The organism is Enterovibrio gelatinilyticus, from assembly GCF_028683095.1.
GTDB lineage: Bacteria > Pseudomonadota > Gammaproteobacteria > Enterobacterales > Vibrionaceae > Enterovibrio > Enterovibrio gelatinilyticus.
Genome location: NZ_JAJUBC010000010.1, coordinates 57,672 through 171,545 on the forward strand (window position 1 = coordinate 57,672; position 113,874 = coordinate 171,545).

The following is a 113,874-nucleotide window of genomic DNA, read 5'->3' on the forward strand; positions in this document are numbered from 1 at the left end:
TAAAAACTCGCTATCAGTGATGGCAGGGTGGTGAAAATAGAAAACGAAAAAGGCTCCTTGGGAGCCTTTTTTATGTGTATGTACTCAACGAGCTGGGGGCACTTAGTAGTAAGAGTGCTCGCCGGCAGCGTGCTCAGTCACATCACGTACTGCGGTTAATTCGCCGCTGAATTCTTCAAGTAGCTGCTTTTCGATACCGTCTTTCAATGTCACGTCGACCATCGAACAACCGTTACAGCCACCACCAAACTGGATAACAGCTGCGCCGTCTTCAGTGATTTCAATTAGGTTGATGTGACCACCGTGACCTGCAAGCTGAGGGTTCACTTGAGTTTGGATAACGTATTCAACACGCTCTAACAGCGTGGCATCATCCGACACTTTACGCATTTTCGCATTCGGCGCTTTCAGAGTCAGTTGAGACCCCATTTTGTCAGTGACAAAGTCAATTTCCGCATCATCAAGGAACGGCAGACTCAATTCATCAACGTAGGCCAAAAAGCCATTGAATTCGTACTTAGTGTCCGACGCTTCAATGGCATCTTGAGGGCAGTAAGACACGCCACACTCAGCGCTTTGCGTGCCTGGGTTAACCACGAATACGCGGATGTTGGTGCCTTCTGGTTGCTGCTCCAGCAGCTTAACGAAATGGCTTTGTGCACTTTCTGAAATAATAATGTGTGACACGGCTTCTTACCTGACTATTCCGATATGTTAATGACAGTTTACTCTGGTTTTTCTTTACTATCACCCCCAAAGCAGTGAGGTTACTTTTTTGTCACTTTGGCGGTGTTCGACAAAGGCAATAGACATCAATCTGAGTGACGCCCTGTTTACGCAATAACCGACAAAGTTCATTAATGGTTGCGCCTGTGGTGACCACATCATCAACCAATGCAACGTGCTTCGGCAGTGTTCCTTTGCTTGTAAATGCCCCGCGAAGGTTAGATAAGCGAGATTGTCGGCTTAATCCTTGCTGTTGGCGAGTCGCGCGGTGGCGTTTTAGGATGTCGGGCGCACATTGGGCTTCTAAAGGCTTGGCTAATGCCTTTGCCAGTAGAGTACTGTGATTAAAACCTCGCATGACTCTCCGTCGCCAATGCATAGGAACAGGCAATAAAATCGGTGCTGGGTCGTCGATTTCCTCAGCCAGCAATTTCCCGAGCGCGGGCGCGAGCCAATAATGGCCTTGGTATTTGAAGCGGTGAAGCAGCTTGTCATACGGAAATGTGTAGCCACCGACACAAATGAGCCTATCCCAAGCGGGTGGCGAGTTCAGGCAGCGACCGCAACTGTCGGTAACATAGGGCGTCGGCAAGCCACAATGCAAGCAGCGCGGGATGCGAGGAAACGTCTCATGACATGTTTCGCACCATGGATAATGTCGATGCACCAGCGTGTGATGACAAAGCTGACAGCGAAGCGGCAGGGCGCGTAAGATAGAGCGAAACATCATAGCTTGATGGCTCGAAACGAATCGAATTTAGGCAGTGTAAATGACGACATCTCTTTACTGGCATACGGAAGGCCAGGGTTCCGATCTGATTCTCATTCACGGTTGGGGCATGAACAGTGCAGTATGGCAAAACATTCTCCCCGCTCTCACTCCTCACTATCGCGTGCATTGTGTCGATCTGCCCGGCTATGGCTTCAGCCAACCGACAGATGCGTTTTCTTTGCAAGAGATGGCACATTGCTTGCTTGATAATTCTCCACAGGAATCGATCTGGGCAGGATGGTCCTTGGGCGGCATGGTTGCGACGCAAGCGGCGCTGATTGCCCCTGAGAGAGTGAAAGGCTTAGTGACTATTGCCAGTTCACCTCGATTTTCTGCAGAACATGGATGGCGAGGGATTAAACCCGAGGTATTGCAGGCGTTTACGAAACAATTGGCGGGCGATTTTAAAACAACCGTTGAGCGATTTATGGCGCTACAGGCAATGGGCAGTCCAACGGCGCGACAAGATATCAAGTGGTTGAAGCAATCGGTGTTGTCACACCCTGCGCCGCAACCTGAAGCTCTAGAGGCTGGGCTAGGTATTCTTGCTGAGGCTGATTTGAGACCGCAATTGCATGATATTTCAATGCCTTGGTTGAGAATGTATGGTCGGCTAGATGGCCTTGTGCCCGTGAAAGTGGCGCAAGAGCTCGATGTACTGGCACCGCAGTCGCAACGGCAAATTTTTGCCAATGCATCGCATGCACCGTTTATCTCTGATCCTGCCCATTTTACGCAGGCGCTGTTGGCGTTTTGCGGACAATGTTTGCCGTCCAGTCAGAAAAAAGTGACGAAATAAAGTGAAATGCGGCTAAATTTTACACGTTAGTTGCCGATACTTTATACGTGTTACTTGATATGGCATCAGGAGAGACCATAATGAATATAGGTAACGTTGGGCAATCTCAGTACGTTTACGCTAAGCCTTCGCCTGTAAATGCAGAAGCAAAGGCGAATCAGGCGCAAACGTCAGAGGGAGCAAATCAGTCTTATGCGCAAGTCGCTAAAGGTGTAACGGACGCTAAGACTGTCAACCAAGCAACGGCAACCGAAGGCAAAGTACCCGCTTCATCTGACGTTGAAGCATTCACTTACGGGGCATTGGGTATGGACCACCCTGACGAAGTGAAAACCAATGATGATGGGGCTTATACCGCCGGACAAGTTTTATCTGCCATCGGTACGATAGGTGGGATATTAGCTATCTTGGTATAGTTTCGCTGTAGAGATACAGTTTGCGCATGTCGCGGGGTTGCCCGCGGTTTGCCATAAGGCGACGGCCTTCGGTTGATGTTGGGAGACAACATTGGCATGAACATTTCGCCCGCAAACGTCAGCATACCCGCTGTCGCACCGTCAGTGAATCCGCCAACGGAGCAAGTTGCGCGGGACAATCGCGTGCGCGAAAAAATTGTCCCTCCGCGCCAACCCACCGCTAACGCCGAAGAGCGTCCGGTTAGCCAAGAAGAGAAGCAGCTTCGCAAGCCATCATGGGATCCGTCTGAGCATCCTACTTACACTGATCTCACGCAACAATCTCGCCAATTCGATGGCGCACAGTTTGCGGCGCATGAAACCCTAAGCCAGCTTTCGTCAATGCTATCAAGCGGCAGTTATGTTCCCGCTGGTGAAAATGGCTATGCCATGAAACTCAAATTGCCGAAAGAAGTGCTGGATAAGATTGATCAGTTGAAAGATTCCCAGCGGACAGGGGCGGTGGTCGCGATGCGCTATCAACAATCGTCAGCGGCAAACCTTCCTTCGGAAGTGTTGATCGTGATTTAGCGAACACTCGCCTGAGCGACCACTGCGATGCTTCGCATCGTACACACGGTAAATGAATATAAAAAAACAGCGCCGAGAGGCGCTGTTGTGGTTTTTAGCAAAAGGTTTGTCGTCGGCTTACTTGCGCTTTGCCTTCGCAAATGCATCTGCGAACGCACCACCAAAGGCTGGTGAGTTACCGCTTTGTTGTTGATGACTTGATGCGCCGCGATGAGGTTGATTACGCGTTTGAGGTTGGGCTGAACGTGAATCACGGTTTGCATTGCCACGACTTGCAGGTTTGTTGTCCGCCCCCGGCTCATCGTTTAGACGCATCGACAAGGCAATTCGTTTACGCGCAAGATCCACTTCCATCACCTTCACTTTCACCACATCGCCGGCTTTAACCACTTCACGTGGGTCAGAGATGAATTTGTCTGACAGTGCCGAGATATGCACTAAGCCGTCTTGGTGAACGCCGATATCCACGAACGCGCCAAATGCTGTCACGTTAGTGATGGAGCCTTCTAGCACCATGCCGGGGATCAGATCTTTCACTTCGTTTACGCCTTCCGCGAACGTGGCGGTTTTAAACTCAGGTCGTGGGTCACGTCCTGGCTTTGCTAACTCAGACAGAATGTCTGTGACCGTTGGAATACCAAAAGTACTGTCTGCGTAATCTGACGCTTTCAAGCTGCGCAGAAAGTCATGGTTACCGATCATGGCATCCACCGCTTTACCTGTGTTGTCGGCAATGCGTTTCACCACAGGGTAGGCTTCAGGGTGAACCGAAGAACCATCCAATGGATTCTTGCCATGCATCACACGCAAAAAGCCTGCACACTGCTCGTAGGCCTTCGGGCCTAGGCGCGGTACTTTCAGTAAGGTTTTACGATCGCCAAAGCGGCCGTTCTCATCACGAAACGCCACGATATTCGCCGCCATGGTGGTAGAAAGGCCTGCCACACGGGTTAGCAGTGCGGCAGAGGCACTATTCACATCCACACCCACGGCGTTCACACAGTCTTCTACTACCGCATCCAAGCGTTTTGCCAATTGGCTCTGGCTCACATCGTGTTGGTATTGGCCCACACCGATAGATTTCGGGTCAATTTTTACCAGCTCAGCCAATGGGTCTTGCAAGCGACGCGCAATGGAAACGGCGCCGCGCAGCGAGACATCAAGTCCTGGGAATTCGGCAGCGGCAAGTTCTGACGCTGAATAGACCGATGCGCCTGCTTCACTCACCATCACGGTTTGAATTTTCTGGCCTGCGTCTTTGAGCATGCCAGCCACAAACGCATCGGTTTCACGTGATGCTGTGCCGTTACCTATCGCAATCAAATCCACGTTGTGCTTTTTCACTAACGCCATGACCACGCGCGACGATTCGGCAATCTTGTTGTGCGGCGCGGTTGGGTAAATGGTGGCGGTATCGAGCAGCTTACCTGTACTGTCCACGACAGCGACTTTACACCCTGTACGCAAGCCTGGATCGATACCCAAGGTGCTGCGAGGGCCAGCGGGTGCAGCCATCAGGAGATCTTTCAGGTTATCGGCAAACACTTTAATGGCATCGTTTTCTGCCATTTCACGCAAGTTGCCCATCAACTCAGTCTCCATGTGCATCAAAATTTTGATGCGCCATGCAAAGCTCACCACCTGCTTGCGCCAACGATCGGCAGCAGCGGTGCCGAGTGTCACGCCAAAGTGATCGCAGATGATGTTTTCGCAATACGATCCCGTGGATTTTTCATCCTGACCGGGATCGGCATTGAGAGAAAGTTGAAGGATGCCTTCGTTGCGACCACGGAACATGGCCAATGCTCGGTGAGACGGCACTTTCGTGAGACGTTCGTCATGCGCAAAGTAATCTTTAAATTTCGCGCCTTCGTTTTCCTTGCCAGCAATCACACGCGCTTGAAGCTCGGCTTGTTGGTTTAAGTGACGACGAATTTTATCAAGCAGGGCTGCGTCTTCGGCAAATTGCTCCATTAAGATGGCACGTGCGCCATCAAGTACGGCTTTGGTGTCAGCAAAGCCCTTGTCGGCATCAATGTAGCTAGCGGCTTCGGCGTCTGGATCGGTATCTGGGTGCTGCCATAGGGTTTGCGCCAACGGCTCAATGCCCGCTTCAATGGCAATTTGCCCTTTGGTGCGACGCTTTTGTTTGTACGGAAGGTACAAATCTTCAAGGCGGTTTTTTGTGTCAGCGCTCAGGATATCTTTTTTCAGCGCGTCGCTGAGTTTGCCTTGTTCATCAATCGATTTGAGGATGACGTGGCGACGGTCTTCTAGTTCGCGTAAATAGCCAAGGCGAGATTCCAGATTACGCAATTGGGTGTCATCAAGGCCGTTAGTGACTTCTTTACGGTAACGGGCAATAAATGGGACGGTATTGCCATCATCGAGCAGGGTAACAGCAGCAATCACTTGCGCGTCACGGACATTTAGCTCACTGGCAATTTGTTGATAAATTGACGAGGTCATGGTGTTCCTTTGAGAGTCACCGCCGCAACGGCAGTATTAAAGTTCGTCTTGTTGATAGCGGATGGCATTAACATACCAGAGCTTAACGCCTTCAGGAGTTGGCACTGAGGCTTCGTCATCGACTTCTTTTTTTATCAATGCACGTGCCATGGGGCTATCAATGGAGATGTAGTCTTTTCGGCCATAGATTTCATCGGGGCCGACAATGCGGAAGGTGAGGGTGTCGCCGTTCTCGTTTTCAATATCGACCCATGCACCGAAGAACACCTTCCCGTCTTGTTGTGGGTTATAATCGATGACGCGCAATATTTCTAAGCGCTTGCGCAGGTACCGAACGCGACGATCGATTTCACGCAGTATCCGTTTGTTATACGTGTAATCCGCATTTTCTGAGCGATCGCCGAGGCTGGCCGCCCACGATACGATTTTGGTGATTTCTGGGCGTCGTTCTTTCCATAAGAAATCGAGCTCTTGTTTGAGCTTTTTGTAGCCTTCTCGGGTGACTAAATCGGTTTTTTTCATTGCTATGTCCGAGTATGTCGTTCGTTTTCGAGAAGAGTTATAACCGCTTTGGCGTCATGATTAAAGCCAACAAGCCCTGCAACGTTAAGCTATCCCGCGAAATGGTGGTCGGTGAGCAAGCTGGGACGGTTACAACTGGTAACAGTTTTTCTCCCCGAAGGGCTTCGCCTTGATGTTTCATAAACAGGTCAGACGATACAATCAAGTTCGTAAACACCTTCAAGAATAGAAAGAAAGGTAGGTCATGCAAGATAATCATAAAATCCTAGTGGTAGATGACGATATGCGTTTGCGCTCTTTGCTTGAGCGTTATTTGTCAGAGCAAGGTTTTCAGGTTCGTAGCGTGGCGAATGCCGAGCAGATGGACCGCTTACTTTCTCGAGAGAATTTCCACCTGATGGTGTTGGATTTGATGTTGCCGGGTGAAGATGGGTTATCCATTTGCCGCCGCCTTCGTCAGGCGAACAACACATTACCGATCCTGATGCTGACTGCAAAAGGTGATGAGATTGACCGCATTGTGGGACTGGAAGTGGGCGCGGATGATTATCTGCCAAAACCATTCAACCCGCGTGAATTGCTTGCTCGTATTCGTGCCGTATTGCGTCGTCAAGTCGTTGAAGCACCGGGCGCACCGTCTAGTGAAGAAAAAGTGGTTCAGTTTGGTCAGTTCCGTTTGAACCTCGGCACGCGTGAAATGTTCCGCAATGATCAGCCATTGACGCTCACCTCGGGTGAATTCGCCGTGCTAAAAGCACTGGTGACTAACGCGCGTGAACCAATGTCTCGCGATAAGCTGATGAACATGGCTCGTGGTCGTGAGTATTCCGCGATGGAACGCTCGATTGACGTGCAAATTTCACGACTTCGCCGCATGGTGGAAGAAGACCCAAGCAAGCCGCGCTACATTCAGACAGTTTGGGGCTTGGGCTACGTGTTCGTTCCGGACGGAGAAGCGTAAATAATGCGCTTTTCTCCACGTAGTAACTTTGCTCGTACACTCGTGGTAATGGCTGGCCTTCTTATCGCCAGCCAGATCTTCTCTTATCTCACTATCCTCAATTACGCCCTTCTGCCCAGCATTAAGCAGTTCAACAAAATCCTCGCCCATGAAATTCAGGTGATGCTGAATGAGGACATGACGCTGTCAGATGGCAAGGTTTATCACCTCGATGAAAATCTGCGCCGTCAATTGCTGGAAAAATTGGGTGTCACCATGCATGACGAAACTGAACTCGTCATGATGGAAGAGTTTGAGAATGCGGCGGCGATTGATTACCTCAGTACGGATATGTCGGAAAAGCTGAGTGCGCCGACGGAAGCGCGGATAAGCTTAGAGTCGAAGAACTATGTGCTTTGGCTAGATAGCACCGCGTTCCCTGGCTATATCATGCGTATTCCGCTTTCAGAGCTGCATCAAGATGATTTCCAACCCTTGTTCTTCTATTCCATGTTTATCGCCTTGTTGGTGATTGGTGGCGGTTGGGTGTTTATCAAGGTGCAAAACCGTCCGCTGGCTGCGTTGGAAAAAGCAGCTTTGGAAGTGGGGAACGGAAAGTTTCCGCCACCTTTGCCTGAGCGAGGCGCGTCAGATATTCGAGCAGTGACGAAATCGTTCAATCAGATGAGCGAAGGTATTCGTAAGCTGGAAGAAGACCGTGCCCTGCTAATGGCAGGCGTGAGTCATGATTTACGCACACCATTAACACGTATTCGCTTGGCGACAGAAATGATGTCTCCGGCGGACGAATATCTTGCCGACAGCATGATCAAAGACACGGAAGAGTGTAACGAGATCATCAACCAATTTATGGACTATCTGCGTTCAGTGCAGCTGCAAGATATGACCCCGATTGATTTGAACGCCTTGGTTGATGATGTCTCCGTGGCGGATGGTGCAACGGGTCATGATCTTGAAATGAGCAAAGGCGAGCTGGTGGGTAAGCTTGAAGCGAACGAAGTGGCTATTCGCCGCGCGGTGACCAACTTGGTGGTTAATGCCGTGCGCTATGGCGGAGGCTGGGTTCGCATTGCGACAGGCAGTAGTGCTGATCGTCGTCATCAATGGATCACCGTGGAAGACAATGGTCCGGGTATTGAACCTGATCAGGTGGAGATTGTGCTGCAGCCTTTCACTCGCGGTGATACAGCGCGTGGCAGTGAAGGTACTGGGCTTGGATTAGCAATCGTGAAACGCATTGTGGAGCAACACAATGGCACGTTGAAACTGATGCAGCGTTCGCAAGGCGGATTGCGTGCTCAGATTGTTTTGCCAGTCGCCAAAAATAAAGGTTCGCGCACGACAACGCGTTAATTTATAAATATATTTTCAATAATATCAAAACGCAGGGCGGTCACCGCTCTGCGTTTTTTTGTGGATATATTCCTGTTCCTATAGCAAATTTTTTGCATTTTTATCGTCTCATTTGTGAGTCATCTGCTACAACTGTAATAGAGTGCCAATACAGCAGGAAGAAAAATGCACATTGTCATCGACCCGCAGGATCCATCACCGAAGTTCCGTCAATTGATGACGCAGATTCAGCGTCAAATTGTGGCGGGGACCTTAAAGCCGGGGCAAAAACTGACGTCTGTCAGGAAGTTAGCTGCAGAGCTAAATATCAACCCAATGACCATTTCTCGTTGTTATCAGAACATGGAAGAGCTTGGCTGGCTTGAGCGTAAGCGCGGCGTGGGTATGTTGGTGGCGCGTGATGGACTGAATGCGCGTATGGAAGACCGATTTGGCTTTATTGAACCATCACTGAAAAATCTGATCGTCGATGCTCGCGAAGTTGGGTATAGCAAATCAGAAGTGATGGCGCTGGTGATGCAGTACTGGGAAGATGAGTGACCTGCTTTAGAGTAAGCTATGCGAGCGCTGATGGGGCTTCATCAACTCTCGCTGTCAGTTTGCCTGTGCCGTTTAGGCGTTGCTGTATTTGTCTTTGTTACCTAACCAACGCGTAATGATGGCTTTGGCGTTGTCAGGATAATTCTGGTGTAGATACAACGACAGTTTCTGCACTTCAGGGATCAGTTTCTGGTCGCGAACCAAATCCGCAATTTTAAACTCTGCTAAGCCTGTTTGCTTGGTGCCTAGAAGCTCTCCGGGGCCACGAATTTCCAAATCTCGTTGTGCGATGACAAATCCATCACTGCTCTCTCGTAATACGCCCAACCGTTTGGTCGCTGTTTTGGACAGGGGGGCGTGATAGAGCAATACACAATGACTCGCTACCGTGCCTCGTCCTACTCGTCCACGTAACTGGTGCAATTGCGCCAGCCCCAAACGTTCTGGGTTTTCGATAATCATCAAGCTGGCGTTCGGCACATCTACACCCACTTCAATCACGGTGGTGGCAACAAGCAGGTGAAGCTCGCCATCTTTAAAGGCCTTCATCACGGCTTGCTTTTCTGCCGCTTTCATTCGGCCATGTACCAATCCGATATTGAGATCGGGCAGGGCGCGAGATAAATCATCTGCTGTGTCGGCGGCGGCTTGCGCTTCCAACACTTCAGATTCATCAATCAAGGTACAGACCCAATAGGCCTGACGGCCTTCTTCTATACATGCAGCATGTACACGATTGACGATATCAATGCGTCGTGTATCGGGTACCGCAACGGTTTGAATGGGGGTTCGCCCTGGTGGCAGTTCATCGATAATGGAAGTGTCTAAATCTGCGTAGGCTGTCATGGCGAGTGTGCGTGGAATAGGCGTCGCCGTCATGATCAGTTGATGCGGGTGAATACCTTGTTTCATGCCCTTTTCACGCAGCTCGAGTCGCTGATGAACCCCAAAGCGGTGTTGTTCGTCGATGATAACCAACGCCAGTTGAGCGAACTCAACATGCTTTTGGAACAGTGCGTGTGTGCCGACTACCATCTTTGCTTCGCCGCTGGCAATCTTAGCGAGCTCCGCTTCTTTGGCTTTTCCAGTTAGCTTTCCGGCTAACCAGCCGACGGAAATCCCCAAGGGCTCAAGCCAGTTGGCAAAGTTAATGGCGTGCTGTTCAGCCAAAAGCTCAGTCGGCGCCATGAGCGCCACTTGGTAGCCTTGTTCTATAGCTTGCAGTGCCGCTAGTGCGGCAACCAAGGTTTTGCCGGACCCCACGTCGCCTTGCACTAAACGCATCATTGGCTTGGTCAGTCCCATATCACGTTCGATATCGGCGACAACACGAGACTGCGCACCTGTCGGAGAAAACGGTAACGACGCTAACAGTTTGGCGGCTAAATCCACCGACGGTGGCAGTGAAAACGTGGGGTCTTGTTGCAGCTTGCTGCGTACCGCCAGCATCGACAAATTCTGCGCCAATAACTCTTCGATGATCAGCCGCTTCTGTGCAGGGTGTTCGCCGTTTTCCAGCGCATCGACAGAAATGTCGGGGGTGGGGCGATGCAGGGTGAACAGTGCATCTTTCAGCGTGATTTGTCGGTCGTATAGCCCCTCAGGCAATAACTCTTGTACGGCGGCACCTTCGAGTAAGGCGAGTGCTTGATCGGTGAGGTTTCGCAGCGTTAACTGGCGAAGGCCTTCTGTGGTTGGGTACACAGGGGTTAGGGTTTCTTCTAGAGAAAGCTCTGTGGGTTCAGAAAATACCTTGTAGTCGGGATGAATAATCTCGAGCCCGCCCTGTCCGCGTTTGATCTCGCCATAGGCTTTGACGCGCTTGCCGGACTCCAAGCTGTTTTTCATTGCCGCGTTGAAGTTGAAGAAGCGCAAGGTGAGGGAGCCGTTACCGTCGGTGATTTTGACCGTCAACATGCGTCGGCGACCAAACGAGATATTGCTGTTCACTACCTCGCCTTCTACCGTGGCATGTTGCCCTGGCATTAGGCTCATAATAGGCCAGACACGAGTACGGTCTTCATAGCGATAAGGGAGATGAAACAGCAGATCCTGAACGGTAAACAAGCCGATTTTCTCGAGCTTTTCCGCCATTTTTCCACCCACACCAGTCAGCGCGGTGACGGGAACTGCATCTAACATTGAAGCGCGCATGGCGGTTTCATCTCTCCTGAATCGTGATTGTCACCCATCCATCTTGTCTAGCTTACCTAGGCGACATAGATGAGGTTCGTTGAGTTGGCTTTATTTGGCGGCCTGCATTTGTGCCCACCACGCGGTATCTGCCACTATCTGACCTTGGTCATCTAGCGCAGGATACGGCAGACCTTTGCGTTTGGCGACTCTTGCCAGTACGGGATGCCCGCGTTCGAAGATAATGCGGTCAACTTCGTCTTGCGGGATCAAGGTATGCGTACGCTGGTACATGCCTGCATTCTGCCGCTGACGCTGTGCTTCATACAAAATTAAGGCGCTGGCGACCGAGACATTGAGAGACTGTACCATACCAATCATGGGAATGATGATGTCTTGATCCGCCAATTCAAGGGCTTGCTGGCTGATCCCCGTTTTTTCCTGACCCATAACAATCGCGGTGGGTTTGGTGTAATCAATCTCACGAAAATCGACAGCAGTGTCAGACAGGTTGGTGACTAAGATCTGCATGCCTTTGGCTTTCATTGTCGCAAAAGCTTCAGGCGTGGTGTCATGTGTGACCACATCAACCCAGTTACGCGCACCCGCTGAAGTGCCGCCCAATGTGCGCATTTTACTGTTCTTTGGCCAAACGGCATGAACTTGATGAACGCCTACCGCATCGGCGGTGCGGATAATTGCTGAAATATTATTGGGTTTGTGGACTTCTTCCATACAGACCGTTAAATCGGGCTGTCGGGTAGCCAGCACGTCATGGATACGTGCAAAACGTTCTGGAGTCATTTTGTTCTCATCTATAAAAACGCCCGCGAATGGCGGGCGTTGTTGTTTGTTGCCTGAACATTGCTTGAACGGGCCTGCGCCACGCTGAGTACTAAATCAGTTCTTCTGACGGCTGACTTTGACCACGTTAGGCATGACACGTAAACGGCGCATGATATTGGCCAGATGCACACGGTTCTTGGTCGTGAGCTTCACGTAAATCGTATATAAACGGCCGTCACGCTCTTCCGTAGACAGTCCCTGAATGTTTGAACCTGTCGCGGCAATGGCGTTGGTCAAATCAGCAAGTGCACCTTGGTGGTTGTGCATATCAATACGCAAACCGGTCACGAAATCTTGGTCAATGTCTCCACCCCATTCGACAGACATGTATTTGTCTGGCTCTTGGCTATAACCGCGGATATTGGCACATTCTTCACGGTGGATAACCAACCCTTTACCCGGGCTGACGTGACCCACAATGTGGTCACCAGGGATTGGGCGACAGCAGTTCGCATAGGTAAGAAGAATGCCTTCTGCCCCGCGAATTGGCAGGCAACCGCCTTGTTCTTCTAAGCTGTCAGCATCACCCAGAAGGCGTTTGGCTATCACCACGCTCATCAACTCACCAGACCCGATATCGGCCAGCAAATCGTCTACGGTCTCGAGCTTAAGGTCGAGCAAGACTTTGTTGATGTTCTCTGGTTCCATGTCCTGAAGGTTAAAGTCTCCAAGGGCATGGTTGAGCAAGCGACGACCAAGGATCAAGGATTCTTCACGGCGCTTGGTTTTGAGCACTTGACGAATCTTGGTGCGGGCGCGAGAGGTCACGACATAGTTGAGCCATGCCGCATTCGGACGTGCGCCCGGCGCTGTGATGATCTCAATGGTTTGACCGTTCTTCAGTGGTTGACTCAGCGGGTAGGAGTTGCGATTTACGCGTGCACCCACACAGGAGTTACCGACATCCGTATGCACGCCATAGGCGAAGTCGACTGCCGTTGCACCAACAGGCAGTTCGACAATACGGCCTTTTGGCGTAAACACGAACAACTCATCAGGGAACAAGTCAGATTTCACGCTTTCGATAAATTCGAACGAGCTGCCTGCGCTTTGCTGAAGTTCAAGCAGGCTTTGCATCCAACGTTGGGCGCGAACTTGAGCGGTGGTTTCACCTTGAACGCGATCAGCACCGTCTTTGTAAGCCCAGTGTGCGGCAACACCTTTGTCTGCCATCTGATCCATGTCTTCAGTACGAATCTGCACTTCAATCGGCACGCCGTGTGGACCAATCATTGACGTATGCAAAGACTGATAGCCGTTTGCTTTTGGTACGGCAATGTAATCTTTCATGCGGCCCGGGCGAGGCTTATACAAATTGTGCATTTGGCCCAGCACGCGATAACAAGTATCTAGGTCGTCAACAATCACACGAAACGCGTATAAATCCATGATGGTGTGGAAGCGCTGCTCTTTGTTCTTCATCTTGTTGTAGATGGAGTACAAGTTCTTCTCGCGTCCTAACACTTTTGCATTCATGCCAGCATCGCTAAGGCGGCCTTCAATCTCTGCATGGATTTTCTGGATCATCTCTTTGCGGTTACCGCGCGCTTGAATAACCACTTCCTTCAACACGCGATAGCGGTTGGGGTATAGCGCTTCAAAGCCAAGCTCTTCCAGTTCCACTTTGATGTTGTGGATACCGAGGCGGTGGGCAAGTGGTGAGAATATTTCGAGGGTTTCGCGGGCTATGCGGCGACGTTTATCGGGGCGAAGTGCACCGAGTGTACGCATGTTGTGAGTGCGGTCGGCCAGTTTGATCAGAATAACGCGAATATCATGGGCCATTGCCATGATCATTTTGCGGAAGTTTTCCGCCTGCGCTTCTTTGCGGTCACGAAACTTCAGTTTGTCGAGTTTCGACACGCCATCAACCAAGTCGGCGACGGTATCACCAAATCGTTGCTGCAAGTCTTCCTTGGTTACGTCAGTGTCTTCGATCACGTCATGCAGCAAGGCTGCCATTAAGGTTTCGTGGTCGAGACGCATTTCCGCAAGGATACGAGCAACGGCTATTGGGTGAATAATGTAAGGTTCACCGCTGGAGCGGCTTTGCCCTTCGTGGGCATCACGCGCCACCAAATACGCTTGCCGGAGTGCCTCTAAGTGCGGCTCCGGCAAGTATTGTGCGGCGACTTCTTTCAGGCTATCGAAGAGATACAATCTGCCTGTTTCCCTGAAGTTAGATTAGCGGAGTGAGCCTGTGATGGTGCTTACAGCAGCCATTTCAGCCGCTTCTTGCTCTTGCTGCTCTTGGCGTTCACGAGTGTCTAGCACTTCTTTCGTGATCAGACCTTCTTCGATTTCACGAAGAGCGATAACGGTGTACTTATCGTTCTCTTCTTGAACCAGTGCATCTTTACCACCAGTTTGCATTTGGCGTGCGCGACGAGCTGCTACCAATACTAGATCGAAACGGTTGCCAATTTTTTCAACAGCGTCTTGAACGGTTACGCGTGCCATGAAGAACTCCAGTAAGTAATAAAATCAAAATGACCGAAAATTATACAAAAGCGTTGACTATTGTGCCAGCAATCTGTCGAGCATGTCGTGATATTTGCTGGCTTGCTTGTCTTGCTTCATGCGCTCGGCACGTAGAATGGCTTTAAGATCCATCAAAGCTAGGTCAAAATCGTCGTTCACTATAACGTAATCGTACTCGCTAAAGTGGGAGATTTCGGAACAGGCTTCTTCCATGCGCTTCGCGATGACCTCATCAGAATCCTGACCACGGGCATTCAAACGGCGTTCTAACTCTTCACGACTTGGTGGAAGAATAAAAATGCTTTGTGCCAACGGCATTTTTTCACGAATTTGCTGAGCACCTTGCCAGTCAATATCAAGAAAAATGTCGATGCCTTTTGCCAGCATTTCTTCGATCCAAATACGTGACGTACCGTAATAGTTACCGAATACTTCCGCATGTTCCAAAAACGCGTCTTGTTCGATCAGTGCTTTGAATTCGTCAACCGGCACGAAATGATAGTGAACACCGTCTTCTTCACCCGGACGAGTTGCTCGGGTGGTGTGAGAAACGGACACTTTTATGTCGTAACGAGGGTTGTCTTTCAACAGCGCCGAAATCAGGCTTGATTTTCCGGCACCACTTGGCGCTGAAACAATGTAAAGCGTACCTTGGCTCATGGTTTTGATCACTGTGAGGTTAAAGGGCGCGCAGAGTACCACGAACGCTCGATAAAAAAAATCCAGCGTTGGTGTTGTTTACTCTCTGCGATGGCCTTTGTCGCTATTTATAATAAGAGTAACACGCAAAAACACGTCTAGCGTAATTTAGGTGTATTACCCCATGCTCCCAACGACCGATACACTGCGATCATCGGGGATTTCATTGAATGACAACACGTACAACCCACGTGCGCAAACGCGTGCGTATCGAGCGAGTAATGGGCGCAGTTGTGGCATGACTAACAAGATAGGTGGATGTCCGTTGATCCGCATCGAATCTAGCACTTCTGGCAAGGTACGTTGCAGTTTATCAATCAATGTGGGTTCTAGGGCGAAGCCATCAAGTTGTACATGACCACTGGTTTGCGCCTGACTGAGTGCGCCCATCAGCATTTGTTCCAAATCGCCTGATAAGGTAACGGCAGCCACTTCGTGTGCCGTGCCCACTAATCCGCTGAGAATATTGCGGCGCAAGGCACAGCGAATATCGGCGGAAAGCAAAATTGGGTCTTTCGACAATTCAGAGGATTCGATCAGTGAGTTGGCGATCGTGACGATGTCATTCAGTGACACACCATCAACGGCTAATTGGCGAAACACACGCAATAATTGTTGCGGGGAGAGTTTTTGGCGCAAGTCATCAGCAAGGCGAGTGTTGAGTTGAGACAGGCGACTCATCACGCTCTCTACTTCGTCTGGGCCTAAAACATCTTCCACGTATTCATTGAACACTTTACTGATGTGCGTCGAAATGATGGTCGCGTGGTCAACCACGGTATAACCAAGGTTCACGGCTTTATCTTTATTGGCCGGTTTAATCCATACCGCTTCCATGTTGTAAGCGGGGTCACGAGTCAGAATGCCGTCGACATCCCCAAACACTTGCCCTGGATTAATGGCGAGCAAATGGTCCATTTCCAAATCAACTTTGATCACGTTGGCGTCACGCACCGCAATTTGATATTCGCTTGGCTCAAGACCCAAATCATCTCTGACATGGATTTGCGGGATCACAAACCCGCGCTTTTCAGACAGTGTTTTACGGATACCAGCAAGGCGGTTTAGCACTTCTGCGCCTTGGCGACGGTCGATAAGGCTAACCAGTCGGTAGCCCACCATCAGGCTCATCGCATGAACACGTGGAATGTCAGTGGCGTTGATTTCAAGGTTTTCTTGCAGGGCAGGGCTGCTGTCTACCAGCGCTTCTGCACGGGCGAGGTCTTCGGCAATCTGCGGGCTTTCCGCAGGAGATTGCATTCTCCAGCCCACAAACGCTAGCACAGCGGCAAAGCTTAAGAAGGCAAGATGTGGCATGCCGGGGATGAGACCCAGAACCAGCATCAAACCTGCTACCACAAAGATGACCACTGGCGAGGCCAGCATTTGGCGTGATATCTGGCCAGACAGATCGGAAGCATCGCTAACGCGGGTTACGATGATGGCAGCTGCTGTTGCGAGCAGCAATGACGGGATCTGGGCAACCAGACCATCACCAATGGTGAGCAATGCATAGGTCTTGAATGCTTCAGAGAAATCGAGGCCATTCGAGAACACGCCAATGGCGATACCACCAATGATGTTGATAAACAGAATCAACATACCGGCAATGGCGTCACCACGAACGAATTTTGACGCACCGTCCATCGAACCATAGAAATCGGCTTCAGTGGCGATAGTTTCACGGCGCGTTTTAGCTTCAAGGTGGTCGATAATGCCAGCGTTGAGGTCGGCATCGATAGCCATCTGCTTGCCTGGCATCGCATCCAAGGTAAAGCGGGCGCTTACCTCGGAAATACGTTCACCACCTTTGGTGACCACGACAAAGTTGATGATCATCAGAATGACAAACACCACCATACCGACCACATAGTTACCGCCGATAACAACGTCACCAAAGGCTTGGATAACCTTACCTGCGGCGTCGCCACCTTCGTGACCATGCAGCAAAACCACACGGGTAGAAGCAACGTTCAGTGCCAGTCGTAGCAAGGTCGCCACCAACAAGATCGTCGGGAATACCGAGAAATCGAGCGGCTTTTTGCTGTAGACCGCCACCAACATCACCATCAATGCCAGCACGATGTTGAAGGTAAACAGGATATCCAGCACAAACGGAGGGATCGGGAGCATGACCATTGCGAGAATGGTCATTAGCAGCAGGGGTACGCCCAGCTTTCCTTTCGCCAATAGTTGGCTGATGGTGGCAATTTTCGTTTTCATGATCACGGCTTATCGACGTAGTTCTTCAGGGACAACGACCGTTGGCAGAGCAGGCTGACTGGTTTGTCGACCTTGCTTATATTGATCCAACTGGAAGATGTAATTCAGTACATGGGCAACGGCGACATACAGTTGCGCCGGTACTTCTTGCCACTCGTTCGTGGAGTAGTACACCGCACGAGCAAGAGGGGGAACCTCTATCACTGGCAGTTCGTGTTGCTTAGCGATTTGACGAATCTGTAGCGCGGCTTCGTCTACGCCTTTGGCGACAACAAACGGGGCTTTGGCTTTTGATAAGTCATACTTTAACGCCACCGCATAATGCGTCGGGTTAGTAATAATGACGTCCGCTGTCGGCACGGTATTGGTCAAGGCACGTTGCGACATCTGGCGCTGCAGTTGACGAATCTTGGCCTTAATTTCTGGTCGACCTTCACTGTTTTTATGTTCTTCTTTTGTCTCTTGTTTGGTCATTTTGAGTTTGCGAATGTAATCCCAAGAGGAGTACGGCAACTCAAGAACAGCAATCAAGAGCAACGCAAGGCCATAAACAAACAACCCTGTCCAAAGTAGGTCAAGAAACGCAGGAATTGCGGCGCTGAGCGAAGTGCGTTGCAGCGCGATAATGTCCGTTAAATAGTGGTTGAGCAGGGCATAGAGTGCCCAGCTGATTAGCGCCACTTTCAGAATGCTTTTAATCAGTTCTACCAAGGAGTTTGCTGAGAAAATGCGCTTAACTCCCGCGATTGGGTCTAACTTTGACATTTTCGGCATGGCCGCTTTCGATGAGACGTTCCATCCTCCGCGCAAAAGGTTTGCGCCGACCGTGACCATTAAAATCAGGGCAAACATGGGCGCGATGGCCCACGTCGCGGCGAGCGCACTTTGCCATAAGTACTCTGTCATTTTTGCGGTCGAAAATACCGACTCTTTATCCAGTGCCAACGTCATTTGAGAAACGGTCACGATCATGTCATACATGGCGGAAGAGAAAGCATTCAACAGTAGTGCCGACGCGATGGTCATGAGCGCAGTGACCAGTTCCTTGGAGCGGGGTAAGTTTCCTTCCTCACGTGCTTTTCGGATTTTCTGTTCACTGGGTCGTTCTGTTTTGTCCTGTGAACTGCTGCTGTCGCTCATGGTTAGCCCTCCAGCCTTGTCATTAGCGTCAGGATTTCACCGCATAAACGGGCGAAGTTATCCGGAATGCCTGACAAGGTCAGGAACAAGCACATCAGGCCCAAAAGCATGGTCATCGGGAAACCCAATGCAAACACGTTGAGTTGAGGGGCGGCGCGGTTCATCACACCGAACGCAATGTTCACCAATAGCATTGCCACCACAGCAGGCAGTGACAATAGCAACGCAGCGCCAATCATCCAGTTGAACTGGGTGATCACTGTGTCCAATACATGTTGGCTTGGGAAGTCGCCTACCTGCCAGGTATTGAAACTCTGTACGACGATCTCGAGTGCAACAAGGTGCCCGTTAAGTGCCAGAAACAGCAACACAGCGTAAAGCTGATAGTACTTACCAATAGCTGCAATACTGACGCCGTTGATGGGGTCGTTCATCATTGCCATCCCCAGACCCATTTGTGTCGACAGGATTTGGCCTAAGGTCATAAATATCGAGAACAGCAATTCAATCAACAGGGCTAAGATGCCGCCGATCAGTATTTCTCTGCCAGCAATCAGTATTGCGTCGAGAGAAAGGGGATCGACTTCAGGCATAGGTGGCATCAGGGGAGCGGCAATGATGCAAATCATCATGGTCAAGCCAACGCGCACTTGCGCAGGCATGTTAGCGCCACCAAAGATAGGCACTAGCATCATGAAGGATCCAATGCGAATAAACGGCCACCAAATCTGGCCAAACCACGCCGTGACCTGAGCGGCAGTTAGCTCGAACATTGGCTATCCAATCAGGTGGGGAATGTCTTGGAACAGCCGCGCAAAAAGGTCGCCCATTTTACGCATCATCCAAGGGCCCGCAAAACCTAGCATGGCAAGAGTGACCAAAAGGCGAGGTAAGAAGCTAAGGGTTTGTTCGTTGATTTGTGTCGCGGCCTGAAAAATACTCACGACCAAGCCGACCAATAGACCCGGCAACACCAGCACACACACCATGCTGACAATCAGCAGTAAGGCATCGCCAAAAAAAGCGGCAATGAACTCTGTTCCCATCATCAGCCAAAACTCGCTGTTAGGGTGCCAACCAGCATGGTCCAGCCATCAACCATCACGAATACCATCAGCTTGAACGGCAGAGAGATGATCAGTGGAGACAGCATCATCATACCCATCGCCATCAAGACGCTGGAAACAACGATATCGATGATCAGAAAGGGCACAAACAGCATAAAACCAATCTGGAAAGCAGTTTTTAGCTCACTGAGCACAAACGCCGGCATCAACAGCAACAGCTCTATATCCTCATCAGGGTTATAGGCTGGCTCATTGGCAATGCGTAAAATTTGGTCGAGATCAGCTTCCCGTGTTTGTTGCAGCATGAAGGTTTTTAGTGGCACTTCCGCAATCGACAGCGCTTGTTGAAGCGTGACCTCACCGCTTTGATACGGCTGAACGGCGTTTTCATGAATGTCATTGATGACGGGGCGCATGATAAACAGCGTCAATGTCAGCGCGATACCAACCAGTACACGGTTGGGAGGACTTTGTTGCAAGCCAATCGCTTGGCGCAAAATGCCCAACACGATGATGATACGGGTGAAACTGGTTACCATCAAAAGCATGGCTGGCAAGAAGCTCAACATGGTCATCAGCAGGAAAATCTGCATCTTGACGCTGTATTCTTCCGTGCCATCTGGCCCAGTTATGCTGAGCACAGACAAATCCTGCCCGAAAACGGGCAGGCTGCAAAGGAAGAGCAATAGTGCCAGCAGAGGCTTGTGTCGCATTAGCCTGCGAGCCCCTTGAGCATGTCTTTTTCATCAACAACATTCACAAGGCGCAGGCCGTATTTGTTGTTAACAATAACGACTTCTGCATGGCCAAGTAGCGTGCCATTAACACGCACATCCATTGGTTCACCACTGAGCTTATCTAGCTCAATCACAGAACCGATGGAGATATTCATGAGATCGCCAACCATGAGCTCAGTGCTCGCTACTTCCAATGTCAGGTTGACAGGAATGTTGCGGATGAAGCCCATGTCGTTGCTGCTGCTTGCCACTGTCGGCAGAGTGTCAGCACCAAGTCCGCCCAGATCTAAGTCATTAAGATCGAGCGTTAAATCAGAATTTAAGTCAGTCATGATGCTCTATTACTGTTCGATGATATTTTGAATTTGCAGCACCAAGGTTGCGTTGTTTTCTGCAACCTTCGCGGTAAATAATGGGGTTTGCCCTGCACGAACCACCACTTCACTTGGCAACTCTACCGGTATCACGTCACCGACTTTTAGCGCCATGATGTCGCCAAGCGGTAATTGACGCTCGCAAAGCGTACTGTGAAGACGAATAGGCGCTTTTTTCAGCGTGGCATTGACGATACGTTGTAGCTCAGGGTCCGTAGCAACATCTTCACTTTTCGCTTGTTGGTCACGAAGAAAATCCAAGCCATTGGATGGAAGACTGATATCTACCCAACCTTTATGACCACCAACATTCATTGAAAAACGACACACCTGATAAAGCTGACCGGCTTGCGCTGATGAACTCAGTTGTAAGCTATTACGCGACTGCAATTGGCACTGCCATTGCGTCACTGTCTGCCAAGCGATGGAGTACTGATGCAGAATTTGGCTGAAGAAACGTTCTACCAAGCGAAGCTCAGTGTCACTGATTTCAGTTCGGCCTTTTGACAGCCCTTTGCCGCCAAAAAACAAATCAACCAAAAAGAACTGTAAGTCCCGTTCGATAGCCAATGTACCGCCTATGTTGTGCGGTGAAACATTAAACTCACGGTAAAGCGACTGCTTGCTCAGCGGTTGCAAATATTCCTGCAGTTTTATGGCTTCTTGTTGCAAAAATTGAAACTCCACAGGGCAACGCAGCGTGTGTTGAAACATCTGCTTTGCCAGTCGTTCAAATTGTTTGCACACATTGTCAATGATTGCCTGCACGGCCCCGACGCGATGTTCAGGGCTGGCTAGATCATAGGCCCTGACTTCGCCAAGTTCAGGTTCAGCGATGATTTTACTTCTCTTAGTCATAACCATTGGCAATAGATAAACCGCATTACGAACATCGTATTCGGTAAAAAACGTAGAGGCCGGATAGCACCGACAGTCTTTCGTAAAAGTGTGTTTTTTGTCATTGCGTCGATTATTCAATCACATAGAGCGAGAGCAATTAGTGGGGTTTTGCGACAGTAGTAAATCATATTAGACAAAAAGTGTCGGGAGACTACGGATTGAGCAGGGTTTTGTCAATCACAAGCAATTGACTATTTATTTGGCGATCTTTCATTTCATGATCCTAGTGCCATTACCAATTTCTATTAGAGGGAAAAACTCTCAATTTGTACTTGGGTGGATATAATTATCCCCCTTCCAGGCATGTCCAGATAAATGTGCGGTTTGGTGTTATTTTTTCAGAATGTGCGGATTAATTATCTGGATATTGTTAATTTTGACGTTTAAATGGCTGGTGTATTATTTTTGCGTGTCAGTAATCAAAAAATTGACAGTTGACTTGACGTCGAGATTGTTTTCTTATTCGCGCCTGAGGGTGTGGATGGAATTGTAGACACGCAGTTTTAAGACCCAAACAGGCCACTTTCTCGCCAAAAGAGCGAGTTATGCGCAGTGACATGTCTGCTGAATACAGCCCCATTTTTCCGGCTTTCAGTGTCGATGCTTGGTCTCGTTTGGTGGATGAGCATGAAACAATTACTCGCCTAGTTTGGTTCGCGTTTTGCTGGAGATCGAAGTACCTCATGAGGCGCTTACTTACTTTATTAATTTTGTTCACACCGGTTGCCTTTTCCGCGGAACGTATTTGGCTGTCTGACTTAGACGGTAGCCGTTGGCACTTTGATGGTAATGAGAGTCGTTGTGAACTTACGCACCAGATTAATGGTTTTGGTTCTGTTCAAATCATTGCTTCGCCAGATGAAGCCATTAGCGTGCACGTACAACCAAAGTCTGGCAGCCAGATTGAGAAGTTGGTGTCGGTCGAATCGATCCCACCACCTTGGCATGTCGATGTATTGAGTACATTTGAATACACCGGCGAAGTGGATGTGCGGCTTGATGGTGGTGTGACACTAAAAAAAGCGCAGTCGCTTTATGACACACTTGCTGGTGGTGATTGGCTTTGGATTAGTGTTAAAGGCCAGCAAAACCAAATTCACAGCCTTCAAGTACCGAATGTGCATTTTCCTAGTGCATCTGAAAAATTCAATGCGTGCCGCGCGAACATGCTGCCAATCAGCTACGCCTCGGCGCGTAATACCACGATTCACTTTGAGCGTGACGAATACCAAATCGGACTCGACGAAATGGAAGACTTGTCGTTGATTGCCGAACTGCTTGCCAATGACAAAGCGATAACCCGGGTGTTGGTTGATGGCTATGCCAACGATGCAAAAGGCAGCGTGGCGAACCTGCGACTTGCTCAAGCTCGCGCAGAAGAAGTCGGTTCCGTTTTAGCGGAAGCGGGTGTGCCTTTGGCAAAAATGGAATTTCGCTGGCACGGTGATAGATACCTTGTTGCCGACGATACAGAAAAAAATAAACAGAATAAAAATCGGTACGTTTCTGTACGTTTAATTAAGAAGGCCGTGTCGGGTAAATCATGAAACAAAAATGGCAAATACTGATGCTTCAGTGCCGACATGTTCAGCACTCTCCGCGTTTGGCGACGCAACATGTGGACTACGAATTGACTCAGACGCAGAGCTGGGATGAATTCGCCGCCACACTGCAGTCAGCCAAATGGGATATGGTGCTGATCCCAAGCCAATATGCGCAGGGTGTTGATGCTGCTGAGTTGCTTGGGCATCGTGTACTTAAGCAATTTGGTGGGCCAGTTGTTGTGGTTGCTATGGCCGATCAGGCCAGCTCAGTGTCTCGTGCCATGCAACACGGCGCGGTCGATTACTTGCTGGCTCCGTTCGAATCTTTCCACCTGTCGCAGCTAGTGAATCGATTGAAAACCATCGGACACGGCAATAGCGATGTGGTGACCGAATCTGCACACAACCGCCAATTGTTTCAAATGGCTCAACGCGTGGCACAAACAGATGCCTCTGTGTTGATCAACGGTGAAAGTGGCACGGGTAAAGAAGTGCTCGCGCGATTTATTCACAATGCCTCACCACGAGCCAATGGCCCTTTTGTTGCGATTAACTGTGCAGCACTACCAGAGAGCATGATTGAGTCCATATTATTCGGTCACGCCAAAGGCGCATTTACGGGCGCGATACAGTCTCATCCCGGTAAATTGGAAGTCGCGAACCAAGGCTCTTTGCTGCTTGATGAAATCGGTGAGCTGCCTTTGGCAATGCAAACGAAATTGCTGCGTGTCTTGCAAGAGCGAGAAGTTGAGCGTTTAGGCTGCAATAAGAAGATCAAACTCGATATCCGCGTGTTGGCTGCAACCAATTTGGATCTGGAAGTGGCAGTGGCAGAAGGGCGCTTTCGGTCAGATTTGTACTACCGACTGAACGTATTCCCGCTGCAATGTGCGCCGCTGAGAGAGCGCAAGCAGGATATCTTGCCGTTAGCGAGCAACATGATTAAGCGTTATGTGCCGGATTATCACGAGTCTATTGGCTTTTCGAGTGACGCCAAGCAGTTGCTGGAAACCTACCCATGGCCGGGCAATGTTCGTGAACTGGAGAACGTGATTCAGCGTGCGATGGTGCTTAGCCGTGGCTGCGTGATCCGTGCAGAAGACTTGATGCTGCCAGGGGCATTCGCCATGTCTGATCTGCCTGAACTGGACGCAGTGGTTGTAGATACCCCTGCGCCGATAGAGCCTAATCGCCAGCGTATGACGAACGACAAACCCAGTTTGAGAAAAAGCCGAAAACTGGCGGAGTTCGATACCATTATCGACACGCTACGTCGGTTCGATGGGCATCGCAGTAAATCGGCAGAAGAGCTCGGTGTGAGCACACGAGCGCTTCGCTACAAAATTCAAACCATGCGTGAAAACGGGTGGGACATTGAACAAATCTTAGCTCATGGCCCGAACGATTTGGCTGAGCCTTCATTCCACTATTAGGGTCAACAGACCCTAGACAGTACCAACCCTCGTAGAGAATGCTGAAATGCAAAATGACCTAATGGGCTTAGACAGTGTTCTGAGCCAAATCAGTGATGTTCGCCAAAGCGTGACGGACATGAACGCGATTTCAATTGCACCAAATCCACTGAGCAATGGTGCTGTGGGCCAAGTTTCTTTCACCGATATTATCTCTAACGCGATTCGCAATGTAGACAGTCAAGGTCAGGAAGCATCGCAAAAAATGACCGCTGTCGACACCGGTCAAAGCGATGATTTGGTCGGCGCGATGATTGCCAGTCAGAAAGCGAGCCTATCGTTTACCGCCATGGTACAGGTGAGAAATAGCGTCATGATGGCGTACGACGACGTCATGAAAATGCCGGTTTAATGGGTGGGATCGGTGACCAATTTTTTGAAAAACAAAATGACCCTGCTTAACGGCACAGTCACGCCTCAGCGTGTGCTCGGTGGTACACGTTTTGTTGCTTTGCTGAGTATTATTGCTGTCGCGGTTGCCGTGGCAGTGGTGCTTGGTTTGTGGCAAGGCGGAGAATATCGTCCACTGTATGGCGAGCAAGAACAATACGATCGCAATCAGGTGATTGCCGCACTTGAACAGAACCGTTTTGATTACTATGTCGAGCCGCAAAAAGGCAACATCATGGTAGAGCGTGCCCAGATCGCGAAGGCGCGTATTGCCATGGCGGCGGCAGGTATCGAAGCGGCAAAACCGACAGGGCTCGAAATCCTGACGCAAGACTCTGCGCTCGGCACCAGCCAGTTTGTGGAAAATGCCCGTTACCGTCATGGTCTTGAAGGTGAACTTGCTCGTTCAATCATGACGCTTGAAGGCATCAGCAATGCACGTGTGCATTTGGCGATTCCTAAGCAAACCCTCTTTGTTGGACGTAACAAAGATCTGCCTTCCGCATCGGTCGTGGTGGTGTTGATGCCGGGACGTGAGCTTCATGGTGACAACATTTCAGCCATCGTGAATTTGGTTGCGGGCAGCGTGTCGGACTTGCAAGCCGAACGCGTTAACGTGATTGACCAACACGGCAACCTGTTGTCGAACCAAATTGGTAACGGCGCTGGCCTCAGCAGCCAAGGTAATAGCCAACACCTGAGCTATATCCAAAAGCTAGAAGGTGAGTACGTTGAGAGTGCAGCGAAAATGCTGCGTCCAATGGTTGGCCTCAATAACTTCCAAGTGGAAGTGGCTGCCAATGTGAATTTCGACCGTATTGAGTCCACCGAAGAAACCTACGCACCGCAAGGCACAGTGAGAAACGAATACAACTCGTTTGATAGCGACAGCCAGAAAGACGCCGCAGGTGTACCGGGCGCACTCAGTAACCGTCCACCGGAAGAAGATGGCGAAGCCGAAGATAACCTCGTGAAAAACCGTGGTGAGTCATCGACGGACTACGCCATTGACCGCACGTTAAAGCACATCAAATACCAGCAAGGCACCATCGAGCGCGTTAGTGTTTCTGTGTTGCTTAATGGCGAACCGGATCGTTTTACCGCTGCGCAGCAAGACAATATTCGCGTGATGCTATCGGATGCGTTGGGATTAGATGAAGCGCGAGGCGACAAACTGAGTTTGTTCGTCCACCCGTTTAATACCGAAGCCCCAACCTTACTGACCTCGACACCGGAATGGTGGATGGAAAGCATCTGGCTGGACTACTTGCGCTATATCCTTTCCGCGATTGTTGCCTTGGTGATATTGCTGGTGATCATTCGCCCGGCTATCCGTGCGCTGTCGGGAACTCCTTCACGAAAAGAGCAGCGTAACCTTAACGTTGACGCCAATAACGACGTGCAAGGATTACCGCCAACCGCGACTGCGCTAGAGCGTACAAACACAGCGGCGCCAGCATTGGCGGCAGAAAATGAAGGGGTTGTTGAGGTGATCACGCCCGCAGCAGCCGTGAAAGAATTGCCAGACTTACCGACGCCGGAAACGGGGTTAGAAGTCCAATCATCATATTTGCAAATGCTCTCTGAGCGCGAGCCTGAGCGCGTCGCTCATGTTGTAAAACAGTGGATCACACCGAAAAATGCAGACAGTTGAACTTAACGCCGGCATAGAGCATGCCGCTATCCTATTGCTCAGTATGGGAGAAGAAGCTGCCGCGAACGTGTTGAAACAACTCGATCGTGAACAGGTTCGTCAACTGACCATGGCAATGGCCAGTTTGCCTGCGCTGAAAAACGACGAAGTGTCACAGGTGTATGGCCGTTTCTTTAACGACTTTAAATCTGAATCCGGCATTTCAGGCGCATCTCGCGCCTACTTAGAACGCACGCTGAACAAAGCACTGGGGCGTTCATTGTCCCAACCGCTGTTGAACTCGATTTATGGCGACACGCTCAAGCAGAACTTGCAGTCTTTGCAGTGGTTAGAGCCTGCAAAAATCGCGGAATTGATCAGTAGCGAGCACCCGCAGATGCAAGCCGTGTTCTTGGCCTACCTTGACCCAGAGATTGCGTCAGAAGTCTTGATGCGTTTGCCAGAAGACAGCATGGACGATCTGTTGTACCGCGTAGCCAACCTAAGCGAAATCCATCCAAGTATGATGGAAGAAGTGCAGGTGCTGATTAATCGCTTCCTCGATCAGCCGACGCACCAAAACAGCACGCCAATCGACGGTACCGATCAAGCCACGGCGATCATCAACCGTCTGCAGCCTGCGCAAAGCATGAAAGTGCTGAAAGGATTGAAAGAGCACGACCCTGAGTTGGTTGAGCGCCTTGAAAGCAAGATGTACAACTTCAGTATTCTTGAGCAGCAAAGCGAAGAGACGCTGGAGCGACTCATTCAAGACATTGACCAAGACACCTTGGCTATCGCACTTAAAGGTGCAAGCCCAGAGCTGATGGACAAAGTTTTTGCCACCATGCCAAAACGTGCTGCGCAATACTTGCGTGAAGCGATTGAAGGAAAAGGCCGCGTGCGTATCAGTGCGGTGGAAGAAGCCAGAAAAGAAATGGTTGCCTTACTTCGCCAGCTCAGTGAGTCCGGTGACGTTGAGTTGCAACTTTTCAGTGAGCCAGTAATGGAATAACCATGAAAAAAAATAGCCCACTGATCCTGCACCCACAACTGGGTCAATTTCGAAACTATCACTTTCCGCCTTTAATGGGGTCAGATGATGACATGTTCGCCGAAGAAGGCACAAGTTATCAGGATGACTACCAAAATGGTTTTGACGATGGTCAGCAAAAAGGCCATGAGCAAGGCTATCAGGAAGGTTTGTCGCAAGGCATCGAAGCGGGTACGCAGCAAGGTCTACTCGAAGGTAGACAGCAAGGCGTCCAGCAAGGTGTTGAACAAGTGCGCGGGCACATGAGTGGCTCTGTTGCAGCGGTAGACCAACTGACCAAGCAGATTGAAACCCTTTTTCATCAGCATGTTCGCGACCAAAGCGAAATGATCTGCGATTTGGTGCAGAAGGTGGCTCGTCAGGTGATTCGTGCCGAGCTAACTCTTCAGCCAGGTCAAATGTTGCGACTGATTGAAGAGACCTTGGCACAAATCCCAGAGCAGAAAAGTCAGATCACCGTGTTCTTGAACCCGAGTGATTGCCAGCGTTTGATTGAGCTAATGCCAGATGCAGTGTCTGGTTGGGAGTTACGACAAGACGAGTCACTGGCAACCGGCAGTTGCCGCGTGATCAGTGAAGATGCAGAAGCCATCGCCGACACCGAAGAGCGATTGGATGCCTGCATGGATGCGGTGCGTGAGAGCTTGATGGCCGATGCGTGATTTTGCTTCTGAACTCACGGCGCGTTTAACCACTGCCAGCCAACACATTCCAGACATTCCGGTGGCGCGCAGCTATGGGCGCTTAGTCAGAATGGCTGGCCTTACTATGGAAGCGGTAGGGTGTCGTTTGTGTACCGGTCAGCGTTGTTTGGTGGAAACCGATCACGGTGATTTGGTGGAAGCGGAAGTCGTCGGGTTCGATCGCCACGCCACCGTGTTAATGCCCATTCGGCACACCACGGGGTTGCGCCCGGGAAGCCGTGTGTTGCCATTGCACGGTGACAGCAAAATTCAAGTTGGCCCAAATATGTTGGGGCGTGTTCTCAATGGGTTGGGCGAACCGCTAGACAGCTTAGGACCGCTTTATTGCGAGCAGCGCGTTCCTTTGCAAGGGGAGAGCATCAACCCGCTCAAACGCCAGCCTATTTCTGAGCAGCTCGATGTGGGCGTTCGCGCCATCAATAGCATGCTCTGCGTGGGTAAAGGTCAGCGGTTAGGCTTGTTTGCAGGTTCAGGCGTCGGCAAGAGTGTGTTGCTGGGTATGATGACCCGCAACACCACCGCACAAATTACGGTTGTCGGTTTGATTGGTGAGCGTGGCCGAGAGGTGCGTGAATTTATCGAGCATTCGTTGGGCGAAGAAGGCATGCGCAATGCCGTGGTGATTGCCTCGCCAGCGGATGATTCACCGCTGATGCGACTTCGCGCTTCTGTTCTTTGCCATCGCATCGCTGAATACTTTCGCGATCAGGGTAAAGATGTCCTATTGCTGATGGACTCGCTGACGCGATACGCACAAGCCCAGCGTGAAATCGCGTTGGCTGTCGGCGAACCGCCAGCCACCAAAGGCTATCCGCCTTCAGTCTTTAGTCTGTTGCCTCAGCTTGTCGAGCGAGCCGGTAATGGCGCGAAAGACAGTGGCTCTATCACCGCGTTTTATACGGTTTTATCCGAAGGTGACGATCAGCAAGACCCTATCGCCGATGCAGCGCGTGCGATTTTGGATGGTCACATTGTTTTGAATCGTGAATTGGCAGAGCAGGGACACTATCCCGCTATCGACATTGAACAGTCGATCAGCCGAGCCATGCCGCAAATTGTGTCGCCCGATCATCTCAGACGCGCACAAAGGGTGAAGCAACTGTACGCCCGATACCGTCAGGTTCAGGAGCTCATTTCACTTGGGGGTTATCAGCCGGGGTCGGATCGCACGCTCGATTTGGCGGTACAGGCATATCCTTCTATTTGTCAGTTTCTTCAGCAGACCATGAGCGAGAAAGTCACCCTCAATGACAGCCTTGGACAAATCATGCAATTACCGGGTGTAGAGTAATTATGCGACGTATTGCTGCCGTCTCAGGCTATCGCGATCAGCAACAAAAGCGATTGGACGATTTGAAAGCCCAAGCGGGAAATGCCACTCGTACTCACTTGGCGCATCAAGAACGTTTCGAACTGCTAGAAGGGTTGAAGACCCAATATGGGTTTTCAACGGGCAATCAGGTGTCGGCCATTTTAATGAAAGGCACGGTGCGTTTTCGCGGACAGCTAGAAAGTTTGAGCGTGATGCAAAAGCAAGAGATGGCGCTATCTGAAATCGAGCTTCGCAGCGTCAATGAGCGCGTGGTCTCTCAGCATCGACAAGTAAAGATGTGCGAGAAAGTGATTGAAAAGCGTCTTACCGCCATCAATCAAAAGAAAGCCAAAAGCGAGCAGAAGATGATGGATGAGCTGGCCATGCAGGCGAGTTTTCGTCGTCGTTTGTGTCGCTAACGGTTGCTAACTGGATATCAGAGAGCGGATAAGTCCACTCTCTAAGGCGTGATCTGATTTCAAAAGCGAGTGCGGTTGAAAATTAGAGATTGGGCGCGTAGCTAAATGCGTTTTCAGGTTTTAGCAGTTTGTCAAAAATCTGCTTTTGTTGAGCCAGTAAACGACCATTGGCGTTGTTCTGCTCTTGGCAGCGTTTTGCCAGATCGTAAATGCTCTGCCAGTGAGTCAAACCTTGTCGACCATAGGCTTCAGGCAATGCTGCCAATACCTTCCTCATTCCCGCGTCATCGGCGGATACACCCAGCAATTCAAGACACTTCACTCTGCGCTGTGCGCGTGAATTTAGCGAATCCATCAAGGGCTGAACGCGGGCATTAATGGTATTGAGTGACTGACTTTCTCGACGGTTCAAGAAGGTATGTTGCTGCGACAGCAGAGATTCAAGATCTGCATATTGCGCAGCGTCGTTTGCCAGATCAGACAATAGGTTTTTCACAAGGGTAGTGCGATCGGTCATGATTTACGTCGAGCCTGAGAATGTGGTTGATGAAGCTTTGTCGCCATGGCGACACGACGTGATTGCGTTATTTATTGCGCGTTACCTGTCGTGTTACTTAGATGGCGAGTAATACTCAACGATGCTGTCGGCTAGGTTGTCTAGGTTCACGTCGAGGTTGCCGCTTTTCAGCATGGCTTTCATTGCTGCCACTTTATCCATATCAACGTCAGAAGATTGTTTCATCGATTCTTTCGCTGCGTTCAAGGTGCGCATATCCGCGCTTAGCTCAACATTCGAAGGCTGTTTGGCTGGCGTTTTTTCTGCGCCAACGGTATTTGTTTCACGCACATAGCTTGTGGACTGTGTGAATCCAATGTTTCCGATCATCGCCCAATACCCAAATAATCTGTGTTCTGATAATAACAAGACGACCACATTTGTTGAGAACTTAAGTCAAAAAATGAAAAATTGTGGTCGCGGCAGATCAAAACGTGGTGGAGACGGTACCGGGCGCAGAAACCGTAGCCTGAATCTCTTTCTCTGAGGTGATGTTTTTCACCCGAATGGTGTCGCCCTCACTGCCACTTTCCAAAGCAATGCCCTTCATTCGGGCGAGCATATTATCGCGTCGTGCTTCAATAATCACCACATCATCGCGCTTCACCCACTCAGGCATTTCCACCAAGCGGGGAGTGAGCACACGCCCTGCAGACACGTTTCTGCTCACCACCTTGCCAATAAGTTTTTTCTTTTCAGTGAAGTAACTGTATCGAACGTAGGCGATGTTGACGGCTTTTGAGCTTAAATCGCCCCCTTGAATACTTTGTCCACGTTTTAGCGGTTTTTTCGCCACCACCATATCAACCGTCACAGCCGATTGGGCTTTGACACGCGTTTTCCAATAACGGGGCTGTTCGCAGATGAGTGTGAGTGTCATGCGCCCCACTGGCCTGCTTGGGTCGCTCAGTTCCATTTTCACAGGGGTGTCGCACACACCAGGGATCTTAAATTCATCCACCGTGACATCAACGGAATGACTGTTTATCGAGCGTGCAAACGCGTTGACTGACCGCTCAATGTAAGCGACCACCTCCTCGCGACTTAGCATTGATGCGTTGGCCTGTGCCACGGGCGCTGCTAACAACACACCAAGGAGTGCCCAACTGCACAGAAAATGCAGGAGGAAGCGTTGCTTCCGCTTAGGGGCGGGCTCCTGTGCGATCTGTTCGTAACTCATTGAAAAATTAGCCTCAAATTGTTTGGCACGATAAATGCTTAATGGCAGAGAATTTATATTGTGTGACGGACAACATGGCCATCGATTTTGAACAAGCGTTAGGGGTTCACCCGAGTGCTTTAGCGTTTAGAACTGAACGCGCAAAGGTCATCGCCGGCAACTTAGCGAATGCCGATACCCCTCACTTCAAAGCGCGTGATATTAGCTTTGAAAATGCGATGGATAGCGTGGCGAGTCAAGCGCGAGCGAAGCACATGCAACGTCGCAGCATATCGCAACACCACGAGATGCTTTATCGCAACCCGATGCAGCCCTCGCAAGATGGTAACACGGTGGAACTGGGTATCGAACAAGCGAAGTTTGCTGAAAATGCCATGGCATTTGAGACCAGCATGACGTTTTTAAACATGAAGTTTAGCGGATTACGATCTGCGATTAAGGGGCAGTAATAAAGCATGTCTTTTTCAAGCATTTATGAAATCGCAGGCTCTGCGATGACCGCTCAAACCGTACGCCTTAACGCGGTGGCGAGTAATCTCGCGAATGCGGATGTGGTGTCAGGCTCTGAGCAAAATGGTTACCGTGCAAAACGTCCGGTTTTCGAAACCGTGATGATCGAATCAGACAGCGGCACACAAGGCGCGATGGTACGAATCAAAGACGTCGAAGAGAGCACTGAACCTTTGCAACGTCGCTATGAGCCGAATCACCCGCAGGCAAATCAAGAAGGGTATGTGTTCTTTTCACAAGTGAACCCGATTGAAGAAATGGCCGACATGATGTCTGCATCACGCAATTTTGAAACCAACGTCGATGTGATGACGCGTGCACGAAGCATGCAGCAAAGCATTCTGCGCCTTGGACAGACGAGCTAGGAGCCGGAATGAGCTTAGCACAAGTAAGATCGGAAGCGATGTACAACGCTCCGGGCGTAGCAAGTGAAGCGCAAGTGGGTGCCAATGGCGTTAACCCAACGGGTAACGACTTCCTCACCATGATGGTGGCACAGATCCAAAACCAGAACCCATTGAACCCGACAGACGGCACGGAATACCTGACCCAGTTGGGCATGATGTCAGCGGTTGAAAGTTTGGAAGGCGTGAAAGCTGGTTTAGGCAACTTGAACATCGGTATGACCAACGTTGAGATGCTTCAAGCCACCAACCTTGTTGGCAAGAAAGTGCTGATGGACGTGAACAACGGCCTTGAGCTGAAAGAGAACCAAGTGGTTGAAGGCCGCGTGCAGTTCGATGAAGCCGTAGACAGCGCAAAAGTGGTGATCTACGACGACAAAGGCAAAGTTGTTGACGAAATTAAACTGGGCGCACAGCCAGCCGGTCTTGCTGAGTTCGAGATTTCAGCGGAAGAGCTTGGCGCAGGCGAGTTTCATTTTGAAGTTGTGAGCGAGACCGGCGATGACGCGGGCACACACAGCGTGATGATTGCGGCGGAAGTCGAATCAGTGAATATCCCTTCTGGTGGCGGCGCGATCATGCTGAGCCTGAAAGGCATTGGAAAAATGTCGATGTACGACATGCGTGAAATTACGGCCTAACGGTTGAATAAAGGATCTTAAATAAATGTCTATCAATATCGGATTAAGTGGCCTTCGCGCAACTTCAGACCAAATCAATGCCATCAGCCACAACATTTCCAACGTTGGCACCATTGGCTACAAAGCATCACGTACCGAGTTTCAAGATGTTTACGCACCGCAGTTTGGTGGCGGCGAAATGGGTGGTGTCGAAACCAGCGCCATTCGTCAAAGCTTTACCAGCGGCGCAACAACAGCAACAGGCCGCAACAGTGACCTTGCGATTAACGGTGAAGGCTTCTTCATGGTTCAGAACAATGGTCAGCAAATGTATTCGCGTAACGGCGTATTCAACTTGGATGCCGATGGCTACCTAGTCACGTCGGATGGCTACCGTTTGCAAGGTTTCGGCGTATCGCAAACAGGCGATATCCAAAACGGTTCATTGACCGATCTGCAAATCTCAACCGCAGACATGGCAGCAAAAGTGACGTCAAAAGTGTCACTGGGCGTGAACTTGGATGCGGGCGCAACCGTGGTTGATACAACGGCGACGCCGTTCGACAAAGATGACCCATCATCGTTTACTTTCAGCGCGACCACCACCGTATTCGATTCACTGGGCGGCGAGCACGAAGTAACCCAATACTACGTGAAAACCGACGACAACAAATGGACCACGCATTACTTGGTGGATGGCGATGCCGCGCCTACCGAGAGCGCTAACTTAGAGTTTGACGCCAATGGTGAGCTAACCAAACCAACCGAGCCAGTGTCGTTGACGTTTACACCAAGCAACGGCTCAGCAGAAATGACGCTGAAAATGGACGTGGCTGATTTCACCCAATTTGGTAGTGAGTTCTCTATCAACGAGAACAAACAAGATGGTTATGCACCCGGCAAGCTAGCGGGTTGGTACTTCGACCAAGACGGTTCGGTATTCGCGCGTTACTCAAACGGTAAAACACAGGTTCAAGGCCAATTGGTGCTGGCACGCTTTGCTAACCAAGAAGGTCTGCAGCAAGCAGGCGGTACACGTTGGACGGAGAGTTTCTCTTCCGGCTCTGCGTTGTATGGGCAGCCTGGTACGGGTCAATTTGGTGCGCTGCGTACGGGTATGTACGAAGGCTCTAACGTGGATCTAACGGGCGAAATGGTGTCTTTGATGTCTGCGCAAAGTAACTATCAAGCTAACGCCAAAACCATTCAGGCTAACCAAGAAATGGTTCAGATCCTGTTCCAGAACCTGTAACGGGCTAAACCATGGATAAGATGCTTTTTACCGCGGTATCGGGTGCGACACGCGTGATGATGTCGCAACAGGTACACGCCAATAACCTTGCCAACGTGAGCACGGACGGCTTCCGCACGGATATCGAACAGGCGCAGAGCGTTGAGGTGACTGGTCAGGGTTATCAGACTCGCACCTTGGTTGCCGCACGCGATGGCGGCACTGACTTCTCGGTTGGTGCGCTAAAGCACACCGATAACCCGTTGGATGTTGCGATTCGTGGCGACGGCTTCTTTGCCGTTCAAGCGGGCGAAGACGATGAAGCCTACACCCGTGCTGGCTCGTTTCACCTGAATGAGAACGGTGAGTTGCTGCTGGGTGATCGCCCCGTGATTGGCGACGGTGGTCAGATCGTGATTCCTGAGCATGAAAAACTGACTATCGGCTCTGACGGTACCATTTCCGTGGTCACTGCAGGTGCTACTGCAGTGCAGGAAATCGGTCGCCTCAAGCTCATCAAGCCGGATCACGCGCAGCTACGCAAGTCCGATGATGGCCTTTTCCGTATGCGAGGCGGAGAGCCTGCAGCCATGGATGAAACTGTCACCGTGGCGTCAGGTTATGTAGAAAGCAGCAACGTTAACGCCATTGATGCCTTGGTCAACAATATCGCGTTGTCCCGAAATTTTGAGTTCCAGGTCAAGATGATGAAAGCCGCTGAGGATCTTGCCTCTACCGGTAATCGCGTTGTCCGTGGTAACTGATCCTCGTAAGAAGAGAGATTCACTTTATGCACGCAGCACTGTGGGTAAGCAAAACGGGTCTTGCCGCGCAAGACACCCAAATGCAGGTTATTTCGAACAACCTAGCGAACGTTAACACGGTTGGCTTTAAGCAAGATCGTGTGGTGTTTGAAGACTTGTTCTACCAAACCCAAAAGCAACCAGGTTCGTTGACGGACCAACAAAACGAAGCGCCGGGCGGCCTTCAGCTAGGTAATGGTGTTCGCACCGTGGGTACGCAAAAGCTGATGCGCAGCGGTTCGTACCAAAACACCCAGCAAGCGACTGACATGGCGATCATGGGCGGCGGTTTTTTCCAAATCGAAATGCCAGATGGCACCACTGCGTTTACGCGTAACGGTCAATTCCACCGTAACAGCGAAGGCATGATGGTCACCGCCGCGGGCTTACCTTTGATGCCCAACGTGGAAATTCCAGAGAACGCGCTGAACTTTTCCGTGGGTAAAGACGGCATTGTGAACGTGACCATTCCCGGTGACGCTGAGCCACAAGAGCTGGGTCAATTGACGCTAGCAAACTTTACCAACCCAGCGGGTTTGGAAGGTTTGGGCGGCAACTTGTTCCGTGAAACGGGTGCGTCAGGTGCACCGATTGAAGGTGTGCCGGGTGAAGACGGTTTGGGCTACCTCAGCCAGTTCAGCCTTGAAGGTTCAAACGTGAGTGTCGTGGAAGAAATGGTCAATATGATCACCACGCAACGTGCTTACGAAATGAATGCCAAAGTGGTTTCAAGCGCCGATCAAATGCTGAAATTTGTCAGCCAATCAATGTAATCAATAAGGGTCGGTAGGTGAATAAATCGTCCGTGAGCCTGTCTCATCAAGGTCATTATCAACGTCACTATCAACATAGTAAGATCGTGAACGTGTTTCGACTGTTTGCTGCACTTCTTTGTGCAGTATTGGTCGGGTGTGCGCCTGTTTCCTCGGTGGTTGACCGTCAACCGGAAGAGATTGTTCCGCCAATGGAAATGCCGGAATACATTGCCGACCCAGATGGCGGCCTGTTCAGCGCCAATTATGCGATGGCGCTGTTTCAAGATCGCCGTGCGTTTCGTGTGGGTGACATTCTGACCATCACGCTTGATGAACAAACCCGCTCGAGCAAAAAAGCGGGCACCAGTTTTGATAAGAGCAGTGATGTGTCGATTGGCGTTCCCACCTTGTTTGGTAAGACATACCCGAAGGGCCAAGTGGGCATGAACGGTGAGCGTGATTTTGATGGCGCGTCATCCAGTTCACAGCAAAACTCCCTGTCGGGCAGCATTACCGTGATGGTTAACGACGTGATGCCTAATGGTGTGCTGCGTATTCGCGGTGAAAAATGGCTGCGCCTGAATCAGGGGGATGAATATATTCGTCTGTCTGGCCTTATCCGTGTGGATGACATTGATGGAAACAACCAAGTTTCTTCTCAGCGTTTAGGCGATGCTCGTATTACATACTCTGGCCGTGGTGCGTTGGCTGACGCCAATGAAGCGGGTTGGCTCACGCGATTCTTCAACAGTTCATGGTTCCCAATTTAATGACTCCCAATCTAAAGACTCTTGGAGTACGACACGCGTTTGTGCGTCTGATGCATGTCAATGCGGCTGTCTTTTTCACACTGCTGACGGCAACGCTGTCTACCGCCATGCTGTCTACCGACGCCATGGCGCGTCCGTTGTTGAGTATTGCCGATATCAAAGGTATTCGTGAAAACCAGCTGGTGGGCTATGGCCTAGTCGTGGGTTTAAGCGGCACGGGTGATAAAAGCCAAACCAAATTTACCCAGCAGTCGGTGAAGAACATGTTGAGTCAGTTTGGTGTTCAGCTGCCTGCAGGCGCGGATCCGAAACTGAAAAACGTCGCGGCGGTTGCCGTCAGTGCAACCTTGCCATCGCTTGGGGGCAAAGGGCAGGTCATGGATGTGACCGTCGCCTCGATTGGTGACGCAAAAAGCCTGCGCGGCGGTACCTTGCTGCTGACCCCACTGAAAGGGGCCGATGGTCAAATCTATGCCATGGCGCAGGGCAACCTTGTGGTTGGCGGCGTGAAAGCCGAAGGTAATAGCGGTTCAGGCATTACCATCAACATTCCTACCGCAGGTTTGATCCCTAACGGTGCGATCATCGAGCGAGAAGTGCACTCCACGTTTGCGACCGAACAAGACATCGTCCTGAACCTGAAAAAGCCGAATTTCAATACCGCCCGTAACATTGAAAAAGCCATCAACAATGTCTTTGGCCCTGAAGTGGCGTTGGCTGAAAGCCATGCGCGTATTCGTGTGCGAGCGCCGCAAGATGGCAGCCAGCGCGTCACGTTTCTCGCCATGCTGGAAGAGCTCGACATCGAAGAAAACAATCGCCGCGACCGCATCGTCTTCAATGCGCGTACTGGCACGATTGTGGTGGGCAAAGACGTTCACATTCACTCTGCCGCTGTCAGCCACGGCAACTTGACCGTTAGCGTGATGGAAAACTTCAACGTGAGCCAGCCGAATGCGTTTGGCAGAGGCGACACCATGGTGACGCCTGAAACGCAGGTCTCGGTGGACGAAGAAAAAGGCAAAGTCTTCATTTGGCCTGAAAGTAAACAAGGCGCGTCACTGCACACCTTGGTCGATGCAGTTAACAGCCTTGGCGCATCGCCAAGTGATTTGATGGCCATTCTGATCGCGCTGGACGAAGCGGGTGCATTGGACGGCGAGTTGGTGATTTTGTAATGAAGATTCAAGAGCAAGATACGCAGCGTTTATATAACGACACGCATGAGCTGCAGAACATCAAAGGCAACCCAGACAAAGACGCCGCCTTGAAAATGGCGTCGGGCGAGTTCGAATCGCTGTTTTTGCAGACCGTGTTAAAGCACATGCGTCAGGCATCGGATGCGCTGCAAGACGAAGAAGATGGCTTTCTCAATAGTCGTCAGCAAAAGTTCTACCGCGAAATGTTTGATGGTCAGTTAGCCGTTGAAATGGGCCAACAGCAGAGCCTTGGCATTGCCGACATGTTGGTGCGTCAGTTAGGGCAAAAAAATGAATTTAAGCCCGAAGCAGAAATGGTCGCTATGAATAACCATAGCACGAGAGAAAACCAGAACGCGTTTACGATCGACCCCATTGACGCGGCCTTATCGTCTTGTCCAACAGCGGCAAATAGCCGACCACATTGGATGACGGGAACGGCACCATTGTCGCAACATATGCAATTTAGCCGCGCAGCCACAACGGACACGTTGTCGCTTCAAGGTGCTGAATTGTCAGCTGAAAAAGATGACCTATGAGCTTATTTAATATTGGATTATCGGGACTGAATGCGGCCAACGCTGGCCTGTCCGTGACCGGTCACAACATTACCAATGCCATGACGCCAGGATACAGCCGTCAGCGCGTGGGCTTCGGCGCACAAATCAATGGCAACGGCATGGGTGGTGGCGTCATGGTGTCAGACGTCGAGCGAATGTCTGATACCTACCTGCATCTTCAAATTCACACCCAACGCAGTGGGTTTGGTTATAAGCAGGTCTCGACACAATATCTAAGCCAAACCGAAGGGTTGCTGAACAGCGACAATACCAGCATTAACATTGGCCTAGACCGCTTTTACGCCGCGCTGAGTGAAGCCTCTGCGCAGCCGCAAGACATTGCTTATCGTCAGACTATCGTGAGTCAAAACGAAGCCATGGTTGATCGCTTTAACAACCTCAGCAGCCAGCTGGAAAACCAGAAAAATCAGGTTGATGGTCAGTTAAATGCGGGCGCTAAAACCGCCAACACCTTGATGGCAAGCCTAGCGAGCCTTAACAAGAGCCTGCGTGAAGCGGGCGGCTCAGACGCAGAACGTTCATCCCTACTGGATGCGCGTGACAAAGCGCTGACTGAGCTGTCCTCCATGATGGACATCAGCACAACCTACAACACCGATGGCACTGTCGCGGTCTCTTTGGGCCAAGGTCAGCCATTGGTGAGCGGCACGACTGCCAGCAAGCTCACCACAAACCAAGATGGCGAATTATTGCTAGAGCGTGGCGATAGCAAGTTTGCCTTGAACCACAATGTGGGCGGCACTATCGGTGGTTTGGTGAATTACCGCGATGAGCACTTGAGCGATCTCGAGCATGAGCTCGACGTGATGGCATACAGCTTTGCGACGCAATTCAACGCGCAACACACCCAAGGTGTGGATCTGAATGGCAACCCAGGTAAACCTGTGTTTGGCGGTGTTGATCAAATTGAAGGCGCAGCCAAAAACCTTACCTTGCTGGTAACAGACCCGAAAGAGCTGGCATTTGCGGGTAACGGTACCGTTGATGAGCCGGGTAATAGTGACAACTTACAAGCGCTAATCGGCCTGAAAAATGCCGAAATCAACATTGATAAAACCACGCTATCAGCCGCCGATGCTGAGAAGTATGGCAACGCCATCGACAGTATCAACGGCAAATCACTCTACACCGCATATACCGGTTTGAGTGGCGATTGGGCGATTAAAACGTCGCAGTCGAAAACCGACATGACATCAGCAGAAAGTCAGTTGAAGCATGCAGAGAACGCTCGCGAAAGCATCAGTGGTGTGAACCTTGATGAAGAAGCGGTGAGTTTGATGCAGTTTACCCAAATGTATCAAGCCAACTCCAAGGTGATCTCCACAGCGCAGCAGCTGTTGGACATTACCATGAGCATGTTTAACTGATCGGCGAGGATTCAAAATGCGTTTAAGCTCATCTCAACTTAACGACATGATGTTCACCAGCATCCAGAACTCAACCTCTGGCGTGAACACGGCCCTAGCGCAAATGGGCACCCAGAAAAAGATGCTGGCAGCCTCGGACGATCCCCTCGGTGCAGTGCAAGTGATGATGCTCAACCGAGAGCAATCCAACATCTCGCAATTTCAGAAAAACATCACCAATCTAGAAAAGCAGCTGGGATTGACCGAATCGCACATTGATGCGTCGCACAATGCCATGTTACGTGTTGAAGAGTTGGTGACCAGCGTCCTGAATGCCAGCAACAGCGAAATGGGTGGTCGAGAAGCCATTGCCAGTGAGCTTGAAGGCCTGCTCGATCAGCTGGTGGGTGAAGCTAACAGCAAAAACCCGAACGGCGATTATATTTTTTCTGGCACCAAAACCGACAGTGAAGCGGTGGCGCGTGACCCTGAAACCGGCAAATTCGTGTTTCAAGGTAACGATGAACAGCGCATGGTCTCGGTCGCGGAGTCGATCAATGTGCCGGCTAACCAGACCGCCAGTGACCTGTTTTTCAACGGCGCATCAGACGGTAGCGACATCTTCAATACTTTGGATTCATTAGTGAAAGACCTGCGCGACCCGGGTGTGACGGGCAGTGCACTGACCAGCTCAGTCACCAATGCGCAATCAAACGTCACGGGCGTGATGGACGGCATGGGTCAAGTCTTGACCGAAGTGGGTGGACAACGCGCTTCGTTAGATCGTATCTCAGGGTCGCATGAAGACAATGCATTGATGAATGATAATCTGATTGGCGAAGTCGAAGATCTCGATTACAGTGAGGCGATTTTGCGTCTCAACACGCACATGGCCGCGCTACAAGCGACCCAAATGTCGTACACCAAGATCCAAAACCTGTCTTTGTTTAAAATGATGTAAAGGGCTAATGGCCCTTTATTGACCATAACGCTGTTAAACAAACGCCAAAATACATCCCATTAAGAGTGCACTGTGGTTAGTCATATTAATACCAGTCAGCCTCAGGTCACCTCGACCTCTGGCTCATCGTTAGACCGCGTTTCCTCGCAGCCGATAGGTGGCGTTCAGCGCGTCGAACCGAAACGCGAGCGCGATCAGCAGGCAGAAGAGCGCCAACAGCCTTTTGGTAAAGGCAACCGACGTGGGCAACTGGCTGAAACCAGTGCACGCCACCAACAAGTCGCGCATGCCGAAAGTGCTGCACAGGCGTTGAAAGAAGCCGTCAACATGCTGGAGCAACTGCGCCAGCTTGGCCGTAGAACCTTGCAAGCACGTGAAGGCGAGAAGCAGCAGCTTCAGCAATCGCTTGGCCACATGAAAAACCGTCTCGCCAAACTGAGTAAAGAAGCCCAGTACGATGGCGAACCACTGCTGTTTCACGATCTCTCTCCGCGTTTACGCGGTGACAGCCAGCAAACGGGTTTCACCGTCAAAGGCTTACGCCTGAACGGCTGGCGAAACCAAGACGAAGTGTTACGTTTTCAGTTTGATAGCGGGCAACCAAGCTCGGTGCGTGCGCGTGTGAGCTGGGAAGATGCCCCGCGTGATGTGGCAGAAAGCTTGAACAAAGCGCTGGCATCGCGAGACATTCAAGTGGGATTAGACAAATACGGCGAGCTGTCGTTTAGCGTTGATAAAAGCCGTTGGTCTGAAGTGAAAGGCGGTATTTGGGTTTCTGGCAGTGGGCAGATTCTACCTGCAGGTAACCCGATAAAAGCCAAAGTGGAAACCACGGACAAAGCCAGCCCAGATATAGAAGCGCTGGATTTCAATAAACCAGAGTCGGTGCGTAAAGCGTTGGGGGACATTGAGCGCGTACTGCAAAGCGTACGTCATTCCTTGCAAGCGCTAGACGACAAGCAAAAACAACTCGACGCGGATTTGGCGCAAACGGCGTTTACCAAGCCAGTGACTTCCACCATGGTGACAGACAGCGGCGCACTCAGTGCCACTTGGTTCAACCTGCCAGAAGGCATCACCTTGCAACTGGTCAGCAATGCGGTGCCGACACTGCTGGCACAAGCCAATGCAACGCGCCACAACGTGGTTGCTTTGCTCGAATAAGCGCTTAGATACGCCAGTTAAACAAGAAAGAGGCGGGGAACCCCACCTCTTTTTTTGTGCCTAAAGCATACGCTAGGTGCCAAGATTAATTCTGTTTTTAACCGCGTGTTACCCCTCTTGAACCCGCCTCACGCTTTTCTGCGATTTTTTTCGTTTTTGCGTTTAAGTCTCTGCCGCGAATGGTCGTCTTTATCAGATGTAACCAAATTGAACTGGGTCAGATGGCCATTACGCCGCGCTGAAACCCTATGTATCGCGAAAGAGGAATACACTCATGTCAATGTCCATCAATACTAACTTTGCGTCAATGAACGCACAGCGTAACCTGACTTCTACTCAAGGTTCACTAAACACGTCACTACAACGTCTGTCTACTGGCCTACGCATCAACAGCGCAAAAGACGACGCTGCAGGTCTACAAATCGCTAACCGCATGACTTCTCAGACTAACGGTCTGAAAGTGGCACAACGCAACGCGAACGATGGCATCTCTATGTCACAAACTGCGGAAGGCGCACTACAAGAATTCACCAACATCCTACAGCGTCAACGTGACCTGTCTGTACAGGCGAAGAACGGCACTAACTCTGATTCTGACCGTGCAGCACTGAACAAAGAATTCACCGCGCTAACGAAAGAACTGGACCGTATCGTAGAAACCACCACGTACGGTAAAGGCGAGAAGTTGTTTGAAAAACTAGGTGCGGGTGTTGATTTCCAAGTGGGTGCTGACGTTAAAGCTTCTGATGCAACCTCTAAAATGTCAAAAGCGGATGCAGAAATGCTAGCGAATGATGTACTGGCAGGTTTAGGTCTGGATACTGCGGCAAAAACGAAGAACGTGGAAGATCTAGAAACAGCATTGGGTGGCTTGACTGCTAGTGATCTAAGTGCAGGCGCTGAAATTACCCTAGCATCGGTTGGTGCTGCAAATGGTAGTGATGCCTCAGATTCTTTAGCTGCTGCTCAAGCGAAAATTGATGAGCTGGGTCTTGGTAGTTATGTGAAACTTGAGGCTGCAACCACAACTACTGATGGTACTAAGGTAAAAGCAACTGTAACCGCAGACGCAAAAGCGACCATGGAAAAAATGGAAGCGGCGGCAACAGCAGTGAAGGGCTTTGTTGATACAGCCAATGGTGGCTTGGATGCAACGAAGTTTACTGATGATAACAATAACAACATGAAGGCAGTTGCAGATGCTGCAATTGCTGCTGGTATTGACTCTTCTGCTCTGAATGATGCAAACGTGATCAGCGTGACGCTAGACAGCTCAGCACTTGATACCTCTAAGCTGGCTGCTGGCCTGACTGACGCAGCATCTGCGGGTGAAGCAATGAACAACATCGATGCGATGATCGATGCAGTTGGCGCAGTACGTGCTGACCTGGGTGCAACTCAAAACCGCTTCCAATCTACCATCAACAACCTTGGCAACATTGCAGAGAACATGTCTGTGGCTAAAGGCCGCATCATGGATGCAGACATCGCGGCAGAATCTGCCAACATGACTAAGCAAAACACCATGATGCAAGCAGGCATCACTGTGCTTTCTCAAGCGAACCAAATGCCAAGCATGGTTTCTCAGCTACTTCGTTAATCGGCTCGCTATTTCTAATAGCGTATTTCGATTTTCTATTCCGAGCGGAAGTGTCACTTCCGCTCGTTCTATATCTGACCCTCTAGAAAATCACTCAACCCTAAATAAATCGCTGTATTTACATGAATATAAAGCAAAAAATATAATGGTATGTTTTTTGCTTTATATGCCATGAAGCCACAGGGGCACCATGGGTGCTAGCTGCAACGTGCAGGCTGGCTCGGCCACGACAGGAGACGCCGTATGTTTATGACAGGTATTGGTTCGGGCATTGATTTTAACTCAATGATCGAAGTGATTGTTGCCGCCGAGCGCGCACCGAAAGACAACCAACTCAACCGTCAAGAAGGCATGAATACTGCCGAAATGGACGCGTTGAAAGAAATTCAAAACACCATCAACAGCTTCCGCGACACGGTGGAAGATTTGAATTCGGCCTCTGAGCTAGAAAAACTCAAAGCGGAACTTAGTAACAGCGATGTGCTGGGCATAGCCGTTGGTGCTGGTGCGGTGGCGGGTGAGTATAACTTTGAAGTGACTCAACTGGCGCAATCCCAGCGCGATCAGCTTATTTCGCTGGGCAAAGACAGCTACCTAAAGAGCGGTAAAGTCGGCTTTACCGCCAACGGTAAAACCGTTGAGGTGGATATCGCGGCGCTGGCTACCAAGCTCGAAGGAGAGCAGGTCACCAAGAAAGCGGAGCATGAAACCCGCACATTGGAAAACATTGCTAAAGAATTTGATATTGAGATGGATGAGGCGGGGGCTTGGAAAGCGGAAGCCAAGGCTATCTTGACTGACTCGAAGCACGAGAATTTCGATCAAAAGCGCCTTGATACTTACGATGAAGGCCAGAAAAGCTACGCCGACAAAATCACCCGTCTGAACACAGAAGGGGTGACGCTGGAAGAAGTGCAGGTGGCGATCAACAGCGACTCGAACAATGACGGCGTGAAAGCGACACTGGTACGCAGTGGCGACAATATCAGCTTGGTACTCAATGCCAGCGAAACCGGTGCGACGAATGGCTTTACCGTGACGCCAAACGATCCAACAACCAATCCGTTGGTCGTGACTGGCACTATGGTCGAAGGCCATAAAAACCTGCAAGCCGGGCAAGACGCCAAAGTCATGTTCGGCACCATGGAGCTGACCTCTAGCTCCAACAAAATGGAAAACGTGATTGATGGCATCACTCTGACGCTAAAAGAGCCAGGCAAGGTGAACGTCAATATTGAGCGCGACGAATCCGGTGTGAAAGACACGGTGAAAAAATTCGTCGACAGCTACAACAAAGTCATGGAAACCGTGAACACCTACACCAAATCGAGCGAAGACGGCGCTGCTGCGCTGTCGGGCGATGCGGGTGTGCGTTCGATGGTGTCGCGCCTGCGTGAGGTTATTTCGGCGGAGTACAGTTCGTCTACCTTAGAGACCTTGTCACAGCTGGGTATCACTACCTCGGTGAGCGGCACGCTGGAAATCGACCAGACCAAGATGGACAAGGCGCTCGAAGATAACTTCGATGAAATCGCCAACCTGTTCATGGGCGATCCGCTCGACGAAACTCAGCCTGGTGTTATGACCAAGATGCTGACGGTGCTTGACGATTACCACAAAAACGGCGGCTTGTTTGATATCCGTCAGGATCGTTTAGAGCAAGACAATAAGCGTTTGGGCGAAGAGCGCGAAACGCTAGATATCCGCATGGAAGCCAAAACCATTTCCCTGCGTGATTACTACGCCAAGATGGATAGTCAAATCGCCCAGATGAACCAAACCCAAAACATGCTGATCAGCATGTTGATGTAATTCAGGTCACACCATGATTATTGATGAAGGCTTAGGTGCCTACCAACATTCGAAAAACCACGCGCAAGCGGCATCGGCTAGCCCGCATCGTCTGATCCAGATGTTGCTTGAAGGCTTGCTGGAAAACTTGGGCCGCGCACGCGGCTTCATGGAGCGCGGCCAGATTGCCGACAAGGGTATGACCATTTCAAAGTGCCTCGACATTTTGAACGGCCTAAGTTCGGTGCTGGACGAGGAAAAAGGCGGAGACGTAACCCAAGAGTTGTACCGCTTGTATGACTATTGTGGTCGTCGCTTGTTTGAAGCCAACCTGCGCAATGAAGTGGCAGGCATTGATGAAGTTGTCAGCCTTGTTACCCAAATCCTTGAGGGCTGGGTGGTACTGAAACCTGAAAAGGTTGAGGTTGCACGGTGATCCGATCGTCCCGAGTGATGCCTGCTGCGGGTAGCAATACCGCGCAACAACTTCGCCGCCTTTACGTCGACTTTGAGCAAGCGCTTGATGCCGGAGATTGGGCGGCGCTTGGCGATCTGGATACCAAGCTTCAGCGTGCGTTGCCTAAGTTACAAAAACAACTACTCGGCGCTGAAGCGAAAGCGGAATTGGCGAAGCTCAATACGCTTTACAGCAAGATGATCACTGAGGGGCAAGGGGAAAAAGCCCGTATTCGGCTTCAACTGTCACAACAAGAAGCCACCAAACAGGGTGTGATGGCTTACCTTGGGCACCATGAGTAATTAGATCCATGCAGATTTCACTTTCTGCCCCAAAAGGGCCTTCTGCAGCGGTCGCTGCAGGCACGACGATCAGTGCGAATAATTCCTCGACATCGCCTCACTCTGGCGTTGAATCGTCTCAGCCCTCGTTTACTGAACAGGCAAATGCTGCTTCAAATAACGATGTCTCGCATCAAGGTGCCAGCCAAAAGCCAAACGCGAATCACGCGGTGGAAAACGGTGAGAGCACAGAACAGTCTCAAGAGACGCAAGCAGCCAAAGATGAATTAACTGATGCGCTTGAAGTCGCCTTTCCGCAACTCTCGTCTGAGGTGCATGAGCAAATAAGCCAGTGGATGTTGTCGCTGCAACAAGGCGACATGTCTCCGGCAGATTTGATGGCGAAACTGCAACAGCAGTTAACAGCATCAGGCGTGGTGTTGCCAGCCCCTTTGATGAGCGCCCTTGAAGGGGTATTCAATCAAGTGGCACGCGGCGAACTTTCGTTGTCTCAGTTGGCCGATGCGTTGCCATTGGTGAGTCGAACCCTGCGCCAAACCACGTTGGATGGGTTTGCGAAACAGTTTTTGGAACAGGCTGCGAGTCAAGGTTCAACCCAAAGCAGCTCTTCAACCCAAAGCACCCATGTGAATGCGAATGCGTTAAACGGGCTGCAGGGGGCTAATGCTCAACATGATGCGCCAGCACTGCACGTTGATGTGAAGCCCGAGTTTACGCTTCGCCAAGCCGCGTCTATGCCTGAGTTCATGCTGTCTATTAACGATGTCGCGCCAGAGCGCATGTTGATGTCTGGGCTGCAATCGCTTCAAGCTAACGTTCGCGCACCCGCACAAAACCTTGTTGCAACCAGTTCAACGACTGCACCGACAGCGCAGCAACTGAGTGCCTCGGTGGATATTACACAGCCCGAGTGGGGACGCGAATTAGTGGATCAACTGCGCGCTCGTCTTCGCTTTAACAGCCAAGACAATGTTCAGCTTGCCCACGTGCGCCTTGACCCACCAGAGCTAGGCAAACTGGATATCACCCTGCGAATGGAAGGTGACAAGCTGAGTGTGCACATTGCGGCTGCCCATCCTCAGTTACGCGAGGCGCTTTCTGCGCATGCGGATCGCCTGCGTTTTGATATTGAGCAAAGCCAACTTCAGCTGGCGGATGTGTCTGTATCTAGCGGTTTGCAACAAGACCAAGGGCAATCTCAGTCCGAACAAGGTGATAACCGGACGGTGATGAGCAATCACATCGGTGAATCGTCCTTGTCCCTTTCTTCTGACCGTGGCGGTTTAAGCCGTTATGAGTCTGTGGTTTAACCCAATTTAGAGCATGTCATGACAAATGTAGCGACGGAAGAACAACCAAAAAAGAAGACGTTTCTCATTCTAGCGATAGTGAGTGTGGTGTTGCTGGCGCTTGCCGCTGGCGGTTGGTTCTTCTATTCACAGAAAAATAGCAACTTCGTGGAAGTCAGTGCAGACAGCGACATTGCGCCGATGGCCATGGTGAAAAAGCCGCAATTTATCTCAATGCCACGTTTTGTGGTGAGCGTGGAAGGGGAGAGTCGCCTGCATTACTTGATGCTCGAACTGTCATTGATGACTTACGACCCCGAGCAGCAAGCGGCAATGACAGAGATGATGCCAGTGCTGCGCAATGCGGTAGTGAAATTACTCAACGGAAAGACCTTCGACAACCTTTCTGTATCTGGCAGCTTGCCAGTGTTGGAAGACGAGCTACGTGATGTTCTTCAGGCTCAAATGAATGATATGACCGGCTCTAAAGGGCTTGAGCGTGTGTTGATCACCAAGCTGGTTGTGCAGTGAAAAGGAGCAGGGGCTGATGATAGCGTCGGCAGCGGTGACAGGCTTAGAAGCCTATCAGCAGCACAATCAGGTGAGCAATAAAGCGAGAGAGCAACGTTTGTTGACTCAGCTTGCTGGCGTGGTGAAACGGGTGGTCAGCCATCTGTCGATACAGGCCAACACCGTGATGAGCACTGAGGATATGGAGCAAATTGGTCTGATGGCCTTGCTCGACACTGTCCGCCGCTACCCGGATGAAGACGAAACAGCACTGAGAAAACTTGCGTCTTCTCGGGTTAGAGGCGCGATCCTCGACGAGCTGCGTCGGTTGGACTGGCGCCCTCGTCAGTTGCGTCAAAAAACCCATCAACTGCGTGACCATGAAAAGGCAGTGGCGAAAGCGTTAGGCCGAGTACCAACGGAATTAGAACTGGCACGAGCTGTGGGTGTGTCGGTCAGCGAGGTGCGTCAATTGAAGTTGGCGCACGAAGCGGAAAGTCCACAAAGTTTTGAGTCCATGCAGGAAGACAATGCTGCGTTTCCGGATCTCGCGGTGTATTGCGAAAAGGTCGAGAAGGAAAAGATGCGTCAGTCTTTGAAGGCGGCACTTGCAACATTGACCCAGCGTGAACAAATCGTCATGAGCTTTTATTTTGAGCACGAGATGAGCCTGAAAGAGATCGCCTTAGTGTTCGATCTCACTGAAGCCCGAATCAGCCAAATACAAAAAAAAGCACTTACTACCCTTCAACAGAAATTAGCTGACTGGACGTTGGCATAGCGGAGTCGTTCTTATATGCAGGTAATACTGGGATTTATCGTTGTTTTTGCCAGTGTTCTCGGTGGCTATGTCATGGCGACCGGCAAGGTCATGGCGCTATGGCAGCCACCCGAATTTGTGATTATTCTCGGCGCCGCTGTGGGAGCCATGGTGATTGCAAACCCTTCTTCGGTACTTAAAAACATACTCACCCGCTTGAAAATGACGCTGGGTAAAGGCTATGGCGATGATTACTTTAAGTCCGTCTTGCAATTGATGTATGAGCTGCTCGAAATTGTGCGTAAAGACGGCTTGAAAAAGCTTGATGACCACATCGAAAATCCAGAAAGAAGTGAGATATTTGCCCGCTACCCTCAGATTGCAAACTCTTCAGTGATGCTGCCTTTTATCACCGATAACTTGCGCATGATTGCTATGGGTAAGATGAGCCACTACGACCTAGAGGCGGCCTTTGAGCTGGAGCTAGAGGCGCTGGAAAGCGACTTGATGCGTCCATCGAAAGCGGTGGCTAAAACCGGTGAAGCAATGCCGGGTTTTGGTATCGTTGCGGCGGTACTGGGTATTGTTGTGACCATGCAGAACATTGGCGGTTCGCTGACGCTAATTGGTGTCAAAGTGGCAGCGGCACTGGTGGGTACTTTCTTCGGTGTTCTTATGGCTTACGGGGTATTTGACCCATTAGCGTCGAGCATCGCCAGCATGGTGAAAAAAGAGATGATGGCACTGCGCATGATCTCGACCATTCTTGTGGCACAAGCGCAAGGCAAGCCAACCATTTTGGCCTTGGATGCAGGCCGTCGTCTGCTGTATAGCGAGTACAAGCCTACGTTTTCAGAGATGGAAGAGTGGATGGTGCGAGACTAAGCCATGGCGGATGATAAGAAAAACATCATCATTATTAAGAAACGTCGCCGTGGCGATCACGACGAACACCATGGTGGTGCGTGGAAGGTGGCGTTTGCTGACTTTGCTATCGCCATGATGGCCTTTTTTATGGTGCTTTGGATCATGGAAATCGCCTCAGAAGATGAGCGCGAAGAGATCCAGTACATGCTTCAACAAAGCAGCATGTTCGACAGCATGGATAACCTATTCGACATCCGAAACAGCCCGTTCCCGATTGATTTTGACGGACAAGCGTCGCCGTTTGAAAACCCGATTAACTCTACGCTGACCGGTTCAAATCAGCTTGGCACCTCGTTACATGAAGAAGTGCCTCAAGGGGAGCGCGGCAATAATGCAGGCCGAGGCGACAAGCTGCTTTCCATGATGGAAGGTAAGTACCTTGATACCGCCCAATTGACCGCCATGGCGATTGCTTTAGAAGAGATTGCGGAATCTCTCGGCGCCATGGAAAACATTCATATGGAAATCGTGCCGCAAGGGCTACGCATTCGCATTCAAGACAGCACAAACAAACTGATGTTTGACCGAGGAAGCGTGGTTATGACGCCGTTCTTCGAAGATGTGTTGTATGCGTTGGCCCCTGTGCTTGGGCGTGTTCAAAACCGACTAATTGTCAGCGGTCATACCGACTCCACGCGTTACATCGCAGAAGGTTACTCCAACTGGGAGTTGTCTGGCGATCGCGCATTAAAAGCTCGCCAAGTACTGGTGGCGTCGGGTTTGCCTGAAAGCCATGTTCTTCAAGTGCTGGCGATGGCAGATCGGATGTTGATAGACACAGCTGACCCCAAAAGTGGCAAAAACCGCCGTATCGAGTTTTTGATTTTAACCAAAGAAGCAGATAACCAACTGATTCGTTTGTTTGGCTCCGACCCTCGAGCGCTTGAAACACCGATTAACGATGGCGATGCCGTTAAACAAGCCAAACAATTTGCGCGGGAGAATCAACCCGTTTCCCGTTTAGAAGCGATGACGCAGTAACCGTGACGCCCCTGTAGCCGCGATGACACAGTGACAATGAATAAGTAGCGATGAATAAAATAACCGTAACACCTCAATTTTATAAAGAGTTTGCTTGCACCGGTTCAGCGTGTGAAGACCATTGTTGCCATAGCTGGAACGTGAATATCGACAAAAGCACGTACCAGTTTATGACGCGAAAAAGCGCCTTTAAAGCTAAAGCTGCCGAGGTGATTGAACGTACTCGCGGACAAGCGGCATATGCCAAAATTAAGCTAAACCAGCAAGGTAACTGCCCGTTTCGTATGGAAAGCGGTTTGTGTGAAGTGCATGCCGAACATGGACACACGCGACTGTCGAACACCTGTAAGACCTACCCGCGTCTTGTAAAAGTGCGTGGCAATCAGGTGCAGCACAGTTTGACGCTGTCTTGCCCTGAGGCCGTGCGTAAAGCGTTGCTGAACCCTGACGCCATGTCGTTTGATTCCAAGGTGACTCAAGAGGTGGCATTCAAACCAGCCCCTTACCAACGCCCTGCTCATCACGACGCAGTGCGTGAGTTGTTTGTTCTGTTGCTGTCTGAACAAAGCATGCCACTAGAGCAGCGTTTGTTTACCTTTGGCTTTGCCATCAAGCACCTTTCTCAAGTGCCAGCCGAAGAGCAGACTGACGCGTTCGATCTGGTGATTGCACAGATCCAAGATGGCAGCATTGCGGAGTTTTATGAGGGAATGCCTGCCGTGACGCAACTGCATGCGTCTTACCTGTTAAAAGGCTACAACGCGCTATTTGCACTGAATATTCTTGATAAGAAACCGCTTGTACTCGAGCGTTTAGAAAAGCTGCATGAACGCATGAAAAGTGCGCTTATCGAGGCGGGGGATGACGTTGCCCAGCAGCAAACCGTTCTGGAAGGCGGCTTTGCTGGCAACTACCCACGTTACATGGATGAACGTGCCCATGTTTGGGTGAATTATTTCATTTACCAAATGTATGAATTGGATTTCCCTGCGGACAACATGTACGAGCAATTTAGCCAAATCATCGTGGATTTTTTCTACTTGCGCGGTGCTCTATGCCTATTGGCTGCAGACGCAGCGCTGTCGGACGATGATTTTGTGTTGGTGGTACAAAGCTATCATCGCGCACGTAGTCATGGCGGTAAATTCCCCAAGGTGCTTGAAAACATGAAGGGAAGATTTGATGTTGATTCCGCGATGCTGCCGCTGCTGCTATTGAAAGTGAGTTAGCGCTGGTTTCTTGGACAGTTGTTTGTATAATCCCGCGATTCTGATGAATTGTTGCGTATAAATGCGACTCAGTTCATGTTTTTTATCTGTTGAAGACTTAATTGACGCCAAGATGCCTGCTGACTAAAAATCTGGCTATCTTGCGTTGTAACGAGACACATTCTGTCTTGTGTCTGGGTCTCGGAAAGTGAGTAGTAAAATGTCAATTTCGACCTTAAAAATTGCTGTAGACGATGGCTCTACCAATGTGAAAGTGAGCTGGATTGCGGACAATCAGCTTAAGACGGTAATCTCTCCGAACTCGTTCCGTAAGGATTGGAAGAGTGCTGCTCTGTTGAGAGATAAGAAGGTCTTCAACTACGAGATCGGTACCACCAAGTACACCTATGATGCGACCTCAGATAAAGCGCTGGAAACCACGCACGTTGATTACCAGTATGGCGACCTGAACCTGCTAGCGGTTCATCACGCATTGATGCAAACCGGCATTGAGCCACAGCCTGTGAAGCTTGTAGTTACGCTGCCGATCACTGAGTTCTATAACTCAGAAGACTGCCAACGCAATGAACACAAAATCGAGAAAAAGCGTAACAACTTGATGCGCAGCATTCGCCTAAACAAAGGCGAGCTATTCGACATCGTTGATGTTGAAGTGATGCCTGAAAGCTTGCCAGCGGTGATGTCGACGCTGATGAATTCAGACTGTAATGAATTCACTCGCTCATTGGTCGTGGACTGCGGTGGTACAACGCTAGACATGGGTATTATCGTTGGTGAGTTTGACGATGTGTCTGCGGTTTACGGTAACAACGAAATCGGCGTTTCCATGGTGACAGATGCTGCGCGTAAAGCGTTGGCAGCGGCAGACAGCGATTCAAGCTACTTGGTGTCTAATGAATTGATTAAACGTCGTCACGACTTGTCGTTCGTGAAAGATGTGGTCAACGATGAAAGCCAAATCGAAAAAATCATCAACAAGATCAACACGAAAATTGAAGAGCTTGGTGCGTCAGTGGCGTACGAAGCGAAGAAATTCTCGAAAAACCCAAACCGTGTCTACTTGGTGGGTGGCGGTGCTGCGCTGATTTATCCTGCAATCGCAAAAGCGTATGAAACCTTGGGCGACCGCGTTGTGTTGATTCACGACTCACAATCTGCGCTGGCGCGTGAGCTTTGCATGTACCACTCGGACATGGGCGATGCGGTAGACGTTGCACCAGAGGCACTTGTAGGAGTGGGTGATGAGTAACCAGCATAAGCGGGTTAACTTTTCCATTTACCTCGACCCTGTTAATTCTAACTCTGACCGCTATGCGGTTGGGGTGATGCGTGACTGGGTAAAAGAACGCAAGTTGCTGGTAGCTGACCCCTCTGCGGGTGTTGAGCTTCACCATCGCTTGCACATGCACAAAGATATTTATCTGGCGGGTGTTTTCCTTTACTTGCTCAGCCCTAAGCTGTGTGAGTTCTTGGCCTCTTCGTTGGCGGAAGATACTGTCAATGTGGATATGTTGAAGCATCAGCTACGTCTGTGTGGTTACAACATTGATGCGGCTCCAGCGAGTACAGGGATTGAACCTGACATGCTGCACGCGTTGAAAGACGCGGTGGATACTACGCCAGTGTTGAATATGCTTGGTGATATCACTGACCAGCTTCAGCAAATCATGAGTTCGGAGCGTCAGCGTGAATCAGACGATACTTCGATGTCTCAGTTACCCGAGTTGGACAACACGTTAGCGTGTATCCAAGAGGCGATGAATGGTTTACAGCCTGTCACTGCCAATATGGAAAGCCTGATTGGTTCGGTTGAATCGCTCAAGCAAGAGTTGGCGGCAGAGATGCGTCAACTTAACTTGAAGCGCGAAATCGCGGAGCTGAAAACCCTGTTGACGATGCAAAACTCGATGATTCGAAACTTGTCGTCTGGCAACGTGGTTACGAAGGTGTCAGAGGAAGAAGAGTTGGAGCCAGCAGGCCAAGTGCTGAGCCAGAAGATGGCATCAGTACAGAAGCTGAAATCAAAAGGTTTGTTCTAAAAAAACACCCAGTCATGACTGGGTGTTTTTTTATCTAAATTGCGTTGGCATTATTCGATATTCTGAATTTGCTCGCGCATTTGTTCGATAAGTACTTTCAACTCAACGCCTGATGCGGTGGTTTCAGTGCTGATAGATTTTGACGCCAGTGTGTTCGACTCGCGGTTAAATTCTTGCATCATGAAATCCAAACGTCGGCCACATGCGCCGCCTTTTTTCAGGATTTTATTGGCTTCTGATACATGAGAATCTAGGCGATCAAGCTCTTCAGCAACGTCAGACTTTTGTGCCAGCAGAATGATTTCTTGCTCAACGCGGTTCGCATCTAGCTCAATCTTGGCTTCTTCTAGTTTGGTGATAAGACGTTCACGCTGCCAATTTAGAATTTCAGGCATCTTAGCGCGTACTTTCACGACTTCTGCTGCAATTCCATCAAGGCGCTGCTCGATCAGTGCTTTCATGTTTGCGCCTTCGCTTGCACGTGCGGCAATGAAATCATCGACAGCTTCATCAAAGCCGCTCATGAGGGCTTTATTGATCACGTCCATATCTTGTTCTGGTGTTTCCATCACGCCCGGCCATTGCAGGACTTGGAAAGGACCGATATTGCCTTCACCTGAAGTCTCTTTGACCCACTTGGCGGCGTGAATAACCTGTTTTGCCAACTCTTCGTTGATTTTCAACTCTGTGTTTGCAGAAGCATTGGCTTCAAAGCGCAGGTTACATTCGACTTTGCCGCGAGCAAGGCGCTGGCGGAAACGTTCACGAATGATTGGTTCAAGGCCACGGAACTGCTCTGGCATGCGGATGTAAGTTTCTAGGTAACGTTGGTTTACCGAACGGATTTCCCAAACGGCTGTGCCCCATGTGCCTTTTACTTCGCGGCGGGCGTAGGCAGTCATACTGTGGATCATTGATATTCACTCATTTATCGATGTTGCTCTGATTATACGCAGTTGTTCGCCTTCTTGTTAGTCTGTTCTTATTAACCATGAGAGCAGATGTTGAAGAAAAAAGCGCCGGAGCTAGGTTTGTGTTAGCGCGGCCTAGGTGAAGTCGCTATAATCGCTGGTTAACGAAATTCAGTCGCGCTTACACAACGACTGTACAGCTATAGCACAACTAAAGGTGGAACAATATGCGTCCTAGCGGAAGAGAAGTTGGTCAAATTCGTCCAGTTACCATGACACGTCATTTTACCGCACATGCGGAAGGCTCTGTTCTGGTGGAGTTTGGCGACACGAAAGTTATCTGTACCGCGACCGTTGAAGAAGGCGTGCCACGTTTTCTTAAAGGGAAGGGCCAAGGTTGGATCACTGCTGAATACGGCATGTTGCCACGTGCGACCCACACTCGTAACCGTCGTGAAGCGGCGAACGGTAAGCAAGGCGGTCGCACCATGGAAATCCAGCGTCTGATCGCACGTAGCCTTCGCGCTGCAGTGAACCTTGATCAATTGGGTGATTTCACAATTACCGTTGACTGTGACGTTATTCAAGCTGATGGCGGCACGCGTACTGCGTCTATTTCAGGTGCAAGCGTGGCAATGGCCGATGCACTGAATAAGCTGGTTGCTGAAGGAAAACTGAAAGCGAACCCAATGAAAGGTCACGTTGCTGCTGTGTCTGTCGGTATCTTTGAAGGCACGCCAATTTGCGACCTTGAGTATGTTGAAGATTCTGCCGCTGAAACTGACATGAACGTGGTGATGCTGGAAGATGGCCGCATGATTGAAGTGCAGGGCACCGCAGAAGGCGAACCGTTCACGGCGGAAGAATTGAATGCCATGCTGGCTCTGGCCAATAAGGGCATTGAAGACATCATCGTGATTCAGAAAGCATCGTTAATTGATTGATGAAAGAGCGGCTTCTATTGGAGCCGCTTTTTTTTAACCAAAATACACAAGTAACGGCCAGAAAGCCGAAGAGTGAGTCAGGAGAGAAAATGAAAGCCTATCAGCGTCAGTTCATCGAGTTTGCATTGGAAAAACAAGTTTTGAAATTCGGTGAGTTCACCCTGAAGTCAGGTCGTAAGAGCCCATACTTCTTTAATGCAGGTCTATTTAACACGGGTCGTGATTTGGCGCGTCTTGGTCGTTTCTATGCAGAAGCGCTAGTGGACGCGAACATTGATTATGATTTGTTGTTTGGCCCTGCGTACAAAGGTATTCCTATCGCAACCACCACGGCGGTTGCTTTGGCTGAACACCACGATATTGACACGCCATATTGCTTTAACCGTAAAGAAGCGAAAACCCATGGCGAAGGTGGCAACCTTGTCGGTAGCGTGCTTGAAGGCCGCGTGATGCTTGTTGATGATGTGATCACTGCGGGTACTGCCATTCGTGAATCGATGGAAATCATTCAAGCGAACGGCGCTGATTTGGCGGGTGTATTGGTCGCTATTGACCGTCAAGAGCGCGGTAAAGGTGAGTTGTCGGCCATTCAAGAAGTTGAACGCGACTTTGGTTGTAAAGTGGTGTCTATTGTTAGCTTGGGCGACTTGGTGACTTACCTTGAAGAGCAAGGTGGTAACCCTGAACATCTTGATGCGGTAAAAGCTTACCGCGCTGAATACGGTATCTGACTTTCCTGTGCCACAGAAACGCAAAAGGCTGCATGATGCAGCCTTTTTTAATGCTTTTCGCGACTCAATTAGTCCAGTTGTGCGCTCAATAGCAGCCAGTACTGATCAAAGTCAGCCGTTGGCGGGTATTTGAAGCTCGAACGAACAAAGCGGTTTAAGCTACCTTCTACTTGCCCTAGTAACTGCGCAGCAAGAATAGATTCTTCAACCGGAAAGCCTTTACCTTCACGAAGGCGACGCTCACGAAGTATTTGTCGTAGCTGACTTTCTATTTTTTCAAACAACTGATTAATGCGACCTTGCAGGCGGTCTTGTTCGAACATGAGCGCATGGCCTGTCATGATTCGGGTTAAACCTGGGTTGCGTTCACCAAACACTAAGAGAAGCTGCAACGTCAGACGAAGACGCGTCAGGGTGTCTTTTTCTTCGCTTTGAATTCGGTTGATACGGGTGAACAGTGATTCTTCAATGAATTCAATCAACCCCTCAAACATGCGCGCTTTACTCGGAAAGTGGCGATATAGCGCGGCTTCCGATACACCAACCTGAGCCGCAAGTTTGGCGGTTGTAATCCGTTGACTGCCCTGATTAGACTCCAGCATGTGAGCGAGAGCCTGAAGAATTTCTTCGCGGCGGTTTTGCTTTTTTTGGACAGCCATGAATAGATGTTTCCTTTGTTGTTATCGGGGTCTCGGACCCAAAATCTCGGCTGAAGGGTCTCTATTTTAGCGGTGCGCCATCTGTATTAAAAGGATAATGCACCTTTGGGATTGTCGACGCACATAAGAATGTTAGAAAGCGTGAATAAGACGTTAAAAACGCCGCAGATTGGCGGCGTATCTATGTATTACACACTGAAATTGCTGCTATTTTGTACCAGAGTGTCCAAAACCACCGGCACCACGCTCTGTGGCATCAAAATCTTCAACAATATTGAACTCTGCTTGAACAACAGGGACAAATACCAGTTGCGCAATACGTTCGCCCGGCTCGATAGTGAATGTGGTGTTGCCACGGTTCCAGCAAGAAACCATCAACTGACCTTGATAATCTGAGTCGATAAGGCCCACCAAGTTGCCTAGCACGATGCCGTGTTTATGCCCTAAACCCGAACGCGGCAAAATAGTCGCAGCCAGTGACGGATCGGCGATATGAATCGCGAGGCCCGTTGGCAGTAGTTCGGTTTGCCCCGGCTCCAGTGTTACTGGTGCGTCCAGAATTGCGCGTAAGTCCAACCCTGCAGAACCTTCAGTGGCGTAAGCGGGAAGCGGGAATTCATTGCCGACGCGTGGGTCGAGAATTTTCAGGTCAATTTTTTTCATTTTGTTTTCCAATGATTGTTTTCCACTGAATTTATTTGCTGGCATTAAATAGGGTAGTAATTTCGCTAACCAATTGGTTGCCAATGTCAGTCTTGCTGGCAAGCGGTAACGGTTTATCACCGTTTGGCCAATAAAGGTGCAAGGCATTTTGATCGCTGTTAAAGCCTTGGCCTTCGCGAGACACATCGTTGGCGCAAATGAGATCAAGATTCTTCTTGGCTAATTTACCGCGAGCATATTGTTCCACATCTTGGGTTTCAGCCGCAAAGCCCACGGTGAAAGGGCGTTGTTGAGTCATGGCTGCAACAGCGGCAACAATGTCAGGGTTTTTCACCAACGCGATGCTCATTTCATCATGACCATCTGTTTTCTTCATTTTCTGCTCAGCGACATGAGCAGGTCTGAAATCCGCCACGGCGGCACAGGCAATGAATATTTGATGTGACCCCGCATGTTGTTGAACAGCGTCGTACATATCTTCTGCACTTTGCACATCGACACGTGAGACGTTAGCAGGCGTTGGCAAGTTCACTGGACCGCTCACGAGTGTCACCGTTGCCCCGCGCTTCGCCGCCGCTTGTGCAATGGCGTATCCCATTTTGCCGGAGCTGTGATTGCTTAGGTAACGGACAGGGTCAATGGCTTCGCGTGTTGGTCCTGCAGTAATCAAAAAAGACGTACCCGTCAGATCGCCCTCAGAGAAATGGTCTTCTACCAATGCCACCAATTGAAGTGGCTCTAGCATTCTGCCTGGGCCAACATCGCCACACGCTTGCTCACCACTCGCAGGCCCCCAGATTGGATAGTCCCGGCGTTTAAGCGTCGCGAGGTTTTCTTGGGTCGCGACAGCGCGATACATCTGCTGATTCATCGCGGGTGCAATCGCAACGGGGGCATCGGTTGCAAGGCAAAGTGTGGTGAGTAAGTCGTTCCCCATGCCAGCAGTGACGCGAGCGATTAAATCTGCTGTTGCTGGTGCCAGAACCACTAAGTCTGCCCACTTGGCAATTTCGATGTGTCCCATCGATGCTTCTGCGGCTGGGTCGAGCAAACTATCAGCCACAGGGTGACCGGACACGGCTTGCATGGTGAGAGGGGTGATGAATTCTTTTGCTGCGTGCGTCATGACAACACGGACATCTGCACCACGTTCAATGAGGCGGCGAGTAAGATCTGCACATTTATACGCGGCAATACCACCGCCTATGCCTAACACGATGCGTTTTCCTGTTAGGGATTGGGTAATTTTCTGAACCATAACCAAGTAAGCCTACGAAGTAATTAAGAGAAAGATAACATAAAAGACCGCCTAATCACGTGTTGTACTCAGAGGATTGTGAAAGCAGAGGTACCACAAATTGAAATGTAATAAAGAAGCTACTCATAAAATGTCTTACACGCATTAATCGCACGCTGATAAGCGATGGGTTGCTTAAAAGTACGTCAGGGATGAGGCTGCCTTTTTAATTGTGAGGCTTGGTCATGTCATTGAAGGATTTGCCGCAAGATTGCCGTCCGAGAGAAAAATTATTGGCCAAAGGGCCTGAGTCATTAACGAACGCGGAATTGTTGGCCATTTTTCTTCGTACTGGCGTATCAGGCATGAATGCGATTGAACTGGCAGGTTATCTGCTGGAGGATTTTGGCTCTTTGCGGAAGCTAATGCAGTCAGACTTAGCGCAATTTAGCCAAAGAAAAGGGTTGGGATCGGCAAAATATGCACAAATGCAGGCGGTTTTGGAGCTGAGTAAGCGACATTTTAAAGAAATTATGTCTTATGAAGATGCGCTAACGAGCCCCTCTCATACGGCGAGATATCTCTCTGCACAATTGCGTGACAGACCCCGAGAAGCCTTTCTGGTCCTGTATTTAGATAACCAAAATCGACCTATTTCAGATGAGATTCTTTTCGAAGGAACCATCAATGCAGCAGGGGTCTATCCACGAGAAGTTGTGCGTCGTGCGCTGGAAGTGCATGCAAATGCGGTGATTTTGGCTCATAATCACCCATCTGGTATTGCCGAACCAAGTCCTGCCGACCGTCATATAACATCACGCATTGCGGATGCTTTGTCGTTAGTGGATATCAGGCTGCTCGATCACATGGTGATAGGCGATGGAGAAGTTGTCTCCTTTGCTGAACGCGGCTGGATATAAGCTTTTCAGGTAAAAGCTGCTAAAAAACGATCAAATAAATGACAAAAGGATCTGCTCGGGACTTGAGCAATGCAAATACAGTTAGTATAATGCGCCACCTTTGATAGCCTTGACCTAGAGCCTGACCTTGTTTGCAGGACTGGTGGACAAGGTTGATATCGAGCTGAAACGATTTGGAGAGACATTCATGTCACGAGTATGCCAAGTAACTGGCAAGCGTCCTGTAACGGGTAACAACCGTTCGCACGCACGTAACGCCACCAAGCGTCGTTTTCTGCCGAACCTGCAAACTCATCGTTTCTGGGTAGAAAGCGAAAACCGCTTCGTTAAACTGCGTCTTACCCCTAAAGGTATGCGCATCATCGACAAGAAAGGCATTGATGCTGTTCTTACAGACATCCGCGCCCGTGGTGAGAACGTTTAAGAGGATTTAAAGAATGGCTAAAGGCATTCGTGAGAAGATCCGTCTAGTATCATCTGCTGGTACAGGCCACTTCTACACTACTGATAAAAACAAACGTAACATGCCGGGCAAATTTGAGATCAAGAAATTTGATCCAGTTGTTCGTCAACACGTTATGTACAAAGAAGCTAAAATCAAGTAATTGGTTTTTTGCTTTGCTAAAAAAAACTCAGCTTAGGCTGGGTTTTTTTATACCTGTAATTTGAGACATTCATCTGCAGGTTGCTTGGGCATATCACTGTAAATCAGTCACTTCCACATATACACTTTAGTCATGTCCAATCGCTGTGAGCGCACTATGGCAAAACCATCCCGTCGTACTTTTAACAATTTCCTGATCATCGGCATTCTTTTCTTTTTTATGATGATGCATTTGCCCGATTATATTCGCACTAAACTGGCGGAAGGTGAGCAAAGTCAGCATGTTGAACAGGTACTGCCCGAAGGTGTGATTGCTTTAATGCCGGATGATGTGTCGGTACTTTCTCTTAAGTTCCCAACGTTTACGCTAACTAACGGCACACCTTGGCAAACAGATAAGCGATTGGATGTTTCAGCTACCGAATTGGCCAATCGCTGGTTAAATCTATCCGGTACAGAAATCGATACCGAAACCTACAACAAGCTTAAGCCGAGTTTGCGCTCTCTTGCCACGCTAGTGGTCGACCGTGATCAGCACATGGAGCCTTTGCGCTTAACCTATTACCAACTTCCTCAATTTTGGCTCATCCAAAATTGGGAAAACCGTTGGCTTGCGGTGTCGGTTGATCAACACTACCTGTTCCCATTCGACAGCCAGAATCAATAACATGCCAGAATTACCGGAAGTTGAAGTCAGCCGCATGGGGATAAGGCCGCATGCGGAAGGCCAAACGGTCACCAAAATTGAAGTGCGACAACCTAAGCTGCGGTGGTTAGTGCCAGAAGAGTTACATGACATGGAAGGTCAGGTAATTCGTAGCGTTTCGCGTCGCGCTAAGTACCTGATTTTGGAAACGGACGTGGGCTACGCACTGGTGCATTTGGGCATGTCAGGCAGCTTACGGGTTATCCCTGAAGGCGTACCGCCGGCAAAGCATGATCATGTCGATTTGCACTTAAGCTCGGGTGAGATGATCCGCTACAACGATCCGCGTCGTTTTGGTGCTTGGCTCTGGCAACCGAATGATGGCTCAGACCACCCTGTATTGGGGAAATTAGGACCTGAGCCTCTAACCGATGATTTCACGGGTGAGTACCTGTTTGAGCGAAGCCGAAACAAGCGCACGCCTATCAAGCAATTCATTATGGATAATGCGGTGGTGGTGGGTGTGGGTAACATTTACGCCAATGAATCACTGTTTATGTCTCGCATTCACCCACAACGCCAAGCCGGTCAGCTAAACCAAGAAGAAGCGAGTCGCTTTGTGGCGGACATTAAGTTGGTGCTAGCGACGGCGATTGAGCAAGGCGGCACAACGCTAAAAGATTTTAAGCAGGCAGATGGTAAGCCGGGGTATTTTGCACAAGAACTTCAAGTGTATGGCAACCAAGGAAAGCCTTGCCCAGTGTGTGGTACTGAACTTGAAAGCGTGAAGCTTGGACAGAGAAACACGGTGTTTTGCCCCGACTGTCAGGTTTAATCAGACAACGCCGAGAAAGCGCATCAAAAAGCCCGCTGCGATAGCGGGTTTTTTTGTGTTTGTTAGCGTTAGCTTATTCCGGCTTTTTGAGCACCGTTTGCATCGCTTTCAGTACCGATGGGTGCACAAAGCCACTGGTGTCTCCACCGTGTAGGGCGACTTCTTTAACCAATGTTGAAGAGATAAATGAATTTTCTTCAGAGGGCGTCAGAAAAACGCTTTCTAGCTCAGGCATCAAACGGCGATTCATGTTGGCGAGCTGGAATTCGTATTCAAAATCCGACACGGCACGTAGACCACGAACCAAAATATTGGCCTGATACTGTTTGGCGAAATCGACCAGTAAGCCAGAAAACCCCACTACCGTGACGTTATCGAGGTGTTTTGTCACTTCTTTGGCAAAGGCGACACGTGCTTCAAGCTCAAACAAGGGTTTTTTGCTTGGGCTTGCTGCAATTCCCACGATGACTTCATCAAACATGGACGCGGCACGGCTAACGATTTCGGTGTGACCGTTGGTGATTGGATCAAAGGTGCCTGGGTATATAACCCGAGTCAGGGATTTCTTGCTCACAGATTTTTCCTGCCATCTTTTATACTGGCGACATGCTACCAAAATATCATGTGTTTTTGGTGAACATAATACGCAAGCGCATCGAAAATAATGTTCTGCCCTCTAGCCTACTACCTCGCTATGGCTTAATCAGTACTATTCGGTATGATCGGTATTAAGAACCGTAAACTAGGGCACAAAATGAAAAAAATCCTTGTCATTCGCAACGATAAAATCGGTGACTTCATGTTGGCGTGGCCTGCTTTTGCCATGTTGAAGCAATCGCAGCCAGATGCTGAAATCACTGCACTGGTACCGTCATACACCAAAGCGCTTGCGGAGTTGTGCCCATCAATTGATAAGGTTTTGGTAGATTGTGGGAAAGGGTCGGACACATTGAGTAAGAAAGCGCTGATGACCGAGATTAAAGCGCAACAGTTTGATGCCTCAATCTGTTTATTTTCAGATAGCTACAATGCGGGTTTGGTTTGGAAAGCGGGCATTCCGTTTCGTTTAGCGCCGGCAACGAAAATTTCTCAGCTCCTTTATAATCACCGCATTAAGCAACGCCGATCCAAATCGGCAAAACCTGAGTATGAATACAACCTCGATTTGGTGCGTGCTTTCTTGGCGAAACAAGGCATCAAGGCGGTTGAACCCGTTGCGCCTTATTTAGCGTTTGGCGCTGATACGCTTCAAGCTCAGCGCCAAAAGCTGACGACCTTGCTCTCGCTAGAATCAGATAAACCTTGGCTATTTGTTCATGCTGGCAGTGGTGGTTCGGCGAATAACTTATCGCTTGAGCAGTACGCGGCGCTGGTATCAGGTATCGTTCAACAGGTTGCTATGGATGTAGTGTTAACAGCAGGGCCGGGTGAAGAAGAAAAAGCGGCAGAGCTGAAAGCGTTGTTGGCACAAGGTGATGTGAAGTCGGTAATTTACGATAAGAATGATGGTTTACAAGATTTTACGTGTTCAATTGCCTGCGCAAGTGCCTTCATCGCGGGCTCAACCGGGCCGTTGCATATAGCGGCAACGGTGGATGTGCCGACGATTGGCTTTTTCCCTGCTAAACGCAGCGCAACGCCATTGAGATGGCAACCTATCAACAGTAACGGCCGCCACCTTGCCTTTGCCCCGCCTGCAGACAAAAACAAAGACGTGGCGGCAGACATGTCGAAAATCGACGTTGATAGCATCCTGCCTGACGCCTTAGCCTTTCTGCAGCGCGTGCTCTAAGTTTACTGTGCGCGGCTGTCGTTTTCTCTGATCCAAAGGTCGGCGTATTTCACGAACGTTGAGTGCGCCGAGAGCACGGCAATCAAGAAGCCTTGTTTACCATCGAGAAATCCACGCTTTAATAGATACATCTTCAAAAAGCAGCCAATCGCGTGAGTGACACCTTGCCCGATGCTGCTTTTCTTCCCTCGCGCCTGACGACCATCTGCCCATGATTTTGCATAGAATGCGGATTTCACAAGGTACTGGTGCAGGTCGCGGTATGAGTAGTGCAGCATGTCGCCGCTCAAGGTTTGTTTCTGACTGCCTTCTGGCTCAATGATTTTTTCGTGAACCAAGGCATCGTTGTAGCCGGTGAACTCGCGAGGGTATAAGCGAACGATTTTATCGTACCAGCCAGAGTGCTTAAGAAAGCGGCCAAATACCCATGTGGTGCGACGGAGCACGAACAGGGTTCTCTCAGGCGGATTTTCTAATACTGTCAGAATGCTGTTTTTCAACGCATCAGTAATGACTTCATCCGCATCAATCGCAAGCACCCAATCTTTGGTTGCATGGCTTTGCGCCAATTGTTTTTGTTTACCAAAGCCCGGCCATTCGGCATTCACAAAGACTTTCGCGCCTGCTTGCTCAGCGATGGCGACGGTATTGTCTGTGCTGCCAGAATCCACCACGATGATTTCATCGACCCAATCTAAGGATGCCAAACACTCTGGCAGGATCTGTTCTTCATTTTTGGTGATGATGATTGCGCTGATTGAGGCGCGTGTTTGATTCTGGCTCATGAGCCGATTTCCTCTTTTTGGATGACTTCATCAAAACGCGAGATCACCTCATCAATGGTTATTCTTTGCATAGCGGTATCGTCTTTCACGCGTGTTCGCCAAGACACTTCATTCGCTGATTTGCCTGTTTCGGCTTCAATCGCCTCTGCATATACGCTCACGACATAGTGTCGCCAGTTGTAAGGCCCTGTTCGTGCGGGATTGTGGTGCGCGTATAAACCAATAACGGGTGTATCCACGGCATTGGCAAGGTGCGCTGGGCCGCTATCAGGTGCCAAGACTAAATCGGCTTCCTGCTCAAGTGCGAGCAATTGTAGAAGCGTTGTTTTACCAATTAGGTTTTTTACAGGACGGGAGAGTTGGCTCTCGATAGCTTGACCGAGCTCAATCTCAATCTTGCCAGGGCCACCCGCTAAGATTACATCGAACCCTTCGTCGAGTGCATGCTCAATCACGCCCGCGTAACCTTCTGCGGTCCAGTTTTTAAAGGCTTTGCTCGCAGCGGGTGCAACCACCAAGGTCGGCTTCGTGGATAACTGATCTTTTGCCCAGACGACGTCTTTTTCGGATAGCGGCAATGCCCATGTTGGCGTTTGAGGCTTCAAGCCTAGTGCTTCAGTGAAGGCCATGAAACCGTCTAGCACATGCGGTGATGCTGGCGATGGCACTTTTACATTGGTAAACCACTGCTGCAAATCACTGGCTCGGGTCTTATCAAACCCCAGCGTGTACTTAGCCTTGATCCCGATAGACAACATGCTCGCTCTGATCGCGCTTTGCATATGAAGCAGCGCATCGAAGCGTTGGCCTTTCAGTGCTTTCCATACCGCTTGCATCCCTTTAAAGCCTTGCTTCTTATCAAAAGCAATCACGGTGACATCGGGTAACAACGGTGTAAGAAGGGCGGCTTCGGCTTTCCCTGCTATCCATGTCAGTTGTGTTTCTGGCCATTGCTGGCGAATGGCTTGAACGGCAGCGATGGCATTGCAAACATCGCCAATCGCTGAAAGGCGCAAAATGCAGAGAGACTGTGGTGGGGCAGAAAATAAGGCCATGAGAATGCTTATAGGGTTTTGATGGTTGAAATTATGCAGTTGCCGATCAGCAATGTAAAATGCAACTGCATCGTATCTGTCAGTAATGCTTGAGATACTGAGAAGATAAGACATATTTGAAGGAGCTTGCGTGGATCAGTTAGTCGACAACAACACCCGTATTTGGTTTGACGCGTCATTGTTACGTGAAGATCCTGCGCAATGTTTTGATGTTGAATTCTGGCAGCAGAAAGAGGCAATCATCGGCTCTGCAACGGGGCGTGGCACGACGTGGTTTGTGCAAACTGAGGTGTTGCCTGCTGCGCTTCGTCACTATCGCCGCGGTGGTTTGTTCGGGAAATTGGTTCGTGACAGTTATGCGTTCACGGGGTGGGGAAACACTCGCTCGGCACAAGAGTTTCAGTTACTCACCTATCTGCGTGAAAATGGCATATCAGTACCGCGCCCTATCGCAGCGCGTGCGATTCGAGATGGGCTGACCTACCAAGCGGATTTGCTGGTGGAAAAAATCGATGATGCCAAAGATCTGGTCGATATCTTGATGGAAGCCCCGCTCGACGCTTCCCATTACCTCCGGATTGGCGTCATGGTGAGAAAGCTTCATGATGCTGGGGTGTGTCACACTGATCTCAATATCCACAATATTTTGCTCGATGCCACAGGCACGTGCTGGTTAATTGATTTTGATAAATGTGGGAAAAAGGGGGGGGATAGCTGGAAAGCATCTAATCTCAGCCGCTTGCTTCGCTCATTTCGAAAAGAGCTGAACAAGCGACACATCCAGTGGCAGGAATCAGATTGGGATGCTTTGTTGCTGGGTTATCAAGAGCAAGCAGTTAGATAATCTGGGATCTGCAAATTATTAGTTATTGCTTCTCGGCATCAATCCACGGTGCTATCGCTTCAAGTGTTTTAGCGACCGCGCCACGGTTTCTCTCCACCACATTCAGCGCGGTTTCTCCTGCTTGTTGGCATTTCTCTGGGTTGTTCATGAAACCCAATAGCGCATTGGCAATGTCTGAGGGTGCTTCTTGCACCTCACAAGCGCCGGCTTCAATCAACTGATCGCCAATGACCTGAAAATTAAAGTAGCTTGGGCCTGTGATTTGAGGCTTCCCAAGGGAAGCGGGCTCCAGCAAGTTGTGCCCACCGAGCTTATCACCCATCAAACTTCCCGCCATAAATGTCACGGTCGATGTGGCAAGCAAGGTCATCATCTCTCCCATGGTGTCGCCTAAATACACCTGCGTATTGTCATCAATAGGTTGTGACTGACTACGACGTGACAGTGAAAATCCTTTTTGTTCAGCCAGTGCAGCAACGTCGCCGAAGCGTTCAGGGTGGCGTGGCACCAGCACCATCAACGCATCAGGCTGTTCGGCCAATAGCGCTTGATGAGCTTCAAGCAGAATCTCATCTTCGCCGGGGTGAGTACTGGCAGCCACCCACACTGGTCGTTGTTTGATTTCTTGCTTCAGCGCAACGACGGCCTCGCTCGTGTTATCAAATTCAGGTAAATCAAATTTCACAGAGCCTGATACGGAAACGCGCTTTGAATTGACGCCAAGTTGAACGAAACGATCTGCATCGTCTTGGAACTGGCAAAGAATGTGGTCAATATTTTTTGAAAGCAGATTGAACATCGGTTGCACGCGCTGATACCCGCGCATCGACTTTTCCGAAAGGCGAGCATTCATCACGATGATCGGAATTCCGGCTTTTTTTACCGACGTTAACGTATTCGGCCAAAGCTCGGTTTCCATGATCAACATGGTTTGAGGTTTTACGCGCTTTAAAAAGCCATTCACGGCGAAGGAAAAGTCGATCGGCATGTATCTGTGTTCCACGCCATCGCCAAGCTTGCTTGCAATCGCAGCACCTGTTGTCGTGGTGGTGGTGACGAGTATCGAAGCGTCTGGATATGTCTTGCGAAGCGCCAGAATAATCGGTTTTGCGGCAATCACTTCACCGACGGAAACAGCATGAATCCAAATTGGACGTTGGCCTACAAGTGCTGGCGTTTTTCCAAAATGCTCAACCCAGCGCTTACCAACACGAGGTTTCCCATCTTTGGCGCGATAGAGACCCAGAAGAAGAAAAGGGGCAGCGATGAAAAGTAAAAGGGTATAAAGAAGGCGCACACGAAAACCTTGTTTGGAAAACCTGAGGCTAGTTTACAACAAAGGGCTCGAAATCGAGCCCTTTAGCGGAACAATAGCCTATTTCGATAGCCCTTCATCTATCAAGTATTGCTCCACTTGCCCGACGTAGTCGACTTTATACGAGTATTTGTCACTGTCATGCGCGGCAACAAGGTTAACGAGAAGAAAGAAGCCAGCCAAAGCGATGAGGCCTTTATTGAAACGAGTGGGCATTGAGATTCGCCATGTTTCTGCTGACACCATGATGGGGATGAGAGCCAGTGGGAATGTAAGGATCAGATGCCAATATGAAAAGGTAATGGGGGATAGCATGGCGTTGATGATGATGGCCAATACCGTCGCGCCTGCAAACAAGAGCAGCCAATGTGTGTCATCTGCAATCGGCTTGTCGCGTTTAATTATGGGCTTGATGCTCTTCCATGCACGCCAGTTTACTTTTGCGGAGATCACCACGGTTGTCGCGCCTACCACATAAAGTAGTGCCTGCCAGCAATACTGAATAGTCATCTGTAGCCAACTGATGGTGGTGATCCAGTCAAAACTGACATCCGTGATCAGCCGATTTGAAAACATCGTAGAGCCGTAGCGAACCCAATAGAACACTGCTTTAATTACTGGGTAAACATGAACCGCACCATAGCCGATGTAACGATCACTTTCTCGACTGATACTCTCGTTAACCATGTATTCCTGAAAATAGGGAATAAGGGATGCGAGAACAACCATGCCACCAATCATGACACCCGCCCAATTAGGATGTGCCATTTTACGGTAAAGAAGATAGCAAGAGATGACAGCCAATACTGGCCAAGAGTAATGGAACTGCATCGCGCCGCCAATTGCCAATACATGGAGAAAGCTAAACGCGAAGGAAGATTGCTCTCGAAGTTTAAATGCTGACCAAAAATGCAATGCCGTAAAAAAACACAAATAGGCAGGGTTGTAGAGCAAGCTGTCGTACAAAAGCCATGGGTTCAACCAATAGGCGACCATGAATAGAAAGCGGACCGGTTGGCTGAAGACAGATTTCACTACGGCATCAAGCAAAAAGAATGAGATGACTCGTAGCACGATAATGGTGAGCATCGGTGCCCAAGGGTTATCCCATAACAAGAGTGGAGCCCCGACAATCCAAGCGGATAACGATCCAGGTACATTGCCCACAGCACTAGCAGCGTTGCCAAATGCCAGCCAGACATTTTGATAAGCGCCTAGGTAGCCCTTATAGAGCATTTGGGTTTGGTCGCCAGTAAGGATTTGATTACTCGCGTACAATATGGCGAGCATTAAGCCTAAGTAGAATCCAGCACGTTGAAGTGAGGGCGCAAAGCGAGTGAAAAAGTCAGGTGTCATGAAGTATCCGTGCAACCTAGTTTGTTGAGGAGTCTGTTTCTCTATATGTCCAAAATCGGTGAATAACGTAAGTCACCAGGGGGATCATAAACACAACCAGCAAGACGCGTAGATAGCTGTTGGTATCATTGAACAGTTCACTGATCAGTTGTGAGATCACTAACGCAGAGAATTGAACTGCAAAGAAGCGTATTGCATTTTTACGTGACAATGATTGTTTAAACACAAACAGTGATTGTACGAAATACGAAAAACCAAATGCGACAAGGAATCCAAAGAGATTTGCGGTTAGTACATTAGCGGCAAAAAAATGTAGCAACCAGAAGGCAATAGCGACATGTATCAGTGTCGCTATTCCACCGGTTAAGCCGAAACGTATAATCCGGTATTGAAAAAGCTTTTTCGCGATTGGGTGCACTATCGACGGTCACTCTCGGGTGTTTTTGAATCACTATCGAGGATATATACAGGTCTTCGTTTGGATTCCATGTACAGTCGTCCGATGTACTCCCCCATGACGCCCAGTCCAATTAACTGTATGCCACCAAAGAAAAGAACAATAGTAAGTAGCGATGCATAACCCGGGATATCGACACCAAAAACTAAGGTTTTTATGATGATAGATGCACCCAGTATAAATGCGATAGCCGAGAATATAACACCAAGGTAGAGCCAAACACGTAAGGGCGCAGTACTAAAACTGGTTATCCCTTCCAAGGCAAAATTCCACAGTCGCCAACCGTTAAAACTGCTTTCTCCGGCTGCGCGAGGTTGACGTGCATACTCAACCACTGAGGTTTTGAAGCCTACCCAAGAAAAGATCCCTTTCATGAATCGCTGGTTTTCTGGTAACAGTTGAATAGCCTGAACGACCCGACGGGTGATGAGCCTAAAGTCTCCTACATTGTCAGGAATTTCGACGTCAGCAATGCTGTTGTGAAATTTGTAGAATAAATTGGCGGTGATTTTTTTTGCCAGTGTATCGCTGCTTCTGTCGATGCGCTTGGCGACAACAACGTCATAGCCTTTTTGCCACTCTCTAATAAAGTCATGGATGAGCTCAGGCGGGTCTTGCATGTCGGCATCAATAGGGATGATGACGTCACCTTCGGCATGTTCAAGGCCTGCGGTCAGTGCCGCTTCCTTGCCAAAGTTACGTGAAAGGTTAAGCACGCGAATGTGCTTATCTTTTTCAGCCAGAGCATAGAGCACGGTGAGTGTGTCGTCTCGACTTCCATCGTTAACAAATAACAGCTCGTAGCTGAAATTTGTTTCTCCTAATATCTCCGTGATTTTATCTGTGAAGGTGTGGATAACCTCCTGCTCGTTAAAGCAGGGGCATACGATGGAAATAACTGGCTTGGTCATTGAATTCCTCATCCATGTGTCAGTGAACCCATCCGTTAATGCATTCTAACTACCGAAATTGATAAGACTTTTATTGAGTACGTCCTTTATAGTATTGCACTTCTTTTGGTGGGAACACGCGGTCGAGCAATTTATTTACTTTACCTTTAATGCTTTTTTCTTTGTAGACAGTCGGCAGCGTGCTTAGCTCCAACGTTTGTACTCGAGCTAAATCTTCTTCAAACGATGACCCTGACAATGTTGAAAACATAAAAAAGTCGACGATTTTTGCATTCCAATCCGGCTTGTTGCCCCAGTAGTGACCGATTTGATTTTCTGCGGCGGTTAAGATCGAGGAGTGTTTGAGGGCGACAGAAAAAGCGAACTGTTCTACTAAACGTCTAGGGCAATCTGTTTTACAGATTTCATCACATATATCGATGGCAAGCGAAATCGTCTGTTTGGCATGACTACGATGAAGTGCAATGACGCCAGCATTCCACATTTCAGTGTCTTCATTGATGGTGACGCCAGCAAAGGTCTTTCCTTGAAGGGATTTCCACATGTTTCGTGGAGTTTTACTTGTCATCCCACAGAGTTTTCCTTCATTTTCATGCATGAAAGATTGCCCTTTGCTTAGTCCGTTAGCAATGACGTCCATATTCCGCACATAGAAGGTATCTGAGTCAACATAAAGAATGTCTTGCTCGGGGTTACGCAGTGCTGCGGCTTCAATGGCTTTCATTTTTATGCGCCAAAAAAAGTCATCACTTCCACGCCATTCATTCATGATGTTTTGGTCAATCTCGATAACATCAACACTGTCGCCAAAATACTCATAGTATTTTGGGCGATCAGTAACAACACAAACCTTAGAGATAAGGTCACTTTTCAAATAAGTGAGAATGGCAAAAGAAGCTTGATAGTGGTTTTCTAAGCGGTCGCCAAAAGTAAGAAGCGTTAAAATCATTCCGTTTATCCGTAAGTTAACCAACCGCAGAAATAGCGAAGAATGAAAGTACCGCCAAGAAATCAGTTACTTTCATTCATCGTGTTATTTTTCTGCTGTATATGCAGTTGAGATAGTATGAACTATTTGCTCATTGGTAGGAACGGCGCAAGACGCATTCATGACGATATGGTGAATAGGCTCATATCTTGGTGTATATCGGAATGGAACTGTGGCATAGAAAATACCGACAGTGGGTGTGTGCGTTGATATTGCAACGTTTCTTACACCCGTATCCGGCGCTACAACCAGCTGGGCTTTTGCGCAGAATGTGAGTAATTCCTCCAGAGGGATGCATGGCTGGATTGCAAAATTATCGTAGGTCGTTAGGTGTGAAAGAAAGTCACCTTTTTCTGACTCATTGACGCCCTCAAGAAAAACATGCTTAACCTCAGGAAAGGTCTTCACGGCCATTTCCATTAGCGCGATAACCTGATCGTTTTTTAGCACCTTTCTTGGTTGGGATGCGCCATTAAAGTAAACGAAGTAAGGTTGTTCTGAACTGACGAGCTCCGCGTGATCGGGATAACCAAAGTCGAGGCGTTGTGCAGGAATATGGCCAAGTAAGCGCAGCATATCTAGCATCGTTTCGACTTCTGGCTGGAGATCAGAGCGAAATACCGCAGCATTGTATAGTGTGCCTTTGAGCCAAGACTTGTAAGGAAAACCAATCTTTAATTTGGCTTTGTTGAGAATGTTTACCCAGTAAGAGCGGTTAGTTCCCGCCAAATCAAAAATGACATCCTGATCGCCCACTTCGCGAAAGTTATTCATTTTATCGCCGAATGACACTTCCCCTTTACGATCTCTGCCGTGCAGAACGACGGTGCGATCTGCAAGATCGGAAGGCATTCCATATTGATAGGTAGAAAGAGCGACTAACGTAATTTCCGCATTGGGGAAGAACTTGCGCGCTTCGATCAAGAACGGTCGAGTGATAACTTGATCACCTAAAGCCGCATGTCTAATGACCGCAATTTTTTTGACCTTATTTGGGTCAAATTCATTATTCAAGTAGTGCTTGGCTGCTTTGGATGCGTAAGCGCCTTTTTCAAAGCATGCGTATTTTGATGAAATCTTTGGTTGATTAAATTTCATTGTCTTTCCATCGCGGCGTAGAGATTAAGTCGTGGTATGCGCTAAGTACTTGCTGTGGCATTAGCTTATTGAGGCAATCTAAATGTCCAAGTGGGCATTCTCGTTTGAAGCACGGGCGGCATTTGATGTCGGTGTTAACAATTCTCACTTTATCTGAAAGCGGAGGAGTGTACATGGGGGAGCTTGAGCCATATATCGCTACAATATTGCTGTTGACGGCAGCAGCCACATGCATGAGTCCTGAATCGTTTGAAAACACAGTGTGGCAAGCCGCAAGCAGATCCACCGCATCTACCAATGAAGTCTCTCCGGCTAAATCAAAGCACATTGATTTTTGATGCTCTGAAAGAGCACTAACAATGCTTTCTGTGACTGCTTTGTCTTTGGGACCACCGAATAGACATACTTGGTTGCCTTCGGCGATCAATTGTTTGGCGATGTAGGCATAGTGCTGTTCGGGCCAGCGTTTTGCTGGGCCAAACTCAGCACCAGGGCAGAGGCCAATAATGGGCGAGTGAGAGGCTATACCGAATCGCTGTAGACAGGCAGCTTGATTCTCTTTGTCAACGTTGAGTGCTGGGTTTGATACGCTCTCGATGTCAACTTCCGATAGCATCGCCTGTTTTGTATGTGCGAGAGCAACATAGCGCTCTACCATGTATTGGAAGACTTTTCTGTCTGGTCTTAAATCGTTGAGCAGACCAAATCGAAGTTCTCCTTTCCATCCCGTTCGTTTAGGGATTTTAGCAAATAGCGGGATCAGTGCCGATTTGGCGGAGTTAGGTAACACATAGGCATGATCATAATGTTCTTCACGTAATGATTTGCCCAAGTTCCAACGTTCTGAGAGATTAAACTGACCGTGTCCGACCGGCATTTCAATTGCGTGGTGAATTTCAGGCATACGCTCAATAATGGGTTTGCACCAAGCAGGTGCGAGCACATCAATCAACGCATCGGGATGATGGTCTTTTAAGCGTTTGTAGAGGCTTTGGGACATGACCATGTCGCCTACCCAAGATGGGCCAATTATGAGTATTTTCATGGTTAGTACGTTAACTTCTCATCCCAACAAATGTCAGATTTAATGATTTTAGCTGGGTTACCGGCAGCAATACTGTTTGTGGGAACGTCATGAGTGACTACCGCATTGATTCCAACGACTGAATGATCACCAATATCATTGCCCTTGAGGACAACTGCGCCATCAGCCAACCACACATGTGAGCCTATCGTAATGCTCTTTGCTGGATTGATGCGTTCATTTGCGCAGAGAATGTCATGCCCGTCGCTGGTCATCACTTTGACGTTTCGCGAGAACATACAGTTTTCACCGATAGTGAGTGTCGTGCCATTTTCACGCGCCGAAAGGTAACAGCCCTCTCCAATCACAGAGTGTTTTCCGACAGTGAGGCTGCAGTTGTTGCCATTGATTTCGATATGCACGCCTTTTAGGTTCGCACCATCGTCAATCATTAACTTATTGCCCGTGCCTTTTATCGAAATATGGCACTGTCGGATCCGTGTTGCGGAGGCAACATTGATCGTGTTGCCATTTTTGACTTTCACTTTATTGCGAAGAGTGAAAAGGAGACGATTTAATAGGCCACCTTGTCGGGATGTATTCACGTTAGGTGACCTCTTAATATAGCTGACTACCATCCGGTCTTGATCTGAGCAGATTCATGATCCACATATACTGGCCGGGGTCGGATTCCAAAAACTGTTCAATACGTTTGTTCATCATGCGCGCGTCGGCTTCTTCGCTACCTGTTGGGAACGGTGCGAGTGGTGGTTGCACAATGACTTCAAAATTACCGGTTTCGCGGTTGTATACAGGCATTAGCGGCACGATTTTCGCTCGGCTGAGTTTTGCCAGTTTACCGAGGCCTGAAAGTGTCGCCTTTTGTGTACCAAAAAGAGGCACGAAGACACTGTATTCAGGGCCGTGATCTTCATCTGGCAAGTAATAGCCTAAGAACCCTTCACGTACGGATTTGATAAAAGGTTTCACGCCATCACCGCGCTCGTGGGTGCGACCGCCGTACTTGAGACGTTGCACATTCATCAACCAATCCACGACTCGATTTTTTTGCTTTTTCACCATAGCTGCGACAGGTAAGCCACGCGATGCGAGTTGCACGGCAGGGTAGTCAATTGCCCAACTGTGCGGCACGAGTAGAATGACCTTTTCACCGTTCTCGACGAGCTCGGTGAGGATTTCCTCGTTACGAAAAAGCGTACGTTTTTCCAAATAGCGTTTGCTGCGCATCATGATGGTGGCAAAGCCAAGCATCACGCATCCTGCATTAATATAGCTTTGTTCAAGAATGGCGAAACGCTCTTCTTCTGTTTTTTCTGGAAAACATTCTTGAAGGTTGACGACGGCACGCTTTTTCGCCCGGTTATTCATTTTAACCAGTCGTTTGGCGAGAAACTCTGCGAATTTGTCACGTAGACGGAAAGGGACAAACGCGAGGATCGCGACAACAAACATCCCTAACCAAGTACCCCAGTAGCGAGGATGCAGGAATGCCCATTCGAATTTGGGTAGATAAGAAGTGTTGCTTGATTCTTGGCTCATAGAGTCGAAACTACAGATAAATCAGAGGTAAGACGAAAAACGGGCCGAGGCCCGTTTTCCTGCCAATTACTTGTTCAGGATTGCCATGTATTCGGCAACACCTTCAGCGACAGTTTTAAACTCTTCGCTGTAGCCCGCGGCGCGCACCTTGGTGAGGTCGGCTTGGGTGAAGGCTTGGTAGCGGCCTTTTAGGTGATCTGGGAACGGGATCTCTTCCACTTCACCTTGGTTGTGGTAGGCGATAACGGCTTCCGCGACAGCGCGGAAAGGTTCAGCGCGACCAGTGCCACAGTTGAAGATGCCAGATACGCCGTTTTCAAGGAACCAAAGGTTCATCTTGCAAACGTCGCCAACGTACACAAAATCACGTTTGAAGGTGTTGCTGCCTTCGAACAGTTTTGGATTTTGACCATCTTTGATTTGGTTGTTTAGGTGGAACGCCACTGACGCCATGCTGCCTTTGTGGTTTTCACGTGGGCCGTAAACGTTGAAGTAACGGAATCCTGTGATTTGCGACAGCGTTTCGCCATGTGCTTCTGCGTCAGCCCAAATACGACGTACATAGTTGTCGAATTGCTGTTTCGAGTAACCGTAAACGTTCAATGCACCTTCGTACGGCTTCTCTTCGATGAAGTCGTGGTCACGACCGCCATAGGTCGCAGCCGAAGAAGCATATAGGAAAGGAATTTCACGCTCTAAACAGAAGTGCAGCAGCTCTTTTGAATACTCGTAGTTGTTGAGCATCATGTATTTGCCGTCCCACTCTGTGGTAGCAGAACATGCGCCTTCATGGAAAATGGCTTCGATTGGGCCGAAATCATCACCCGCCATGATTTGGGTGATAAAGTCTTCTTTGTCCATGTAGTCAGCGATATCTAGATCGACCAGATTGACGAACTTGGTACCGTCTTTTAGGTTATCAACCACTAGAATGTCGTTGATGCCTTGTTCGTTCAGGGCTTTAACAATGTTGCTGCCAATCATGCCAGCGCCGCCAGTCACTATAATCATACTTTTACCTAATATCTGACAATGAGAAGACCCCGCCATCACTCTTGCGGAGGCTATGGTAATATTTACTTTTCCCTTTTGGGCCTGAGGATAGCAGTTTAACCATGAAAACCCGTGATCGCATTATTCATTCTGCATTGGCACTGTTTAACGAGCAGGGTGAACCAAATGTCACTACCAATCACATTGCTGCTGATCTTGGGATTAGCCCAGGAAACTTGTATTACCACTTCCGTAATAAGGAAGAGATTATACACAGTATTTTCGATCAATACGCGCTCGATCTCACGGTGGGCTTTCAACCAGAAGTGCCAGCTGAATCCGATCAACAGCGTCTGCTTGCGTATTTAGATGCCACGTTTCAGTTGATGTGGCGCTACCGTTTTTTCTACGCCAATCTGCCCGATATATTGCGACGTGATGCGGTATTGCAGAATAAATACCTCATCGCACAACAAAGCCTGAAAGCGAACTTATTTACCATGCTGGGGCGATTTCGTGACACTGGCTGGTTAGATATGAAAGACGAGGCTCTGGCGTCGCTGTGCAGCACGCTTAAGCTTGTTGCTTCAAGCTGGATATTTTATCAAAGCGCCCAAGCGCCACAGGCCAAGATAACGCCAGCTGTTATCTATCAAGGTGTTTTGCAAATACTCAATATGGTATCGCCCATGACAACAGACAAGGGGCGAGCAGTTGTTGGCGAGTTAATTGAGCACTACCAACAGCAAATGACAGAGGCATCTGCGTGATCTCTGGCAATAAGATATGCTAATTCGATAGACGCAACCTTCCTCATAACCCTATTATCAGCCATTATTGTGATATGTAATACTGCATTAGTTTAATGTGGTGGACGTATCAGCTTCACTTGTGCGCGATAAATACTGTGTTATCAGTGCTCTACTGATGGCATGCCTTAAATTTGTTCCTGTTTTCCATGATGGAGTGAGCGATGACTACCGCTTTTTACCAGCAAATCCGCCAACAGCTTGAAGAAGTGAAAGCTGAAGGCCTTTATAAAGATGAACGTGTTATCACGACGGCGCAGCAAGCCAAAATCGCGGTGACATCAGGTGACGAAGTGCTGAACTTCTGTGCCAATAACTACTTAGGTCTGGCGAATCACCCTGCACTGATTGAAGCGGCGCAGAAGGGCATGGACGAGCACGGCTTTGGCATGGCATCAGTACGTTTCATCTGTGGAACGCAAGATTCGCACAAAGAGCTTGAGGAGAAACTCTCTACTTTCCTCGGTATGGAAGACACCATTCTTTATACCTCTTGCTTTGATGCGAACACGGGTTTGTTCGAAACCATCTTGGGCGCAGAAGATGCGATTATTTCTGATGCACTAAACCACGCTTCAATCATCGATGGTGTGCGCCTTTGTAAAGCGATGCGTTTCCGCTATTCGAACAACAACATGGAAGAACTTGAGCAGCAACTGATTGCGGCAAAAGAAGCCGGTGCTCGCAATACGCTTATCGTGACGGACGGTGTGTTCTCAATGGACGGCGTTGTGGCGAACCTGCCAGCGATTTGCGATTTGGCAGACAAGTATGGCGCATTGGTGATGGTTGATGACTCTCACGCAGTGGGCTTCATGGGCGCGAATGGGCGTGGTACTCACGAGCATCACGATGTGATTGACCGTATCGATATCATCACCGGTACGCTAGGCAAAGCCATGGGCGGCGCATCAGGCGGTTACACCTCGGGCAAGAAAGAAGTGATTGATTGGCTGCGCCAGCGTTCACGCCCGTACCTGTTCTCGAATTCTCTCGCTCCAGCGATCGTCTCTGCGTCTATTCGCGTGATTGACCTGCTGGAAGAAAGCGGCAATCTGCGTACCCAACTTTGGGATAACGCGAGCCATTTCCGCGCGCGCATGAGCGAAGCGGGCTTTACGCTTTCTGGTGCTGACCACGCAATCATCCCTGTGATGCTGGGCGACGCGAAAGTGGGCGCTGAATTTGCAGGACGCATGATGAAAGAAGGTATCTACGTGGTTGGGTTCTCGTTCCCTGTGGTGCCAAAAGGCCAAGCACGTATTCGTACACAAATGTCGGCTGCACATAGCCGCGAGCAATTAGACAAAGCTATCGATGCCTTTATCAAAGTTGGTAAAGACATGGGCTTGATTGGATAAGCAGTCAATGACGAACAAAATGAAAGCGCTGGCAAAACTGAAAGCGGAACCTGGCATTTGGATGACCGAGGTTGAGCTGCCAGAAGTAGGCCATAACGATCTTTTGATCAAAATCCGTAAAACCGCGATTTGTGGTACTGATGTACACATCTACAACTGGGATGAATGGTCACAAAAGACCATTCCGGTGCCAATGGTTGTCGGTCACGAATACGTGGGTGAAGTGGTTGCTATGGGTCAGGAAGTTCGCGGTTTCACCGTGGGTGACCGTGTTTCTGGCGAAGGCCATATCACTTGTGGTCACTGCCGCAACTGTCGCGCTGGCCGCACACACCTTTGCCGTAACACCACGGGTGTTGGTGTGAACCGTGAAGGCGCATTTGCGGAATATTTGGTGATCCCAGCGTTCAACGCATTCAAAATTCCTGCCGATATCTCTGATGATCTCGCCTCTATTTTCGACCCATTCGGCAACGCGGTACACACTGCACTGTCATTTGATTTGGTTGGCGAAGATGTGCTGATCACCGGTGCTGGCCCGATTGGGATCATGGCAGCAGCTGTCGCGAAACACGTGGGTGCGCGTTATGTCGTGATCACTGATGTGAACGAATACCGCCTCGATCTTGCTCGTAAGATGGGTGTTACCCGTGCGGTTAACGTGGCGGAAGAGAAGCTTGAAGATGTCATGGCTGAGCTAGGCATGAAAGAAGGCTTTGACGTGGGCCTTGAAATGTCAGGTAACCCGTCAGCGTTTAACTCTATGCTGAAAACCATGAACCACGGTGGTCGTATTGCCCTTCTGGGTATTCCACCGTCAGACATGGGTATCGATTGGAACCAAGTGATTTTCAAAGGCTTGGTGATCAAAGGTATCTATGGTCGTGAAATGTTTGAAACGTGGTACAAAATGGCGAGCTTAATCCAATCTGGTTTGGATCTCAGCCCAATCATTACACACCACTACAGTGTTGATGACTTCCAAGAAGGCTTCGACAAGATGTGCTCTGGCATGTCAGGTAAAGTGATTCTTGATTGGCAGAAATAATGCCAACCTGAACGCTTTAACAAACCCGCTTCGGCGGGTTTCTCTTTTTTGAGACTCTAGCTTTAACTTTTTAGTGATTCAGGTAATATGGTCTTGTAAATCAGAGTAATTCTATCAAATATACGACTATACTCAGGACAACGATGCCAGTAATAACGAACGGTATGGAACTTCCAATTTTGCCAAACTCATACAGCACTCGCGCATTGCAGCGTGATTGTGATGAACTATATTCAGCCAGAGCTTCGAATGGAGCTATGGTAAGTTTTTATGTGCAAAAGGAAAACCATTACGCTTGTGCGGTCAACGCAGAGGCTGGTCCAGAGGGCCGCCACGAGGTTATTACGAAAATGGAGTTTAATCAGGATCGTGATGGTCTAATCTCGGTATCTCGATTCTTTGAAGACGATACCTATCAGCAGGTTGAACTTGTTGCGACAGATAGACGAGTTCGGAACTCAGGTATAGCTACTGCGTTGTACGAGCTTCTTGTTCGATTTCGCAGCCTCAAAATTGTATCAGACTCTGAGCAGTATGAGGGTGGGAAAGCTATCTGGCAAAAACTCGCTGAAAGAGGAAAAGTTTCGGTTTACATCTACGATACTGAAGCGGAAGAGTTCTTTGCTGTTAACGGCACTCGGGTTAAATACGATGGTAGTAACATCCCAGAAGCTACGATTTGGTCAACAGATCCAAACCGAGAAAAAGAGCACATATTGCTTACTGCCTGCTATCCATGATTAGACCCGCTATGGCGGGTTTTTTATTACTATTTGTTTAGCAGCGCCTGAGAAATAGGAATTAAATCCACTTGCTCTTGGAGAGCTGGAAGGGCTTTTTGCAGGGTGTCGAGTGTGATGGGTAGCGGATGGGCAATTACCACCGCAATTCCACGATGGTTGGCCTGCTGGATCGCTAGCTCAAGCTGCTGGAGGATGAAATCTTCCGTTTGCAGGTGATCAAGAAAAACATGACGACGGTTGTTGGCTAATCCGTGCTGTTTTGCAATTTTTTGCGCGACGGTGCTTGGCGTGGTGCGGCTATCAATAAAGCCGAGCTGTTTGGTATGAAGCGTTTCCATGATCCAATGCATGGGCTCTTTGTGCTGCGTGAGCAAACTCCCCATGTGATTGTTTACTGCCACTGCATGAGGAACACGATATAGCGCTTCTAATATGGCGTTCTGCATTTCTACTTTGTCCATATCAAGCGTGAGTTGATTAGGCTCTGATGGGGCGTGTGGAGCGCTTTGCATGGGCAAATGAAGCAAGATCTCGCGTTGCTGACTGAGTGCAGTTAACGCCACTGCGGTATCGAATTCGGTAAAAGGGATCACGGATACGCTGATTTCACTGGGCAGTTTCGCGATGTCTCTCGGCATCAAGTCATAGCCGAGATCATCAATAATCAGTGCGAGTTTGGGCTTGGCAGCCACAGTCGGTGCCAGAAGAAGTAAGAGTAGGGTGGTGACAGTAACAATCCTTTGCATCTGTAACCTTCCGTGTTTACCGGCCTAACCAGGGGCTAGGGTTGGTGGCGTTACCTTTGCGCCGAATTTCAAAGTAGAGGCCTGAGAAAGCCTGACCGCCACTGTTGCCGACAAGCGCCACTGGATCGCCTGCTTTTACTGTTTCGCCCACGTTTCGGAGCAAAGCTTGGTTGTAGCCATAGAAGCTCATGTCACCTTTGCCATGGTCAATGACCACCATCAAACCGTAGCCACGCAGCCAGTTTGAGAGCACAACGGTGCCATCATGGGCTGCTTTCACTTCCGTTCCTTCTTTGGCGGAAATGACCATGCCGTTCCAGCGAAGTTGACCGCTTTGCGCACTGCCATAGCTATGAAGCACTTTGCCTTTTACTGGCCATTGTAGTTTGCCTTTGTACTTACCCAGCCCATCCATTTTGACTTTGGCTTGTTCGGCGGCAACACGCGCCAATTCGGCAGATTTTTCCAATTCGACTTTCAGGCGTTTTTCGTTGTCTTTCAATTCAGTCAGGTAGGATTTATCGCTGCTAATTTGACGTTGAATAGCATTGGCGGTTTTTTTCTGTGCGCGTTGTTCTTTTTCCAATGCGGATTTATCTGCCTGCAAGGATGCCAGCACCGTTTTTTGCTTTTCAGTTTGCTCAGTCAATGTGTGGCGTTTTAGCTGCAACTCAGTATCTGTCGCGGCTAACTCATTGATGGCATCGGTGCGTGCTTTAGATAGGCGTTCGGCATAAACCGTCATACGGTCTAATTGGTTGGTGTCTTGGCCACTCAATATGGCATTGAGTTGATTGTGTTCGCCTTGGCGATATTGGCTGTTGAGCAATTCCTTCAACAATTCCATTTGCCCCAATTTGAGCTGCTCTAGGCGTTGGCTTTCTTTATTCAATAACGCGATATCTTGTTGCAGGCTCGACAGTGTCGCGTTGGAGGTTCGGATTTGTTTCGCCAAGCCACTGATGGATTGTTCTTGTTTCTTCAATGCAGTTTGAAGGGAGTTTAGCTTTTTATTGCTGCTGCTCAGTTGTTGCTCTTGACGAGAAATCTCATTTTTAACGCCCGAGAGTTGTTCATCACTGGCGGTGGATAACGGTGAGATAAGCAGGCATAGCAAAGCGCCAGTGCATAAAGCACTGGCGCGCAATGTTTTAAGTAGGCGCAAATTTATTCCTAACATGTGTTGCAGTATATCAACCTGATATGGGGTCTGCACTATTGAGAGTGTCTCAGCGTCGCAAGAACGTGAAGAAATACAGTCAATATTAGTGCTTTTAATTCAAACAGTTTGTGAAACTGACAGCGTTAACTGGAAGCAGGCGATACGCCATAAAAAAGCGCCGAGGAAAAGGTATTGCTACCTTTCGCCTCGGCGCTTCTATTCGTTAAATACCGAAGGGGTATTTAGCGAGCCTCGATTACTTTTGAACGTAAAGTGGTTTGCCTGTCATGTCTGATGGGATAGCCACATCAGACAGAGACAGCATGGTTGGTGCGAGATCAGACAGCTTGCCGCCTTCAACCAACTCAATGTTTTTGCTACCTACGTAGATCAATGGTACCGGTAAATTGGTGTGAGCTGTGTGGATGCCGCCCGTTTCAGGGTCGATCATCATTTCAGCATTACCGTGGTCAGCTGTGATCAGCAATTGACCGTCAACTTCTTTAATCGCTTCAACGACGCGTGCGATACAGCTATCAACCGCTTCACATGCTTTCACTGCCGCATCGTAAACACCAGTGTGGCCAACCATGTCGCCATTCGGGTAGTTACAGATGATTTGGTCAAACTTGCCACTCTTAATCGCTGCAACCAGTTTGTCGGTCAGTTCTTCTGAGCTCATTTCTGGCTGAAGATCGTAGGTTGCCACTTTAGGAGAAGCAACGAGTGAGCGCTCTTCGCCCTCAAATGCGTCTTCAGCACCACCATTGAAGAAGAAGGTCACGTGTGCGTATTTTTCTGTTTCAGAAATACGAAGCTGTGTTTTGCCTTCTTTCGATAGCCATTCACCCAATGTATTCACTAGGTTGTCTGACGGGTAAGCGCAAGAAGCGTCGATGTCTGATGCGTATTCAGTCAGCATCACGAAATCTGACAATTCTGCGACTTTTGAACGGTTGAAACCGTCAAAGGTAGGCAGGAAGGTGCGAGCGATTTGACGCGCACGGTCAGCACGGAAGTTCATGAAAATCAGGCTGTCACCGTCATTGATAGACGCAACAGGCTGGCCTTCAGCACGGATTTCTGAGGCTTTAACGAATTCATCGTTTTCTTCACGTGCGTATGCTGCTTCAAGCGCTTCTACAGAAGAGGCGAAAGTGAAATCACCCTTTGCTTCAGTGAGTAGGTCGTAAGCTTTTTCAACGCGATCCCAGTTGTTATCGCGGTCCATAGCGTAATAGCGACCCACGATAGACGCGGTGCGGCCTTTACCCAGTTTCGCAAACAACTCGTCAAAACGAGCCAGAGAGTTTTTCGCACTGCGTGGTGGTGTATCACGACCATCAAGGAAGCAATGTAGGTACACGTTTTCAGCGCCACGCTGAACCGCCAACTCAACTGCCGCAGCGATATGATCTTCGTGGCTATGTACGCCGCCAGGTGACATAAGGCCCATGATATGGACGGCTTTGCCTGCTTTAACAGCCTTGTCTACAGCGCCAGTCAGAACGGCGTTATCGAAAAACTCGCCATCAGAAATCGCTTTAGTAATGCGAGTAAGGTCTTGGTAAACGATACGACCTGCGCCAATGTTGGTGTGACCAACTTCAGAGTTGCCCATTTGGCCGTCTGGTAAACCAACATCCATGCCTGATGCTGAGATCAGTGTGCTGGTACCCGCCATCAAACCATCAAGAACGGGTGTGTTAGCGTTAGCAATGGCGTTATCACTGTTATCTTCGCGATAACCCCATCCATCCAGAATAACAAGTGCCAAAGGCTTCTTAGCAGACATACGGTGTCCTCTTTATGTCGATTTCAATGTTTAAAATAGAAAAACAATTAGCGTAACTTTACTACATTTTGTTGGTTAAGCAGTAGGCAAACTTTTTCGCTAAAATATCAACAAAATTTGTAATGCCAAGTGGTTAGCTCACGTATCTTCTGGTGTGTCTCTTAGTGCTCTCACCTGAGTAATACGTGCTGGTGAGCAAGAACGGGAAAATAGTTGTAGTAAGTCAACAGCTTTTGGTCAGCAAACGCCCTATCTTCATGCTGCACGCTCAGTTGATGATCGAATAATCAATAAATGTGGGTGAGTGTGATTTAATTCAAATTTTTGCGCTTTGTTACCAGTGAGCAAGGGCATGGAAATCCAAGCCCATGCTGTACTTGCGGGCGCGGGAGGTTATACTCGGGGTCGATTTTTTTGCCGACATGAATGTAGAAGCGAGCTATGCAGCAGTTAATTGAATTTGTCCAAAGTAACTTGATTTTGTCACTGGTGTGGGTAGGTCTGGTCGTTGCACTGGTTGTCTCTGTGATCAAACAGAAAACCGCGTCGTACCGCATCGTCACACCAAATGATGCCACCGTGATGGTAAACCGTGAAAATGGTGTGTTTGTTGATATCCGTAGCCGTGATGAGTATCGCGCAGGTCATATTGCTGGCGCACTTCACGTTTTGGCGAAAGACATTAAAGCCGAAACTTACGGTGAGATTGAAAAACACAAATCTGACCCAATCATTCTGGTATGTAAGACTGGCCAGACTGCAATTGAAAGCGCGAATTTGCTGACAAAAGCTGGGTTTGAGAATGTTAGCGTACTGAAAGATGGTTTGATTTCGTGGAATGAAGCGAATCTGCCATTGGTTCGTAATAAGAAGAAAAAGTAACGCTAACCAGTGAGCTATACGACAGGCAGCTCTCAAAGGCTGCCTGAATTATTTTAGAATGCGAGAACGCATTGGTTTATTTAACAAGGATTTATCACTATGGCTGAAGCAGCAACCAACCAACAAGCACAAAACTTTGCGATTCAACGTATCTTCCTGAAAGACGTGTCTTTTGAAGCGCCAAACTCTCCAGACGTGTTTCAGCAAGAGTGGAACCCTGATGTAAACCTAGATCTAGACACGCAAAGCCGTGAACTGGGTGAAGGCGTTTACGAAGTGGTACTTCGTTTGACTGTGACCGTGAAAAACGGCGAAGAAAATGGCTTCCTGTGTGAAGTTCAACAAGGCGGTATCTTCAGCGTTGATGGTATGGAAGCTCCGCAATTGGCACATTGCCTAGGCGCATTCTGCCCGAACATCTTGTTCCCGTACGCTCGTGAAACTATTTCAAGCTTGGTGGTAAAAGGTACGTTCCCACAACTAAACCTTGCGCCAGTTAACTTTGACGCATTGTTCATGAACTACCTGCAAAACCAAACGCAAAACACTGAAAACGCTGACGCATAAGCGTCGCGAAAAGGGTCGACACCAATGACAGAAAATACCCAAGCCACTCATGCGATGGCAAATGTTGCCATGACCGTATTGGGCGCAGGCTCATACGGCACCTCGCTGGCCATTTCTTTGGCACGAAACGGCGCGAATGTCGTCTTGTGGGGCCATGAAGCGGCGCATATGGCGCAGTTGGAAATAGATCGTTCTAATGAAGCGTTTCTGCCGGGTGTCGCCTTTCCAGACTCATTGATTTTAAGTGCGGATCTGCAAGAGGCGGTTCAAGCCTCGCGCGACATTTTGGTCGTGGTGCCGAGTCATGTATTTGGCATGGTATTGGCTCAGGTAAAACCTTTTCTTCGTGATGACCAACGAATTTGCTGGGCAACGAAAGGATTGGAGCCTGAGACGGGTCGGTTACTTCAAGATGTTGCCAAAGAGCAGCTCGGTGATGATATACCGTTGGCGGTGTTATCTGGCCCAACGTTTGCGAAAGAGTTGGCAGCAGGTATGCCAACCGCGATTTCGGTAGCGTCACCTAACGCCGAGTTTGTTGCTGATCTGCAAGAGAAGATTCACTGTAGCCGCACTTTCCGTGTTTATGGCAACAGTGATTTTGTCGGTATGCAGCTTGGTGGTGCAGTGAAGAACGTCATCGCGATTGGCGCGGGCATGTCGGATGGCATTGGCTTTGGAGCGAATGCGCGTACGGCATTGATCACGCGTGGTCTTGCCGAGTTAACTCGCTTAGGCGTTGCTTTGGGCGCCGAACGTGAAACCTTTATGGGCATGGCGGGCTTGGGCGATCTAGTGCTAACTTGTACTGATAACCAATCTCGCAACCGCCGTTTTGGTTTGGCGTTAGGTAAAGGCCAAGGCGTAGATGAAGCGCAAACTGAAATCGGTCAGGTCGTTGAAGGCTATCGTAATACCAAAGAAGTCCGTGTTTTGGCGAAACGTGTTGGCGTGGAAATGCCGATCGTAGAGCAAATCTATCAGGTGCTGTACGAAAACAAAGATGCTCGCTTGGCGGCGCAAGATTTGTTAGCGCGTCAGAGAACATCTGAATAGCGATATTTAACGTATTACTATTATTGAGTCTTAAAAACGCGGGAACTCTTCTCGCGTTTTTTGTTTTTGCGACGAGTGGCATGCATCGTGAGAATCGTGGTGCCAAAGAGGCTTTTCGCAGACGGTTTCAATATTGGGTTGTTTGTATATCTATGTCACACTGACAATCTCGTGAATTCATGAGATTGATGACAAGACAAGTAGCAGGGTAAAAGGTACCAAGATGCAAAGGATGTGTGGTGAAGGCCGTGATAAAAAATGCCAGCAAGAAAAAGTCTGGAAGGCCATTAAGCGTGAAGCAAAAGAGCAGACAGAGCGTGAGCCAATGCTGGCGAGCTTTTTCCATGCCACCATCATTAAGCACGACACGTTAGCTGCAGCACTCAGTTATATCCTTGCCAACAAGCTTGCCACGCCGAGCATGCCAGCCATGGCAGTGCGTGAAGTGGTGGAAGAAGCCTATGCAGGCGACAGTAGCATTGTTGCGTCGGCAGCGTGCGATATTTGCGCGACCGTGGAGCGCGATCCCGCGATTGAGCTTTACTCGACCCCGCTTTTGTATTTGAAAGGCTTCCACGCTTTACAAGGCTTTCGTGTGGCGAACTGGCTTTGGTATCAAGGTCGCCGTGAGTTAGCGGTATACCTGCAAAACCAAATCTCTGTGGCGTGTCAGGTTGATGTTCACCCTGCGGCCTGTATTGGTCGTGGCATCATGTTTGACCACGCAACAGGTATTGTCATCGGTGAAACCGCCGTTGTTGAAGATGATGTTTCTATTCTTCAGGACGTGACGTTAGGCGGAACGGGCAAAGAAGGCGGTGATCGTCACCCGAAAATTCGTACAGGTGTCATGATTGGCGCGGGCGCGAAAGTACTGGGTAACATTGAAGTGGGCGAAGGGGCGAAAATTGCAGCGTGTTCTGTCGTTCTCATTCCTGTGCCTCCCCATACCACTGCTGCGGGCGTACCTGCGAAGATTATTGGTACACCAAGCAGCGAAACGCCTTCGTTCGACATGGACCAGAACATTAGCAGTTCAGAATTTATTGAAGGCGATGGTATCTAGCTCCCGTCTTTCAGACTCTGAGAGTGTGAAACCGAGAAGACACCAAGGAAAGAGAATAAAAAAACGGAGCCCTTAGGCTCCGTTTTTGTTTGGTCTGTCTAGTGATCAGAACAATTTGTTCGCAACGTCGTACAAGTCTTGACGGAACGGGCGACGCATATTTTCGATAGCATCGATGATATCGTGATGAACAAGTTGTTCATGCTGGATACCGACACAACGACCACCTTCGCCTTGGATCAGTAGATCAACCGCGAATGCACCCATGCGAGACGCAAGAATACGGTCGAATGCACGAGGCTGACCGCCGCGTTGAATGTGACCTAGAATGGTAGCGCGCGTTTCACGACCTGTTTCTGCCTCAATGTACTTCGCCAACTCGTTGGTGTCAGTCATTAGCTCGGTGATCGCGATGATTGCGTGCTTCTTACCTTTGTAGATACCTTCTTTGATTTTAGAGATCAGGTTCTCTTTATCTAAGCCGATTTCTGGTGTGATGAAGTACTCACAGCCGCCAGCAATCGAAGCCATCAGTGTCAAATCACCACAGTGGCGACCCATCACTTCAACGATAGAAATACGTTGGTGAGAAGAAGATGTATCACGCAGACGGTCGATAGCTTCAACAACGGTGTTCAGTGCTGTTAAATAACCGATGGTGTAGTCAGTGCCTGGGATATCATTATCAATCGTGCCTGGCAGACCGATGCATGGGAAACCCATTTCAGTCAGCTTTTTCGCACCCATGTATGAACCGTCACCGCCGATCACAACCAGCGCTTCGATGCCGTGCATCTTCATGTTCTGGATGGCTTGCTCACGCACTTTCTCTTCTTTAAATTCAGGGAAGCGCGCAGAACCGAGGAAAGTTCCGCCTCGGTTGATCATGTCTGAAACGCTAGTGCGGTTCAGTTTTTCGATACGGTTCTGGTGAAGGCCTTGGTAGCCGTCATAAATACCGCACACTTCAATGCCTTCGCTCAATGCCGCACGCACAACACCGCGGATGGCTGCATTCATACCCGGGGCGTCACCGCCACTGGTCAAAACACCAATTTTACTAACCATGGTTACCCTCTGACTTTGGGAATTGAAATTTCAAATCCATTTTCGCATGTTAAGACCGCGAATCTGCACCCTGCTTTTCGTTGAAAAGTCTTATCAGGTAACGCGGGTATGTCTCAGCATGCATTGACGTGCCAGTTTATCTTGCTGGCAACGTCTTTGAAACTGTAACTTTCCTACTTATGAAAGACTATTACAATTTCACTACGTATTTTCGTTGATTAATATCACTAAGCGTTGCAAATGTTCTTTGTTTTTCGTGTATTAATTTTGCTCACGAGGGATTTTTCCTACCACTGATATGGGATCTTGGTGGATAAGGATATCTGCGCCAGGGAACGCGATTTCTAATCGGTCCTCAACCTCATCGGCAATGACGTGGGCATCGACCAGTTTTAAGTCGTCGTCGAGTTCGAGGTGAAGCTGGATAAAGCGCGTCGCCCCAGCCTGTCGTGTACGCAGGTCATGAACACCTTCCACACCTGAAACGGTTGACGCCAGTAGCATGATTTTTTCTTGATCTTCAACGGGAAGTTGATGGTCAAGGAGCGCTTGAACTGCTTCGTTGGCCATTTTGAACGCGCTGATAAGAATGAATATGCCAATACCAATCGCAAAGATAGCATCTGCCATCGGGAAGCCATACCAAGCTAAACCTAGCGCCACGATGATGGCAATGTTCATGTATAAATCAGACTGGTAATGCAGAGAGTCTGCTGCGATGGCCTGACTGCCCGTTTGTCGCACGACCCATTTTTGGAATAAGACTAGGCCTGCCGTGATCACGGTGGCAATACCACTCATTACGACCCCAGCTTCAGGGTGAAAAAGCTCCGTGGGTTTAAATAGTCGCTCAACGCCATTGAGAAGCAAGAAACAGGCAGAACCTACGATGAACGCGGCTTGAGCTAGAGCAGCAAGAGATTCGGCTTTACCGTGACCAAAACGGTGTTCTTCATCCGCGGGTTGGAGCGCATAACGCACCACAATAAGGTTGGTAATGGAGGCGAGTAAATCAATCAGGGAATCGACTAGCGATGCCAGTAAGCTGACAGAGCCGGTATACCACCAGGTTCCCAGTTTCATCAGCAATAGAAATGATGCGGTAATGGTTGCCGCCCATGCGGCCATCTGAACTAAGCGGGCGTATTTTTCAGTCATGTGCACGTACAACTAAGAGTAAGTGGAGAGAGTATAACGTTTTTGTTATTGGATTGTTCGGCTGACCGAGAGGGAAATGCGACATGCCGACAAATGTCGGCATGAAGGGAGGAATCAATGAATCTCAGTGGATGTCAGTGATCAGTGGTGTTTTTTCATGCGTTCTTGATGACGCTCTGCCATTTTTTCCATGTTTGCTTTTACTTCCTCTTTTTGTTCTGGTGTAAGGATATTCAGCATCTCATGTTGGCGTTTCATCATTGCCACTCGGCGTTCAACTTGTTGGTCAGCCATTTTTTCTGCCAATACGCGAATTTGTGATTCGTCAAAATTGTCTGATAGCAGCAGTGCCTGCATCTCTTGACGGTCAGCCATCATGCCAGCTTTCATCTCACCTTTGTTCGCTTTCATCGCATCGCGGCTTTGTTCACGCAGTGCTTTTAGCTCGTCTTTTTGCTCGTCAGTTAAGTCGATACCACGCAGCAGATGTTTACCCATCATGCCTTTTCCACCATGCATGCCGTCGCCATTGTGATGTTTACCACCAAATGCCATCGCTGACATTGAACCCATCATTAGTGGAAGTGCGATAACAGTGGCAACAATGCGTTTTGATAATTTCATGATGTTCTCTCCGGTTTATTTCCAAGCTATTTGCTTGGGATTTGTTATTTGGTTTGGGTGTTTCGTGTTGATGTGTTCACTTTACTGGTCCAGACGTAAACCGGTGTTCATGGAGCGTAAAGCAATGTAAAGGGAGGTAAACCTGATGTTTACTCATGGCGTCCCTGACATGATTGGCAGATACTAGACCCATCAACCTATATACGGGCGCGTACCATGAGCAAAATCCTTTTGATTGACGATGACACTGAACTCACTAGCTTACTAAGCGACCTTTTGGAGCTAGAAGGTTATGAGGTCGATATAGCGAATAATGGTCAGCAAGGGTTAGAACAAATCAATGACAGCATTGATTTGGTGTTATTGGACGTCATGATGCCTGTGTTGAACGGGATGGAGACACTGCGTCGTTTGCGTGAAAGCTGGGAGACTCCTGTGCTTATGCTTACCGCTAAAGGCGAAGAGATCGACCGAGTGATGGGGCTGGAACTGGGCGCGGATGATTACCTTCCTAAGCCTTTCAGCGACAGAGAGTTGCTGGCGCGAATGCGCGCGATTTTGCGTCGTACAGGCAAAAACCACGACGACAAACGCAGTGACGACACGCAGGAAAAATTGGAATATCAAGATATCGAGATTTTCCCCGGAAAGATGGAAGTGTATTGCCAGCAACAGCTGATTGACCTGACGGGCACGGAAACGGCGTTGCTGACGTATTTGGTCAGACAGCCTGGTTCCATTGTGGCAAAAGCGGATATCAGCTTGAATGTCTTGGGTAAACGACTCGCGCCATTTGATCGCGCTATCGATATGCACATATCCAACATTCGTAAGAAATTACCGGAGCGCGAAGACGGTAAACCACGCATTAAAACCTTGCGTGGGCGTGGTTATTTGCTGGTGGAGGCATAATGAAGTTGCCGACCATAAAAAGCCTTTATGGCCGTATCTTTGCTATTTTTTGGCTCACGCTCATGCTGGTGCTTATTGCCGTATTAATGGCACAACACAGCGACCCTAGGCAGCAGCATGACTTGCCAGCCAGTGCAAAAGCCGAATACGCGAAAATTGCGGAAGCGGTGTCTGCAAAAATCACCAGTGGGCACGGTTCGTTTCAACAAAAACTGAAAAATTTTCAGCGAAAACAACCAGAAAGAGGTTCGATTAAACTCTACTTCACCAGTGTAGATGGAGAGATGCTCGGGCGAGGTCATCACGGCAGTAGCCGCGCGTTAAAAAACTTTGTGACGCTCGCGGATGATCCAGACGAACCTATGCAGCGCCTTTATGGGCGTTGGATGCTAGCAGGCCCATTTACTATCGAAGATAGCAACCAACAAGCGTTGATGTACGTGGGCAAGATGTGGCGAGAATCCCCACCATTTTATGTTCGGATCTTGGACAGGCCTTTCCAATTGCTGTTGGTTACCATGTTAGTGAGTACCCCATTGCTGTTGTGGCTGGCTTGGGCAGTGACTAGGCCAGCACGTCGTTTACAGGCTGCGGCTGAACGTGTCGCACAAGGGCGTTTTGAAACGGATCCTGATTTAGAAAAAGGCCCGCGCGAGTTCCATCAAGCAGGGGCCAGTTTCAATCAAATGGTGACGGCACTGAATCAAATGATCAGCGGACAGCAACGATTGTTGTCCGATATTTCTCACGAGCTGCGCTCTCCATTGACCCGCCTTCGCATGGCGAATGCACTAGCTATTCGTAAGCAAGGACAAAGCGATAACCTCACGCGCATTGATACAGAAGCAGAGCGTATGGAAAAAATGATTGCGGATCTGTTGTCTTTGTCGCGCATGCAAATCAACAGTCACGCCGAGCGCGATGTTTACTCCTTATTAGAGCTTTGGCAAACCTTGTTGGAAGACGCTGAATTTGAAGCAGAGCAGTGTGGCAAGCACCTCACCTATGGCGCGATACCCGAAGCAAACATTGAAGGTAATGGGCCATTGCTCTGCAGCGCTTTGGAAAACGTGGTGAGAAACGCCATCAAATATGCCAATCATCAAATAGATGTGACGATGTCAGTGACAGGAACATCATTAGAAGTGATGGTGACTGATGATGGTGAGGGCGTCCCAGAGGAAATGCTCGTTGATATCTTCAGACCCTTTTATCGTGTATCGACAGCCCGTGATCGCGCGAGTGGCGGTACAGGGTTAGGGCTGGCGATCACAGATAGCGCAGTAAGGCAGCATAATGGTTCTGCGCAGGCATCGATAAATCACAACGGTGGACTGACGATTAGACTGACGTTTTCGCTCACATTGACGTGAGTGAGAAATGTGACAGGTTATTAATTAAAAGAAATATTACTGAGTAGTGTCTCATTTTCGACTTGAGCGGCTAATCTTATCCTAAGGCAATTTGCAATTGTATTTTGACCCAGCGCCATGCTTGGCGCTTTGGGTTGCGAAGGGAGAGATGAGCCATGACTTCACCAATAACCATAAAGCAGCGATTGAACATGTTTGTTGCTTTAGTGTGCGGTATTCAAATCATAGTGAGTGCCTTTGTTTTCTATAAATTGGCTTATATTGAAAGCCATGTGCAGGGGGTAGCACTTCGTGACATTCCGGCGTTAGCCGCTATCAGTCGAGCTACTGAGCACCAAATAGAGCAACGTGTTCATTATAACAAGGCTTTTCGATATGCCCTTGAAGTAGGACAAGAGCCTAACGCTGAAGCTAATTATGCCAAAGAAAAAGCCTATTTCTATGAGCTAGGAGAGAAAGTCGATAAGGACAAAAAAAAGATTCAAGCGCTACTGGCTGACGGGATAGCCTCTGGCACAGAGGAAGAGAAAACGGCATTTAAAGTCGCAGATAATAAGCTCAATGATGCCGTCGCATTGCACTCAAAATGGATGGTTCATGTTGCAGACGTCTTTATAGAGCTCGAAGGCAAGCACTATCACGAAGCGGAATTACTTGACGCAGTGGTAGGTGAAGAGGCTGAAACCACCACCAAAATGGTTGATAGCTTGTTGACTGACGTCGGTAAATTCACGGAAAAAGCTGTCCTAAATATCGAAGAAAGGGCTGTGATACTAGAGATTGTCGTGATCTCTTCCGTAATATTGGCATTGCTCGTGGCGATCATTATGTCGAAGATCATCCTTAACCGTATTTATGCGGGGCTCACGAAGGTGTCTGATGCGCTAGCTGTCCAAGCCGGAGGGGATTTCAGTCATGTAGGGGTCGTTGATGAGCCTGGCATTATTGGTGAACTACAAAAGAACATGGAAGGTACGCGTAAGAGTACAAATAGCATGTTGGCGAAAGTAGCGAGCGAAGTGGGCGAAGCGGTTGAGATGCTAAACACAGCGGCACAGGCAGTAAAGCGTAACTCAGATGCCCAGAGTGGTGAGATTATCCAAGTGGCAACGGCGGTCAATGAGATGTCAGCAACCGCGCAAGAGATTTCAAACAACGCGACACAAACGCAAGTGGCAACAGAGAGTGCATCGCAACAGTCAGCCGAGAGTATGCGTATCAATCAAGAGTCGATGAAACAAACCAACTCGCTGATCGAAAGTTTGAACCTCAGTAGTGTTGCGTTGACTGAGCTTGAGAAAAACAGCGGAAACATTACCTCGGTACTCGATGTGATCAAGGGTATTGCTGAGCAAACCAATTTACTGGCGCTAAATGCGGCGATTGAGGCGGCACGGGCTGGAGAACAAGGCCGTGGCTTTGCGGTTGTTGCTGATGAGGTGCGCAGTCTCGCACAACGTACTCATGATTCAACATCAGAAATCGAAACCATGATTGTGCAGTTGAGTAGTGTGACCAAGGAAGCGGTTGAAACCATGCAAAAGAGTTGTGAAATGGGCGACCAGACACTCAAGCTTTCGCAAGAATCCTCCACACTGCTGTCACAGGCTGGCAATGCAACATCTGAAGTGACCGACATGAATATGCTGGTGGCCAGTGCAGCGGAACAACAAAGTGGTGTGGTGGAAGAAATTAACGTGAATGTAAACCACATCAGTGAAATGGCAGCGCAAAGCGCGACGGAAGTTGAGCGTCTTGTTGAGGCCACATCGCTGCTCAATCAAATATCGAATGCTCTTCAAGTATCTACGGGAAAAACGGCGTAATGAAAGATTAACGCTAATGCGTTGCTATCAAGGTCGGAACGCTAATTACAGATAAAAAAAGCAGGCTAGCCTGCTTTTTTTATGCCTATAGACCACCATCAAAACCAAGCTGTCGCCATGCTTCGTAGCAGATAATTGACACTGAATTCGATAAATTCAGGCTTCGGCTATCAGGCATCATTGGCACGCGAATGCGATGGTCAGGTGAAAAGGCATCTCGAATACTATCTGGCAACCCACAGGTTTCCGAGCCAAATAGGAATATGTCTCCCGCTTGATAAGTTACGTCAGAATGTGGACGGCTGCCTTTTGTGGTACAGGCAAAAATACGGCGCTCAGACGCGTGATCGGGCGATGCTTCATCAGCAAACATGGCATCAAGAAATGCTTGATAGTTAGGGTAGCGGGTGACGTTGGTTAAGTCGTGGTAATCTAGCCCGGCACGGCGCAGTTTCTTCTCTTCAAAATCAAATCCAAGTGGCTCAATCAGATGGAGCTTACAACCCGTGTTGGCTGCGAGTCGGATGATATTACCAGTGTTGGGAGCGATTTGAGGTTCGTGAAGGACAATGTGGAACATGATGTTCAGAGACCGTGCGTTGGGGAAAAACGCAGTATACCTTGGCTGGTTAGTGGGGATAAAGCGACAAACAAAAAAGGAGAAGCCGAGGCTTCTCCTTTTCTTGAATAACGTGTGACTAATCGAAATTAGTTTTTCGCTTTTGCTGCCGCTTTAGCGATAGCTGCAAAGCTGTCAGCGATCAATGCTGCGCCACCAACCAATGCACCATCGATGTCTGGTTGTGCGAAGTATGCTTCAGCGTTTTCAGGCTTAACAGAACCGCCGTATTGGATAACAACGTTCTTCGCCACTTCTTCGCTCTTTTCAGCGATGTGCGCGCGAATTGCTGCGTGGATGCGCTGTGCGTCGTCTGCCGTTGCTGCTTTGCCCGTGCCGATAGCCCAGATTGGTTCGTACGCGATAACTGCGCCGTTCAGTGCTTCAACGCCTTGGGTGTTGATCACTGCGTCAAGTTGACGAGCACATACTGCAACGGTCTCGCCTGCTTCGTTTTGTGCATCAGACTCACCAATACAAAGAACAGGAACTAGGCCATTCTCTTTTAGGAATGCAAATTTCTTAGCAACGAACTCGTCAGACTCTTCGTGGTATTCACGACGCTCTGAGTGACCGATGATGATGTGAGTTGCACCGAAGTCTTTCAGCATATCAGGAGAGATATCGCCAGTGAACGCGCCGCTTAGATTAACGTCAACGTTCTGTGCACCCAAAATGATTTTGCTTTCCGCTTTACCTAGCAGTTGCTCTGCCAGATCCAAGTACATAACAGGTGGCGCGATAGCAACATCAACACCTTCTACACCATTAAGTTCAGCTTCAAGACCTTTGATAAGCTCAGCTACCATTGTCTTGTTACCGTTAAGTTTCCAGTTACCCATTACTAGTGGACGGCGCATAGGAATTTCTCCGTAATCCAATTATCAAAATCAATTGCTGGGAACGATAACAGCAGACCTGTCAGCATTTCCTGCTCAAAATCATAAATGCCATCGTTTTTACGCGTTTTACGCCGAAATGTGAACCTTTGAGTAACAAATTTTCGTTATAAATTTTCGGATTGGCGTGAAAATCAGGTATTGGCAAGGTGTGATCTGAGGTCAGATTTCCTCATCACAGTAACAATCGTCCGAAATGCTGGGGTAAAGTGGCTCAATATCGTAACAAGGAGCAAGTTATGCCCCATATTGTCATGGAGTACAGTGATCCGGTATCAGAGCGGGTCAATATTGGTCAATTGCTAGAAGACTTACATCAAACTGCGATAGGCAGTGGGGAGTTTGGGGCGGCAGATGTTAAATCTCGCGCCTACGCCAGTCACGAATGGTTAGTCGGGGAGAATGACAACCAAGAAAACTTTATTCATGTGACCTTGTGGTTACTTGATGGGCGTGACGAAAAACAGAAACATAACCTGAGCCACGCGTTTCTCGATGTTCTCAAACAGCACGGGACGGAAGTCGCCAGTTTAACGGTGGATGTGCGAGACATGGACAGGCGCTGGTATGCCAAGGCAACAAAAGAATAAAACACGGTTTATTGAAGCGAGAAGGCTGCAACATGTTGAGCCTGCTGCATCAGGCATGTAAAAAAGAGGCGGTGGCAATAAGCCACCGCGTAAAGACTGAGTTATCCCTCCACGGCAACAGTTTCTCTGTCGCGCTTCGGTTGCAATGTAGTGACGGTTGCGCTTCGCTCAGTTAAAGCTGAAGGGTCATTGACGGCCGTAGCAAAACGATCAAACTGACGCATCAGTTCTTTCATCAATAACGCATTAACATGGTTAGGATTTTTTCCTGAACTTATCACACGATTAATGTGGCTCATTTGGGCACGCAATTGTGGTTGCATGCTTTCGTTTGCACTTTCGATGATCTCTTCGCTCATCTCAATTCTTAGCGCTTCTAGTGCCTGCGGGTTGGATTCCGCTAATGCTTTTAATTCATCAAATGAAGGCAGAGTTTTCATGGCATTACTCCTTTGGCTGCGCATGACTTGCCTTTGACTATACGGTTAAAAATTGAGCGATCAATCACACCGGTGACTCATAAGTGAGACGTTCTTGTTCGTGGGGTTTGGTGTGTTTTTAGTTTGATACAGGTAATTGTTTGATAGGGAGAGAAAACACGACATGCGGTATTTTTATGTCTCAATAATGAGTCATACATGTAAAAAGTGCTGTTGGCGATTGCGGGGAAGAGTAATGAGGTGTTTTTTGCTGAATCTCTCATTGTTGACCGTCAATCGCGGCCTCTGGCAATGAGAGCTTCGAGAGATGATATCGAACAGGGAATCCGTTGCTGGGCTTACCAGTACCGCTCTGTGGTAATGTGCCCCGGCTTACGACGAAGGTGTTTTTCTAGCCCTTTGAGTTGGAGCAGTGCTCGTACATCTTTTACCATTTGAGGGTTGCCACATAACATAACGTGGCTTTTTTCTGGCGAGAGCGGTAAACCGACGACTCGCTCTAGCATTCCGTCTTCCAAAGCATGGGTTATACGCCCTGATAAGGCACCTGCAGTGGGCTCTCTGCTTACAAATGGTTGCACCAATATCTGATCGCTGTGCTTTTTCTTCAGCGCATTTATTTCAGCTTGGTAACTCAGGTCTGCTGAGAATCGCACAGCATGGATCAGCACCACTTTTCGAAACCGCTGCCACACTTCCTGTTCTTGTAAGATAGACAAGAAAGGGCCTAGCGCCGTGCCAGTTGATATCATCCACAAATGTTCGCTCTCTGGAATGTCGTCAAGCGTGAAAAAGCCAGTTGCCTCTTTGGTGATCATGACGGTATCGCCTGCCTCCAGCTCATGAAGGCGAGGAGAGAGAAGCCCATCAGCCACTCGGGTGGCATAGATCTCTAGGTATTTACTGCTGGGTGGATTGACATAGGAGTATGCACGCTGAATGAGCTTTCCATCGATCTCTAGGCCCAACTTGGCAAATTGACCTGCTGCAAACGGCGCGACGTCGGCGTCCAGCGTTAGGCTGAAAAGATCTTTATTCCAGCGTCTGTTTTCAATGACTTCCGCTTTGATCCAAGTCGACATACACACTCCTTTAGCAAAATAGTTATCGGGATGACGCGTGTTAGCTTTTGTGTTGAACGTTATAAGTGCAACGGCGTTGTCCCTTTATGATGTGTTCGTCTCGCGTGACCTCATACTCGTCGCCAAGCACAGTTTGAAAAATATGCTTTTCAGATTTGCATAAGGCTGGGCATCGCTTCGCGGCCTGACAGATAGGGCAATGATTCTCGACTAGCAGGAAGCCTGTTTCGGTTTCCTGAAGCTCTGCCATATAACCTTCTTTCTCTCTAAGATAAGCCAAGGTTTCAAGTTTAGCCTTTAAATTATGGCAATCTTTGAGCGCATCGCGATATTGTTGCAACGTCTTTTCTTCTCGTTGCTGAATCACCTTGGTGAGTCCTGATTCGCCAAACAAACTTTCCACTGATTCAATCACTGATATCGCGAGGTCGCCATGGCTGTCAGCAAATCGACGGTGGCCTTCGGCGGTCAACGACCAATGGCGAGTCGGGCGGCCAACTTTGACGCGAATATCACTAAAATCCAGCAGACCATCATCTTCCATAGTTTGAAGATGTTGGCGAATTCCCATGGTCGTCATGCCCATTTCATCGGCCAATACGCGCGCACTGATTGCCCCTTCGCGTTTTATCTTGTGCAGGATTTTGTCGACTGTTTTCATCGTGATCTCATTTGTTCGCTTTACGTTCCATTATGAAGCGAGCTCGCTAAATAAAGCAATATCTTTACTTAAGAATTACAAGAGCTGTGAAGGTGGTGCTGGCAACCAACATGGGTCAGGGTCAACGAAGAGACCACTTGGTTTGGGGTGTCATTAAAGTGAGAAGCACTGTCACAACTTTAAAAACTGAATAAGAAACTTGATGAGTTACGCCTTGTTAGACCGCAAAGGCTGAAGCCTGTTACTAGACTCTCCCAACTTGACCTGTGTGTGTAGGTCACATTGTGGGTTTACTGGGAGGTTTCATGGCTGAAAAACGTGGTTTTCCTTTTCGTAACGTTTTCATCCTCGTTGGGGTTGCTGCCGTATTGGTCGCAGCTGCATATTTCTACGTTCGTCATCAGGAGAAATACCCCAGCACAGATGATGCCTACGTACACGGTAATATCTTATACATTGCGCCGCAGGTGAGCGGTCAATTGATTGAAGTGAACGTGGATGATTTTCAACATGTTGATAAGGGTGCGGTGATTGCCAGAATTGACCCGTCGGCTTATCAAGCGCGTGTTGAACAGGCGCAAGCAGCTTATGAAAATGCGACCGCAGCTAACAAGGCAACCAGTGATGCGATTGTGGGTGCAAGTGCCCGTATTCGCGCAGCGTCTGCGCAGTTGCTGGATGTGGAAGCCAAATATCGACGCAATATGGCGTTAGTAGAAAAGGGGTTGCTGCCAAAGCAAGCCGGCAGTGATTTGAAAGCGGAACTCGCCGCAGCCAAGAATAATTTGGATGCATCGCGTGCCGCTATGTCCCAGCTGATCAGTGAGCAAGGCGCTTCTGGCTCTGCCGCACCTCTCGTGCGCCAAGCGGCCGCCGCATTATCTGAAGCATCGCTCAACCTTTCGTATACCTCGATTGTTGCGCCGACGTCGGGCACCTTGGGTGATGTGAAAGTTCGTCCAGGAAGTGTGGTTGCACCCGGTCAGGCGCTCATGCCATTGATAGAGGATGATTCATTCTGGGTTGAGGCTAATTACAAAGAAGATGACATTGGTCGTATCGACGCGGATATGACGGCGAATATTGTCTTGGATATGTATTCCGATACGTCGTTTAGTGGCGTTGTTCAGGCGATATCTCCAGCGAGCGGTTCTTCGTTCTCCCTGCTTCCTCCCGAAAATGCTACGGGTAACTGGGTGAAAGTGCCGCAGCGCTTTCCCGTGCGTTTAAGCATTAAAACGGAGGGCAATACACGACCCTTGCGTGTCGGCGCTAGCGCAACGGTTACGATTGATACATTGAACCGCGCTGAAGGCAATGGCGATGACAGCCAGTAGCCTTAACACCTCAAGTTCTAGCCCCCATGCTCCTAGTGCGCAGGTTCCTAGCGCACATGGCCCGCTGCCAGCAGGGCCAGGACGTTTAATGATCACGTTGGCAGTGATGCTTTCTGCCATCATGGTGTTGCTCGACATGACGATCGCTAATGTGTCGCTGCCGCATATGATGGGGTCGTTAGGTGTGACGTCTGAACAGGTGACGTGGGTGCTAACGTCTTACTCAATGGCTGAAGCGATTTTCATCCCGCTTGCGAGTTATTTCAGCCTGCGCTTTGGTTCTCGGCGTTTGCTGTTGGTGTCAGTGGCTGGATTTATGGCGATGTCAGCGGCGTGTGGGCAAGCTGACTCATTAACGGAAATGATCGTGTTTCGAATCCTTCAAGGCGCATTCGGGGCATCGGTGATCCCTTTGTCTCAATCCATCATGATCCAAATCTATCCGCCGGAAGAGCGCGGCAAGGCCATGGCATTGTTCTCGGTTGGCATATTGCTCGGTCCCATTCTTGGTCCCACAGTCGGCGGCGTGATCACCGAACACATGGACTGGCGCTGGATATTTTATGTCAATGTGCCAGTGGGGCTACTTTGCTTGAGTTTGTTGGCGATATTTGTTCGCCTCGATGGGCGAGACAAAACCTCGGTGGACTGGCCGCTGGTATTTGGCATGGCGATTGGTATTGGTTTGCTGCAACTGGTGCTTGAACGCGGCAACCAAGATGGCTGGTTTAGCTCTAATACGATTTTGTTCGCCTTTATCATCAGCATGATAGCGTGGGCGTTTTTCTTGCTGCGATCGTTTAAAACCAAAGGCGATATTGCGCCTATGTGGCTGTTAAAAGACCGAAACTTGCTGTTGTCATGCATTGTGATGACGGGATTTTCGATGGGGATGTTTGGCATCACCCAATTGCAGCCGATGATGTTAGAGCAACTGCTGAATTATCCGGTTGATACGACAGGTTTCGTGATGGCACCGCGTGGTATTGCCTCTGCAATTGTGCTGATATCGATTTCTCGCATTATCGACCGGCTCGACCCGCGTATGCTGATTGTCGTGGGTTTGGTGCTCAATGGTATCGGTAGCTTCATGATGATGAGCTATTCGCTCGACATTGATGTTTACTGGGTATTGTTGCCAAGCATCATTCAAGGTGCTGGCATGGGATTGGTGTTTGCACCGCTCAGCCAGTTGGCGTATGCCACGTTATCACCGAACAACACTGTCGGTGGGGCGGTGGTCTTCAATCTTTGTCGAACCTTGGGTAGCTCGTTTGGGATTTCTATCGTGAACACCTACTTTAGCCAAATTCAGCAGAAGGAATGGCACGCCTTAGGCGGCGGAGTGACTCCGGACAATCCGGCAGTTCAGCAACTTGCTGCCTCTCAGGGCGTGACGGTGACCGATCCAAGCTTCATTGCCTCTGTGACTCAATTATTGCATGAGCAATCGACGTTGTTGGCGTTTGTTTACTCGTTCGGTTTTATCATGGTGTCTTACATTGTTTTGATCCCTTTGCTCGCACTCTTTAAGCGCCCGCCAGTTAAGGCAAACTTGAAACAAGAAACATAATTCGATTCCCAAGCAGTGCAATTGGGCGATCGAAATCGCGGGCAAACAGGCAATAAAAAAGCACGCCGTGGCGTGCTTTTCTGCATCAATGGAAACCGATGATTATAGGATGATTGCTTTCACTGCGTCGTCTTTACGATCCATGTAGTGGATGGATTTAATACGACGGATAGTGCGGCACTTACCACGGATCAATAGCGTTTCGGTGGTGGCAATGTTGCCCTTGCGGGTAATGCCTTCCAATAGATCGCCTTTGGTAATGCCAGTAGCAGAGAAGATGACATTGTCGCTGCTGGCCATGTCTGACATGCTCAAGCAAACATTGGTTTCAATGCCCATTTCTTTACAGCGCGCGATTTCAATCTCGCCCATGCGGCGGTTTTCTTCGTTGTCTTCTTTCACTTCGTGGCGTGGCAGTAGACGACCATTCATGTCACCGCCTAAAGCGCGAATTACCGCGGCAGAAACAACACCTTCAGGTGCGCCGCCAATGCCGTACATGAGGTCAACTTCGCTGTCAGGCATACAGGTCAGGATAGACGCAGCAACGTCACCATCAGGGATGGCAAAAACGCGCACGCCCATTTCCTGCATTTCGCGGATGGTGTCATCGTGGCGGGGTTTTGCCAGCGTAGTTACAACCAGCTCATCCAGTGATTTACCCAAAGCCTTAGCAACATTGATTAGGTTGTCACGCAGTGGCAGGTCAAGGTTGATGATGCCTTTTGCTTCAGGCCCCACACACAGTTTTTCCATGTACATGTCTGGTGCTTTTAAGAAGCTGCCTTTCTCGGCGGCTGCGAGCACAGCTAGCGCATTGGATTGGCCCATCGCGGTCATACGTGTGCCTTCGATAGGATCGACGGCAATATCAACCGCATCACCGCCTAAACCGACTTTTTCACCAATGAATAGCATCGGTGCATCGTCGATCTCGCCTTCACCAATAACAATTTCACCTTCGATTTCGGTTTTGTTCAGAAGAATACGCATTACTTCTACTGCTGCACCGTCTGCTGCGTTCTTGTCACCGCGGCCAAGCCACTTGTAACCCGCCAGTGCCGCGCCCTCTGTGACGCGTGAAAAAGCCATCGCTAAATCGCGTTTCATCCGATCTCCAGTGTCATTATTTTGTGGAATCAAAAGCCATCAGCATCGTTGTCTGATAGCGAAAAAACTCGGCGCGGATTCTACCATATGCAAAAAGGAAACGTTTGCGTTTTTGTGGCAAGAAAAAAGGGGCAAGCCCCTTTTTCGATGCAAAGTCAGACCATTAGCGTGGGGATTAGTCGACTTCCCAACCTTTTGAGCATTCAACAGCACGCTTCCAACCGCGATGTCGGCGATCTCGTTTTCCGTCGTCATCACTTGGGCTAAAGCATCGATCAATTTCTGCTTTGTTTTTTAGTTCGTCAATGCTGCCCCAGAACCCCACGGCAAGACCTGCTAAGTAGGCTGAACCTAATGCGGTGACTTCGGTCACTTTAGGGCGATGTACCTCGGTGTTAAGTACGTCAGACTGGAACTGCATAAGGAAGTTGTTGGCCACTGCACCACCATCGACTTTGAGAAAATCGAGTTTGATGCCTGAATCGGCTTCCATTGCGGTTAATACATCTAGCGATTGGTAGGCGATGCCTTCGAGTGTTGCGCGAATAATATGGTTGGCATTGACGCCACGCGTGATACCAACAATGGTGCCTCGTGCATAAGGGTCCCAATGCGGTGCACCGAGCCCCGTGAAGGCGGGCACGACGTAGACGCCATTACTGGTATCCACTGAGGTGGCAAAGTATTCGGAGTCTTTGGCATCTTTGATTAAGTGCATTTCATCACGTAGCCATTGAATCGACGCGCCGCCCATAAACACAGCACCTTCTAGTGCGTAGGCCACGTCACCTTTGGGGCCACAGGCGAGGGTCGTTAGTAGGCCATTGTGAGACGTCACTTTTTCTTTGCCGGTATTCATGAGCAAAAAGCAGCCCGTCCCATAGGTGTTTTTTGCCTGGCCGGCTTCTACGCACATTTGGCCAAACAACGCGGCTTGTTGGTCGCCAGCAATACCCGCTATTGGGACTCGTGTGCCGCCTTTTCCGCCGAGGTTGGCTTTGCCGTATACCTCAGAAGAGGATTTGACTTGAGGCATCATGGCGCGAGGGATCCCTAGCGCTTTGAGTAGTGTTTCATCCCATTGGAGTGTGTTGATATTAAACAGCATGGTGCGACTTGCGTTGGTATAGTCGGTAACGTGTACCTTGCCTTGGGTCATTTTCCAAATCAGCCATGTATCGACGGTACCGAATAGCAGGTCACCCTTCTCAGCCAATTCATAGGCGCCCTCTACATGATCCAAAATCCATTTGATTTTGGTGCCTGAAAAGTAGGGGTCGACCACTAAGCCCGTGTTCTCTCGGATATAGTCTTCAAAACCATCGGATTTCAACTGTTCGCAGATAGGTGCAGTGCGGCGACACTGCCAGACAATCGCATTGTAGATGGGTTTTCCAGTATGACGGTTCCACACAATGGTGGTTTCACGCTGGTTAGTGATGCCGAGGGCTGCAATTTCATCTGAGCGGATACCCATTTTACCGACGGCTTCGACCAAGGTGGACATTTGCGTGGCATATATTTCTAGCGGATCGTGTTCAACCCAGCCTGACTGAGGATAGATTTGAGGGAATTCCCGCTGGACGACCGTGACAATGTTTGCGTCGTGGTCAAGGATCACGGCTCGAGAACTGGTGGTTCCTTGATCTAATGCGACAACGTATTTTTGCTCGGTGCTCATGGTGCGTCCTCTATTGGTCCTTTTTAAAAAGCATAGTGCGACTTGGTCAGTGTTAGGCAAGGTGGTGTGTCATTGTTTCTTGAATGCTGATTTGCTCTGATGTTTGCGCCAAGCTCACTTTACTTACTCTAATGGCGAAACGGTTTTCGTGAAGTCTATGCGTTGCAAAATGTGCGTTCGCTCATTAATTGCGCATTATATGGGTGAATTCGAACATTTGGCGTCTCAAATTGCAGAGTGTGTGAGTATTCGAATGTGAATGGTGAAAAGTCGGTAGAAAAGAAAAAGGCTGACAACAGAAGTGTCAGCCCAGCCGATGTCGGCAAGTCTTGGAGTATTCCAAGAGAGATACGATCCTTATTAACCTATCACGCAACGAGTGAATATAAATTGAATTATGTCGCATTTTTAGTCATTTTGGTGTTTTAGAGGTAAGTGGCTTGTTCTGCGTTAGGCATTAAATGGCAGTGAAAAGGCGTTAATTGGTGATTTTTTGTTCGCTTGTGATCCAAAAGTGGATTAGAAAGGTGCGACTGACGCAATGCCCCGTTAGAATAGGTTTTCTGGGACGTGCAAGGTAGAAAAGCCTTATAGGGCAAGCCTTGACGAAGATTGCGCATTTGCGCTTAGACGTTGGAAAACATAGGTGGCCTTGATGTCATTGGAAATTTTAGAGCAGCTTGAAGCCAAAGTTCAAATGGCAGTAGATACCATTTCTCTGCTTCAGATGGAACTTGAAGAACTGAAAGAACAAAACGAAGCACTAGGTCGTGAATCAGAGTCTGTGCGTGAAAATCGTGACGCATTGGAGCAGGAAAACACCCGCCTACGTGCCGACCAAGACGCATGGCAACAACGCATTCGTAGTCTGCTTGGCAAGATTGAAGAAGTAGAATAATAAAACAGAGCCGATGGGCTCTGTTTTTCTATGTACTCATTGTCTATTCCACCTTAGGGTGGTGATATATTTCACAAGGTTTATTGGCGCAACAACAATAGCGTCAATAAGTCTTATTACTTAATCAATTCACTCGATATCAATAGGCTCTTGAGACAATATAACGCCCGTATTATCGGCGTAGAGGTGATCTTCAGGAATGAAGGTAACGCCGCCAAAGTTGACGGGTACATCAGATTCACCCACGCCCATTCCGGTGTCTGAACTTTCAGCGCCAACAGGGAATGACGCCAAAGCTTGAATGCCAATATCAATTTCATCTAGCGAGTCGACATCGCGAACGCAGCCGTAAACCACTAAACCTTCCCAGCCATTTTCTGCTGCTGTTGTGGCAATTTCAGCGTCAATAAGTGCACGACGCAATGAACCACCACCATCGATTAGCATCACACGACCGATACCGTTTTGCTCCGCAACTTCACGGATCAGGCTGTTGTTTTCAAAACACTTGATGATTGTGATTTGACCACCGAATGAACTACGACCACCGTAAGAGCTCATCATAGGTTCCAGTACATCAACCTGCTCCAAGTATGTGTCGCACAACTCTGAGGTATTGTATTCCATAATCAGACTTCTTCTTTGGGGTTAACGGTGCCGAGTTGGCAAATTTGTGGCAATCCGAGGGATGTCAGACGCCACCCTATGCAAAAAAGTATAACGACACGGTAGGGCATTGCAATGACTGACGCCATAATTCATTAAGGCACTTCTGATGTGTATCAATGAAGTAGGATACCAGCCGCAAACAGCACGTTGGTTAAGATCGCAACTTTGACCATATCTCCCATCATTGGGCGAAGTGATTCGCCGTCCTGCGAGACTAATACGGCGCTGCCGTGTTTAACGGCCAGCGGCAGTGATAGTGTGAATAGCCAACCTGTGATACCCGTGTGCTCAAGCAGGGCGAATAAGGCAAAACAAAGGTAGGCGGTTACTAATAGCACGAGGTGATAAGTGCGACCCCATTCAGCGCCCATGCGCACGACTAAGGTGAACTTTCCGCAGGCTTGGTCGTTGTCGATATCTCGAAGGTTGTTGATGTTGAGCACGCCGACGGCAAGTAAACCGCATGCGGTCGCGGGCAGAAGTACGGCGGAATCCAAGGTGCCCGCTTGCAGGTAATATGTTCCTGCCACGCCGAGCCAACCAAAGAAAATCAATACTGAAAGGTCACCAAGACCTTGATAGCCATAGGGCTTGTTACCCACGGTGTAGCAAATGGCGGCAAGAATCGCGAGTGCTCCAAGTCCAATGAAACTGACGATATCCGTGGCATTATCAAACGCACTGAGGACCAATGCGGCTCCCACGGTGACTATCAAGCACACGTTTAATGCCATGGCTTTTTTCATGGTTTGTGGCGTAACAAGACCTTGCTGCATCGCGCGTTTGGGACCAAGACGCGCATCATTATCTGTGCCTTTTACGGCATCACCATAATCATTCGCAAGGTTAGATAAGATCTGTAAAAGCAGGGCTGTGATGAGCGCGAGTGCCGTGAGCAATATCGAAAAATGTCCCGTTTTGGCGGCAACGGCACTGCCACACAATATGCATGCAACAGCCAGTGGCAACGTTTTGGGGCGTGCGGCATCAAGCCAAGTTTTGAATGTGGATGAGGACATAACCAAAAAAGCGTGTGTGATAACTGGCTTCATTATTGGTTTTTTTACTTCGTTGGGCAATGAAAGCGCAGGATTAACTGAATTTGATGGCAAAATAAAACCAGCAAACAGGGCAAAGGCAAAGCAAAGGTAATAAAAAAGGGCAGCCTAAGCCACCCGATTTTGATTGATGCTGTGTGATTACAGAATAAAGCGGCTGAGATCTTCGTCGTCAACCAACTCTTCTAGACAGCTACGCACGTATTCTGCGTTGATTTCAACAGACTCACCACCACGCTCGCTCGCGTCGAATGAAACCTCATCAACCAAACGCTCCATCACAGTGTGTAGACGACGAGCACCGATGTTTTCAGTACGCTCGTTGACACGCCACGCTGCGTTAGCGATCTCTTCAATGCCATCCGGCGTGAAGGTCAGATTGAATTGCTCAGTTCCCATCAGCGCTGAGTATTGCTCAGTCAACGAAGCATTAGGCTCAACAAGGATACGTTGGAAGTCAGCAGCAGATAGCGCTTCCAGTTCAACACGGATCGGCAGACGACCTTGCAGTTCTGGGATCAAATCAGACGGGCTTGCCACTTGGAATGCGCCTGATGCGATAAACAGGATGTGGTCAGTACGGACCATGCCGTGTTTAGTCGAAACCGTGCTGCCTTCAATCAGTGGAAGCAGGTCACGTTGTACACCTTCACGAGATACATCTGGGCCTGAGCTTTCACCACGCTTACAGATCTTGTCGATTTCATCGATGAAAACGATACCGTTGTTCTCTACCATGTGGATTGCCTGGTCTTTCAATTCTTCTTGATTAACCAGTTTCGCCGCTTCTTCTTCCGTCACGGCTTTTAGCGCGTCTTTAAGCTTCATTTTGCGCTTTTTAGACGTATTGCCGCCACCGAGGTTTTGGAACATGCCCTGCAACTGGTTGGTCATTTCTTCCATGCCCGGAGGGGCCATGATTTCCATGCTCATTTGCGGAGCTGCGACATCGATTTCGATTTCTTTATCGTCTAATTTGCCTTCGCGGATTTTCTTACGGAAGCTTTGACGCGTGTTCGAATCGGGCTTTGGCTCTTCTGATTGTCCCCATGCATCGCGCGGTGGCGGCAGTAGGACATCCAGAATGCGTTCTTCAGCCAATTCTTCAGCGCGGAATTTTACTTTTTCCACGGCTTGCTGGTGGGTCATTTTCACCGCGACGTCAGTGAGGTCACGAATAATGGTTTCCACTTCTTTGCCCACATAACCCACTTCGGTGAATTTGGTGGCTTCGACTTTGATGAACGGTGCGTTGGCCAGTTTGGCTAGACGACGAGCGATCTCGGTTTTACCAACACCGGTAGGACCGATCATTAGGATGTTCTTAGGGGTAACTTCGGCACGCAGATCTTCGTTAAGCTGCATACGACGCCAACGGTTACGCAGCGCGATAGCAACGGCACGTTTGGCTTTAGTTTGACCGATAATGTGACGGTCTAGTTCAGACACGATTTCGCGTGGGGTCATTTCAGACATGCTGGGATCCTGCTTAGTAATCAAGTTCTTCAATGGTGTGGTGCTGGTTGGTGAAGACACAGATGTCGCCAGCGATGGTCAGAGATTTTACCGCGATTTCGCGTGCATCTAGCTCGGTGTTTTCAAGCAGAGCAATAGCAGCAGCTTGTGCGAAGTTACCGCCTGAGCCAATAGCAATCATATCGTGCTCTGGCTGAACCACATCGCCGTTACCAGTGATGATCAGAGAGGCGGTTTCATCAGCCACACAAAGCAGGGCTTCTAGTTTGCGCAGTGCACGATCAGAACGCCAATCTTTAGCGAGTTCAACCGCGGCTTTGGTCAGATGACCTTGGTGCATTTCCAGCTTACGCTCGAAACGTTCGAATAGGGTGAAGGCATCGGCGGTACCGCCAGCGAAGCCTGCCAATACTTTATTGTTGTAAAGGCGGCGAACTTTGCGGGCATTGCCTTTCATTACGGTATTACCCAGTGACACTTGGCCATCACCGGCGATTACTACTTTGCCGTTGCGGCGAACAGAAACGATAGTCGTCACGGAAGAACCTCTTCTTTGCTCTCTGGCCTATAGCCAGTATGGGTTGTTAAGCAGGAAGTGGGGATGAGAAAAGATAAATTCAAGGGCAAAGAGAGTGAGAACTCGGTCTTTACCCTGATTTTATATTGAGGCGGATTAGTTCCAGTACCAGATAGCGCAAGGCTCTATGCCTGCACGGCGTAAAAGGTTTCGGTCGCGCTCGGCTTCTCGCTTCAAAGGATAAGGCCCCATGACAACGCGATACCAAATGCCTTTCTCACCTTGACTGGTTTTGATGTGACTTTCTAAGCCTTGAAACGCGATCATCGCTTTACGTTCGTCCGCTTGGCTGGCACTGCGATAGGCGCCGCACTGCATCAGATAAGGTCGGCTAGAAAGCTCTTGTTCATTCGCTTCAACCTGCACTTCTTTATTTTCCAGCTCTTCAATATAGCTCCACTGCTCCTCAGGTTTAGGAGGAATGACTTTTTCCTCTTTCTTCTGCGGTTTTGATGGCTTATTGACAGGTTTGGTTACAGCCTCTTTAGGCTCAGGCTGTGCAGGTGGTTCGCTGGTGGTTAGAAAATAGAGACCATAGCCAAAGCTTGCCACCAAGACTAACGCTATCAGCGCCCATTTAATCGGGAAGCCCGACTTTGGAGGCGGCTTTTTGCTGTTTCTGGTGGGTTTTCGCGGTGCTTTTCCGCGTTTGACATAATCTCGGGTTGCCACTGATTCGGATATCTTTTTCTGCGAGTTGGGGCTATATGGTACTGGCTTGCTCGAAAGCGCGCCAGTACCTAGCTTATCAGTTTAGCGTGATGGTGGTGCCACACTTTCTCTGATCACCAATTGTGCATCGAGTAAACGTGAACCAGCTTGAACATCATTGCCTTTCAGTATCTTCAACAACATGAGCATGGCTTGACGACCAATGTCATAGCGAGGTTGAGAAACCGTGGTCAGTGCTGGGTCGCAATACTCTGCAAACTGGATGTCATCGAAACCGACGATAGAGATATCGTGCGGAACACGAAAGCCTAAACGTTTAGCTTGCTGAAGTGCACCGATGGCCATCACATCAGAGTGACAGAATACCGCGGTTGGCGGTGTCGGCAGAGACAACAGGGTCGTCATTGCTCGAGCGCCAGCTGCAAAGGTGAAATCACCTGCAACGGTATAGGCCGGATTAACGGTCACTCCGCCGCGACGAAGTGCCTGCTGGTAGCCTTGAACGCGAAATTGCGTCAATGCTGCATTCGGATCCCCTGTGATCTGCGCGATCTGCTTGTGGCCTACCTGAGTGAGGTAGTTCACGGCTTCAAATGCAGCAGTAAGGTTATCAATGTGCACCGTTGGCAATTCGAGCTCTGGAGCATATTCACAAGCCATCACAAGAGGTGGCAGGTTCTTTTGCTCGGGTTTGCTGACATCGAACGGAAGATCGGTCCCTAAAAGGAGCATGCCGTCAGCTTGTTTCGTGAAAACTAAGTTCACAAATGAGCTTTCTCGGCTTGCTTGCTGTCCACTGTCTCCAAGCAGCACTAAGTAACCGTGCTCCATGGCAGCTTCTTCGATACCACGAATGATCTCTGTAAAGTAGGGATCACAAATATCGGGAACGATCACCACAATGGTTTTTGACTCATTGCGACGAAGATTTCTTGCGAGCGAGTTAGGGCTGTACCCTGATTCCATCACCGCCTGCTCGACTTTTTTGCGGGTCGACGCTGATACCTTCTCCGGGTTCATCAACGCACGCGATACTGTCGCCGTAGAGACGCCAGCCAGATGGGCAACATCCTTCATTGTCGCCATAGTGCTTTTCCTCTTGCTCGTAATGTATGGCAATGCTTCCCGATTAGGGACCTTCAGCAATAAGACTTTTTGTTAACAGGTCATATCTTAATCTGATGACGATGTATTAAACATGGTCATGTTAACAGTTATTACAAGAATACTGTGATCTTAGTCGGCTTAAGTGAATGAAACTTGTTCAGCTCATATCTTGAGGCTCGATATCCAAAGACCAACGCACCTTTTTCGACAAAGGAAGCTGACGAATGGCAGGCAATGCGGCAGACAATCTTTGTTGTAATATCCGCCGATTTGGTGCTTGAAAAATCAATTGCCAGCGATAGCGTCCTGCACGGCGTGGAAGCGGCGCAGGCGCGGGGCCCATTGCTGCGCATTCATCATTGGGTATGGGGGACGCATCCAGTATGGTTCTGATTTGCTGCAGAAACTGCTCGACATGCTCACTTTGGTTGGCCTCTGCACGAAATAGAGCAAAGAAGCTGTATGGGGGCAGATTGGCTTGCTGTCGCTCAGTCAACGCTTCGGTGGCAAAACTGTCATACCCCTTATGAATGAGCGACTGCAGCAAGGCATGTTCTGGGTGATGCGTTTGCAATAAAACAAAGCCGGGTTTACTTGCCCGTCCCGCACGCCCTGCGACCTGCACAAACAATTGAGCGAGACGCTCTGGCGCACGAAAATCATTACTGAACAACGCACTGTCTACATCCACCAATGCCACGAGAGTGACATCGGGGAAGTGGTGCCCTTTGGCCAACATCTGTGTGCCAATGAGGATTTGGTAGTCCTTGTTGTGAATGGCATCAAGGTAGGCTTCTAGTGACCCTTTTCGGCGGGTGTTATCACGGTCAATCCGAATGGTTTTGAATTCAGGAAAGAGACTTTCTAGCTGCGCTTCGAGTTGCTCAGTGCCGACGCCGACGCTGATCAGCTGTGTTGACCCACAACTGCCACATTGATGGGGGATAGGGCGCTGCGTTCCACAATGGTGGCAACGCAATTCGCTGCTCTGTTGGTGCAGTGTATAAAACGCGTCACAGCGTTTACATTCAGCCAGCCAACCACACTCATGGCACATGAGCGCAGGCGCATATCCGCGACGATTTAAAAAGAGCATCACCTGATTGCCTTCAGAAAGGTGCTTTCGCATTTCAGCAATCAGCGGTGCAGATAATCCCGCCTCTAAATACAGCCCACGAATATCGAGTACGCCATGTTTCGCTTTAATAGCGTTACCCGCACGTTTGGATAACGTGAGGTGGTGATATTTACCTGTCTTTGCGTTGTGTAAGCTTTCTAAGCATGGCGTGGCGGAGCCAAGTAACACTGGCACGTTTTCTTCATGTGCACGCATCACTGCAAGATCGCGGGCGTGATAACGAAAAGAGTCTTGTTGCTTATAAGACGCATCGTGTTCTTCGTCGACAATAATAATGCCGAGTGATTTAAACGGTGAAAACAAGGCCGAACGCGTACCAATGATAATGGCCGCTTCATTGTCTCGGGCTGCCAGCCATGCATTGAGTCGCTCAGTGTCATTAAGCGCTGAGTGCATCACTTCAACGGGCACATTAAAGCGACGTTTGAATCGGTTGATGGTTTGCGGTGTTAACCCGATTTCAGGAACTAAAATCAGGGCTTGTTGACCGCGAGCCAGTACTGGCTCCAAGGCGTTGAGGTACACTTCGGTTTTGCCAGATCCCGTGACGCCCTCAATCAAGTAACACCCAAACTCTTGGCTTGCGTTGATCGTTGCCACTGTCATCGCTTGTTCGTGATTCAAGGTTGGCTTGTCTTCGACGATGCGGTAGTCAGTCGTCCAAGGCTTGGGACGCATATTCTGTACGATTTCAATCCAGCCTTTTTCTTCCGCACCTTTAATGACGGTGGCGCTGAGGTCACTTTCTAGTAAATCGCTATGCGCCATTGCGCCGCTGCGCAGCATCGTCAGGATCCGAGCCTGCTTAGGTGCGCGGGTCAATGTTGTGATGGGCTGATCTTTTCCCGCATCTGTTAGTTGCCACACGCGTTCGCGCTCGCGATGCGCAGGTTTCCCTTTTCTTAGGCTTCCCGGCATCACCGTGGCTAATGCGTCACCTAATGGGTATTGATAGTAGCGACTCGCCCAGTTTAATACCTTATATAAAGAAGAAGGCCAAAGTGGCGCATCATCGAGCACAGCATTAATGGGTTTGAGTTGGGTGAGCGGGAAATCAGATTGGTCAGTCAGTGCCGTCACGATACCGATTTTGAATTGCTTGCCAAACGGCACGCGCACTCGTCCACCGACCACAGGCATGTCACTGCCAATCAGATAATCAAAGGTCTTATGAAGCGGGACGGGTAATGCCACTTGAGCGATGGTTGGGATCATGAGGTCCTAGCGTCTAGGTGGTTAAGCCAAGTTATCGCGACAGTGTACCTATGGTAAACATGCGGGTAAACAAGTGTGCAAAGCCTAAAATACGTTTTCTTTTGAGTCGCGCCACCAAAGGGCTAGCCTGCTACCAGCAAATGAATTGAACAAAAAAGTTGCTATCACAGGTCTCCTTGATTAGAATTTCGCGCCTACAAATTTTTGTCAACGACGTGTGGTGCCCGATAGGCTCGGGAGAGCGACACGGCCTTATATTAGAGGTTATCCCTATGAAAGCTGGTATCCATCCAGAGTACAAAGCAGTAACAGCAAAATGTTCTTGCG

Annotated in this window: 120 protein-coding genes (2 of these 120 running past the window's edge); 64 read left to right on the forward strand and 56 right to left on the reverse strand. The window is 49.2% G+C overall.

The window, feature by feature from the left end:
- Positions 1-3: the 3' portion of an MATE family efflux transporter DinF gene (gene dinF / locus LRP50_RS10310; RefSeq protein WP_274164380.1), read on the forward strand. Its footprint begins 1,353 nt before the window's first position; 3 of the gene's 1,356 nt are visible here — the last part of the coding sequence; its start codon lies beyond the left edge, outside the window; the stop codon is at positions 1-3.
- Positions 4-102: 99 nt separating this feature from the next.
- Here the strand turns inward: dinF and nfuA are convergent, their stop codons facing one another.
- Positions 103-687: a Fe-S biogenesis protein NfuA gene (gene nfuA, locus LRP50_RS10315; RefSeq protein WP_274164381.1), complete on the reverse strand. Its 585-nt coding sequence runs from the start codon at positions 685-687 to the stop codon at positions 103-105.
- Positions 688-778: 91 nt separating this feature from the next.
- Entirely contained in the window at positions 779-1,456 is a 678-nt protein-coding gene (locus LRP50_RS10320; protein ID WP_274164382.1) for a ComF family protein, read from the reverse strand.
- Positions 1,457-1,496: 40 nt separating this feature from the next.
- On the opposite strand from LRP50_RS10320, the gene bioH reads away from it, so the two are divergent.
- The 3 genes from bioH to LRP50_RS10335 all read left to right on the forward strand — a co-directional run bounded on the left by bioH (position 1,497) and on the right by LRP50_RS10335 (position 3,283).
- Positions 1,497-2,297, forward strand: coding sequence for a pimeloyl-ACP methyl ester esterase BioH (bioH, locus tag LRP50_RS10325; protein WP_274164383.1), 801 nt, complete (start codon positions 1,497-1,499; stop codon positions 2,295-2,297).
- An 80-nt stretch (positions 2,298-2,377) separates the two neighbouring features.
- The gene (locus LRP50_RS10330; RefSeq protein ID WP_274164384.1) at positions 2,378-2,713 is read left to right on the forward strand and encodes a hypothetical protein; all 336 of its coding nucleotides are present in this window, start codon (positions 2,378-2,380) and stop codon (positions 2,711-2,713) included.
- A 75-nt stretch (positions 2,714-2,788) separates the two neighbouring features.
- Positions 2,789-3,283, forward strand: coding sequence for an ATP-dependent Lon protease (locus LRP50_RS10335; protein WP_337992913.1), 495 nt, complete (start codon positions 2,789-2,791; stop codon positions 3,281-3,283).
- A gap of 117 nt (positions 3,284-3,400) precedes the next feature.
- Here LRP50_RS10335 and LRP50_RS10340 read toward each other — a convergent pair whose 3' ends face one another.
- Positions 3,401-5,752 carry a Tex family protein gene (locus LRP50_RS10340; RefSeq protein ID WP_274164386.1) on the reverse strand — a complete coding sequence of 784 codons (2,352 nt, stop codon included), beginning with the start codon at positions 5,750-5,752 and terminating at the stop codon, positions 3,401-3,403.
- Between the two features lie 36 nt (positions 5,753-5,788).
- A complete protein-coding gene (greB, locus tag LRP50_RS10345; RefSeq protein ID WP_274164387.1) occupies positions 5,789-6,274 on the reverse strand; it encodes a transcription elongation factor GreB in 486 nt (161 codons plus the stop codon).
- 244 nt (positions 6,275-6,518) lie between these two features.
- On the opposite strand from greB, the gene ompR reads away from it, so the two are divergent.
- From ompR to LRP50_RS10360, 3 genes are all read left to right on the forward strand, one after another.
- Positions 6,519-7,235 (forward strand): osmolarity response regulator transcription factor OmpR, encoded by a 717-nt coding sequence (gene ompR, locus LRP50_RS10350; RefSeq protein WP_028025815.1) that lies wholly within the window; start codon positions 6,519-6,521, stop codon positions 7,233-7,235.
- 3 nt (positions 7,236-7,238) lie between these two features.
- The gene (envZ, locus tag LRP50_RS10355) at positions 7,239-8,588 is read left to right on the forward strand and encodes a two-component system sensor histidine kinase EnvZ (RefSeq protein ID WP_274164388.1); all 1,350 of its coding nucleotides are present in this window, start codon (positions 7,239-7,241) and stop codon (positions 8,586-8,588) included.
- Between the two features lie 165 nt (positions 8,589-8,753).
- Entirely contained in the window at positions 8,754-9,128 is a 375-nt protein-coding gene (locus LRP50_RS10360) for a GntR family transcriptional regulator (protein WP_274164389.1), read from the forward strand.
- A gap of 72 nt (positions 9,129-9,200) precedes the next feature.
- Here the strand turns inward: LRP50_RS10360 and recG are convergent, their stop codons facing one another.
- From recG to LRP50_RS10420, 12 genes are all read right to left on the reverse strand, one after another.
- Positions 9,201-11,282, reverse strand: coding sequence for an ATP-dependent DNA helicase RecG (gene recG, locus LRP50_RS10365; RefSeq protein ID WP_274164390.1), 2,082 nt, complete (start codon positions 11,280-11,282; stop codon positions 9,201-9,203).
- 90 nt (positions 11,283-11,372) lie between these two features.
- The gene (gene trmH, locus LRP50_RS10370; RefSeq protein WP_274164391.1) at positions 11,373-12,065 is read right to left on the reverse strand and encodes a tRNA (guanosine(18)-2'-O)-methyltransferase TrmH; all 693 of its coding nucleotides are present in this window, start codon (positions 12,063-12,065) and stop codon (positions 11,373-11,375) included.
- 96 nt (positions 12,066-12,161) lie between these two features.
- Positions 12,162-14,267 carry a bifunctional GTP diphosphokinase/guanosine-3',5'-bis pyrophosphate 3'-pyrophosphohydrolase gene (spoT, locus tag LRP50_RS10375; RefSeq protein ID WP_274164392.1) on the reverse strand — a complete coding sequence of 702 codons (2,106 nt, stop codon included), beginning with the start codon at positions 14,265-14,267 and terminating at the stop codon, positions 12,162-12,164.
- Between the two features lie 24 nt (positions 14,268-14,291).
- Entirely contained in the window at positions 14,292-14,567 is a 276-nt protein-coding gene (gene rpoZ / locus LRP50_RS10380) for a DNA-directed RNA polymerase subunit omega (RefSeq protein ID WP_028025821.1), read from the reverse strand.
- Between the two features lie 57 nt (positions 14,568-14,624).
- A complete protein-coding gene (gene gmk / locus LRP50_RS10385; protein ID WP_274164393.1) occupies positions 14,625-15,248 on the reverse strand; it encodes a guanylate kinase in 624 nt (207 codons plus the stop codon).
- A 156-nt stretch (positions 15,249-15,404) separates the two neighbouring features.
- Positions 15,405-17,510 (reverse strand): flagellar biosynthesis protein FlhA, encoded by a 2,106-nt coding sequence (gene flhA, locus LRP50_RS10390; RefSeq protein ID WP_274164394.1) that lies wholly within the window; start codon positions 17,508-17,510, stop codon positions 15,405-15,407.
- A 9-nt stretch (positions 17,511-17,519) separates the two neighbouring features.
- Positions 17,520-18,650, reverse strand: a complete 1,131-nt coding sequence (flhB, locus tag LRP50_RS10395; protein WP_274164395.1) for a flagellar biosynthesis protein FlhB — start codon at positions 18,648-18,650, stop codon at positions 17,520-17,522.
- A 2-nt stretch (positions 18,651-18,652) separates the two neighbouring features.
- The gene (gene fliR, locus LRP50_RS10400) at positions 18,653-19,423 is read right to left on the reverse strand and encodes a flagellar biosynthetic protein FliR (protein ID WP_274164396.1); all 771 of its coding nucleotides are present in this window, start codon (positions 19,421-19,423) and stop codon (positions 18,653-18,655) included.
- A 3-nt stretch (positions 19,424-19,426) separates the two neighbouring features.
- Positions 19,427-19,696, reverse strand: coding sequence for a flagellar biosynthesis protein FliQ (gene fliQ, locus LRP50_RS10405; RefSeq protein WP_274164493.1), 270 nt, complete (start codon positions 19,694-19,696; stop codon positions 19,427-19,429).
- 2 nt (positions 19,697-19,698) lie between these two features.
- Positions 19,699-20,430: a flagellar type III secretion system pore protein FliP gene (gene fliP, locus LRP50_RS10410; RefSeq protein ID WP_274164397.1), complete on the reverse strand. Its 732-nt coding sequence runs from the start codon at positions 20,428-20,430 to the stop codon at positions 19,699-19,701.
- A complete protein-coding gene (gene fliN / locus LRP50_RS10415) occupies positions 20,430-20,786 on the reverse strand; it encodes a flagellar motor switch protein FliN (protein WP_274164398.1) in 357 nt (118 codons plus the stop codon). The genes fliP and fliN overlap by 1 nt, the downstream gene beginning before the upstream one ends.
- Before the next feature lie 9 nt (positions 20,787-20,795).
- Entirely contained in the window at positions 20,796-21,686 is an 891-nt protein-coding gene (locus LRP50_RS10420; RefSeq protein WP_274164399.1) for a flagellar motor switch protein FliM, read from the reverse strand.
- Between the two features lie 587 nt (positions 21,687-22,273).
- Here LRP50_RS10420 and LRP50_RS10425 point away from each other — a divergent pair.
- The 8 genes from LRP50_RS10425 to LRP50_RS10460 are packed head-to-tail and all read left to right on the forward strand — an operon-like array spanning position 22,274 to position 30,256.
- Positions 22,274-23,275, forward strand: coding sequence for an OmpA family protein (locus tag LRP50_RS10425; RefSeq protein ID WP_274164400.1), 1,002 nt, complete (start codon positions 22,274-22,276; stop codon positions 23,273-23,275).
- Positions 23,272-24,705 (forward strand): sigma-54 dependent transcriptional regulator, encoded by a 1,434-nt coding sequence (locus tag LRP50_RS10430; protein ID WP_274164401.1) that lies wholly within the window; start codon positions 23,272-23,274, stop codon positions 24,703-24,705. The genes LRP50_RS10425 and LRP50_RS10430 overlap by 4 nt, the downstream gene beginning before the upstream one ends.
- A gap of 46 nt (positions 24,706-24,751) precedes the next feature.
- Positions 24,752-25,096: a flagellar hook-basal body complex protein FliE gene (fliE, locus tag LRP50_RS10435; protein WP_274164402.1), complete on the forward strand. Its 345-nt coding sequence runs from the start codon at positions 24,752-24,754 to the stop codon at positions 25,094-25,096.
- Positions 25,097-25,108: 12 nt separating this feature from the next.
- The gene (fliF, locus tag LRP50_RS10440) at positions 25,109-26,788 is read left to right on the forward strand and encodes a flagellar basal-body MS-ring/collar protein FliF (RefSeq protein WP_274164403.1); all 1,680 of its coding nucleotides are present in this window, start codon (positions 25,109-25,111) and stop codon (positions 26,786-26,788) included.
- A complete protein-coding gene (fliG, locus tag LRP50_RS10445; protein WP_274164404.1) occupies positions 26,775-27,782 on the forward strand; it encodes a flagellar motor switch protein FliG in 1,008 nt (335 codons plus the stop codon). Before fliF ends, fliG begins: the two co-directional genes overlap by 14 nt.
- Positions 27,783-27,784: 2 nt before the next feature.
- Positions 27,785-28,483 carry a flagellar assembly protein FliH gene (gene fliH / locus LRP50_RS10450; protein ID WP_274164405.1) on the forward strand — a complete coding sequence of 233 codons (699 nt, stop codon included), beginning with the start codon at positions 27,785-27,787 and terminating at the stop codon, positions 28,481-28,483.
- Positions 28,476-29,816: a flagellar protein export ATPase FliI gene (gene fliI, locus LRP50_RS10455; protein WP_274164406.1), complete on the forward strand. Its 1,341-nt coding sequence runs from the start codon at positions 28,476-28,478 to the stop codon at positions 29,814-29,816. The genes fliH and fliI overlap by 8 nt, the downstream gene beginning before the upstream one ends.
- Positions 29,817-29,818: 2 nt before the next feature.
- Positions 29,819-30,256 (forward strand): flagellar export protein FliJ, encoded by a 438-nt coding sequence (locus LRP50_RS10460; protein ID WP_274164407.1) that lies wholly within the window; start codon positions 29,819-29,821, stop codon positions 30,254-30,256.
- Positions 30,257-30,338: 82 nt separating this feature from the next.
- Here the strand turns inward: LRP50_RS10460 and LRP50_RS10465 are convergent, their stop codons facing one another.
- From LRP50_RS10465 to flgA, 3 genes are all read right to left on the reverse strand, one after another.
- Complete coding sequence (locus LRP50_RS10465; RefSeq protein WP_274164408.1) at positions 30,339-30,773, reverse strand: flagella synthesis protein FlgN; 435 nt, start codon at positions 30,771-30,773, stop codon at positions 30,339-30,341.
- Positions 30,774-30,866: 93 nt separating this feature from the next.
- On the reverse strand, positions 30,867-31,142 hold the full coding sequence (gene flgM / locus LRP50_RS10470; RefSeq protein ID WP_274164409.1) for a flagellar biosynthesis anti-sigma factor FlgM: 276 nt from the start codon (positions 31,140-31,142) through the stop codon (positions 30,867-30,869).
- Between the two features lie 97 nt (positions 31,143-31,239).
- Positions 31,240-31,992, reverse strand: a complete 753-nt coding sequence (gene flgA / locus LRP50_RS10475) for a flagellar basal body P-ring formation chaperone FlgA (RefSeq protein ID WP_274164410.1) — start codon at positions 31,990-31,992, stop codon at positions 31,240-31,242.
- 74 nt (positions 31,993-32,066) lie between these two features.
- Between flgA and flgB the strand changes: the two genes are divergently transcribed.
- From flgB to LRP50_RS10595, 24 genes are all read left to right on the forward strand, one after another.
- Positions 32,067-32,441, forward strand: coding sequence for a flagellar basal body rod protein FlgB (gene flgB / locus LRP50_RS10480; RefSeq protein ID WP_274164494.1), 375 nt, complete (start codon positions 32,067-32,069; stop codon positions 32,439-32,441).
- A 6-nt stretch (positions 32,442-32,447) separates the two neighbouring features.
- A complete protein-coding gene (flgC, locus tag LRP50_RS10485) occupies positions 32,448-32,867 on the forward strand; it encodes a flagellar basal body rod protein FlgC (protein WP_274164411.1) in 420 nt (139 codons plus the stop codon).
- An 8-nt stretch (positions 32,868-32,875) separates the two neighbouring features.
- Entirely contained in the window at positions 32,876-33,547 is a 672-nt protein-coding gene (locus LRP50_RS10490; RefSeq protein WP_274164412.1) for a flagellar hook assembly protein FlgD, read from the forward strand.
- 25 nt (positions 33,548-33,572) lie between these two features.
- On the forward strand, positions 33,573-34,778 hold the full coding sequence (gene flgE, locus LRP50_RS10495; protein WP_274164413.1) for a flagellar hook protein FlgE: 1,206 nt from the start codon (positions 33,573-33,575) through the stop codon (positions 34,776-34,778).
- An 11-nt stretch (positions 34,779-34,789) separates the two neighbouring features.
- Entirely contained in the window at positions 34,790-35,521 is a 732-nt protein-coding gene (locus LRP50_RS10500; protein ID WP_274164414.1) for a flagellar basal body rod protein FlgF, read from the forward strand.
- A 26-nt stretch (positions 35,522-35,547) separates the two neighbouring features.
- Positions 35,548-36,333 carry a flagellar basal-body rod protein FlgG gene (gene flgG, locus LRP50_RS10505; RefSeq protein ID WP_274164415.1) on the forward strand — a complete coding sequence of 262 codons (786 nt, stop codon included), beginning with the start codon at positions 35,548-35,550 and terminating at the stop codon, positions 36,331-36,333.
- A gap of 86 nt (positions 36,334-36,419) precedes the next feature.
- Positions 36,420-37,085, forward strand: a complete 666-nt coding sequence (flgH, locus tag LRP50_RS10510; RefSeq protein ID WP_420791219.1) for a flagellar basal body L-ring protein FlgH — start codon at positions 36,420-36,422, stop codon at positions 37,083-37,085.
- A 107-nt stretch (positions 37,086-37,192) separates the two neighbouring features.
- Positions 37,193-38,263 carry a flagellar basal body P-ring protein FlgI gene (locus tag LRP50_RS10515; RefSeq protein WP_274164495.1) on the forward strand — a complete coding sequence of 357 codons (1,071 nt, stop codon included), beginning with the start codon at positions 37,193-37,195 and terminating at the stop codon, positions 38,261-38,263.
- Positions 38,263-38,823 carry a rod-binding protein gene (locus LRP50_RS10520; protein ID WP_274164417.1) on the forward strand — a complete coding sequence of 187 codons (561 nt, stop codon included), beginning with the start codon at positions 38,263-38,265 and terminating at the stop codon, positions 38,821-38,823. Before LRP50_RS10515 ends, LRP50_RS10520 begins: the two co-directional genes overlap by 1 nt.
- Positions 38,820-40,232 carry a flagellar hook-associated protein FlgK gene (flgK, locus tag LRP50_RS10525; protein WP_274164418.1) on the forward strand — a complete coding sequence of 471 codons (1,413 nt, stop codon included), beginning with the start codon at positions 38,820-38,822 and terminating at the stop codon, positions 40,230-40,232. Before LRP50_RS10520 ends, flgK begins: the two co-directional genes overlap by 4 nt.
- 16 nt (positions 40,233-40,248) lie before the next feature.
- Complete coding sequence (flgL, locus tag LRP50_RS10530; protein ID WP_274164419.1) at positions 40,249-41,172, forward strand: flagellar hook-associated protein FlgL; 924 nt, start codon at positions 40,249-40,251, stop codon at positions 41,170-41,172.
- 72 nt (positions 41,173-41,244) lie between these two features.
- Positions 41,245-42,336 carry a hypothetical protein gene (locus LRP50_RS10535; RefSeq protein WP_274164420.1) on the forward strand — a complete coding sequence of 364 codons (1,092 nt, stop codon included), beginning with the start codon at positions 41,245-41,247 and terminating at the stop codon, positions 42,334-42,336.
- A 274-nt stretch (positions 42,337-42,610) separates the two neighbouring features.
- Positions 42,611-43,936 (forward strand): flagellin N-terminal helical domain-containing protein, encoded by a 1,326-nt coding sequence (locus LRP50_RS10540; RefSeq protein WP_274164421.1) that lies wholly within the window; start codon positions 42,611-42,613, stop codon positions 43,934-43,936.
- A 243-nt stretch (positions 43,937-44,179) separates the two neighbouring features.
- Positions 44,180-45,748, forward strand: coding sequence for a flagellar filament capping protein FliD (fliD, locus tag LRP50_RS10545; protein WP_274164422.1), 1,569 nt, complete (start codon positions 44,180-44,182; stop codon positions 45,746-45,748).
- A 13-nt stretch (positions 45,749-45,761) separates the two neighbouring features.
- Positions 45,762-46,163 carry a flagellar export chaperone FliS gene (gene fliS / locus LRP50_RS10550; protein WP_274164423.1) on the forward strand — a complete coding sequence of 134 codons (402 nt, stop codon included), beginning with the start codon at positions 45,762-45,764 and terminating at the stop codon, positions 46,161-46,163.
- Positions 46,160-46,486 (forward strand): hypothetical protein, encoded by a 327-nt coding sequence (locus LRP50_RS10555; protein ID WP_274164424.1) that lies wholly within the window; start codon positions 46,160-46,162, stop codon positions 46,484-46,486. The genes fliS and LRP50_RS10555 overlap by 4 nt, the downstream gene beginning before the upstream one ends.
- Before the next feature lie 8 nt (positions 46,487-46,494).
- Positions 46,495-47,796 carry a flagellar hook-length control protein FliK gene (locus LRP50_RS10560; protein WP_274164425.1) on the forward strand — a complete coding sequence of 434 codons (1,302 nt, stop codon included), beginning with the start codon at positions 46,495-46,497 and terminating at the stop codon, positions 47,794-47,796.
- An 18-nt stretch (positions 47,797-47,814) separates the two neighbouring features.
- On the forward strand, positions 47,815-48,306 hold the full coding sequence (locus LRP50_RS10565) for a flagellar basal body-associated FliL family protein (RefSeq protein WP_274164426.1): 492 nt from the start codon (positions 47,815-47,817) through the stop codon (positions 48,304-48,306).
- A 16-nt stretch (positions 48,307-48,322) separates the two neighbouring features.
- Positions 48,323-49,066, forward strand: a complete 744-nt coding sequence (locus LRP50_RS10570; protein ID WP_274164427.1) for a FliA/WhiG family RNA polymerase sigma factor — start codon at positions 48,323-48,325, stop codon at positions 49,064-49,066.
- Between the two features lie 15 nt (positions 49,067-49,081).
- Positions 49,082-49,930, forward strand: coding sequence for a flagellar motor stator protein MotA (motA, locus tag LRP50_RS10575; RefSeq protein ID WP_274164428.1), 849 nt, complete (start codon positions 49,082-49,084; stop codon positions 49,928-49,930).
- Between the two features lie 3 nt (positions 49,931-49,933).
- On the forward strand, positions 49,934-50,953 hold the full coding sequence (locus LRP50_RS10580) for a flagellar motor protein MotB (protein ID WP_274164429.1): 1,020 nt from the start codon (positions 49,934-49,936) through the stop codon (positions 50,951-50,953).
- 50 nt (positions 50,954-51,003) lie between these two features.
- A complete protein-coding gene (gene fliB, locus LRP50_RS10585) occupies positions 51,004-52,182 on the forward strand; it encodes a flagellin lysine-N-methylase (RefSeq protein ID WP_274164430.1) in 1,179 nt (392 codons plus the stop codon).
- A 199-nt stretch (positions 52,183-52,381) separates the two neighbouring features.
- Complete coding sequence (gene parM, locus LRP50_RS10590; RefSeq protein ID WP_274164431.1) at positions 52,382-53,431, forward strand: plasmid segregation protein ParM domain-containing protein; 1,050 nt, start codon at positions 52,382-52,384, stop codon at positions 53,429-53,431.
- Entirely contained in the window at positions 53,424-54,221 is a 798-nt protein-coding gene (locus LRP50_RS10595) for a hypothetical protein (RefSeq protein WP_274164432.1), read from the forward strand. Before parM ends, LRP50_RS10595 begins: the two co-directional genes overlap by 8 nt.
- Before the next feature lie 50 nt (positions 54,222-54,271).
- Here the strand turns inward: LRP50_RS10595 and LRP50_RS10600 are convergent, their stop codons facing one another.
- Positions 54,272-55,135, reverse strand: coding sequence for a YicC/YloC family endoribonuclease (locus tag LRP50_RS10600; RefSeq protein ID WP_028025823.1), 864 nt, complete (start codon positions 55,133-55,135; stop codon positions 54,272-54,274).
- Positions 55,136-55,359: 224 nt separating this feature from the next.
- Between LRP50_RS10600 and rph the strand changes: the two genes are divergently transcribed.
- Positions 55,360-56,076 carry a ribonuclease PH gene (gene rph, locus LRP50_RS10605; RefSeq protein ID WP_274164433.1) on the forward strand — a complete coding sequence of 239 codons (717 nt, stop codon included), beginning with the start codon at positions 55,360-55,362 and terminating at the stop codon, positions 56,074-56,076.
- An 89-nt stretch (positions 56,077-56,165) separates the two neighbouring features.
- Positions 56,166-56,807 (forward strand): orotate phosphoribosyltransferase, encoded by a 642-nt coding sequence (gene pyrE, locus LRP50_RS10610; RefSeq protein WP_274164434.1) that lies wholly within the window; start codon positions 56,166-56,168, stop codon positions 56,805-56,807.
- A gap of 68 nt (positions 56,808-56,875) precedes the next feature.
- Here the strand turns inward: pyrE and slmA are convergent, their stop codons facing one another.
- The 3 genes from slmA to coaBC form a co-directional block, all read right to left on the reverse strand.
- The gene (gene slmA / locus LRP50_RS10615) at positions 56,876-57,466 is read right to left on the reverse strand and encodes a nucleoid occlusion factor SlmA (protein ID WP_274164435.1); all 591 of its coding nucleotides are present in this window, start codon (positions 57,464-57,466) and stop codon (positions 56,876-56,878) included.
- Between the two features lie 207 nt (positions 57,467-57,673).
- Positions 57,674-58,129 carry a dUTP diphosphatase gene (dut, locus tag LRP50_RS10620; RefSeq protein WP_274164436.1) on the reverse strand — a complete coding sequence of 152 codons (456 nt, stop codon included), beginning with the start codon at positions 58,127-58,129 and terminating at the stop codon, positions 57,674-57,676.
- Between the two features lie 31 nt (positions 58,130-58,160).
- Positions 58,161-59,387, reverse strand: coding sequence for a bifunctional phosphopantothenoylcysteine decarboxylase/phosphopantothenate--cysteine ligase CoaBC (coaBC, locus tag LRP50_RS10625; RefSeq protein WP_274164437.1), 1,227 nt, complete (start codon positions 59,385-59,387; stop codon positions 58,161-58,163).
- Positions 59,388-59,611: 224 nt separating this feature from the next.
- Between coaBC and radC the strand changes: the two genes are divergently transcribed.
- The 5 genes from radC (at position 59,612) to mutM (ending at position 62,371) form a co-directional block, all read left to right on the forward strand.
- On the forward strand, positions 59,612-60,286 hold the full coding sequence (gene radC, locus LRP50_RS10630; RefSeq protein ID WP_274164438.1) for a RadC family protein: 675 nt from the start codon (positions 59,612-59,614) through the stop codon (positions 60,284-60,286).
- 187 nt (positions 60,287-60,473) lie between these two features.
- Positions 60,474-60,710: a 50S ribosomal protein L28 gene (rpmB, locus tag LRP50_RS10635; RefSeq protein ID WP_016961892.1), complete on the forward strand. Its 237-nt coding sequence runs from the start codon at positions 60,474-60,476 to the stop codon at positions 60,708-60,710.
- A gap of 13 nt (positions 60,711-60,723) precedes the next feature.
- Positions 60,724-60,891 (forward strand): 50S ribosomal protein L33, encoded by a 168-nt coding sequence (rpmG, locus tag LRP50_RS10640; protein WP_002535344.1) that lies wholly within the window; start codon positions 60,724-60,726, stop codon positions 60,889-60,891.
- 156 nt (positions 60,892-61,047) lie between these two features.
- A complete protein-coding gene (locus LRP50_RS10645) occupies positions 61,048-61,557 on the forward strand; it encodes a hypothetical protein (protein ID WP_274164439.1) in 510 nt (169 codons plus the stop codon).
- Between the two features lies 1 nt (position 61,558).
- A complete protein-coding gene (gene mutM / locus LRP50_RS10650) occupies positions 61,559-62,371 on the forward strand; it encodes a bifunctional DNA-formamidopyrimidine glycosylase/DNA-(apurinic or apyrimidinic site) lyase (protein ID WP_274164440.1) in 813 nt (270 codons plus the stop codon).
- A 73-nt stretch (positions 62,372-62,444) separates the two neighbouring features.
- Here the strand turns inward: mutM and coaD are convergent, their stop codons facing one another.
- Positions 62,445-62,945, reverse strand: a complete 501-nt coding sequence (gene coaD / locus LRP50_RS10655) for a pantetheine-phosphate adenylyltransferase (RefSeq protein ID WP_274164441.1) — start codon at positions 62,943-62,945, stop codon at positions 62,445-62,447.
- 180 nt (positions 62,946-63,125) lie between these two features.
- On the opposite strand from coaD, the gene LRP50_RS10660 reads away from it, so the two are divergent.
- Positions 63,126-64,163: a glycosyltransferase family 9 protein gene (locus tag LRP50_RS10660; protein WP_274164442.1), complete on the forward strand. Its 1,038-nt coding sequence runs from the start codon at positions 63,126-63,128 to the stop codon at positions 64,161-64,163.
- Positions 64,164-64,165: 2 nt separating this feature from the next.
- On the opposite strand, the gene LRP50_RS10665 is transcribed toward LRP50_RS10660, so the two are convergent.
- Both LRP50_RS10665 and LRP50_RS10670 read right to left on the reverse strand, forming a co-directional pair.
- The gene (locus LRP50_RS10665) at positions 64,166-64,948 is read right to left on the reverse strand and encodes a glycosyltransferase family 2 protein (protein ID WP_274164443.1); all 783 of its coding nucleotides are present in this window, start codon (positions 64,946-64,948) and stop codon (positions 64,166-64,168) included.
- Positions 64,945-66,003 carry a glycosyltransferase family 9 protein gene (locus tag LRP50_RS10670; protein ID WP_274164444.1) on the reverse strand — a complete coding sequence of 353 codons (1,059 nt, stop codon included), beginning with the start codon at positions 66,001-66,003 and terminating at the stop codon, positions 64,945-64,947. Before LRP50_RS10670 ends, LRP50_RS10665 begins: the two co-directional genes overlap by 4 nt.
- Positions 66,004-66,133: 130 nt before the next feature.
- On the opposite strand from LRP50_RS10670, the gene LRP50_RS10675 reads away from it, so the two are divergent.
- Entirely contained in the window at positions 66,134-66,847 is a 714-nt protein-coding gene (locus LRP50_RS10675; RefSeq protein ID WP_274164445.1) for a 3-deoxy-D-manno-octulosonic acid kinase, read from the forward strand.
- A gap of 22 nt (positions 66,848-66,869) precedes the next feature.
- Here LRP50_RS10675 and waaA read toward each other — a convergent pair whose 3' ends face one another.
- The 10 genes from waaA to rfaD form a co-directional block, all read right to left on the reverse strand.
- Positions 66,870-68,144: a lipid IV(A) 3-deoxy-D-manno-octulosonic acid transferase gene (waaA, locus tag LRP50_RS10680; protein WP_274164446.1), complete on the reverse strand. Its 1,275-nt coding sequence runs from the start codon at positions 68,142-68,144 to the stop codon at positions 66,870-66,872.
- Between the two features lie 78 nt (positions 68,145-68,222).
- Complete coding sequence (locus LRP50_RS10685) at positions 68,223-69,518, reverse strand: 3-deoxy-D-manno-octulosonic acid transferase (RefSeq protein ID WP_274164447.1); 1,296 nt, start codon at positions 69,516-69,518, stop codon at positions 68,223-68,225.
- A gap of 16 nt (positions 69,519-69,534) precedes the next feature.
- Entirely contained in the window at positions 69,535-69,936 is a 402-nt protein-coding gene (locus tag LRP50_RS10690; RefSeq protein ID WP_274164448.1) for a GtrA family protein, read from the reverse strand.
- Positions 69,936-70,886, reverse strand: a complete 951-nt coding sequence (locus tag LRP50_RS10695) for a glycosyltransferase (RefSeq protein WP_274164449.1) — start codon at positions 70,884-70,886, stop codon at positions 69,936-69,938. The genes LRP50_RS10690 and LRP50_RS10695 overlap by 1 nt, the downstream gene beginning before the upstream one ends.
- A 70-nt stretch (positions 70,887-70,956) precedes the next feature.
- Positions 70,957-71,835 carry a hypothetical protein gene (locus LRP50_RS10700; RefSeq protein WP_274164450.1) on the reverse strand — a complete coding sequence of 293 codons (879 nt, stop codon included), beginning with the start codon at positions 71,833-71,835 and terminating at the stop codon, positions 70,957-70,959.
- An 84-nt stretch (positions 71,836-71,919) separates the two neighbouring features.
- Complete coding sequence (locus LRP50_RS10705) at positions 71,920-72,972, reverse strand: glycosyltransferase family 9 protein (RefSeq protein WP_274164451.1); 1,053 nt, start codon at positions 72,970-72,972, stop codon at positions 71,920-71,922.
- On the reverse strand, positions 72,962-74,017 hold the full coding sequence (waaF, locus tag LRP50_RS10710) for a lipopolysaccharide heptosyltransferase II (RefSeq protein WP_274164452.1): 1,056 nt from the start codon (positions 74,015-74,017) through the stop codon (positions 72,962-72,964). The genes LRP50_RS10705 and waaF overlap by 11 nt, the downstream gene beginning before the upstream one ends.
- 2 nt (positions 74,018-74,019) lie before the next feature.
- A complete protein-coding gene (locus tag LRP50_RS10715) occupies positions 74,020-74,634 on the reverse strand; it encodes an acyltransferase (protein WP_274164453.1) in 615 nt (204 codons plus the stop codon).
- A complete protein-coding gene (gene lpxM / locus LRP50_RS10720) occupies positions 74,615-75,556 on the reverse strand; it encodes a lauroyl-Kdo(2)-lipid IV(A) myristoyltransferase (protein ID WP_274164454.1) in 942 nt (313 codons plus the stop codon). The genes LRP50_RS10715 and lpxM overlap by 20 nt, the downstream gene beginning before the upstream one ends.
- Before the next feature lie 66 nt (positions 75,557-75,622).
- The gene (gene rfaD, locus LRP50_RS10725) at positions 75,623-76,567 is read right to left on the reverse strand and encodes an ADP-glyceromanno-heptose 6-epimerase (protein ID WP_274164455.1); all 945 of its coding nucleotides are present in this window, start codon (positions 76,565-76,567) and stop codon (positions 75,623-75,625) included.
- Between the two features lie 104 nt (positions 76,568-76,671).
- Here rfaD and LRP50_RS10730 point away from each other — a divergent pair, with 104 nt between their 5' ends.
- The 4 genes from LRP50_RS10730 to LRP50_RS10745 all read left to right on the forward strand — a co-directional run bounded on the left by LRP50_RS10730 (position 76,672) and on the right by LRP50_RS10745 (position 80,507).
- Entirely contained in the window at positions 76,672-77,319 is a 648-nt protein-coding gene (locus LRP50_RS10730) for a TetR/AcrR family transcriptional regulator (RefSeq protein ID WP_274164456.1), read from the forward strand.
- Between the two features lie 203 nt (positions 77,320-77,522).
- Complete coding sequence (locus LRP50_RS10735) at positions 77,523-78,719, forward strand: glycine C-acetyltransferase (protein WP_274164457.1); 1,197 nt, start codon at positions 77,523-77,525, stop codon at positions 78,717-78,719.
- A gap of 7 nt (positions 78,720-78,726) precedes the next feature.
- Positions 78,727-79,767, forward strand: coding sequence for an L-threonine 3-dehydrogenase (tdh, locus tag LRP50_RS10740; RefSeq protein WP_028025850.1), 1,041 nt, complete (start codon positions 78,727-78,729; stop codon positions 79,765-79,767).
- Positions 79,768-79,931: 164 nt separating this feature from the next.
- Entirely contained in the window at positions 79,932-80,507 is a 576-nt protein-coding gene (locus LRP50_RS10745) for a hypothetical protein (RefSeq protein WP_274164458.1), read from the forward strand.
- Positions 80,508-80,536: 29 nt separating this feature from the next.
- Here LRP50_RS10745 and LRP50_RS10750 read toward each other — a convergent pair whose 3' ends face one another.
- From LRP50_RS10750 to gpmM, 3 genes are all read right to left on the reverse strand, one after another.
- Positions 80,537-81,256: a divergent polysaccharide deacetylase family protein gene (locus tag LRP50_RS10750; protein WP_274164459.1), complete on the reverse strand. Its 720-nt coding sequence runs from the start codon at positions 81,254-81,256 to the stop codon at positions 80,537-80,539.
- A gap of 16 nt (positions 81,257-81,272) precedes the next feature.
- Entirely contained in the window at positions 81,273-82,436 is a 1,164-nt protein-coding gene (locus LRP50_RS10755; protein WP_274164460.1) for a peptidoglycan DD-metalloendopeptidase family protein, read from the reverse strand.
- A gap of 238 nt (positions 82,437-82,674) precedes the next feature.
- Positions 82,675-84,213 (reverse strand): 2,3-bisphosphoglycerate-independent phosphoglycerate mutase, encoded by a 1,539-nt coding sequence (gene gpmM / locus LRP50_RS10760; protein WP_274164461.1) that lies wholly within the window; start codon positions 84,211-84,213, stop codon positions 82,675-82,677.
- Between the two features lie 441 nt (positions 84,214-84,654).
- On the opposite strand from gpmM, the gene LRP50_RS10765 reads away from it, so the two are divergent.
- The 4 genes from LRP50_RS10765 (at position 84,655) to cysE (ending at position 87,784) form a co-directional block, all read left to right on the forward strand.
- On the forward strand, positions 84,655-85,095 hold the full coding sequence (locus LRP50_RS10765) for a rhodanese-like domain-containing protein (protein WP_274164462.1): 441 nt from the start codon (positions 84,655-84,657) through the stop codon (positions 85,093-85,095).
- Positions 85,096-85,194: 99 nt separating this feature from the next.
- On the forward strand, positions 85,195-85,662 hold the full coding sequence (gene secB / locus LRP50_RS10770; RefSeq protein ID WP_274164463.1) for a protein-export chaperone SecB: 468 nt from the start codon (positions 85,195-85,197) through the stop codon (positions 85,660-85,662).
- A gap of 24 nt (positions 85,663-85,686) precedes the next feature.
- Positions 85,687-86,718, forward strand: a complete 1,032-nt coding sequence (gene gpsA, locus LRP50_RS10775; protein WP_274164464.1) for an NAD(P)H-dependent glycerol-3-phosphate dehydrogenase — start codon at positions 85,687-85,689, stop codon at positions 86,716-86,718.
- A 223-nt stretch (positions 86,719-86,941) separates the two neighbouring features.
- A complete protein-coding gene (gene cysE, locus LRP50_RS10780; RefSeq protein ID WP_274164465.1) occupies positions 86,942-87,784 on the forward strand; it encodes a serine O-acetyltransferase in 843 nt (280 codons plus the stop codon).
- Positions 87,785-87,889: 105 nt separating this feature from the next.
- Here cysE and pfkA read toward each other — a convergent pair whose 3' ends face one another.
- From pfkA to LRP50_RS10795, 3 genes are all read right to left on the reverse strand, one after another.
- A complete protein-coding gene (gene pfkA / locus LRP50_RS10785) occupies positions 87,890-88,852 on the reverse strand; it encodes a 6-phosphofructokinase (RefSeq protein ID WP_017009551.1) in 963 nt (320 codons plus the stop codon).
- 261 nt (positions 88,853-89,113) lie between these two features.
- Complete coding sequence (gene fieF / locus LRP50_RS10790) at positions 89,114-90,010, reverse strand: CDF family cation-efflux transporter FieF (RefSeq protein ID WP_274164466.1); 897 nt, start codon at positions 90,008-90,010, stop codon at positions 89,114-89,116.
- Positions 90,011-90,151: 141 nt separating this feature from the next.
- Positions 90,152-90,634 (reverse strand): CpxP family protein, encoded by a 483-nt coding sequence (locus LRP50_RS10795; RefSeq protein ID WP_274164467.1) that lies wholly within the window; start codon positions 90,632-90,634, stop codon positions 90,152-90,154.
- Between the two features lie 216 nt (positions 90,635-90,850).
- On the opposite strand from LRP50_RS10795, the gene LRP50_RS10800 reads away from it, so the two are divergent.
- The 3 genes from LRP50_RS10800 to LRP50_RS10810 all read left to right on the forward strand — a co-directional run bounded on the left by LRP50_RS10800 (position 90,851) and on the right by LRP50_RS10810 (position 94,745).
- A complete protein-coding gene (locus tag LRP50_RS10800) occupies positions 90,851-91,546 on the forward strand; it encodes a response regulator (protein WP_274164468.1) in 696 nt (231 codons plus the stop codon).
- On the forward strand, positions 91,546-92,919 hold the full coding sequence (gene cpxA, locus LRP50_RS10805) for an envelope stress sensor histidine kinase CpxA (protein ID WP_274164469.1): 1,374 nt from the start codon (positions 91,546-91,548) through the stop codon (positions 92,917-92,919). Before LRP50_RS10800 ends, cpxA begins: the two co-directional genes overlap by 1 nt.
- Before the next feature lie 155 nt (positions 92,920-93,074).
- Positions 93,075-94,745, forward strand: a complete 1,671-nt coding sequence (locus tag LRP50_RS10810; protein WP_274164470.1) for a methyl-accepting chemotaxis protein — start codon at positions 93,075-93,077, stop codon at positions 94,743-94,745.
- A gap of 85 nt (positions 94,746-94,830) precedes the next feature.
- Here LRP50_RS10810 and LRP50_RS10815 read toward each other — a convergent pair whose 3' ends face one another.
- Positions 94,831-95,325 carry a tRNA (cytidine(34)-2'-O)-methyltransferase gene (locus LRP50_RS10815; RefSeq protein ID WP_274164471.1) on the reverse strand — a complete coding sequence of 165 codons (495 nt, stop codon included), beginning with the start codon at positions 95,323-95,325 and terminating at the stop codon, positions 94,831-94,833.
- Between the two features lie 128 nt (positions 95,326-95,453).
- On the reverse strand, positions 95,454-96,224 hold the full coding sequence (gene tpiA, locus LRP50_RS10820) for a triose-phosphate isomerase (protein WP_274164472.1): 771 nt from the start codon (positions 96,222-96,224) through the stop codon (positions 95,454-95,456).
- A 278-nt stretch (positions 96,225-96,502) separates the two neighbouring features.
- Between tpiA and LRP50_RS10825 the strand changes: the two genes are divergently transcribed.
- Positions 96,503-96,853 (forward strand): 5-carboxymethyl-2-hydroxymuconate Delta-isomerase, encoded by a 351-nt coding sequence (locus LRP50_RS10825; RefSeq protein ID WP_274164473.1) that lies wholly within the window; start codon positions 96,503-96,505, stop codon positions 96,851-96,853.
- Positions 96,854-96,954: 101 nt separating this feature from the next.
- Here LRP50_RS10825 and LRP50_RS10830 read toward each other — a convergent pair whose 3' ends face one another.
- From LRP50_RS10830 to LRP50_RS10840, 3 genes are all read right to left on the reverse strand, one after another.
- Positions 96,955-97,293, reverse strand: coding sequence for a DUF3135 domain-containing protein (locus LRP50_RS10830; protein ID WP_274164474.1), 339 nt, complete (start codon positions 97,291-97,293; stop codon positions 96,955-96,957).
- Positions 97,294-97,631: 338 nt separating this feature from the next.
- Positions 97,632-98,375: a ferredoxin--NADP reductase gene (locus LRP50_RS10835; protein ID WP_274164475.1), complete on the reverse strand. Its 744-nt coding sequence runs from the start codon at positions 98,373-98,375 to the stop codon at positions 97,632-97,634.
- A 40-nt stretch (positions 98,376-98,415) separates the two neighbouring features.
- The gene (locus tag LRP50_RS10840) at positions 98,416-99,036 is read right to left on the reverse strand and encodes a helix-turn-helix transcriptional regulator (protein WP_274164476.1); all 621 of its coding nucleotides are present in this window, start codon (positions 99,034-99,036) and stop codon (positions 98,416-98,418) included.
- Between the two features lie 305 nt (positions 99,037-99,341).
- Between LRP50_RS10840 and LRP50_RS10845 the strand changes: the two genes are divergently transcribed.
- Together LRP50_RS10845 and LRP50_RS10850 are read left to right on the forward strand one after the other, a co-directional pair.
- Positions 99,342-100,373: an HlyD family secretion protein gene (locus LRP50_RS10845; protein WP_274164477.1), complete on the forward strand. Its 1,032-nt coding sequence runs from the start codon at positions 99,342-99,344 to the stop codon at positions 100,371-100,373.
- An 88-nt stretch (positions 100,374-100,461) separates the two neighbouring features.
- Positions 100,462-101,946: a DHA2 family efflux MFS transporter permease subunit gene (locus LRP50_RS10850; protein ID WP_274164496.1), complete on the forward strand. Its 1,485-nt coding sequence runs from the start codon at positions 100,462-100,464 to the stop codon at positions 101,944-101,946.
- Between the two features lie 102 nt (positions 101,947-102,048).
- Here the strand turns inward: LRP50_RS10850 and glpX are convergent, their stop codons facing one another.
- The gene (glpX, locus tag LRP50_RS10855) at positions 102,049-103,056 is read right to left on the reverse strand and encodes a class II fructose-bisphosphatase (protein WP_274164478.1); all 1,008 of its coding nucleotides are present in this window, start codon (positions 103,054-103,056) and stop codon (positions 102,049-102,051) included.
- A gap of 175 nt (positions 103,057-103,231) precedes the next feature.
- Positions 103,232-104,737 (reverse strand): glycerol kinase GlpK, encoded by a 1,506-nt coding sequence (glpK, locus tag LRP50_RS10860; RefSeq protein ID WP_274164479.1) that lies wholly within the window; start codon positions 104,735-104,737, stop codon positions 103,232-103,234.
- 655 nt (positions 104,738-105,392) lie between these two features.
- Between glpK and zapB the strand changes: the two genes are divergently transcribed.
- Positions 105,393-105,635, forward strand: a complete 243-nt coding sequence (zapB, locus tag LRP50_RS10865; RefSeq protein ID WP_274164480.1) for a cell division protein ZapB — start codon at positions 105,393-105,395, stop codon at positions 105,633-105,635.
- Between the two features lie 129 nt (positions 105,636-105,764).
- Here the strand turns inward: zapB and rraA are convergent, their stop codons facing one another.
- The 7 genes from rraA to priA all read right to left on the reverse strand — a co-directional run bounded on the left by rraA (position 105,765) and on the right by priA (position 113,547).
- Positions 105,765-106,262 carry a ribonuclease E activity regulator RraA gene (rraA, locus tag LRP50_RS10870; RefSeq protein WP_274164481.1) on the reverse strand — a complete coding sequence of 166 codons (498 nt, stop codon included), beginning with the start codon at positions 106,260-106,262 and terminating at the stop codon, positions 105,765-105,767.
- Positions 106,263-106,417: 155 nt separating this feature from the next.
- The gene (locus tag LRP50_RS10875; RefSeq protein WP_274164497.1) at positions 106,418-107,323 is read right to left on the reverse strand and encodes a 1,4-dihydroxy-2-naphthoate polyprenyltransferase; all 906 of its coding nucleotides are present in this window, start codon (positions 107,321-107,323) and stop codon (positions 106,418-106,420) included.
- A gap of 180 nt (positions 107,324-107,503) precedes the next feature.
- The gene (hslU, locus tag LRP50_RS10880) at positions 107,504-108,838 is read right to left on the reverse strand and encodes an HslU--HslV peptidase ATPase subunit (protein WP_274164482.1); all 1,335 of its coding nucleotides are present in this window, start codon (positions 108,836-108,838) and stop codon (positions 107,504-107,506) included.
- A 13-nt stretch (positions 108,839-108,851) separates the two neighbouring features.
- A complete protein-coding gene (hslV, locus tag LRP50_RS10885; protein ID WP_017009572.1) occupies positions 108,852-109,376 on the reverse strand; it encodes an ATP-dependent protease subunit HslV in 525 nt (174 codons plus the stop codon).
- A gap of 135 nt (positions 109,377-109,511) precedes the next feature.
- Positions 109,512-110,087 (reverse strand): SPOR domain-containing protein, encoded by a 576-nt coding sequence (locus LRP50_RS10890; RefSeq protein WP_274164483.1) that lies wholly within the window; start codon positions 110,085-110,087, stop codon positions 109,512-109,514.
- An 81-nt stretch (positions 110,088-110,168) separates the two neighbouring features.
- A complete protein-coding gene (gene cytR / locus LRP50_RS10895; protein WP_274164498.1) occupies positions 110,169-111,197 on the reverse strand; it encodes a DNA-binding transcriptional regulator CytR in 1,029 nt (342 codons plus the stop codon).
- 154 nt (positions 111,198-111,351) lie between these two features.
- Positions 111,352-113,547 carry a primosomal protein N' gene (priA, locus tag LRP50_RS10900; RefSeq protein WP_274164484.1) on the reverse strand — a complete coding sequence of 732 codons (2,196 nt, stop codon included), beginning with the start codon at positions 113,545-113,547 and terminating at the stop codon, positions 111,352-111,354.
- Between the two features lie 272 nt (positions 113,548-113,819).
- On the opposite strand from priA, the gene rpmE reads away from it, so the two are divergent.
- Positions 113,820-113,874, forward strand: the beginning of a protein-coding gene (gene rpmE, locus LRP50_RS10905) for a 50S ribosomal protein L31 (RefSeq protein WP_274164485.1). Its footprint extends 158 nt past the window's final position; only the first 55 of its 213 coding nucleotides appear in the window; it begins with the start codon at positions 113,820-113,822; its stop codon lies off the right edge, out of view.

Excerpts from the sequence above, each read along its gene's own strand:
- LRP50_RS10320 (WP_274164382.1), bottom strand. The coding sequence starts at position 1,456 with ATGATGTTTCGCTCTATCTTACGCGCCCTGCCGCTTCGCTGTCAGCTT.
- bioH (WP_274164383.1), top strand. The coding sequence starts at position 1,497 with ATGACGACATCTCTTTACTGGCATACGGAAGGCCAGGGTTCCGATCTG.
- LRP50_RS10330 (WP_274164384.1), top strand. The coding sequence starts at position 2,378 with ATGAATATAGGTAACGTTGGGCAATCTCAGTACGTTTACGCTAAGCCT.
- LRP50_RS10335 (WP_337992913.1), top strand. The coding sequence starts at position 2,789 with ATGTTGGGAGACAACATTGGCATGAACATTTCGCCCGCAAACGTCAGC.
- LRP50_RS10340 (WP_274164386.1), bottom strand. The coding sequence starts at position 5,752 with ATGACCTCGTCAATTTATCAACAAATTGCCAGTGAGCTAAATGTCCGT.
- greB (WP_274164387.1), bottom strand. The coding sequence starts at position 6,274 with ATGAAAAAAACCGATTTAGTCACCCGAGAAGGCTACAAAAAGCTCAAA.
- ompR (WP_028025815.1), top strand. The coding sequence starts at position 6,519 with ATGCAAGATAATCATAAAATCCTAGTGGTAGATGACGATATGCGTTTG.
- envZ (WP_274164388.1), top strand. The coding sequence starts at position 7,239 with ATGCGCTTTTCTCCACGTAGTAACTTTGCTCGTACACTCGTGGTAATG.
- LRP50_RS10360 (WP_274164389.1), top strand. The coding sequence starts at position 8,754 with ATGCACATTGTCATCGACCCGCAGGATCCATCACCGAAGTTCCGTCAA.
- recG (WP_274164390.1), bottom strand. The coding sequence starts at position 11,282 with ATGCGCGCTTCAATGTTAGATGCAGTTCCCGTCACCGCGCTGACTGGT.
- trmH (WP_274164391.1), bottom strand. The coding sequence starts at position 12,065 with ATGACTCCAGAACGTTTTGCACGTATCCATGACGTGCTGGCTACCCGA.
- rpoZ (WP_028025821.1), bottom strand. The coding sequence starts at position 14,567 with ATGGCACGCGTAACCGTTCAAGACGCTGTTGAAAAAATTGGCAACCGT.
- gmk (WP_274164393.1), bottom strand. The coding sequence starts at position 15,248 with ATGAGCCAAGGTACGCTTTACATTGTTTCAGCGCCAAGTGGTGCCGGA.
- flhA (WP_274164394.1), bottom strand. The coding sequence starts at position 17,510 with ATGAAAACGAAAATTGCCACCATCAGCCAACTATTGGCGAAAGGAAAG.
- flhB (WP_274164395.1), bottom strand. The coding sequence starts at position 18,650 with ATGAGCGACAGCAGCAGTTCACAGGACAAAACAGAACGACCCAGTGAA.
- fliR (WP_274164396.1), bottom strand. The coding sequence starts at position 19,423 with ATGTTCGAGCTAACTGCCGCTCAGGTCACGGCGTGGTTTGGCCAGATT.
- fliQ (WP_274164493.1), bottom strand. The coding sequence starts at position 19,696 with ATGGGAACAGAGTTCATTGCCGCTTTTTTTGGCGATGCCTTACTGCTG.
- fliP (WP_274164397.1), bottom strand. The coding sequence starts at position 20,430 with ATGCGACACAAGCCTCTGCTGGCACTATTGCTCTTCCTTTGCAGCCTG.
- fliN (WP_274164398.1), bottom strand. The coding sequence starts at position 20,786 with ATGACTGACTTAAATTCTGATTTAACGCTCGATCTTAATGACTTAGAT.
- LRP50_RS10420 (WP_274164399.1), bottom strand. The coding sequence starts at position 21,686 with ATGACTAAGAGAAGTAAAATCATCGCTGAACCTGAACTTGGCGAAGTC.
- LRP50_RS10425 (WP_274164400.1), top strand. The coding sequence starts at position 22,274 with ATGCGCAGTGACATGTCTGCTGAATACAGCCCCATTTTTCCGGCTTTC.
- LRP50_RS10430 (WP_274164401.1), top strand. The coding sequence starts at position 23,272 with ATGAAACAAAAATGGCAAATACTGATGCTTCAGTGCCGACATGTTCAG.
- fliE (WP_274164402.1), top strand. The coding sequence starts at position 24,752 with ATGCAAAATGACCTAATGGGCTTAGACAGTGTTCTGAGCCAAATCAGT.
- fliG (WP_274164404.1), top strand. The coding sequence starts at position 26,775 with ATGCAGACAGTTGAACTTAACGCCGGCATAGAGCATGCCGCTATCCTA.
- fliH (WP_274164405.1), top strand. The coding sequence starts at position 27,785 with ATGAAAAAAAATAGCCCACTGATCCTGCACCCACAACTGGGTCAATTT.
- fliI (WP_274164406.1), top strand. The coding sequence starts at position 28,476 with ATGCGTGATTTTGCTTCTGAACTCACGGCGCGTTTAACCACTGCCAGC.
- LRP50_RS10460 (WP_274164407.1), top strand. The coding sequence starts at position 29,819 with ATGCGACGTATTGCTGCCGTCTCAGGCTATCGCGATCAGCAACAAAAG.
- LRP50_RS10465 (WP_274164408.1), bottom strand. The coding sequence starts at position 30,773 with ATGACCGATCGCACTACCCTTGTGAAAAACCTATTGTCTGATCTGGCA.
- flgM (WP_274164409.1), bottom strand. The coding sequence starts at position 31,142 with ATGATCGGAAACATTGGATTCACACAGTCCACAAGCTATGTGCGTGAA.
- flgA (WP_274164410.1), bottom strand. The coding sequence starts at position 31,992 with ATGAGTTACGAACAGATCGCACAGGAGCCCGCCCCTAAGCGGAAGCAA.
- flgB (WP_274164494.1), top strand. The coding sequence starts at position 32,067 with ATGGCCATCGATTTTGAACAAGCGTTAGGGGTTCACCCGAGTGCTTTA.
- flgC (WP_274164411.1), top strand. The coding sequence starts at position 32,448 with ATGTCTTTTTCAAGCATTTATGAAATCGCAGGCTCTGCGATGACCGCT.
- LRP50_RS10490 (WP_274164412.1), top strand. The coding sequence starts at position 32,876 with ATGAGCTTAGCACAAGTAAGATCGGAAGCGATGTACAACGCTCCGGGC.
- flgE (WP_274164413.1), top strand. The coding sequence starts at position 33,573 with ATGTCTATCAATATCGGATTAAGTGGCCTTCGCGCAACTTCAGACCAA.
- LRP50_RS10500 (WP_274164414.1), top strand. The coding sequence starts at position 34,790 with ATGGATAAGATGCTTTTTACCGCGGTATCGGGTGCGACACGCGTGATG.
- flgG (WP_274164415.1), top strand. The coding sequence starts at position 35,548 with ATGCACGCAGCACTGTGGGTAAGCAAAACGGGTCTTGCCGCGCAAGAC.
- LRP50_RS10515 (WP_274164495.1), top strand. The coding sequence starts at position 37,193 with ATGCTGTCTACCGACGCCATGGCGCGTCCGTTGTTGAGTATTGCCGAT.
- LRP50_RS10520 (WP_274164417.1), top strand. The coding sequence starts at position 38,263 with ATGAAGATTCAAGAGCAAGATACGCAGCGTTTATATAACGACACGCAT.
- flgK (WP_274164418.1), top strand. The coding sequence starts at position 38,820 with ATGAGCTTATTTAATATTGGATTATCGGGACTGAATGCGGCCAACGCT.
- flgL (WP_274164419.1), top strand. The coding sequence starts at position 40,249 with ATGCGTTTAAGCTCATCTCAACTTAACGACATGATGTTCACCAGCATC.
- LRP50_RS10540 (WP_274164421.1), top strand. The coding sequence starts at position 42,611 with ATGTCAATGTCCATCAATACTAACTTTGCGTCAATGAACGCACAGCGT.
- fliD (WP_274164422.1), top strand. The coding sequence starts at position 44,180 with ATGTTTATGACAGGTATTGGTTCGGGCATTGATTTTAACTCAATGATC.
- fliS (WP_274164423.1), top strand. The coding sequence starts at position 45,762 with ATGATTATTGATGAAGGCTTAGGTGCCTACCAACATTCGAAAAACCAC.
- LRP50_RS10560 (WP_274164425.1), top strand. The coding sequence starts at position 46,495 with ATGCAGATTTCACTTTCTGCCCCAAAAGGGCCTTCTGCAGCGGTCGCT.
- LRP50_RS10565 (WP_274164426.1), top strand. The coding sequence starts at position 47,815 with ATGACAAATGTAGCGACGGAAGAACAACCAAAAAAGAAGACGTTTCTC.
- LRP50_RS10570 (WP_274164427.1), top strand. The coding sequence starts at position 48,323 with ATGATAGCGTCGGCAGCGGTGACAGGCTTAGAAGCCTATCAGCAGCAC.
- motA (WP_274164428.1), top strand. The coding sequence starts at position 49,082 with ATGCAGGTAATACTGGGATTTATCGTTGTTTTTGCCAGTGTTCTCGGT.
- LRP50_RS10580 (WP_274164429.1), top strand. The coding sequence starts at position 49,934 with ATGGCGGATGATAAGAAAAACATCATCATTATTAAGAAACGTCGCCGT.
- fliB (WP_274164430.1), top strand. The coding sequence starts at position 51,004 with ATGAATAAAATAACCGTAACACCTCAATTTTATAAAGAGTTTGCTTGC.
- parM (WP_274164431.1), top strand. The coding sequence starts at position 52,382 with ATGTCAATTTCGACCTTAAAAATTGCTGTAGACGATGGCTCTACCAAT.
- LRP50_RS10595 (WP_274164432.1), top strand. The coding sequence starts at position 53,424 with ATGAGTAACCAGCATAAGCGGGTTAACTTTTCCATTTACCTCGACCCT.
- LRP50_RS10600 (WP_028025823.1), bottom strand. The coding sequence starts at position 55,135 with ATGATCCACAGTATGACTGCCTACGCCCGCCGCGAAGTAAAAGGCACA.
- rph (WP_274164433.1), top strand. The coding sequence starts at position 55,360 with ATGCGTCCTAGCGGAAGAGAAGTTGGTCAAATTCGTCCAGTTACCATG.
- pyrE (WP_274164434.1), top strand. The coding sequence starts at position 56,166 with ATGAAAGCCTATCAGCGTCAGTTCATCGAGTTTGCATTGGAAAAACAA.
- slmA (WP_274164435.1), bottom strand. The coding sequence starts at position 57,466 with ATGGCTGTCCAAAAAAAGCAAAACCGCCGCGAAGAAATTCTTCAGGCT.
- dut (WP_274164436.1), bottom strand. The coding sequence starts at position 58,129 with ATGAAAAAAATTGACCTGAAAATTCTCGACCCACGCGTCGGCAATGAA.
- coaBC (WP_274164437.1), bottom strand. The coding sequence starts at position 59,387 with ATGGTTCAGAAAATTACCCAATCCCTAACAGGAAAACGCATCGTGTTA.
- radC (WP_274164438.1), top strand. The coding sequence starts at position 59,612 with ATGTCATTGAAGGATTTGCCGCAAGATTGCCGTCCGAGAGAAAAATTA.
- rpmB (WP_016961892.1), top strand. The coding sequence starts at position 60,474 with ATGTCACGAGTATGCCAAGTAACTGGCAAGCGTCCTGTAACGGGTAAC.
- rpmG (WP_002535344.1), top strand. The coding sequence starts at position 60,724 with ATGGCTAAAGGCATTCGTGAGAAGATCCGTCTAGTATCATCTGCTGGT.
- LRP50_RS10645 (WP_274164439.1), top strand. The coding sequence starts at position 61,048 with ATGGCAAAACCATCCCGTCGTACTTTTAACAATTTCCTGATCATCGGC.
- mutM (WP_274164440.1), top strand. The coding sequence starts at position 61,559 with ATGCCAGAATTACCGGAAGTTGAAGTCAGCCGCATGGGGATAAGGCCG.
- LRP50_RS10660 (WP_274164442.1), top strand. The coding sequence starts at position 63,126 with ATGAAAAAAATCCTTGTCATTCGCAACGATAAAATCGGTGACTTCATG.
- LRP50_RS10665 (WP_274164443.1), bottom strand. The coding sequence starts at position 64,948 with ATGAGCCAGAATCAAACACGCGCCTCAATCAGCGCAATCATCATCACC.
- LRP50_RS10670 (WP_274164444.1), bottom strand. The coding sequence starts at position 66,003 with ATGGCCTTATTTTCTGCCCCACCACAGTCTCTCTGCATTTTGCGCCTT.
- LRP50_RS10685 (WP_274164447.1), bottom strand. The coding sequence starts at position 69,518 with ATGACACCTGACTTTTTCACTCGCTTTGCGCCCTCACTTCAACGTGCT.
- LRP50_RS10695 (WP_274164449.1), bottom strand. The coding sequence starts at position 70,886 with ATGACCAAGCCAGTTATTTCCATCGTATGCCCCTGCTTTAACGAGCAG.
- LRP50_RS10700 (WP_274164450.1), bottom strand. The coding sequence starts at position 71,835 with ATGATTTTAACGCTTCTTACTTTTGGCGACCGCTTAGAAAACCACTAT.
- LRP50_RS10705 (WP_274164451.1), bottom strand. The coding sequence starts at position 72,972 with ATGAAATTTAATCAACCAAAGATTTCATCAAAATACGCATGCTTTGAA.
- waaF (WP_274164452.1), bottom strand. The coding sequence starts at position 74,017 with ATGAAAATACTCATAATTGGCCCATCTTGGGTAGGCGACATGGTCATG.
- LRP50_RS10715 (WP_274164453.1), bottom strand. The coding sequence starts at position 74,634 with ATGGTAGTCAGCTATATTAAGAGGTCACCTAACGTGAATACATCCCGA.
- lpxM (WP_274164454.1), bottom strand. The coding sequence starts at position 75,556 with ATGAGCCAAGAATCAAGCAACACTTCTTATCTACCCAAATTCGAATGG.
- rfaD (WP_274164455.1), bottom strand. The coding sequence starts at position 76,567 with ATGATTATAGTGACTGGCGGCGCTGGCATGATTGGCAGCAACATTGTT.
- LRP50_RS10730 (WP_274164456.1), top strand. The coding sequence starts at position 76,672 with ATGAAAACCCGTGATCGCATTATTCATTCTGCATTGGCACTGTTTAAC.
- LRP50_RS10735 (WP_274164457.1), top strand. The coding sequence starts at position 77,523 with ATGACTACCGCTTTTTACCAGCAAATCCGCCAACAGCTTGAAGAAGTG.
- tdh (WP_028025850.1), top strand. The coding sequence starts at position 78,727 with ATGACGAACAAAATGAAAGCGCTGGCAAAACTGAAAGCGGAACCTGGC.
- LRP50_RS10745 (WP_274164458.1), top strand. The coding sequence starts at position 79,932 with ATGGAACTTCCAATTTTGCCAAACTCATACAGCACTCGCGCATTGCAG.
- LRP50_RS10750 (WP_274164459.1), bottom strand. The coding sequence starts at position 81,256 with ATGCAAAGGATTGTTACTGTCACCACCCTACTCTTACTTCTTCTGGCA.
- LRP50_RS10755 (WP_274164460.1), bottom strand. The coding sequence starts at position 82,436 with ATGTTAGGAATAAATTTGCGCCTACTTAAAACATTGCGCGCCAGTGCT.
- gpmM (WP_274164461.1), bottom strand. The coding sequence starts at position 84,213 with ATGTCTGCTAAGAAGCCTTTGGCACTTGTTATTCTGGATGGATGGGGT.
- LRP50_RS10765 (WP_274164462.1), top strand. The coding sequence starts at position 84,655 with ATGCAGCAGTTAATTGAATTTGTCCAAAGTAACTTGATTTTGTCACTG.
- secB (WP_274164463.1), top strand. The coding sequence starts at position 85,195 with ATGGCTGAAGCAGCAACCAACCAACAAGCACAAAACTTTGCGATTCAA.
- gpsA (WP_274164464.1), top strand. The coding sequence starts at position 85,687 with ATGACAGAAAATACCCAAGCCACTCATGCGATGGCAAATGTTGCCATG.
- cysE (WP_274164465.1), top strand. The coding sequence starts at position 86,942 with ATGCAAAGGATGTGTGGTGAAGGCCGTGATAAAAAATGCCAGCAAGAA.
- pfkA (WP_017009551.1), bottom strand. The coding sequence starts at position 88,852 with ATGGTTAGTAAAATTGGTGTTTTGACCAGTGGCGGTGACGCCCCGGGT.
- fieF (WP_274164466.1), bottom strand. The coding sequence starts at position 90,010 with ATGACTGAAAAATACGCCCGCTTAGTTCAGATGGCCGCATGGGCGGCA.
- LRP50_RS10795 (WP_274164467.1), bottom strand. The coding sequence starts at position 90,634 with ATGAAATTATCAAAACGCATTGTTGCCACTGTTATCGCACTTCCACTA.
- LRP50_RS10800 (WP_274164468.1), top strand. The coding sequence starts at position 90,851 with ATGAGCAAAATCCTTTTGATTGACGATGACACTGAACTCACTAGCTTA.
- cpxA (WP_274164469.1), top strand. The coding sequence starts at position 91,546 with ATGAAGTTGCCGACCATAAAAAGCCTTTATGGCCGTATCTTTGCTATT.
- LRP50_RS10810 (WP_274164470.1), top strand. The coding sequence starts at position 93,075 with ATGACTTCACCAATAACCATAAAGCAGCGATTGAACATGTTTGTTGCT.
- LRP50_RS10815 (WP_274164471.1), bottom strand. The coding sequence starts at position 95,325 with ATGTTCCACATTGTCCTTCACGAACCTCAAATCGCTCCCAACACTGGT.
- tpiA (WP_274164472.1), bottom strand. The coding sequence starts at position 96,224 with ATGCGCCGTCCACTAGTAATGGGTAACTGGAAACTTAACGGTAACAAG.
- LRP50_RS10825 (WP_274164473.1), top strand. The coding sequence starts at position 96,503 with ATGCCCCATATTGTCATGGAGTACAGTGATCCGGTATCAGAGCGGGTC.
- LRP50_RS10830 (WP_274164474.1), bottom strand. The coding sequence starts at position 97,293 with ATGAAAACTCTGCCTTCATTTGATGAATTAAAAGCATTAGCGGAATCC.
- LRP50_RS10835 (WP_274164475.1), bottom strand. The coding sequence starts at position 98,375 with ATGTCGACTTGGATCAAAGCGGAAGTCATTGAAAACAGACGCTGGAAT.
- LRP50_RS10840 (WP_274164476.1), bottom strand. The coding sequence starts at position 99,036 with ATGAAAACAGTCGACAAAATCCTGCACAAGATAAAACGCGAAGGGGCA.
- LRP50_RS10845 (WP_274164477.1), top strand. The coding sequence starts at position 99,342 with ATGGCTGAAAAACGTGGTTTTCCTTTTCGTAACGTTTTCATCCTCGTT.
- LRP50_RS10850 (WP_274164496.1), top strand. The coding sequence starts at position 100,462 with ATGATCACGTTGGCAGTGATGCTTTCTGCCATCATGGTGTTGCTCGAC.
- glpX (WP_274164478.1), bottom strand. The coding sequence starts at position 103,056 with ATGAAACGCGATTTAGCGATGGCTTTTTCACGCGTCACAGAGGGCGCG.
- glpK (WP_274164479.1), bottom strand. The coding sequence starts at position 104,737 with ATGAGCACCGAGCAAAAATACGTTGTCGCATTAGATCAAGGAACCACC.
- zapB (WP_274164480.1), top strand. The coding sequence starts at position 105,393 with ATGTCATTGGAAATTTTAGAGCAGCTTGAAGCCAAAGTTCAAATGGCA.
- rraA (WP_274164481.1), bottom strand. The coding sequence starts at position 106,262 with ATGGAATACAATACCTCAGAGTTGTGCGACACATACTTGGAGCAGGTT.
- LRP50_RS10875 (WP_274164497.1), bottom strand. The coding sequence starts at position 107,323 with ATGTCCTCATCCACATTCAAAACTTGGCTTGATGCCGCACGCCCCAAA.
- hslU (WP_274164482.1), bottom strand. The coding sequence starts at position 108,838 with ATGTCTGAAATGACCCCACGCGAAATCGTGTCTGAACTAGACCGTCAC.
- priA (WP_274164484.1), bottom strand. The coding sequence starts at position 113,547 with ATGATCCCAACCATCGCTCAAGTGGCATTACCCGTCCCGCTTCATAAG.